This is a genomic window from Thalassovita mediterranea (assembly GCA_019448215.1).
Taxonomy (GTDB): Bacteria; Pseudomonadota; Alphaproteobacteria; order Caulobacterales; family Hyphomonadaceae; genus Henriciella.
The window spans coordinates 738,283-849,436 of the sequence record CP080408.1 but is presented as its reverse complement, the minus strand read 5'-3'; the positions used below and the strand labels follow the sequence as shown (position 1 = coordinate 849,436).

Annotated in this window: 108 protein-coding genes, 2 tRNA genes and 1 other RNA gene (2 of these 111 running past the window's edge); 48 read left to right on the top strand and 63 right to left on the bottom strand. The window is 61.3% G+C overall.

What is annotated here, in order from left to right; genetic code table 11:
* From thiC to KUV46_04045, 8 genes are all read left to right on the top strand, one after another.
* On the top strand, positions 1 to 1,376 hold the 3' portion of the coding sequence (gene thiC / locus KUV46_04080) for a phosphomethylpyrimidine synthase ThiC (protein QYJ01579.1). Its footprint begins 505 nt before the window's first position; the window shows 1,376 of its 1,881 coding nt (coding positions 506–1,881); its start codon lies beyond the left edge, outside the window; its stop codon occupies positions 1,374 to 1,376.
* On the top strand, positions 1,376 to 1,732 hold the full coding sequence (locus KUV46_04075) for a hypothetical protein (protein ID QYJ01578.1): 357 nt from the start codon (positions 1,376 to 1,378) through the stop codon (positions 1,730 to 1,732). The genes thiC and KUV46_04075 overlap by 1 nt, the downstream gene beginning before the upstream one ends.
* Before the next feature lie 98 nt (positions 1,733 to 1,830).
* On the top strand, positions 1,831 to 2,229 hold the full coding sequence (locus KUV46_04070; GenBank protein QYJ01577.1) for a RusA family crossover junction endodeoxyribonuclease: 399 nt from the start codon (positions 1,831 to 1,833) through the stop codon (positions 2,227 to 2,229).
* A gap of 1 nt (position 2,230) precedes the next feature.
* Positions 2,231 to 2,908 carry a hypothetical protein gene (locus tag KUV46_04065; GenBank protein QYJ01576.1) on the top strand — a complete coding sequence of 226 codons (678 nt, stop codon included), beginning with the start codon at positions 2,231 to 2,233 and terminating at the stop codon, positions 2,906 to 2,908.
* 411 nt (positions 2,909 to 3,319) lie between these two features.
* Entirely contained in the window at positions 3,320 to 3,547 is a 228-nt protein-coding gene (locus tag KUV46_04060) for a SlyX family protein (protein ID QYJ01575.1), read from the top strand.
* Positions 3,548 to 4,845: 1,298 nt separating this feature from the next.
* Positions 4,846 to 5,352 (top strand): hypothetical protein, encoded by a 507-nt coding sequence (locus KUV46_04055; protein QYJ01574.1) that lies wholly within the window; start codon positions 4,846 to 4,848, stop codon positions 5,350 to 5,352.
* 39 nt (positions 5,353 to 5,391) lie between these two features.
* Entirely contained in the window at positions 5,392 to 5,859 is a 468-nt protein-coding gene (locus KUV46_04050) for a tail fiber protein (protein ID QYJ01573.1), read from the top strand.
* Between the two features lie 113 nt (positions 5,860 to 5,972).
* Positions 5,973 to 6,191 (top strand): hypothetical protein, encoded by a 219-nt coding sequence (locus tag KUV46_04045; protein QYJ01572.1) that lies wholly within the window; start codon positions 5,973 to 5,975, stop codon positions 6,189 to 6,191.
* Positions 6,192 to 6,334: 143 nt separating this feature from the next.
* Here the strand turns inward: KUV46_04045 and KUV46_04040 are convergent, their stop codons facing one another.
* Complete coding sequence (locus tag KUV46_04040) at positions 6,335 to 6,667, bottom strand: YkgJ family cysteine cluster protein (GenBank protein ID QYJ01571.1); 333 nt, start codon at positions 6,665 to 6,667, stop codon at positions 6,335 to 6,337.
* A 215-nt stretch (positions 6,668 to 6,882) separates the two neighbouring features.
* Here KUV46_04040 and KUV46_04035 point away from each other — a divergent pair, with 215 nt between their 5' ends.
* Together KUV46_04035 and KUV46_04030 are read left to right on the top strand one after the other, a co-directional pair.
* Entirely contained in the window at positions 6,883 to 8,559 is a 1,677-nt protein-coding gene (locus KUV46_04035) for a formate--tetrahydrofolate ligase (GenBank protein QYJ01570.1), read from the top strand.
* Positions 8,560 to 8,610: 51 nt separating this feature from the next.
* Positions 8,611 to 8,973: a hypothetical protein gene (locus KUV46_04030; protein ID QYJ01569.1), complete on the top strand. Its 363-nt coding sequence runs from the start codon at positions 8,611 to 8,613 to the stop codon at positions 8,971 to 8,973.
* A gap of 14 nt (positions 8,974 to 8,987) precedes the next feature.
* Here the strand turns inward: KUV46_04030 and KUV46_04025 are convergent, their stop codons facing one another.
* Positions 8,988 to 9,221: a DUF3072 domain-containing protein gene (locus tag KUV46_04025; GenBank protein ID QYJ01568.1), complete on the bottom strand. Its 234-nt coding sequence runs from the start codon at positions 9,219 to 9,221 to the stop codon at positions 8,988 to 8,990.
* 90 nt (positions 9,222 to 9,311) lie between these two features.
* Positions 9,312 to 11,102, bottom strand: a complete 1,791-nt coding sequence (locus KUV46_04020; GenBank protein QYJ01567.1) for a glycosyltransferase family 39 protein — start codon at positions 11,100 to 11,102, stop codon at positions 9,312 to 9,314.
* A 129-nt stretch (positions 11,103 to 11,231) separates the two neighbouring features.
* Here KUV46_04020 and KUV46_04015 point away from each other — a divergent pair, with 129 nt between their 5' ends.
* Positions 11,232 to 12,602: a dicarboxylate/amino acid:cation symporter gene (locus KUV46_04015; protein QYJ01566.1), complete on the top strand. Its 1,371-nt coding sequence runs from the start codon at positions 11,232 to 11,234 to the stop codon at positions 12,600 to 12,602.
* Here KUV46_04015 and KUV46_04010 read toward each other — a convergent pair.
* Positions 12,599 to 13,522, bottom strand: a complete 924-nt coding sequence (locus tag KUV46_04010; GenBank protein ID QYJ01565.1) for a hydrogen peroxide-inducible genes activator — start codon at positions 13,520 to 13,522, stop codon at positions 12,599 to 12,601. The two genes, KUV46_04015 and KUV46_04010, sit on opposite strands and share 4 nt — an antisense overlap.
* Positions 13,523 to 13,724: 202 nt before the next feature.
* Between KUV46_04010 and KUV46_04005 the strand changes: the two genes are divergently transcribed.
* From KUV46_04005 to rpsP, 4 genes are all read left to right on the top strand, one after another.
* On the top strand, positions 13,725 to 14,324 hold the full coding sequence (locus KUV46_04005; GenBank protein ID QYJ01564.1) for a GNAT family N-acetyltransferase: 600 nt from the start codon (positions 13,725 to 13,727) through the stop codon (positions 14,322 to 14,324).
* Between the two features lie 205 nt (positions 14,325 to 14,529).
* Positions 14,530 to 15,990: a signal recognition particle protein gene (gene ffh / locus KUV46_04000; GenBank protein QYJ01563.1), complete on the top strand. Its 1,461-nt coding sequence runs from the start codon at positions 14,530 to 14,532 to the stop codon at positions 15,988 to 15,990.
* 47 nt (positions 15,991 to 16,037) lie between these two features.
* Complete coding sequence (locus KUV46_03995; protein ID QYJ02342.1) at positions 16,038 to 16,280, top strand: chorismate mutase; 243 nt, start codon at positions 16,038 to 16,040, stop codon at positions 16,278 to 16,280.
* Positions 16,281 to 16,413: 133 nt separating this feature from the next.
* Positions 16,414 to 16,905, top strand: coding sequence for a 30S ribosomal protein S16 (rpsP, locus tag KUV46_03990; GenBank protein ID QYJ01562.1), 492 nt, complete (start codon positions 16,414 to 16,416; stop codon positions 16,903 to 16,905).
* Positions 16,906 to 17,146: 241 nt separating this feature from the next.
* Here rpsP and lpdA read toward each other — a convergent pair whose 3' ends face one another.
* From lpdA to KUV46_03975, 3 genes are all read right to left on the bottom strand, one after another.
* Positions 17,147 to 18,550, bottom strand: coding sequence for a dihydrolipoyl dehydrogenase (gene lpdA / locus KUV46_03985; GenBank protein ID QYJ01561.1), 1,404 nt, complete (start codon positions 18,548 to 18,550; stop codon positions 17,147 to 17,149).
* Between the two features lie 89 nt (positions 18,551 to 18,639).
* Complete coding sequence (locus tag KUV46_03980) at positions 18,640 to 19,005, bottom strand: hypothetical protein (protein QYJ01560.1); 366 nt, start codon at positions 19,003 to 19,005, stop codon at positions 18,640 to 18,642.
* 91 nt (positions 19,006 to 19,096) lie between these two features.
* Positions 19,097 to 19,726: a hypothetical protein gene (locus KUV46_03975; GenBank protein QYJ01559.1), complete on the bottom strand. Its 630-nt coding sequence runs from the start codon at positions 19,724 to 19,726 to the stop codon at positions 19,097 to 19,099.
* Between the two features lie 135 nt (positions 19,727 to 19,861).
* On the opposite strand from KUV46_03975, the gene KUV46_03970 reads away from it, so the two are divergent.
* Positions 19,862 to 20,320: a DUF3429 domain-containing protein gene (locus tag KUV46_03970; protein ID QYJ01558.1), complete on the top strand. Its 459-nt coding sequence runs from the start codon at positions 19,862 to 19,864 to the stop codon at positions 20,318 to 20,320.
* Here the strand turns inward: KUV46_03970 and KUV46_03965 are convergent.
* Positions 20,317 to 20,853 carry a disulfide bond formation protein B gene (locus tag KUV46_03965; GenBank protein QYJ01557.1) on the bottom strand — a complete coding sequence of 179 codons (537 nt, stop codon included), beginning with the start codon at positions 20,851 to 20,853 and terminating at the stop codon, positions 20,317 to 20,319. The two genes, KUV46_03970 and KUV46_03965, sit on opposite strands and share 4 nt — an antisense overlap.
* A 101-nt stretch (positions 20,854 to 20,954) precedes the next feature.
* On the bottom strand, positions 20,955 to 21,554 hold the full coding sequence (locus tag KUV46_03960; GenBank protein QYJ01556.1) for an exopolysaccharide biosynthesis protein: 600 nt from the start codon (positions 21,552 to 21,554) through the stop codon (positions 20,955 to 20,957).
* Positions 21,555 to 21,644: 90 nt separating this feature from the next.
* Between KUV46_03960 and KUV46_03955 the strand changes: the two genes are divergently transcribed.
* Both KUV46_03955 and KUV46_03950 read left to right on the top strand, forming a co-directional pair.
* A tRNA-Leu gene (locus tag KUV46_03955) sits at positions 21,645 to 21,731 on the top strand.
* Positions 21,732 to 22,127: 396 nt separating this feature from the next.
* Positions 22,128 to 22,844, top strand: a complete 717-nt coding sequence (locus KUV46_03950; GenBank protein QYJ01555.1) for an SDR family NAD(P)-dependent oxidoreductase — start codon at positions 22,128 to 22,130, stop codon at positions 22,842 to 22,844.
* Positions 22,845 to 22,859: 15 nt separating this feature from the next.
* Here KUV46_03950 and KUV46_03945 read toward each other — a convergent pair whose 3' ends face one another.
* The 4 genes from KUV46_03945 to KUV46_03930 all read right to left on the bottom strand — a co-directional run bounded on the left by KUV46_03945 (position 22,860) and on the right by KUV46_03930 (position 26,372).
* Positions 22,860 to 23,342 carry a hypothetical protein gene (locus KUV46_03945; protein QYJ01554.1) on the bottom strand — a complete coding sequence of 161 codons (483 nt, stop codon included), beginning with the start codon at positions 23,340 to 23,342 and terminating at the stop codon, positions 22,860 to 22,862.
* Positions 23,343 to 23,435: 93 nt separating this feature from the next.
* Positions 23,436 to 24,374 carry a prephenate/arogenate dehydrogenase family protein gene (locus tag KUV46_03940; GenBank protein QYJ01553.1) on the bottom strand — a complete coding sequence of 313 codons (939 nt, stop codon included), beginning with the start codon at positions 24,372 to 24,374 and terminating at the stop codon, positions 23,436 to 23,438.
* A 3-nt stretch (positions 24,375 to 24,377) separates the two neighbouring features.
* On the bottom strand, positions 24,378 to 25,454 hold the full coding sequence (gene hisC, locus KUV46_03935) for a histidinol-phosphate transaminase (protein ID QYJ01552.1): 1,077 nt from the start codon (positions 25,452 to 25,454) through the stop codon (positions 24,378 to 24,380).
* A 96-nt stretch (positions 25,455 to 25,550) separates the two neighbouring features.
* The gene (locus tag KUV46_03930; GenBank protein QYJ01551.1) at positions 25,551 to 26,372 is read right to left on the bottom strand and encodes an alpha/beta hydrolase; all 822 of its coding nucleotides are present in this window, start codon (positions 26,370 to 26,372) and stop codon (positions 25,551 to 25,553) included.
* A gap of 130 nt (positions 26,373 to 26,502) precedes the next feature.
* Here KUV46_03930 and KUV46_03925 point away from each other — a divergent pair, with 130 nt between their 5' ends.
* Together KUV46_03925 and KUV46_03920 are read left to right on the top strand one after the other, a co-directional pair.
* Positions 26,503 to 27,639 (top strand): homoserine O-acetyltransferase, encoded by a 1,137-nt coding sequence (locus KUV46_03925; protein ID QYJ01550.1) that lies wholly within the window; start codon positions 26,503 to 26,505, stop codon positions 27,637 to 27,639.
* Positions 27,639 to 28,244: a methionine biosynthesis protein MetW gene (locus KUV46_03920; GenBank protein QYJ01549.1), complete on the top strand. Its 606-nt coding sequence runs from the start codon at positions 27,639 to 27,641 to the stop codon at positions 28,242 to 28,244. The genes KUV46_03925 and KUV46_03920 overlap by 1 nt, the downstream gene beginning before the upstream one ends.
* A gap of 58 nt (positions 28,245 to 28,302) precedes the next feature.
* On the opposite strand, the gene KUV46_03915 is transcribed toward KUV46_03920, so the two are convergent.
* Entirely contained in the window at positions 28,303 to 28,647 is a 345-nt protein-coding gene (locus KUV46_03915) for a P-II family nitrogen regulator (GenBank protein QYJ01548.1), read from the bottom strand.
* A gap of 21 nt (positions 28,648 to 28,668) precedes the next feature.
* Positions 28,669 to 29,487, bottom strand: coding sequence for a class I SAM-dependent methyltransferase (locus tag KUV46_03910; protein QYJ01547.1), 819 nt, complete (start codon positions 29,485 to 29,487; stop codon positions 28,669 to 28,671).
* Between the two features lie 43 nt (positions 29,488 to 29,530).
* On the opposite strand from KUV46_03910, the gene gloB reads away from it, so the two are divergent.
* Both gloB and KUV46_03900 read left to right on the top strand, forming a co-directional pair.
* On the top strand, positions 29,531 to 30,292 hold the full coding sequence (gloB, locus tag KUV46_03905; protein QYJ01546.1) for a hydroxyacylglutathione hydrolase: 762 nt from the start codon (positions 29,531 to 29,533) through the stop codon (positions 30,290 to 30,292).
* Positions 30,293 to 30,294: 2 nt separating this feature from the next.
* A complete protein-coding gene (locus KUV46_03900; GenBank protein ID QYJ01545.1) occupies positions 30,295 to 30,735 on the top strand; it encodes a cupin domain-containing protein in 441 nt (146 codons plus the stop codon).
* Positions 30,736 to 30,738: 3 nt separating this feature from the next.
* Here the strand turns inward: KUV46_03900 and KUV46_03895 are convergent, their stop codons facing one another.
* Together KUV46_03895 and KUV46_03890 are read right to left on the bottom strand one after the other, a co-directional pair.
* The gene (locus KUV46_03895) at positions 30,739 to 31,533 is read right to left on the bottom strand and encodes a glucose 1-dehydrogenase (protein QYJ01544.1); all 795 of its coding nucleotides are present in this window, start codon (positions 31,531 to 31,533) and stop codon (positions 30,739 to 30,741) included.
* Positions 31,534 to 31,788: 255 nt separating this feature from the next.
* The gene (locus tag KUV46_03890) at positions 31,789 to 32,685 is read right to left on the bottom strand and encodes a hydroxymethylglutaryl-CoA lyase (GenBank protein QYJ01543.1); all 897 of its coding nucleotides are present in this window, start codon (positions 32,683 to 32,685) and stop codon (positions 31,789 to 31,791) included.
* A 29-nt stretch (positions 32,686 to 32,714) separates the two neighbouring features.
* Here KUV46_03890 and KUV46_03885 point away from each other — a divergent pair, with 29 nt between their 5' ends.
* From KUV46_03885 to KUV46_03875, 3 genes are read left to right on the top strand one after another with little or no spacing between them, the layout of a single operon-like run.
* Positions 32,715 to 33,908 carry a CoA transferase gene (locus KUV46_03885; protein ID QYJ01542.1) on the top strand — a complete coding sequence of 398 codons (1,194 nt, stop codon included), beginning with the start codon at positions 32,715 to 32,717 and terminating at the stop codon, positions 33,906 to 33,908.
* Positions 33,908 to 34,297 (top strand): phosphoribosyl-AMP cyclohydrolase, encoded by a 390-nt coding sequence (gene hisI, locus KUV46_03880; protein ID QYJ01541.1) that lies wholly within the window; start codon positions 33,908 to 33,910, stop codon positions 34,295 to 34,297. The genes KUV46_03885 and hisI overlap by 1 nt, the downstream gene beginning before the upstream one ends.
* Before the next feature lie 45 nt (positions 34,298 to 34,342).
* Complete coding sequence (locus tag KUV46_03875; protein QYJ01540.1) at positions 34,343 to 35,290, top strand: N-acyl homoserine lactonase family protein; 948 nt, start codon at positions 34,343 to 34,345, stop codon at positions 35,288 to 35,290.
* Positions 35,291 to 35,316: 26 nt separating this feature from the next.
* On the opposite strand, the gene KUV46_03870 is transcribed toward KUV46_03875, so the two are convergent.
* Positions 35,317 to 36,303, bottom strand: a complete 987-nt coding sequence (locus KUV46_03870) for an alpha/beta hydrolase (GenBank protein ID QYJ01539.1) — start codon at positions 36,301 to 36,303, stop codon at positions 35,317 to 35,319.
* Positions 36,304 to 36,354: 51 nt separating this feature from the next.
* On the opposite strand from KUV46_03870, the gene KUV46_03865 reads away from it, so the two are divergent.
* Positions 36,355 to 37,632: an aminotransferase class V-fold PLP-dependent enzyme gene (locus tag KUV46_03865; GenBank protein ID QYJ01538.1), complete on the top strand. Its 1,278-nt coding sequence runs from the start codon at positions 36,355 to 36,357 to the stop codon at positions 37,630 to 37,632.
* 43 nt (positions 37,633 to 37,675) lie between these two features.
* On the opposite strand, the gene KUV46_03860 is transcribed toward KUV46_03865, so the two are convergent.
* Positions 37,676 to 37,752 (bottom strand) — tRNA-Arg (locus KUV46_03860).
* A gap of 49 nt (positions 37,753 to 37,801) precedes the next feature.
* Here KUV46_03860 and KUV46_03855 point away from each other — a divergent pair.
* Positions 37,802 to 38,581: a thermonuclease family protein gene (locus tag KUV46_03855; protein QYJ01537.1), complete on the top strand. Its 780-nt coding sequence runs from the start codon at positions 37,802 to 37,804 to the stop codon at positions 38,579 to 38,581.
* Here the strand turns inward: KUV46_03855 and phbB are convergent.
* Positions 38,578 to 39,303, bottom strand: a complete 726-nt coding sequence (gene phbB, locus KUV46_03850; protein QYJ01536.1) for an acetoacetyl-CoA reductase — start codon at positions 39,301 to 39,303, stop codon at positions 38,578 to 38,580. The two genes, KUV46_03855 and phbB, sit on opposite strands and share 4 nt — an antisense overlap.
* 174 nt (positions 39,304 to 39,477) lie before the next feature.
* Here phbB and phaR point away from each other — a divergent pair, with 174 nt between their 5' ends.
* A complete protein-coding gene (phaR, locus tag KUV46_03845; protein ID QYJ01535.1) occupies positions 39,478 to 40,092 on the top strand; it encodes a polyhydroxyalkanoate synthesis repressor PhaR in 615 nt (204 codons plus the stop codon).
* Positions 40,093 to 40,118: 26 nt separating this feature from the next.
* Here the strand turns inward: phaR and KUV46_03840 are convergent, their stop codons facing one another.
* Positions 40,119 to 40,793, bottom strand: coding sequence for a DUF1223 domain-containing protein (locus KUV46_03840; GenBank protein ID QYJ01534.1), 675 nt, complete (start codon positions 40,791 to 40,793; stop codon positions 40,119 to 40,121).
* Between the two features lie 115 nt (positions 40,794 to 40,908).
* Positions 40,909 to 43,677: an aconitate hydratase AcnA gene (gene acnA / locus KUV46_03835; GenBank protein ID QYJ01533.1), complete on the bottom strand. Its 2,769-nt coding sequence runs from the start codon at positions 43,675 to 43,677 to the stop codon at positions 40,909 to 40,911.
* 117 nt (positions 43,678 to 43,794) lie between these two features.
* Between acnA and ccmA the strand changes: the two genes are divergently transcribed.
* Genes ccmA through KUV46_03810 form a run of 5 tightly spaced genes read left to right on the top strand, consistent with a single transcriptional unit; the run spans position 43,795 to position 46,481 of the window.
* Positions 43,795 to 44,388, top strand: coding sequence for a heme ABC exporter ATP-binding protein CcmA (gene ccmA / locus KUV46_03830; protein QYJ01532.1), 594 nt, complete (start codon positions 43,795 to 43,797; stop codon positions 44,386 to 44,388).
* Positions 44,385 to 45,047, top strand: a complete 663-nt coding sequence (locus KUV46_03825) for a heme exporter protein CcmB (protein QYJ01531.1) — start codon at positions 44,385 to 44,387, stop codon at positions 45,045 to 45,047. The genes ccmA and KUV46_03825 overlap by 4 nt, the downstream gene beginning before the upstream one ends.
* Positions 45,048 to 45,069: 22 nt before the next feature.
* Positions 45,070 to 45,801 carry a heme ABC transporter permease CcmC gene (gene ccmC / locus KUV46_03820; protein ID QYJ01530.1) on the top strand — a complete coding sequence of 244 codons (732 nt, stop codon included), beginning with the start codon at positions 45,070 to 45,072 and terminating at the stop codon, positions 45,799 to 45,801.
* 3 nt (positions 45,802 to 45,804) lie between these two features.
* Positions 45,805 to 45,960: a heme exporter protein CcmD gene (locus KUV46_03815; protein QYJ01529.1), complete on the top strand. Its 156-nt coding sequence runs from the start codon at positions 45,805 to 45,807 to the stop codon at positions 45,958 to 45,960.
* On the top strand, positions 45,960 to 46,481 hold the full coding sequence (locus tag KUV46_03810; protein QYJ01528.1) for a redoxin domain-containing protein: 522 nt from the start codon (positions 45,960 to 45,962) through the stop codon (positions 46,479 to 46,481). The genes KUV46_03815 and KUV46_03810 overlap by 1 nt, the downstream gene beginning before the upstream one ends.
* 7 nt (positions 46,482 to 46,488) lie before the next feature.
* On the opposite strand, the gene KUV46_03805 is transcribed toward KUV46_03810, so the two are convergent.
* Positions 46,489 to 47,088 (bottom strand): MarR family transcriptional regulator, encoded by a 600-nt coding sequence (locus tag KUV46_03805; GenBank protein QYJ01527.1) that lies wholly within the window; start codon positions 47,086 to 47,088, stop codon positions 46,489 to 46,491.
* Positions 47,089 to 47,200: 112 nt separating this feature from the next.
* On the opposite strand from KUV46_03805, the gene KUV46_03800 reads away from it, so the two are divergent.
* Positions 47,201 to 47,737, top strand: a complete 537-nt coding sequence (locus KUV46_03800) for an NUDIX hydrolase (protein QYJ02341.1) — start codon at positions 47,201 to 47,203, stop codon at positions 47,735 to 47,737.
* On the opposite strand, the gene KUV46_03795 is transcribed toward KUV46_03800, so the two are convergent.
* From KUV46_03795 to ssrS, 4 genes are all read right to left on the bottom strand, one after another.
* Positions 47,727 to 48,500, bottom strand: a complete 774-nt coding sequence (locus tag KUV46_03795; GenBank protein QYJ01526.1) for a septation protein IspZ — start codon at positions 48,498 to 48,500, stop codon at positions 47,727 to 47,729. The genes KUV46_03800 and KUV46_03795 overlap by 11 nt on opposite strands.
* 8 nt (positions 48,501 to 48,508) lie before the next feature.
* Positions 48,509 to 49,969 (bottom strand): polysaccharide biosynthesis C-terminal domain-containing protein, encoded by a 1,461-nt coding sequence (locus KUV46_03790; protein QYJ01525.1) that lies wholly within the window; start codon positions 49,967 to 49,969, stop codon positions 48,509 to 48,511.
* 35 nt (positions 49,970 to 50,004) lie between these two features.
* Positions 50,005 to 50,865 (bottom strand): DMT family transporter, encoded by an 861-nt coding sequence (locus KUV46_03785; GenBank protein QYJ01524.1) that lies wholly within the window; start codon positions 50,863 to 50,865, stop codon positions 50,005 to 50,007.
* A gap of 61 nt (positions 50,866 to 50,926) precedes the next feature.
* Positions 50,927 to 51,083, bottom strand: a non-coding RNA gene (ssrS, locus tag KUV46_03780) — 6S RNA.
* Between the two features lie 206 nt (positions 51,084 to 51,289).
* On the opposite strand from ssrS, the gene KUV46_03775 reads away from it, so the two are divergent.
* Positions 51,290 to 51,682 carry a DUF4168 domain-containing protein gene (locus KUV46_03775; GenBank protein QYJ01523.1) on the top strand — a complete coding sequence of 131 codons (393 nt, stop codon included), beginning with the start codon at positions 51,290 to 51,292 and terminating at the stop codon, positions 51,680 to 51,682.
* A gap of 171 nt (positions 51,683 to 51,853) precedes the next feature.
* Positions 51,854 to 52,381 carry a hypothetical protein gene (locus KUV46_03770; protein QYJ01522.1) on the top strand — a complete coding sequence of 176 codons (528 nt, stop codon included), beginning with the start codon at positions 51,854 to 51,856 and terminating at the stop codon, positions 52,379 to 52,381.
* A gap of 75 nt (positions 52,382 to 52,456) precedes the next feature.
* On the opposite strand, the gene KUV46_03765 is transcribed toward KUV46_03770, so the two are convergent.
* The 5 genes from KUV46_03765 to gyrB form a co-directional block, all read right to left on the bottom strand.
* Positions 52,457 to 52,843 (bottom strand): RcnB family protein, encoded by a 387-nt coding sequence (locus tag KUV46_03765; protein ID QYJ01521.1) that lies wholly within the window; start codon positions 52,841 to 52,843, stop codon positions 52,457 to 52,459.
* A gap of 96 nt (positions 52,844 to 52,939) precedes the next feature.
* Positions 52,940 to 53,350 carry a VOC family protein gene (locus KUV46_03760; GenBank protein ID QYJ01520.1) on the bottom strand — a complete coding sequence of 137 codons (411 nt, stop codon included), beginning with the start codon at positions 53,348 to 53,350 and terminating at the stop codon, positions 52,940 to 52,942.
* A 319-nt stretch (positions 53,351 to 53,669) separates the two neighbouring features.
* Positions 53,670 to 54,026 (bottom strand): endonuclease domain-containing protein, encoded by a 357-nt coding sequence (locus KUV46_03755; protein ID QYJ01519.1) that lies wholly within the window; start codon positions 54,024 to 54,026, stop codon positions 53,670 to 53,672.
* Positions 54,027 to 54,373: 347 nt separating this feature from the next.
* Complete coding sequence (locus tag KUV46_03750; protein ID QYJ01518.1) at positions 54,374 to 55,168, bottom strand: hypothetical protein; 795 nt, start codon at positions 55,166 to 55,168, stop codon at positions 54,374 to 54,376.
* On the bottom strand, positions 55,161 to 57,584 hold the full coding sequence (gene gyrB / locus KUV46_03745; GenBank protein QYJ01517.1) for a DNA topoisomerase (ATP-hydrolyzing) subunit B: 2,424 nt from the start codon (positions 57,582 to 57,584) through the stop codon (positions 55,161 to 55,163). The genes KUV46_03750 and gyrB overlap by 8 nt, the downstream gene beginning before the upstream one ends.
* A 273-nt stretch (positions 57,585 to 57,857) precedes the next feature.
* Between gyrB and KUV46_03740 the strand changes: the two genes are divergently transcribed.
* Entirely contained in the window at positions 57,858 to 58,433 is a 576-nt protein-coding gene (locus KUV46_03740; GenBank protein QYJ01516.1) for a hypothetical protein, read from the top strand.
* Positions 58,434 to 58,440: 7 nt separating this feature from the next.
* Here KUV46_03740 and KUV46_03735 read toward each other — a convergent pair whose 3' ends face one another.
* The 8 genes from KUV46_03735 to KUV46_03700 form a co-directional block, all read right to left on the bottom strand.
* Positions 58,441 to 59,205 (bottom strand): enoyl-CoA hydratase/isomerase family protein, encoded by a 765-nt coding sequence (locus KUV46_03735; protein QYJ01515.1) that lies wholly within the window; start codon positions 59,203 to 59,205, stop codon positions 58,441 to 58,443.
* Positions 59,206 to 59,307: 102 nt separating this feature from the next.
* Complete coding sequence (locus tag KUV46_03730) at positions 59,308 to 60,408, bottom strand: GAF domain-containing protein (protein ID QYJ01514.1); 1,101 nt, start codon at positions 60,406 to 60,408, stop codon at positions 59,308 to 59,310.
* A 140-nt stretch (positions 60,409 to 60,548) separates the two neighbouring features.
* A complete protein-coding gene (gene recF, locus KUV46_03725) occupies positions 60,549 to 61,667 on the bottom strand; it encodes a DNA replication/repair protein RecF (protein QYJ02340.1) in 1,119 nt (372 codons plus the stop codon).
* Positions 61,658 to 61,951: a hypothetical protein gene (locus KUV46_03720; protein QYJ01513.1), complete on the bottom strand. Its 294-nt coding sequence runs from the start codon at positions 61,949 to 61,951 to the stop codon at positions 61,658 to 61,660. The genes recF and KUV46_03720 overlap by 10 nt, the downstream gene beginning before the upstream one ends.
* A gap of 9 nt (positions 61,952 to 61,960) precedes the next feature.
* On the bottom strand, positions 61,961 to 63,079 hold the full coding sequence (gene dnaN / locus KUV46_03715; protein QYJ01512.1) for a DNA polymerase III subunit beta: 1,119 nt from the start codon (positions 63,077 to 63,079) through the stop codon (positions 61,961 to 61,963).
* 185 nt (positions 63,080 to 63,264) lie between these two features.
* The gene (locus tag KUV46_03710; GenBank protein ID QYJ01511.1) at positions 63,265 to 64,656 is read right to left on the bottom strand and encodes an ATP-binding protein; all 1,392 of its coding nucleotides are present in this window, start codon (positions 64,654 to 64,656) and stop codon (positions 63,265 to 63,267) included.
* Between the two features lie 544 nt (positions 64,657 to 65,200).
* On the bottom strand, positions 65,201 to 65,464 hold the full coding sequence (gene rpsT / locus KUV46_03705) for a 30S ribosomal protein S20 (GenBank protein ID QYJ01510.1): 264 nt from the start codon (positions 65,462 to 65,464) through the stop codon (positions 65,201 to 65,203).
* A gap of 245 nt (positions 65,465 to 65,709) precedes the next feature.
* Positions 65,710 to 66,486: an enoyl-CoA hydratase gene (locus KUV46_03700; GenBank protein ID QYJ01509.1), complete on the bottom strand. Its 777-nt coding sequence runs from the start codon at positions 66,484 to 66,486 to the stop codon at positions 65,710 to 65,712.
* 102 nt (positions 66,487 to 66,588) lie between these two features.
* Between KUV46_03700 and KUV46_03695 the strand changes: the two genes are divergently transcribed.
* Both KUV46_03695 and KUV46_03690 read left to right on the top strand, forming a co-directional pair.
* Positions 66,589 to 68,475 (top strand): gamma-glutamyltransferase family protein, encoded by a 1,887-nt coding sequence (locus KUV46_03695; GenBank protein ID QYJ01508.1) that lies wholly within the window; start codon positions 66,589 to 66,591, stop codon positions 68,473 to 68,475.
* Positions 68,476 to 68,528: 53 nt separating this feature from the next.
* Positions 68,529 to 68,879: a DUF3147 family protein gene (locus KUV46_03690; protein ID QYJ01507.1), complete on the top strand. Its 351-nt coding sequence runs from the start codon at positions 68,529 to 68,531 to the stop codon at positions 68,877 to 68,879.
* Between the two features lie 7 nt (positions 68,880 to 68,886).
* Here the strand turns inward: KUV46_03690 and KUV46_03685 are convergent, their stop codons facing one another.
* Both KUV46_03685 and mutS read right to left on the bottom strand, forming a co-directional pair.
* Positions 68,887 to 70,698: an SLC13 family permease gene (locus KUV46_03685; GenBank protein QYJ01506.1), complete on the bottom strand. Its 1,812-nt coding sequence runs from the start codon at positions 70,696 to 70,698 to the stop codon at positions 68,887 to 68,889.
* Positions 70,699 to 70,829: 131 nt separating this feature from the next.
* Positions 70,830 to 73,511 (bottom strand): DNA mismatch repair protein MutS, encoded by a 2,682-nt coding sequence (gene mutS, locus KUV46_03680; GenBank protein ID QYJ01505.1) that lies wholly within the window; start codon positions 73,509 to 73,511, stop codon positions 70,830 to 70,832.
* A gap of 130 nt (positions 73,512 to 73,641) precedes the next feature.
* Here mutS and KUV46_03675 point away from each other — a divergent pair, with 130 nt between their 5' ends.
* The gene (locus tag KUV46_03675) at positions 73,642 to 75,930 is read left to right on the top strand and encodes an NADP-dependent malic enzyme (protein ID QYJ01504.1); all 2,289 of its coding nucleotides are present in this window, start codon (positions 73,642 to 73,644) and stop codon (positions 75,928 to 75,930) included.
* Between the two features lie 77 nt (positions 75,931 to 76,007).
* Here the strand turns inward: KUV46_03675 and KUV46_03670 are convergent, their stop codons facing one another.
* From KUV46_03670 to KUV46_03645, 6 genes are all read right to left on the bottom strand, one after another.
* Positions 76,008 to 77,828, bottom strand: a complete 1,821-nt coding sequence (locus tag KUV46_03670) for a hypothetical protein (GenBank protein ID QYJ01503.1) — start codon at positions 77,826 to 77,828, stop codon at positions 76,008 to 76,010.
* Complete coding sequence (locus KUV46_03665; protein ID QYJ01502.1) at positions 77,825 to 79,297, bottom strand: response regulator; 1,473 nt, start codon at positions 79,295 to 79,297, stop codon at positions 77,825 to 77,827. The genes KUV46_03670 and KUV46_03665 overlap by 4 nt, the downstream gene beginning before the upstream one ends.
* A gap of 52 nt (positions 79,298 to 79,349) precedes the next feature.
* Positions 79,350 to 80,900 carry a YifB family Mg chelatase-like AAA ATPase gene (locus KUV46_03660; GenBank protein QYJ01501.1) on the bottom strand — a complete coding sequence of 517 codons (1,551 nt, stop codon included), beginning with the start codon at positions 80,898 to 80,900 and terminating at the stop codon, positions 79,350 to 79,352.
* Positions 80,901 to 80,986: 86 nt separating this feature from the next.
* Entirely contained in the window at positions 80,987 to 81,409 is a 423-nt protein-coding gene (locus KUV46_03655; GenBank protein QYJ01500.1) for a hypothetical protein, read from the bottom strand.
* Positions 81,410 to 81,436: 27 nt separating this feature from the next.
* A complete protein-coding gene (gene gshB, locus KUV46_03650; GenBank protein QYJ01499.1) occupies positions 81,437 to 82,387 on the bottom strand; it encodes a glutathione synthase in 951 nt (316 codons plus the stop codon).
* Positions 82,388 to 82,544: 157 nt separating this feature from the next.
* Entirely contained in the window at positions 82,545 to 83,051 is a 507-nt protein-coding gene (locus KUV46_03645; protein QYJ01498.1) for a fasciclin domain-containing protein, read from the bottom strand.
* 258 nt (positions 83,052 to 83,309) lie between these two features.
* On the opposite strand from KUV46_03645, the gene KUV46_03640 reads away from it, so the two are divergent.
* The gene (locus KUV46_03640) at positions 83,310 to 84,119 is read left to right on the top strand and encodes an META domain-containing protein (protein ID QYJ01497.1); all 810 of its coding nucleotides are present in this window, start codon (positions 83,310 to 83,312) and stop codon (positions 84,117 to 84,119) included.
* A 13-nt stretch (positions 84,120 to 84,132) separates the two neighbouring features.
* On the opposite strand, the gene KUV46_03635 is transcribed toward KUV46_03640, so the two are convergent.
* From KUV46_03635 to rsmI, 3 genes are read right to left on the bottom strand one after another with little or no spacing between them, the layout of a single operon-like run.
* Complete coding sequence (locus KUV46_03635; GenBank protein QYJ01496.1) at positions 84,133 to 84,768, bottom strand: BON domain-containing protein; 636 nt, start codon at positions 84,766 to 84,768, stop codon at positions 84,133 to 84,135.
* Between the two features lie 38 nt (positions 84,769 to 84,806).
* Positions 84,807 to 85,193, bottom strand: coding sequence for a YraN family protein (locus KUV46_03630; protein QYJ01495.1), 387 nt, complete (start codon positions 85,191 to 85,193; stop codon positions 84,807 to 84,809).
* A complete protein-coding gene (gene rsmI, locus KUV46_03625; protein ID QYJ01494.1) occupies positions 85,186 to 86,109 on the bottom strand; it encodes a 16S rRNA (cytidine(1402)-2'-O)-methyltransferase in 924 nt (307 codons plus the stop codon). Before rsmI ends, KUV46_03630 begins: the two co-directional genes overlap by 8 nt.
* Between rsmI and KUV46_03620 the strand changes: the two genes are divergently transcribed.
* On the top strand, positions 86,103 to 87,434 hold the full coding sequence (locus tag KUV46_03620; GenBank protein ID QYJ01493.1) for a penicillin-binding protein activator: 1,332 nt from the start codon (positions 86,103 to 86,105) through the stop codon (positions 87,432 to 87,434). The two genes, rsmI and KUV46_03620, sit on opposite strands and share 7 nt — an antisense overlap.
* A gap of 15 nt (positions 87,435 to 87,449) precedes the next feature.
* Here KUV46_03620 and KUV46_03615 read toward each other — a convergent pair whose 3' ends face one another.
* Positions 87,450 to 87,854: a DUF1232 domain-containing protein gene (locus tag KUV46_03615; protein ID QYJ01492.1), complete on the bottom strand. Its 405-nt coding sequence runs from the start codon at positions 87,852 to 87,854 to the stop codon at positions 87,450 to 87,452.
* 68 nt (positions 87,855 to 87,922) lie between these two features.
* On the opposite strand from KUV46_03615, the gene KUV46_03610 reads away from it, so the two are divergent.
* Complete coding sequence (locus KUV46_03610; protein QYJ01491.1) at positions 87,923 to 88,702, top strand: SDR family NAD(P)-dependent oxidoreductase; 780 nt, start codon at positions 87,923 to 87,925, stop codon at positions 88,700 to 88,702.
* A 77-nt stretch (positions 88,703 to 88,779) separates the two neighbouring features.
* Here KUV46_03610 and KUV46_03605 read toward each other — a convergent pair whose 3' ends face one another.
* The 9 genes from KUV46_03605 to KUV46_03565 all read right to left on the bottom strand — a co-directional run bounded on the left by KUV46_03605 (position 88,780) and on the right by KUV46_03565 (position 99,357).
* The gene (locus KUV46_03605) at positions 88,780 to 89,337 is read right to left on the bottom strand and encodes a hypothetical protein (GenBank protein QYJ01490.1); all 558 of its coding nucleotides are present in this window, start codon (positions 89,335 to 89,337) and stop codon (positions 88,780 to 88,782) included.
* A gap of 105 nt (positions 89,338 to 89,442) precedes the next feature.
* Complete coding sequence (locus tag KUV46_03600; protein QYJ01489.1) at positions 89,443 to 89,961, bottom strand: redoxin domain-containing protein; 519 nt, start codon at positions 89,959 to 89,961, stop codon at positions 89,443 to 89,445.
* A gap of 138 nt (positions 89,962 to 90,099) precedes the next feature.
* A complete protein-coding gene (locus KUV46_03595) occupies positions 90,100 to 91,536 on the bottom strand; it encodes an aldehyde dehydrogenase family protein (GenBank protein ID QYJ01488.1) in 1,437 nt (478 codons plus the stop codon).
* 108 nt (positions 91,537 to 91,644) lie between these two features.
* Positions 91,645 to 92,787 (bottom strand): DUF2891 domain-containing protein, encoded by a 1,143-nt coding sequence (locus tag KUV46_03590; GenBank protein ID QYJ01487.1) that lies wholly within the window; start codon positions 92,785 to 92,787, stop codon positions 91,645 to 91,647.
* Positions 92,788 to 92,907: 120 nt separating this feature from the next.
* On the bottom strand, positions 92,908 to 93,942 hold the full coding sequence (locus KUV46_03585; protein QYJ01486.1) for a phytase: 1,035 nt from the start codon (positions 93,940 to 93,942) through the stop codon (positions 92,908 to 92,910).
* 94 nt (positions 93,943 to 94,036) lie between these two features.
* The gene (locus tag KUV46_03580) at positions 94,037 to 96,874 is read right to left on the bottom strand and encodes a TonB-dependent receptor (protein QYJ01485.1); all 2,838 of its coding nucleotides are present in this window, start codon (positions 96,872 to 96,874) and stop codon (positions 94,037 to 94,039) included.
* A gap of 125 nt (positions 96,875 to 96,999) precedes the next feature.
* Positions 97,000 to 98,505, bottom strand: a complete 1,506-nt coding sequence (locus KUV46_03575) for a DUF853 domain-containing protein (protein ID QYJ01484.1) — start codon at positions 98,503 to 98,505, stop codon at positions 97,000 to 97,002.
* 98 nt (positions 98,506 to 98,603) lie between these two features.
* Positions 98,604 to 99,101 (bottom strand): hypothetical protein, encoded by a 498-nt coding sequence (locus tag KUV46_03570; protein QYJ01483.1) that lies wholly within the window; start codon positions 99,099 to 99,101, stop codon positions 98,604 to 98,606.
* A gap of 4 nt (positions 99,102 to 99,105) precedes the next feature.
* Positions 99,106 to 99,357 carry a helix-turn-helix transcriptional regulator gene (locus tag KUV46_03565; GenBank protein QYJ01482.1) on the bottom strand — a complete coding sequence of 84 codons (252 nt, stop codon included), beginning with the start codon at positions 99,355 to 99,357 and terminating at the stop codon, positions 99,106 to 99,108.
* Positions 99,358 to 99,519: 162 nt separating this feature from the next.
* Here KUV46_03565 and KUV46_03560 point away from each other — a divergent pair, with 162 nt between their 5' ends.
* Both KUV46_03560 and KUV46_03555 read left to right on the top strand, forming a co-directional pair.
* The gene (locus tag KUV46_03560; GenBank protein QYJ02339.1) at positions 99,520 to 99,771 is read left to right on the top strand and encodes a YrhK family protein; all 252 of its coding nucleotides are present in this window, start codon (positions 99,520 to 99,522) and stop codon (positions 99,769 to 99,771) included.
* A gap of 7 nt (positions 99,772 to 99,778) precedes the next feature.
* Positions 99,779 to 100,900 carry an AI-2E family transporter gene (locus tag KUV46_03555; protein QYJ01481.1) on the top strand — a complete coding sequence of 374 codons (1,122 nt, stop codon included), beginning with the start codon at positions 99,779 to 99,781 and terminating at the stop codon, positions 100,898 to 100,900.
* Positions 100,901 to 101,082: 182 nt separating this feature from the next.
* Here the strand turns inward: KUV46_03555 and KUV46_03550 are convergent, their stop codons facing one another.
* Positions 101,083 to 105,837 (bottom strand): NAD-glutamate dehydrogenase, encoded by a 4,755-nt coding sequence (locus KUV46_03550; protein QYJ01480.1) that lies wholly within the window; start codon positions 105,835 to 105,837, stop codon positions 101,083 to 101,085.
* Positions 105,838 to 105,940: 103 nt separating this feature from the next.
* Positions 105,941 to 108,676 carry a M1 family metallopeptidase gene (locus KUV46_03545; protein ID QYJ01479.1) on the bottom strand — a complete coding sequence of 912 codons (2,736 nt, stop codon included), beginning with the start codon at positions 108,674 to 108,676 and terminating at the stop codon, positions 105,941 to 105,943.
* Between the two features lie 112 nt (positions 108,677 to 108,788).
* Here KUV46_03545 and KUV46_03540 point away from each other — a divergent pair, with 112 nt between their 5' ends.
* The 3 genes in view from KUV46_03540 to mtgA are tightly spaced (each overlapping or abutting the next) and all read left to right on the top strand, a layout consistent with a single transcriptional unit that may run on beyond the window.
* Positions 108,789 to 109,463 (top strand): glutathione S-transferase family protein, encoded by a 675-nt coding sequence (locus KUV46_03540; protein QYJ01478.1) that lies wholly within the window; start codon positions 108,789 to 108,791, stop codon positions 109,461 to 109,463.
* Positions 109,464 to 110,594, top strand: a complete 1,131-nt coding sequence (queG, locus tag KUV46_03535) for a tRNA epoxyqueuosine(34) reductase QueG (GenBank protein ID QYJ01477.1) — start codon at positions 109,464 to 109,466, stop codon at positions 110,592 to 110,594.
* On the top strand, positions 110,573 to 111,154 hold the 5' portion of the coding sequence (mtgA, locus tag KUV46_03530; protein ID QYJ01476.1) for a monofunctional biosynthetic peptidoglycan transglycosylase. Its footprint extends 135 nt past the window's final position; the window shows 582 of its 717 coding nt (coding positions 1–582); the start codon lies at positions 110,573 to 110,575; its stop codon lies beyond the right edge, outside the window. Before queG ends, mtgA begins: the two co-directional genes overlap by 22 nt.

Here is a 111,154-nt window from a genome sequence, read left to right as displayed (position 1 = left end):
AGGGCGAGAGTTTCGGCGCCGAAATCCCGGCCTTCATCACCCCGGAATTCGTCCGCGATGAGATCGCCAAGGGCCGCGCCATCATCCCGGCAAACATCAACCATCCAGAGCTTGAGCCGCAGATCATCGGCCGTAACTTCCTGGTTAAGATCAACGCCAATATCGGCAATTCCGCCGTCACCTCATCGGTCGAGGAAGAAGTCGACAAGATGGTCTGGGCAACGCGCTGGGGCGCCGACAATGTCATGGACCTGTCGACGGGGCGCAACATCCACAACACGCGCGAATGGATCATCCGCAACAGCCCCGTGCCCATCGGCACCGTGCCGATCTATCAGGCCCTCGAAAAGGTCAACGGCGTCGCCGAGGACCTGACATGGGAGGTCTACCGCGACACCCTGATTGAGCAGTGTGAGCAGGGCGTCGACTATTTCACCATCCATGCCGGCGTGCGCCTCGCCTATATCCACCTCACCGCAAAGCGCGTCACCGGCATCGTTTCGCGCGGCGGCTCGATCATGGCGAAGTGGATGCTCGCCCACCACACAGAGAGCTTCCTCTACACCCATTTCGAGGACATTTGCGACATCATGCGCGCCTATGATGTCTCCTTCAGCCTGGGGGATGGCCTCCGCCCCGGCTCCATCGCGGACGCCAATGACGCGGCCCAGTTCGCAGAGCTGGAGACCCTCGGTGAGCTCACCAAGATCGCCCATGCCAAGGGCTGCCAGGTCATGATCGAAGGGCCGGGCCACGTCCCGATGCACAAGATCAAGATCAATATGGACAAGCAGCTCACCGAATGCGGCGAGGCGCCTTTCTACACGCTCGGCCCCCTCACCACGGACATCGCGCCCGGCTACGACCACATCACCAGCGGTATCGGCGCGGCGATGATCGGCTGGTACGGCACGGCCATGCTCTGCTACGTGACGCCCAAGGAGCATCTCGGCCTGCCGGACCGCGACGATGTCAAAGTTGGTGTCATCACCTACAAGCTCGCCGCCCACGCCGCAGACCTCGCCAAGGGCCACCCTGCCGCGCAGATCCGCGACGACGCGCTATCGCGCGCCCGGTTTGAGTTCCGCTGGGAGGACCAGTTCAACCTCTCCCTCGATCCTGAAACCGCTCGCGACTATCACGACCAGACCCTCCCGAAAGAGGCCCACAAGGTCGCCCATTTCTGCTCCATGTGCGGCCCGAAATTCTGCTCCATGAAGATCACCGGAGAGGTCCGCGACTATGCGGCCGGCATGACGGACAATGAAAAGGCGGACCTTGAGCGCCAGGCGCGTGCGGCGGAAGAAGGCATGAAGGCGAAGAGCGCGGAGTATGCGGCTATGGGCCGGAAGTTGTACGTGGAGCGGGAGAGTTGATGTCTACAGATTTGAGTGCTGAAATCCAATCCGTGTGGGGCAGAACTTGGCAACCATTGTGGGGACACATGACGTTGCGGTTAACCAATAAAGGGCAGCGCGCTATCGCGCCGGGAACCTTGGCCGTCAAGCAAAGGAAAAAGGATGGGTCTGTAGTGGGCTTTTCTCGATTTTCAGACGTAGAGCTTGAACCCGGCGAGCATACGCTAGTTTCCTTCTCATCATACCCTGCCGATAAATGGCTGTCGTTAAAGTATACGGTGGAAGACGGGAGCGTTCACGATTTGCGCTGGCAGACCTCGATAAAAGTATTTTTTTGGCGCAATGCGGTGATTGAATCCGAAACCAAGTTGTAGCGGCGCCTATCGCGAGCGCCGCTAACGAGCGGCGGATGGCGTACAATTCAAAGCGCATTATACATGGCGCAGCGAAGTTTCGACCGGGGTGCTGACTTTTGGAACCTGAATTTCCCTTCGAGTTCTTCCTGCCGGGCGTTCCAGTTTCAGCGCAGGCCAAAAACAAAGCGAACTTGAGAGCATGGCAGGCTCGCGTTGAAGCGGCCGCTATTGCGAAGCTCCAGCCGCAAACCTTTGTTACTTTCGAGCCCTTAGAGTTCGAATTATTATTTTTCGTGGAGACCGATCTAGCTAGCGATTTAGACAATGCCACTAAGCCTATCTTAGATGCGTTGCGCGGAGTAATCTATTCGGACGACCGACAGATATTCGATTTGCATGTGGCGAAGCACATTGAAGGGGGTGTCGATGTATTCTCGTCACCGTCTGAAACATTGCTCGCCGCTTTGAAAGCGAAACGCCCAATTGTATATGTTAGCATTGATGTGGTGAACTAAGATGTCGGCCAAACTGGACTTTTTCGACAGTGAACAAGCGATCCTTCGACGCCTGCAAAGGGAGTACGAAGAAAAGGGATATGAGTTCGTAGCTCAGCCATCCAGATCGTTGTTGCCTGAGTTTTTGGAACGTCGAGGTGTCGACGCTATAGCATTTAAGCCATATACAAACGTTGCAATTGAGGTTGTGCACTCATCAGGTCGCAGTCATTCAAAGAGGTTGCAGGAATTAGCTAAGTCGTTTGAGTCTCAGCCTGAATGGACGTTCAAAACCTACTATGTATCCGACTTTCCAGATCTGCTTGAAGAGCTGGAGATCTCAGATCTAGATCTGCTCAGATCAGCGGTCGATACGGCCCGCAATTTGCGAAGCGCAGAATTTATTCAAGCGGCATTCGCATGGGCTTGGATTGTTTTTGAAGCCACTTATCAGAAGTATACTGCCGGCTTCGAAGGTGCTCGCCACGCTCGAGTTACTAGCCCAACTAAGATCATTTCAACGCTCGAAGAAATGGGTGAGATTAGCTATACTTCTGCCAGGCATCTGAGGGTAATCGCAAATAAACGTAACGCGCTTTTCCATGGTGCGCTCAACACGAGCATTCGGAACGAAGACATCGATCGTTTGATGAGTGTTTTGGAAACGATGCTTCGGCAGTTTGAACGCGAAACTCAGTAAGCCAAAGTCCGTTTCGCCGTAGTGCGGGATGTCAGCCCGCACCTGTGATCCGATGCCTCAAACGACAATTGGCGGAATTGCGGTTGCGCCTCCATCGCCGACCCGCTGGCTCTGGTGGCCCGAACAAGTACACTATGGCCAAATGGCAGTTTCTGCCATTTGGCCATAGCCAGCCTTTTTCGATCTGATTTTGCGGGTCAAGGGCGCTTCGCGTCCTTCGGATTACACCCTTGACCCGCAAAATCAGATCGGACACCCACCGCCCTCCCAACTCATCCGCTCATCCCGGACTTGATCCGGGATCTCAGCCAGTTAGAGCGCGGCGCCTACTTCACGAGACCCCGGATCAAGTGCGGGGTGAGCGGAGGTATAATATTGCCTCACCCCACACGCGCCGCTAATCCCGCCCCCATGACCGACAGCGCCCCGACAGACTCCACCCGCCTCGACGAGCTTGAAATCCGTATCGCCCATCAGGACCAGACGATTGAGGACCTCAACGCGGCCATCACGGCGCAGTGGAAGCTGATCGAGCGGCTGGAGCGGCAGGTGGTTCGCCTCGCCGAGCGGGTCGCCGACAGCGAACAGGCCATCAGCGAAGCCGCCGCCCCGGTCAATCGTCCCCCGCCGCATTATTGAGGGTGAGGGTTCGGGGCGTGTCGCTCATGGAGAGCGTCACCCTCGACGGGCGATAGCCCGTCTGAGGGTCCAGCTCCTGCTATCGCCGCCGTCCTCATCATCTCAAGTCAGAAGATGGACGCTCAGACCGCGTCCCGCGGTCGAGCGTGACGCCGGACTTTAAGGCTTCATCCTACCTTCCCGAAGACCCCTGCGCAGGCAGGGGTCCAAGGTATTTCGTCTGAACCGTTAGCTGCCGGCTTTGGGGCCCGCTATGGATACCTGCCCCTCATCCTGAGCGAAGTCGAAGGACGCAGGTATCTTCGGAGTGAAGCGCCCACAACAAGACCCCCTCCGCCCTGCCGGGCACCTCCCCCGTGAACGGGGGACGAAAGCGCGACGCCAACGTGGCTTCTTCTTCCCCCGCAAGCGGGGGAAGTGGCCCGCGCAGCGGGTCGAAGAGGGCGTAGGACAAAACAAATCCATCCCCACCCTCTCAAGCCCGACCCATACTACACGCCTCCCATCACCAGACAGGGCGGTCCGGACCGACCGGAAGGTGATGGTTTTCGTTGACGCTGCGCACGCCGGTACAGACCCCGGTGCGCGCAGGCAGAGGCGGGAGGGCTCATGCGCGGCAAATGCTGCCCATGAGCGGAGTGCGAAGGAGACGAGTGCTGCCGGTATGGGACTAACGGCCCTGCCAATGGCGGTCCGCGCTATCCACTTGTCCAGTCAGGCGACGGCTCGCCTTTCTGAGTCCTCTGGGCGGCCCGCGTCAAACGAGCGGGCAATTCTTCGCAGGGCGCGTCCATGGCGCACGCTCTACAGCCACGCCGAAAGGCTGGCATTACCTACAGCGTCCACCCTGGACGCGCCCGGCCCTGTCACTGGGGCGAGACTGCAAGCGTACCGCCAGCGGGATGCCCCGCGTGGCGATATTGGTGTTTGTGGAACAATTCCCCTCTCCCTTGGGAGAGGGGCTAGGGGTGAGGGGGAGCTACGCCGAGGCACTATGAAACAGCGGCAGTGATGCGCCTTTGCTCATCACTGCAAATCACAGCGTGTGCTGGAAGCTCAGTCCCCCTCATCCCCGACCCTTCTCCCGAGGGAGAAGGGAGAAGGGAGAAGGTCAGCGCCTGCTTCACGAGATCCCGGCCTGCGCCGGGATGAGCGGTTGGTTGGGACATCCGAAAAGCCCGCATGGTGAGCGAAGTCGAACCACGCGGGCGAGACGCGCCCCCCTGCCCAAACACCCCTTGCCGCAGTCCCGCCTCCCTCTAAAGTCTCGCCAGACGGCACATCGGGGGGACATTGCCATGCTGAAAACACACTGCGCGGCGGCGCTTGCTGCCTTCATCACGCTTGCTGCGGGGCCTGCCCTTGCTGACACCAGCGCGGCAGCCACAGCCTTTGAGCGCCTCAAGACTCTTGAAGGCAGCTGGCAGCTGCAGGGCCAGCCAGAGCATGGCCTGCGCATTGGGTTCAGCACGAGTGCGCGTGGCTCGGTCCTGGTCGAGGAGTGGACCTATCAGGGCGCACCCCACTCGCTCACCCTCTATCACCGTGACGGCGATACGCTGCTCGCCACCCATTACTGCCCGCAAGGCAACCAGCCGCGCATGGCGCTCACCTCAAGCGAGGGTGACGCCATCCGTTTCACTTTCAGGGATGTGACCGATTACGACCCGGCGAGCGAGCAGCACCAGCATGACCTCTCCTTCTCATGGAGCGGTGATGGCCCGCTGGAGCGCAGCGAGATCTACCGCGACGGCGAGGGCGCCGATCATCCGTCCGGGCTGACGCTTGAACGCGCTGCGGACTAGCGCCATCAATAGCTAATCGAGAAAAGAGGGGACACGCACATGCTGAAAACAACCATCGCCGCCGCCGCGCTCACGACGCTCGCCATCGCTGCAGCGCCGACCGCCCATGCCGGGCCGGACGAGTATCTGGGCGAGATCATCACGGTCGGCTTCAATTTCTGCCCGCGTGGCACGCTGGAGGCGGATGGGCGCCTTCTCTCGATCAGCGAAAATACGGCGCTCTTCTCCCTCTTCGGCACCTTCTATGGCGGCGACGGGCGCACGACCTTTGCCCTGCCAGACCTTCGCGGCCGCACCGTGATTGGCGCAGGCGATGGTCCGGGGCTCACCCCGCGCCAGCAAGGCGCGAAGGGCGGTCTTGAAAATAACGCCACCAACAATCCGGTCCCCGTCGATTTCGGGGAGGGCGAGGTGATGGGCGACAGCACGACGGGCGAGAATATGCCGCCCTTCCTCGTGCTGAAGCAGTGCGTGGTGACGCAGGGCATTTATCCTTCACGGGGGTAGGAGGCCCTCTCCTGCATGATCGAGGTTAAGCTGCGGGCGGTCTCAGCGCGCGGGGTGGAAACCAAATCTCGCGCCGCGCTGTTGATCCTTCATTGCTCAACGAAAGCGCAGCCATGTTCACGCAGCTCAACCCGCCTATCCCCATGACGGTGACCGACAAGGGGGACGGCTTTGCCATCGCCGTCATCGATTACGGCCAGGAGCATAACCTCATCTGGGTCACGGTGATCACGGCCACCGGAGAGATCTGGTGCGCCCCGAACCCGAAAGTGCGCGGCCAGTCAAACTGGACCATGGGCCGCGCCCGGCCAAAGCTGGAAACGCCGCACTAGAGCGTTTCCGACTTCGACGGAAACGCGGAGGCGAGAAAGGCGAGCCCGGCGCGAATGCGCCGCCCCCGCGGAGCCGCCCGCATCAGCGGGCTGGCGTGAGCGCAAACAAACCGACGACCGATCCCGCTGAAAGCGGAATTGGTCTAGGCGGCAACATCCGGGACGGGCTGGCGGACCTTCTCGCCCATGATGCCATTGGCGCGGATCGCCTTCATGCACTCAAAGCTTCCGGCTCGGAAAGCCCGGCAGGCTTCGGGGCGGTCCTCATAGACCTGGCAGGCCGCCTTGCCATTGGAGAGGTCGAGGTGAACGCAGTGCCCGCAGGCAAAGCTCACATAGGTCTCGCCAGTCTCGTGGATTAGGCTCTCGTCGGGCAGCTCCCGTGAGGCGTCATAAGGCAGCAGTTTCAGATAGCGCGGGTTACGGCTGAAGCAGCACGCCCCGCAGGACACACAGTCAAACGCCTTGTTGGACATTCGTTGTCAAAGGACCCACCGCGCGGATGCGGCCGCCCGCATCGGCCCGCGGCGGCTGGTAAATATTCCAACGGTGTGAGGCCAGCAAGCAAAATCCTGATGGGGCTTTCGCCGCCTGCAGGGTCTGATAGGAAAGGGACATCATGACAGGCTTCGCCGCCGGGCCCCTTACGCCCTAATTTCGAGGCGCGAGCAGGGGAGAGCGTTGAAAGCCTATGAGCCACAAGAGCGATATCGAGATTGCGCGCGCCGCAAAGAAGCGGCCGATCCAGGAAATCGGCGAGAAACTCGCCATCCCGCCGGGCGATCTCATCCCCTATGGCCATGACAAGGCCAAGGTCTCGAGGGAGTTTATCCGCTCTCTTGAGGGGCGACCGGATGGGAAGCTAATCCTCGTCACGGCGATCAATCCGACGCCTGCTGGCGAAGGCAAGACGACGACCACTGTCGGCCTTGGCGACGGTCTCAACGCGATCGGCAAGAAGGCCGCGATCTGTATTCGCGAAGCGTCGCTCGGCCCCTGTTTCGGGATGAAGGGCGGGGCCGCAGGTGGTGGCTATGCGCAAGTCGTCCCGATGGAGGAAATGAACCTCCACTTTACCGGCGATTTCCACGCCATCACGGCTGCGCACAACCTCCTGTCGGCGATGATCGACAATCACATCCACTGGGGCAATGAGCTTGGCATCGACACCCGCCGGATCACCTGGCGCCGGGCGCTCGATGTGAATGACCGCGCGCTTCGCTCAGTCGTGACCTCGCTCGGCGGGCCGGGCAATGGCTTTCCGGCAGAGGCGGGCTTCGACATCACGGCCGCCTCGGAAATCATGGCGATCCTCTGCCTCGCCGAAGACCTTGCAGACCTCGAAAAGCGCCTCGGCAGTATCATCGTCGCCTATCGCCGCGACCGCTCACCGGTCTTCTGCCGCGACATCAAGGCGGACCGCCCGATGACGGCGCTCCTGCGTGATGCGCTACAGCCAAACCTCGTCCAGACGCTGGAGAATAACCCCGCCTTCGTTCATGGCGGCCCCTTCGCCAATATCGCGCATGGCTGCAACTCGGTGATTGCGACGAAGACGGCGCTGAAGCTTGCCGATTATGTCGTCACCGAAGCAGGATTTGGCGCAGATCTTGGCGCTGAGAAATTCCTCAACATCAAATGCCGCAAGGCCGGACTGTCGCCGTCTGCCATCGTCGTCGTCGCGACCTGCCGCGCGCTGAAACTGAATGGCGGCGTGACACTGGCGGACCTGCCCAAAGAGAGCCCGACTGCCGTCGTCGAAGGCTGCGCCAATCTTGGCCGCCATATCGACAATATGCGCAAGTTCGGCGTGCCGGTTATCGTCGCGATCAATCACTTCCACGCCGATACTGAAAGCGAGATCGATGCGATCCGCGCCTATGTGGCGGGCAAAGACGCTGAAGCGATCGTTTGCACCCATTGGGCAAATGGCAGCAAGGGTACGCTGGAGCTCGCCGAAAAAGTCGCGGCCATCGCGGATTCCCATGAGGCAGAGTTTGCCCCGCTCTACCGCGATGAGCTTGGCCTGATGGACAAGATCGAAGCCATTGCGACCGGGATTTATGGCGCAAGTACCGTGTCAGCTGACCCGTCGGTGCATGCGCGTCTGAAGCGTTGGGAGGCGGACGGCTATGGCCACCTGCCGGTATGTATGGCGAAGACGCAGAACAGCTTCTCATCCGATCCGGGGCTACGCGGTGCGCCAAGCGGCTTTGTTCTGCCTGTGCGCGATGTCCGCCTCTCGGCAGGGGCAGGATTCGTTGTCGCCCTCTGCGGAGAGATCATGACCATGCCAGGCCTGCCGCGTGTGCCGGCCGCCGAGTCCATCGGACTCGATGCGGACGGTAATATCGAAGGACTGTCCTGACGGTTAAGGCAGGCTTGACGTATAGGTCTTCCGCGCCCAATTGCCCAATCCATGCCTTCAAAGGATTATCCCCAGACGCCCGATGGGCGCTATTTTGTTGCCGCCGGCAAGCTCTGGCGCCGCTCTGACCCGCGTCTCACGCCAGCGGGCCTGAAAGCGCTGACGGCAAACCTGATGGCGGCCCGCCGCAAGGTGAAGGAAATCCAGAACAATGAGGCGCGGCTGAAAGCTGCGCGTCGGCAGGTCAACGCCGCCAAGGAGGCCCTCGGTGAGCGCGGCCCCGTCTGGTGGGATGATGGTGCGCAGGACGAAACGATGAAGGCGCCGCAGGACAGCTCCTACGCTGACTGGTGGGCCAGCCTCAGCGATGAAGAGCGCAAGAAGGGCTATGCCGGCCCCAAGAAGAAGGGCTGACGAGGCCTGAAGTCCTAGCCGGCATCATCGACCCGGTCGCTTTTGCCCTGTAGCTTGTCAATCAGGATGGAGGCTTCAGCCTTATCCAGCTTTGGATCGAAGGTTTCGCCGGTCTCTTCGCAGAGGGTTTTCAGGTAGGACGCCTGTGCGCCAGTCATTGGCTCATCGCCTGTCGTCCAGTTTTCGGGCGATTTCTCCGCATTGGAGAGGGCGTAGGTCTTTGGGGTATCGGTGGCTGAGTAACTCATTGAACATGGCTCCATTAATTAGAAGTATGTTCACTAAATGTTCTAACCGCCCTTCGGTTCCTCTTATTGGTCGGCCACTGGCCTCAATTCCTAATTATCACAGGCCTCAAACCGCACCGCCGTGAAGGCGACCGGGTCATTGTTTGAATAGTTGAGCGCGTAATAAGGCGTCGACCGCGTCTCGCACCGGCCAAGTTCTTCGGCTGATTTTTGCACGGCCTTGAAGTCTGCATCCGCGTCCGGATCTTCGAAGTTTACGAGGTAGACGACTGGATAGGCGGCATCGTCGGCAGGTAGCTCTGTCGGCGTTTCTGGTGGATGCAAATTCTGCGTCCCGAGGGTCAGCACATAGGACGGCTCTGCAAAGCCGAGCGCCAGCACCCGGTCCGGGGCTTTGGTGTCGCCGCAATCGCTGCGGGGGATGCCGCAAACCTCGGCGAGGGCGAGCTTGCCGGTTTCGGTGGCCTGTATCCAGGTCTGCGTTGGAAGAACGTAGATTCGCGCCTGCCAGCCAAGAAGCAGGGCAGCGAGGACGCCGCCCGCAATCGCAATTCCGATCTTGCGGGCGATCATCGCGCCTGCTGCGAGGAGGACGAGAAGTGCGCCGGGCGCCCAGAGCCAGAGCGGGAAGTCGCTTGCGCCTTGCCATTGCGCCATGACGGCGTCTTCGGTCACGGTGCGGAAATCGCCTGCCTTGTCGGCCTGAAGCATCTCGACCGCCCAAGGGGAGGTAAAGAGGACGAGCGCGACGCCGCCAATCAGGAAGAGGGCGGTGGAGAGATAGCGCGAGACCGGCGCGCGGGCGTCTTCCATTAGTTTCACCGCCGCCCAGCCGCAAAGCAGGCCAAACGCCGGATAGGCGGGCAGGATGTAGTGGCTGAGCTTGGTCAGAAGGAGTTCAAAGAAGAGCCAGGTGGTGAAGGCCCATGCGACGATGAATTTCAGCGCGTCGCGGTCCACATCGCCAAAGGATTCCAGGGTACGATGGCGCAGATAGCGCCAGCAGAGGACGAGGGCTGGAACGAAGAGGAGGATGCCCGGGAAAAACCACGCAGGAAGGTGCATGAGGTGATAGCCCGGCAGGCCGCCATGCCCTTCCGAAGCAGAAACCAGCTTGTCCTTGAGGTCCTTGCCGACGGCGCCTTCGACATAGGTGCCCTGCGTCGCGATCTGGATCGCGATCAGCCATGGCAGCACCATGAGAACGCTGATCAGCGGCCCTGGCCACCAGGCAAGCGCCTTCATCCATTGATGGTCGCGCCGGTCCCAGAGCCAGAGAACGAGGATCGCCATGCCGGCGACGAGAGAGATAACTGGGCCTTTGATGAGGAAGCCCGCCCCATGGATGATCCAGAAGGCCAGCGCGAGCCGCTTGTCATTGTCCTTCCTGAGATAGAGCCGGATGAGACAGCCCATCGCCAGCGTAATCAAGAAAACGAGAACGCCGTCCGTCTTTGAGATGTGCGCTTCGGATGTCAGCAGCAGGCTCGCGCCAAAAAGCGCCGAGCCCATGAAGGCGGCGCGCCTGCCAATGGCGGGGATCCCGGCCCAGAAACAGGCGAGCACTGCAAGGCCCGCGCCGATCCAGCTAGGCACGCGATAGGTCCAGATGTCGAGGTTTTCGCCTTCGCCAAAAACGGCTGTGGAGCCTGCCTGCAGCCAGTGAATGCCGGCAGGCTTCTTGTTGCGGAATTCATCCTGGTAGCGGATCGCGATATAGTCGCCGGTCTCAAGATATTGCTTTGAGGCCTGCGCAAAGCGGCTCTCGTCGCGGTCGAGGGCGGGCAGGTTGAAGACACCCGGCGCCGCTGCCGTCATGGTCAGCGCAAACAGGATAAGCCAGGCTTTCCAGCCGGTCGAAAGGCGATCAATCCAAGTCATGTGGCGTGCTTGTAGCGTTAAATGAGCGGGCTTGAAACGGGTAAGAGCTGTCTCATCCCAAGCGGGCTTTGCTTCCGTATCGGCGCGGTCTAGGGTTACCGCTTGCTGTTGAGGAAAAGGGGCCTGCCCATGAAAGCCTGGTTTCGGATTGATCTCTGGAAACGCGTAATGATCGGCCTTGCCATTGGCCTCGCGATCGGCGCGGCGGTCCGATACGGCATGATTTCATCCATGGGCACCGAAGATGGCATTGAGCGCTCACGCGAGATCGCTGCGATCTTCAAGCCGCTGGGTGACCTCTTCCTCAACCTGATCCGCATGCTGGTCGTGCCGCTTATCTTCCTGACGCTGGTGTCAGGCGTGCTGGCGCTTGGCGACCCGAAAAAGCTCGGCAGTCTGGGTGGCCGCGCCATCGGCGTTTACATGTTCACCACCCTGGTCGCTGTGACGCTCGGTCTCATCATGGGCACGATCTTCCAGCCGGGGGTCGGCTATGACCTGTCATCGGTCACACCGGAGCAGATCGCCCAGACACAGCAGCGGCTTGAAGGCGGCGGCGCGCTTGAGACGGTTGGCGTCTACGAGTCGATCATGCGCACCATTCTTTCCATCGTGCCGACGAATATCGTCGCGTCGATGGCGGCGGGTGATGTGCTGCCAATCATCTTCTTTGCGATCATGTTCGGCATCGGCATCCTGATGGCGGGTGAGGCTGGCCAACCGGTCGCCAAGGTCTTCGATGCGGGCGCAGAAGCGATCCTGAAGCTGACCCTGATCGTCATGGAGACGGCGCCTTTCGGTGTCGCGGCACTCATGGCTTGGGTGATGGCGGATCAGGGCTTCAGCGTTGTGTCCTCGCTGGCGCTGATGACTGTGGCCCTCTATCTCGCCTGCGCCCTGCACATGCTGCTGACGCATGGTTTTCTCATCAAAGTCATCGGCAAGCTGCCGCTTATCCCCTTCTTCCGCGGGATCACCGATGCGCAGCTCGTTGCGTTTTCGACCTCATCCTCCAGCGCGACGCTTCCAGTGACTTTGAGCGTGGCTGAGAAGAACCTTGGTATCGGAAAGCCTGTGGCGTCCTCTGTCCTGCCGCTTGGCTCCACGATCAATATGGATGGGACTGCGCTCTATCAGGGCCTGATCGCATTGTTCGCGGCGCAGGCGCTCGGCATCGATGTGTCCATCGGCATGTACTTTACCGTCGCAGTCATGGCGACGCTGGTCTCAATCGGCACGGCCGGTATTCCGTCGGTCAGCCTGTTCCTTGCGACGACGACGCTTGCCGTGGTTGGCGCGACGCCTGACCAGATGTTCGTCATCCTCGCGCCGCTCTTTGCCTTTGACCGCCTGCTCGACATGATGCGGACCGTCACGAACATTACGGGCGACCTTGCGGTCTCCACGCTGGTGGCAAAGTGGGAAGGCGAGCTCGATGAGGCCGTCTTCCGCGCCGAAGACAATACGACGGCGGAGATCGACCAGACGATGCTGAACTAGCGGGCTGCTGTCTCGCCCTGACAGCCTGCCAGAACGCGTTTGACCACATCCCCGATGAGGCGGGCATCGACTTCGCGTGCGCTTCCTGCGCGCCATGCAACGCCAATCTGACGACCGATGACGGGGGTCTCGAATGGCCGGATGGTGACATCTGCGCCAGCGGCGACGCCAGCCTCTGATGCGATGCGCGGCACGAGCGAGATGCCAAGTCCGCCAGCGACCATCTGCACGAGTGTGGCCAACGATGTCGCGCCGATATCAGAGCCTGGCCGCGACGGATTGAGGGCGCAGATCGAGACCGCATGATCACGTAGGCAGTGACCATCCTCGAGGAGGAGAAGGTCTTCGCTGGCAAGGTCCTCAGGGCGCAAATGGTCGGCCTTGGACAGTTTGTGGTCCTTGGGGCCAATGAAGAGGAACTCGTCCTCGCCGAGGATTTCAGTTTCGATGCCGGGGGTCGGCCAGGGAAGGGCGATCAGCGCCGCGTCCAGCTGGCGCTTGCGCAGCCCATCTAGCAGCCGATCGGTCTGGTCTTCGCGCAAATAAAGCTTCAGCTCCGGGTGATCGTCGCGGAGCGAGGCGAGCGTGCGCGGCAGGAGATACGGCGCAAGTGTCGGGATGGCACCAAGATGGAATGGGCCACTGAGCGGGGCACCGGCCTGCTGGGCGGCGGTCACAAGATCGGCCGCGCTGGAGATGATGACCCGCGCCCGCTCGACCGCTTCTTCGCCTGCGGCTGTCAGGCTGGCCCCGCGTGCCTCGCGCTCAACCAGCTGCACACCGAGCAGGGTCTCGATTTCCTTGATGGCCGATGACAGGGTCGGCTGGGTGACGTTGCAGACATCGGCAGCGCGCGAGAAGGAGCGTTCATCAGCCAGCGCGCACAGGAACTGGAGCTGTCTCAGGGTTGGTAGCTGCATCTCTTCACACCTCGCCCGGCGGAAATGGGCTGGAACCTGACCGCGTGCAATCTCGTCTTCTCACTTCATCGAAACGCAAGCCCGGCAAAGTGCAGACAAGGCGGGCTTTGCGTTGTACGATAAGACGCGAACGATAACACGTTCAGTCCTAGGCGTTTTGGCCTGCTTGTCTACGCCGGGTGACCGGTACTGAAGGCTTATCATGGAACTTGGTGCACCAGGTTTACATACGGCAATGCTCCGGCTTGAGCCGCTCGATGAGGGCCACCGGACAACGATCCGCACGAGCAATGCAGCCGAGCATATGTGGAGCTCCATGCCGCTGATCGCGACCGGCACCAATATCGACGCCTATATCGACCACTCTCTCAAAATGGCGAAGCTAGGTACCGGTCAGGTCATGGCGGCCGTGCGGGAAGAAGATGACCGCCTGATCGGTCTTTCCGCTTTTCTCAATCCCAACCGGATGAACCGGCGCACGCGTATCGGCTATAACTGGATCCAGCCGGACCTTCGGGGCAGCGAGGTTGTCGATCACATTCAGTACCTCATGCTGAAACGGGCCTATCAGTGGCGGGCGCGGCGGGTCGCGTGGTGGCTGTCGCAGAAGAATGAGCGCGCTATTGCTGCGGTTGAGAAGATCGGCGCAACGCGGGAAGGCGTCCTGCGCCAGCATACGCGCTTTGCCGACGGGAGCTGGGCCGACCTTGTCGTCCTGTCGCTGGTCGGCGACGAGATTCGGGACGCGATGGCGGCGCTGGGCGAGCAGATTGAAACGCGCGCCGCCGACTCCAATACTTGATTTCCACAGCCGCTCGTGGTTTAGCGGCGTCTGAAATTCCAGCGCACAACATGAAGCGCACTTTTCCGGGACCGTATCTGCCCTGCAGATCAGAGCCCGGCGAAGACTCCGCCCGGCGACTTTTCGCTCAGCGGAGGGCTCATGCTTTGCGCGCAACATGATGAGCGCTTACCTGTGAGGTCACAGGCAAGCAGGGAGTAACGCGATGTTTGACGCGCTGACAGACCGCCTAGGCGGTATATTTGACGGACTTACGGGGCGCGGCGCGCTGTCCGAGAAGGACGTGTCCGCTGCGCTGCGCGAGATCCGCGTCGCCTTGCTGGAGGCTGACGTCGCGCTTCCAGTGGTCAAGGACTTCATCGGTAAGGTCAAAGAGCGCGCGGTTGGCGAAGAAGTCATCCGTTCGGTGAAGCCGGGCCAGCAGGTCATCAAGATCGTCCATGACGGTCTTGTCGAGATGCTGGGCGGCGAAGATGCCGAAACCCGCCTTCGCGTCGATAATCCACCATCTGTCATCATGATGGCGGGCCTTCAGGGCTCTGGTAAGACGACGACGACCGCCAAGATCGCCAAGCGCCTTTCAGAGCGCGACAAGAAAAAAGTCCTGCTCGCCTCGCTCGACGTGCGCCGTCCGGCAGCCATGGAGCAGCTTGCTGTTCTGGCAGACCAGCTTGGCGCGAATGTCACCTCGCTCCCGATTGTTCAGGGCCAGATGCCGGCAGAGATTGCCCGGCGCGCCCTTCAGGCGGCCAAGCTTGGTGGCCATGACGTTGTCTTCCTCGATACGGCAGGCCGGACCTCCATCGATGAGCAGATGATGGCTGAGGCGGCCGAGATCGCAAAGATCGCGCAGCCGAAGGAAACTCTCCTTGTTGCGGACGCCCTGACCGGTCAGGACGCTGTCGAAACCGCTCGCCGTTTCCATGAGCGCCTGCCGCTCACCGGTCTTGTGCTGACCCGTATGGACGGTGATGGCCGCGGCGGCGCCGCGCTCTCCATGCGCGCGGTTACGGGTCTTCCGATCAAATTCCTCGGTACGGGCGAAAAGCTCGATGGCCTCGATGCCTTCGACGCCAAGCGCGTGGCGGGCCGCATCCTTGGCCAGGGCGACATTGTCTCCCTCGTTGAGCGCGCCGGCGACCAGCTCGACCAGGAAAAGGCCGAGCGCATGGCCAAGCGGATGCGCAAGGGTGAGTTCGACCTCAATGACCTCGCCGAGCAGCTGAAGCAGATGCAGAAAATGGGCGGTCTTGGCGGCATCATGGGCATGCTGCCGGGTGCCAAGAAGGCCAAACAGGCCATGGCTGCGGCCAATGTTGATGACAATGTCATCAAGCGTCAGGAGGCGATTATCTCCTCCATGACGCGGAAAGAGCGCGAGAAGCCAGCGCTGCTCAACGCGTCCCGCCGCAAGCGTGTTGCTGCGGGTGCCGGCGTCGAAGTGTCCGACGTCAACAAGGTGCTAAAGATGCACCGCCAGATGGCCGACATGATGAAGAAGATGTCGAAGGGCGGCATGAAGGGCATGATGAACGCGCTTGGCGGCGCAGGCGTCAGCCCGAAAGACATCGCCAAGATGGGCCAAGGCGCAGGCATGCCGGGCGGTCTTCCCGGTCTCGGCGGCGGCCAGCTTCCTCCGGGCCTTGGCGGGGGTAAGAAGAAGTGACCTCCCCGCTCGACGATCTCGAACGCCTTCGCGCCAGTATCGACAATATGGATGCGATCCTGCTGCACACGCTGGCAGAGCGCTTCAAGCTGACCCAGCAGGTCGGCGTGCTGAAGGCGCAGAATGACATGCCGCCAGCCGACAAGGCCCGCGAAGCGCGCCAGATCGAGCGGCTCCAGCGCCTTGCGAGCGAAAGCGGCCTCGACCCGGCCTTCGCTGAAAAATTCCTCAATTTCATCGTGGCCGAAGTCATTCGCCACCACGAGAAAATCCGGGGAGGTCAGGAATGATCCTCTCCATCAAGACACGCCAGACCCTTGCCCTCCACAAGCAAGACGACGGCGCAGTGGCCGCTGGTGCAGACCAGCGATCAGCCACGAGCCCTATGCAAAAGAAGCCATAAGACACTTAAGGAGATACACCATGGCTCTGAAAATTCGCCTTTCGCGCGGCGGTTCGAAAAAGCGCCCATTCTACCGGGTTGTTGTTGCTGACGCTCGCGCCCCGCGCGACGGCCGCTACATCGAGAAGCTCGGCACCTATAACCCGCGTCTTCCGAAAGACTCTGAAGAGCGCGTCAGCATCGACGGTGAGAAGGCCGCTGAGTGGATCCGCAAGGGTGCACAGCCGACCGAGCGCGTCGCTCGCTTCCTGAGCCAGATCGAAGTCGACGGTAAGCCAATCGTTGAGTGGAAGCACGGCAACAACCCGAACAAGGGCGAGCCAGGCACCAAGGCGAAAGAGCGCCTTGAAGAGAAAGCCGAGAAAGAAGCTGCCCGCAAGGAAGCTGAAGAAGAAGCAAAGCGCGCGGCTGAAGAAGCCAAGAACGCACCTGCTGAAGAAGAAGCCCCTGCCGAAGCCGAAGCTGAAGAAGCACCGGCTGAAGAGGCTGCTGAAGAAGAGAAAACCAGCTAGTCTTATCGACCAGCGAGTTATTCAGGCCGGGCAGCAATGCCCGGCCTTTTTTTTCCGAACTTTGAAGTCTTTTCCCCTCTCCCTTGGGAGAGGGGGCAGGGGTGAGGGGAAACGCCGTTTCAGCGTTCCCATAGGTCGCAGCGAAGCGGTGATCGCGCATCACTGCAGCGATGTACTTGGTACAAGGCAAGCGCCCCCTCATCCCCGACCCTTCTCCCGAGGGAGAAGGGGGAAGAACGGTCTACATCTGCATCGTCCAGCCTTCGACGCCCATGGCGGCCTGGCGGACGGCTTCGGACATGGTCGGGTGGGCATGGCAGGTGCGGGCGACGTCTTCGGAGGCGGCGCCGAATTCCATGGCGATACAGATCTCGTGGATCATCTCACCGACGCCGACGCCCATCATGTGTGCGCCGAGAATGCGGTCCGTCTTGGCGTCGGCCAGGATTTTCACGAAGCCGGTCGTCTCATGATTGGTGCGGGCGCGTGAGTTGGCCTGGAAGGGGAATTTGCCCTTCTTGTACTCGATGCCCGCCTCTTTCAGTTGGGCTTCGGTCTTGCCGACCCAGGCGATTTCCGGATTGGTGTAAACGACGCTTGGGACGAGGTCATAGTCGACATGGCCGGCCTTGCCCGCGATGAGCTCTGCGACAGCAGCGCCGTCATCTTCGGCCTTGTGGGCTAGCATAGGCCCGTGGATGCAGTCGCCGATCGCCCAGACGCCGTCTGTGACCTTGAAGTGGTCGGTCGTTTCGATGACGCCGCGCTTGTCGGTCTTGCCGCCCACAGCTTCGAGGCCAAGGCCTTCAGTGTAGGGACGGCGGCCAACGGCGACGATGATCGCATTGGCTTCGAGGGTTTCCTGATCGCCGCCTGCAGCAGGCTCCATGAAGAGTTTCACATGACCGTCGATACGCTCAACGCCGGTGACCTTCTGGCCGAGGCGGAACTCAAGGCCCTGCTTCTTGAATGTGCGCTGGGCTTCCTTGGCGATTTCATCATCGGCGCCAGGCATGATGCGGTCGAGATATTCAACGACGGTGACGCTGGCGCCAAGGCGCGACCAGACGGAGCCAAGCTCCAGCCCGATAATGCCAGCACCGATCACGATCAGCTTCTCTGGCACTTCTTTCAGGGCAATGGCGCCTTCATTGGTGACGACGCGCTCTTCGTCGATCTCGATGTTCGGCAGGGAGGAGGGCACAGAGCCGGTCGCGATCACGATGTTCTTCGTGTTCAGCGTCTTCTGCTCGCCATCCTCGCCGTCGACTTCGACAATGCCTTTTTCCTTGATGCGGCCAAAGCCTTTGACGTAGTCGACCTTGTTCTTCTTCATCAGGAACTCGATGCCCTGGGTGAGGCCGTTCACTGCGTCGGTCTTCTGGCTCATCATCTGGTTCAGATCGAGCTCGAGCCCGCTCATCTTGATGCCGAGACCTGCAAAGTCGTTCTTGGCGGCTGCGAACAGCTCAGAGCCGTGCAGCAGGGCCTTGGACGGGATGCAGCCAACATTCAGGCAGGTGCCGCCAAGCACGCCGCGCTTGTCGATAATAGCGGTCTTCAGGCCAAGCTGGCCGCAGCGGATCGCGCAATTATAGCCGCCCGGGCCACCGCCGATGATGACTACGTCGTAAGTGTCTGACATGGAATTTTGCCTGTGAGTCTGAACAAGGTTTGCTTGCCCGCGAACCTAAGCACTGGTGGGGCGAAATCAATGCGGCCTCAGCGCAAGGCTCACTTGCGCGGACAGAAAAGCAGGACACCGCAGATAACGAGCAGGAATGGCGCAAGGATCGCCTCATCCGCCCACACAGTATAGTCGGCGCCGAGCGAGATCATGGCGCCGGTCATCAGGGCGAAGACGAGTGCGCCGGCGCAGAATACCCAGACTGCGCCGCGAATAGCGCCGAGAGCGAGCAGACCGCCTATGATCAGCAGTGAGGTTGCGACCACGCGCAGCAGGGAAACAGGCGGGTTCAGAAGCTCTGTTGCAAGGTCACTGCCGAGCGAGATCTGGCGCATGATGGGGGTGATGGTTTCCCAGAGCATCCAGGCTGAAACAGCCGCCCCGGCAAGTCCGGCAATCCGTCTGACCAGCATGATCTTCCTCCCCGAAGCCTGCTTTCCTGTCACATAGCGGGCAGGTCGGGCAACGCCAAGGGCGGCAGTAGATCAATTTGGCGGTAGGTAGCTAGAGACGCCCCTGACGGGCGAGCATGCGTCGGCCATCTGCAGCGAATTGCGCCCGCTGGCGTGCAATGGCAGCAGGGACCGGGCCACGGCGGCGCTTGGGCGCGGCTTCCTGTTTCGCGGGGGCGTTTCGCTGCGCCATCAGTTGCTCAAATTGTTCGCGGGAGAGATGCACGCCTTGCTCGCCGTCCGCCGTAACAATGCGCGGGCCGTCATTGCGCTCATCTTCGAGCAGGAGGGCAGCGAGGCCCAGCATGACAAGAATGAGCGCGCCGCCGACCAGAACGCCTTGCAGGCCGCTTGGGTCCATCCACCATGGGCCGGAGAAATGCAGCATGAGAAGGCTGGGCGAGACCGCTGCGCAGCCCATTCCGTACCAGAGAAGGCTGCCCTGACGGCGGGCCAGCGACGCAGCCGCGGCATAGAAGCAGAGCGAGCCAAGAAAATAGGGCGCGCCGTACACAAAGCCGAGCTCACGCCAGTTCACGTTCTCCAGTCCAAGAGAAGGGTCTGGGTGAAAGAACATCACCAGCACCATCATGATGCTGGGCCACCTGATTGCCGTCAGACAGGCGAAGGCAAAGAAGATCGCAACAAGCGCAATCAGGAAAGAGATGAGGCGGCGTGACATGATGCCATGACTAACCCGGGCGCAATTGATGCTGCATGAATTTAGCGTTCGAATTGGCGACAGGTTCGAAAGCTTCTCTTCACAATTTCCGGCGTGCCACTCGTCATTGCGCCGGTGCGTCTCATATCTGCTGGCATGACCGAACAGACATCTTTCCCGCGCAAGACCGTTTTCCTGCTGACGGCGACAGGCGCCATCCCCTTTGTGGGCCTTGCGATCGCCATGGCCTTTTTGGACGCGCCGACCAATTCGACCGCGGCGCTTTGGCTGCAGACCTATAGCGCTGTCATCCTGTCATTTTTGGGTGGCATCAGATGGGGGCTGGGTCTGGCAAGCCGCGACCCAAAACCCGGCACATTTGTGCTGTCCGTCTGTCCGTCGCTCGCGGGCTGGGCAATCCTTCCGCCAGCGATCATCCTTGCGCCGGGGCCGATCTGGTTTCTCGCCTATGCCGGGCTGTTTGCGCTGCAGCTCATCTGGGACCTTCGCTCAAGCGAGGTGCCGTCCAGCTTCAAGCCGCTGCGTCTTGGTGTCAGCCTGGTTGTTATCGCGTCGCTGATTGGCGCGTGGGCCGTGCAGGCTTACCTGTTCTAGGCAGGCTCCAGCTCACCATAGCTGCTTGGGAAGGCAAGACCCGCGGCCACAAAGCTGATCGCAGCAAGACCGACCGAGACGAGCGCATTCCAGCCAGCCATGGAAAGGCCGAGCATGCGCCATGGCGCGTCCGTACAGGAGGCGACGGCCGTGCGGTCATTGAGGCCATCGAGCGAGAGCCCCATGACGTCTACCGCTTCGCCTGTGCAGCCTGACGGGGCTGGCCACCAGCTCCACTCCACGCCGGCATGATATGCGGCGACAACTGCGCCCGTCGTGAAGACGAGGCCGAGCATCACGTTGAACGCAACGAGGAAGCGGCGATTGTTTCGGATGTTCCAGAGGATGACGCCTGTCACCGCCATGGCTGCGGCAGCCCAGTAGACCTCGCGCTGACGCAGGCAGAGCTGGCAAGGCAGCAGGAAAGCGAGGCGCTCAAACGCGTGCGCCGTCGCCAGCATGACAAGCGAGATCACCAATGCGATGACCGGCCAGCGCCAGGTGCGAAGGAGTGGGGAAAGAGCCGCGTCCATAATCTGTGCCGTTCGCCAGAGGGTCTTGTGCGTCTCGCAGAATGGAGACCTGTGCAAGAGCCTGCAATGCGACATCGCGCGCAGATGCAGTTGCCTAGGTTCTAGCCGCTAACGGTTCGCACGCCCAGCGCAACGAGCGCAATGAGGGTCGCGATCCATGCCGTGCCGATAATCGAGCCCAGAATAACGAGGATGCCATCGCGCGCCATCAGGCCGAAAGCGACAATGGCAACGCCAATGCCTGGCACGGTGTTGGTCGATGGCAGCGGCACGAGGATGGATGCGCAGAAGAAGACCAGAAAGAAGCCGATCACCCGCTCACCGACAGGCGCCATCAGGAAAGTCAGGCGCGGGCGGGCAATCTTTTCCAGCCAGCCGAACCATTTGCGCCCGCCATTTGCCGTGCGGGTCAGGCCCTTCTTGTCGATCTTCCGGCTCGCGAACTTCTCTGGCAGCCAGGGCTCGCGCCGGCCTATCGCCATCTGCGCGGCCAGTACCATCATGGGCAGCGACACGATCTGTGGCACGCCATAGAGAAACGGAATGCAGCAGGGCAGGGCGAGGATAAAGAGCGCCGCCCCGAAGGCGCGCTCATGCAGCCGGTCAAAGATCTCACGAAGCGAAAAGCCGTCTTCCGGCGCCTCTTGGGCCATCGACTCGATAGATTGCAGGAAAGTCCGGGGGGAAAGCTCTTGCGTCATGTGGCGGCTGTTAGCGCGCTTTGACGCACTGGTCGAGATGATTGACGCCGCGAGGACCATGAGGCAGAGCGATGCACGCAATCCAGCCCGGCCCCGGTGGTGGAATTGGTAGACGCGGCGGACTCAAAATCCGCTTCTGGCAACAGAGTGCCGGTTCAAGTCCGGCCCGGGGCACCATTCATTTCGGGTGATCGAAGATCAAAAATCAGTCCAGTGGACTGATTTTATGAAATGAATGCCCCGGCAGGGGCGCTTTGGTTCTGACCCCGTATCGGCGCTACGCGCCTCACATGGGTCGCGCTCAGGGCTGTGCTCGGTCGCGCCAGCGATCAATCGATCCGGTGGATCGATTTAAGGCGGAGAATGCGGCGGCAGCCGCCGATTCAGTGGACTGATTTTACGAAATGAATGCCCCGGCAGGGGCTTTTTTGTTTGGCTCCGTATCGGCGCTGTGCGCCTCACATGAGCCGGGCTCAAGGCTGCTAGACTGCCGCTAAAGCGTGCGACCTCAATTCCCATTTCCTCCCACTCTGCATGCACTACCTCCCCTCCCATCTCAGAAGGGAGCCGCACATGTCAGCTGTCATCATTGGAGCCACGGGCGGTATTGGCCGAGCACTGGTCGAGGAGCTGCATGCGCGCGGCTGGTTTCAGTCGATCCACGCCCTGTCGCGTTCCGCGGGCGGCGACTGGCCGGACGGTGTCACGCCGGGCGAAATCGATATTCTAGACGAGGAAAGTATCGAAGCGGCCGCCGCGCGCGTGAAAGAGGATGGGCCGGTCGAGCTTTGTATTATCGCGGCAGGCATCCTGTCGGACGGCGACGCGCTGCAGCCGGAGAAGAGCTGGCGCCATCAGTCGATGGAGGCCTATGAGCGCGTCTTCCGCCTCAACACCTTCGGGCCGGGCCTCGTCGCCAAGCACTTCCTGCCATTGATGCCGCGCGGCGAGCGGGCTGTCTTTGCAGCGCTTTCTGCGCGGGTCGGGTCTATTGGCGACAATGGCTTTGGTGGCTGGCATGCCTACCGCGCCTCGAAAGCCGCGCTCAACATGCTGATCCGCAACTTCGCCATTGAGTGGACCCGCAAGTCCGAAGAGAGCATCTGCGTCGGGCTTCATCCGGGCACGGTGGACACCGGCCTCTCGAAGCCTTTTCAGGGCAATGTGCCCGACAAGCAGCTTTTCACCCCGCAACAGTCTGCGGGATATCTGCTCGACGTGATCGGCAAGCTGACGCCCGCCGATACGGGCAAGGTCTTCGACTGGCAGGGTGAGCTGATAGAGCCCTGACGGGGCTGGTGGTCGCTACCGGATAGGTGTGTTTTCGAGCACGGAGCGGGCATTGTAGGCCTGCGGCGTATCCGGGCGCGGACCGCGGCCGATCAGGATTTCGATGCTCTCGGTCGTCTTCTGGCTGGTTCCGCCAAGCGGAACGCCAATGCCGACGCCAACACCCACCCCGGAGCCATAACGGCCAGACGAGCTGCCACCGCCAATGGAGAGTGAGGATCGCGGGCGGCTGCTCTCATCGCTGTCGATGTAGCCGCCAACGATGCGGAACCAGTCGGCATTATTCTCGACTGTCACTTCTGCGGCGCGGCGCAGCACGTAGCTGCGCGCTTCTTCTGGTGAGAGGGCCGTGTAGCTGACGCGGTAGCGGTCAGACTCAATCGGCTGGACGGTAAAGCCTTGCGCGCTCGCTGATGTCGCCGGGCCATAAGGCTGGGCCGTGGTGCACGCGCCCAGAAGAAGTGCTGCCATGCCGGCTGCAAGATAGGTCTTTTTCATGCGGGATCCTGCCTTTCGGTGGGCCAGTCTAGCGTGGGCCCTGACAGAATGAACGCTCTGAGAAGCGAAAGTTCCTCGGCGCGTGCTGTAGAGCTAGTGTTTTGGTTTGTCGGATGTGTTGCGCCCGAAGTTGACGTCGGACGTATCCTGCCCGGCATCAATGATGGCCTTGCGGATGCCGCGGGCGCGTTCAAACTCTTTCATCAGCGTTTCGCCATCACCCCAGCGGATAGCCCGCTGCAGGGCGGCAAGGTCCTCGCTAAAGCGGCCGAGCGTCTCGAGCACGGCTTCGCGGTTGTTCAGGAAGACGTCGCGCCACATGGTCGGGTCAGATGCCGCGATCCGCGTAAAGTCGCGAAAACCGCCTGCGGAATATTTCACCACCTCGCCTTCGCCGACGCTCTCCATGTCATAGGCGGTCGAGACGATATTGTAGGCGATAAGGTGCGGCAGGTGAGAGGTAATGGCGAGGACGCGGTCATGGCGGCCTGCCTCCATGATCTCTACCTTCGACCCCAGCATTTCCCAGAAGGCGGCTAGGCGGTCGAGCGCGGAGTTATAGGCTTCTTCCTGCTGCGGAAGCGGGGTCAGGATGTACCAGGCATTCTTGAACAGGGTTGAGAACCCGGCTTCCGGGCCGGACTTCTCGGTACCTGCGATCGGGTGGCCCGGAATGAGATGAACCCCCTCAGGGCAGTGCGCCTGCATGGCGGCGAGTGCCTTTTCCTTTACCGAACCGACATCGGTCAGGATGGCGCCGGGCTTCAGCGAAGGCGCGAGTGCCTCGCAGGCTGCTTCAATCGCGCCAACGGGGACGCAGAGAATAACGCAGTCAGCATCGCTGCAGGCGGCGGCTGGCGTGTCGCACACCTCGCCAAGGCCGAGCTGGCCGGCGCGGCGGCGCACGTCTTCATTGGCGTCATAGATCGCGATCTTGTCGGCCGCGCCATTCTCGCGTGCAGCCAGGGCGATCGAGGACCCGATCAGCCCGGCCCCGATAATGGCAATCCGGTCAAAAACGGGTCTGATCATCGCCTAGCTGGCCTTCGCGAAGTCGTTGAAGGCGGCCAGCACATCATCATTGGCTTCCGTCGTGCCGATCGAAAGGCGCATGCAATGGGCGAGGCCGTAAGCCTTCATGTCGCGGATCACGATGCCCTTGGAGCGCAGGAAGACGTCGGCTTCCTCGGCGCGCTTCTCGCTTCCGAAATCGATGAGCAGGAAGTTCGCGACGCTCGGGAAGACCTTGAAGCCCATCTCTTCGAGGGCGGGCTTCAGGCGATCCAGTTCGCCATTATTGTGAGCGAGGGATTTGGCGACGAAGGCATCGTCATTCAGTGCGGCAAGGCAGGCGGCCTGCGCCACCGACGTCACGTTGAACGGCCCGCGTACACGGTGCACCGCATCGATGATGCTTTCCGGCCCATAGGCCCAACCGAGGCGGAGGCCTGCAAGACCGTGGATCTTGGAGAAGGTGCGAGTCATCAGCACATTTGGATAATCGCGCGCCATTTCCATGCCGTCGTCATAATCGTCCTGCTGGACGTACTCGGCATAGGCGCCATCGAGGACCAGAAGGATGTCCTCGCGCAGGCCCGCGTGCAGGCGTTTGACTTCGCTATAGGGAATGTAGCTGCCGGTTGGATTGTTCGGGTTGGCCAAGAAGACGATCTTCGTCTTGTCGGTCACGCGCTCCAGCATGGCATCAACGTCGGTGCGCAAATCCTTTTCAGGCGCGCTGATCAGTTTGGCGCCAGCTTGCTGGGCCACGAGGCTGTAGACGAGGAAGCCATGTGCCGATTGCAGCACTTCGTCGCCAGGCTGCAGATAGGCACGGCCAAGCAGCTGGAAAATCTCGTCAGAGCCTGCACCGCAGACGATGTGGTCCGGATCGATGTCATATTTCGCACCAATCGCCTGACGCAGTGCGAAAGCAGAGCCATCCGGATAAAGCTCAAGATGCTGGGCCGCCTTGGTCAGGGCTTCGACGGCCTTGTCGCTGCAGCCAAGTGGGTTCTCGTTTGACGATAGCTTCCAGCCATGGTCGAGCTTCTGGCCACCTTTGTACGGGGTGATCGCGAGAATGTTCGAAAGTGGCTTTGGCCCGGTCATGAGACTGCTCCCTGTTTCAAGCTGATCCTCGTGGCCAAGGATGGGCTGAAAATCAAGTGAGAGCCTGTGAATGACCGGGCCTAAAGGGTTGCAGTATCAGCTTTTAAGAAAGGCGAGCAGGTCGTCCGCCAGCTGATCGGCGTGCGTTGCGGTCAGGCCGTGCGGCGCGCCGTCATACTCCTTGAGCTCGGAATTCTTGGCGAGTTTCGCCGCCTGCCGGCCCGTGGCGTCGAGAGGAACAGTCTGGTCGCCCGTGCCGTGCACCACCAGCAGCGGAACGTCCATCGCGTCAAAGTCGGGGCGAAGATCGGTCTTGCCAAATGCATCTACGCAATCGAGCGTCGCCTTCGGAGAGGCGAGCATGGCCATCTGCCACGACCAGTGCAGTACTTCATCTGATACGCCGCCAGCTTCGGTGCCGTTTCCGTAGAAGTCCTTGAAGAAGCCTGCGAGGAATTGCTGACGGTCCTTGCGAAGTTCTGATTTCATGCCTTCGAATACATCAGCGGGTGCACCGTCCGGATTGTCGTCCGTCTGCAGCATGAACGGCGCGATCGAAGAGATGAGCGCCGCCTGTTTGATGCCCTTGCCGTCGTGGCGTGACATGTACCGGCAGACTTCGCCGCCTGCCATGGAGAAACCGGCGAGCGTTGCATCTTTCAGCCCCAGCTCTTTGATGATGGCGGCAAGGTCGTCTGACATTGTGTCGTAGTTGTAGCCGCTCCATGGCTGTTCGGAGCGGCCGAAGCCGCGGCGGTCATAGAAAATGACCCGGTAACCGGATTCAGCCAGCTTAACGGCCTGGTATTCCCAGCTGTCTGCGTTGAGTGGCCAGCCATGGATCAGGATAACAGGGCGGCCTTCGCCCCAGTCCTTTACATAAATGTCGGTTTGGTCGGCGCCCTTAATATACGGCATGAATACCTCTTCTTTCTGATTGGATCCTCTCAGTGGCAACGTGCGCATGGGGACGCTGTTCCTGCTTGTGCCGCGCTCGCCCCGCCAATCATGCTTGACAGGGGCGCATCCTGCCGACACCTCAAGCGCCATGCCGGACAACGCCCCGCCCCAGACCAGCGCCCTTCGCGTGCTCTCCCTGCCAGAGCCGCTGAAGCTCGATTGCGGTGAGACGCTGGATCATGTCGAGATCGCCTATGAAAGCTGGGGCGAGCCGAATGCGGACCGCTCCAATGTGATCCTGATCTGCCACGCGCTGACGGGAGATCAGTTCGCGGCGTCGAAGAACCCGGTCACAGGCAGGCCTGCCTGGTGGCCACGCGTCATCGGTCCGGGCCTCGCCATTGATACGGACCGCTATTACGTCATCGCGACCAATGTCTTGGGCGGCTGTATGGGCACAACGGGGCCGGCCTCAAAAGCGCCGGACGGCAAGCCCTATGGCACGCGCTTTCCGGTCATCACGATTGGCGACATGGTGCGCGCCCAGCGCGCCTTTATTGCCGCGCTCGGTATCGACAGCCTGTTCTCGGTGATTGGCGGCTCCATGGGCGGCATGCAGGCACTGGAATGGGCTGCGCAGGCGCCGGAGCAGGTGTTTACCTCTGTGCCTATCGCCACGTCAGCCCGTCATTCCGCCCAGAATATCGCCTTCTATGAGGTCGGGCGTCAGGCCATCATGGCGGACCCGGACTGGTGCGAGGGCAATTATCTCGCGGACGCCAAGCGCCCGTCGCGTGGGCTCGCCATCGCCCGCATGGCGGCGCACATCACCTATGTTTCCGAGAGCGCGCTTAAGCGGAAATTCGACCGCGGCCTGCAGGACCGCGAGAAGACCAGCTTCAGTTTCGACGCAGATTTTCAGGTCGAATCCTATCTGCGCTATCAGGGCCATTCCTTCGTCGACCGGTTCGATGCCAACTCATATCTCTATGTGACGCGCGCCATGGACTATTTCGACCTGTCGTCGCGCAGTGAGGGACGGCTGGCGGATGTTTTCAGGGACACGCCAGTCCGCTTTTGCGTCTTCTCGTTCTCGTCCGATTGGCATTATCCGCCAGAGGCAAACCGCGAGATTACCCGCGCCCTGATCGCGGCAGGCGCTGAGGTCAGCTATCTCGATATCCAGTCAGACAAGGGCCACGACGCCTTCCTGCTGGAAGAGCCGATCTATGAAAAAGCGCTAGCTGGTTTCCTGTCGGCGAGCGCTGAGTTGAGGGGCATCTAGTGGTTGAGCAACGGACAGTTCGCCCGGACCATGAGGCCATTGCTGGGCGCGTGCGCCAGGGCGCGCGCGTGCTGGACGTTGGCTGCGGCGACGGCGCGCTTCTCGATCTTCTGAAGTCGACGCGCGGTGTCGATGCGCGCGGACTCGAGCTTTCGAGTGAGACCGCAGGCATTGCACTTGCGCGCGGTCTGTCTGTCATTCAGGGCGACGCCGACAGCGATCTTGAGCTCTTCCCTGATGACAGCTTCGACGTCGCGATCCTGTCCCAGGCTGTCCAGCAGATGCGCCGCCCAGCCCGCGTGCTGGGCGAGCTTGCTCGAATCGCGCCCGAAGTGATCGTATCGTTCCGCAATTACGGTCTATGGAGCCGCCGCCTGACCCTCATCCGTCAGGGACGGATGCCTGCGCCGGGTCTCGCGCATGAAGAAGGTGTACTGCTGCCAGTTACGGCGCTCGACATGATCGAGCTTGCAGGCCGCCTTGGCCTTACCTGCGTTGCGATGGCGCCTGTGCGCGGCAGCGCGGTTGGCGAGTTCCGCAACAAGGGGCTGGGGCGCCTCAACTGGGGCGCCGACGAGGTTATCCTGCACCTGAAGCGGATATGAAAAACCGGCAGACACGTTCTGTGCTGCCGGTCGTTCAACAAGGATTGGGAGGCAAGCGCTAGCCGCTGAGCGCCTGTTCGTTTTTCTCGCCAGTGCGGATGCGCGTCACGCTATCGAGGCCGGAAACGAAGATCTTGCCGTCGCCGATCGTGCCGGTGTTTGCCGCGCTGATGACAGCTTCGACCAGACGGTCGACGTCGCCGCTCGCGCAGGCCACTTCGACTTTGACCTTTGGCAGGAGGCGGACTTCGTACTCAGCGCCGCGATAGACTTCGGTCTTGCCTTGCTGGCGACCGTAGCCCCGCACTTCGGAGACTGTCAGACCGGCAACGCCAGCTTCGCTCAGCGCGTCGATAACGGCGTCGAGCCTGCTTGGTTTGAAGATCGCGGTAATAAGTTTCATGGCCCCAGAGCCTCCCATTGTTCAACATTGATGATGAAAGCGTGACGTGACTGGCCGGTCAACGTGAGAAATTTCGACTTTCTGGCCGTCGGAACGCGCTGCCTCATTTCTAGGCAACTGTGCCACACCTTTGCGCCCGGTTGCCAGCCCTGTCACCGGGGCAGCGGCCCCGCCGCCGGGTTTTGCGTAGAGGTGCTTGATCGCCTCAACCATGACAGCGCCGCCAAGGCCGGGCACAGCAAGACTGCCAAAATTCTCAAATCCATCAGCGGCATGGGTCAGGAAACGCCAGTTGACGGGCGGCAGGTGCAGCGCTGTCGTACTGGCCGTGACCTGAAAGAGATGATCGTTCAGCCACTGGATCAGCTGCCGGCGTGTCCAGGGGCGGCCATGCCCGAAAGGTGTGCCTTCGCTGAGCGACCAGAGGCCCTTGCGGTTCGCCACAATGATCAGCGCGCGGCCTTCGGGCGTTAGTACGCGCCACGCTTCGCGCATGACGGCGCGGGGGCTTTCGGCTTCTTCGACGGCATGCAGCAGGATGACCCGGTCGAATGAACCATCAGCAAAGGGCAGCCGGTCTTCTTCTGAAATACACGCGGAAACGCCCCGGTCAGTGCCAGCCCAGTAACTCGCAGCACCAAGATGCGGGGTTACCGCGACGGCGGACTTTGCCGTCAGCGACAGTCCTGCGAGCAGCGGATGGGCATATCCCATGCCAAGAACAGTCTGGTTTGCGCAGTCGCCCCAGAGATCATTCAGCCGCCGCAGCAACAGATAGCAGGCCGTCTCCCCGAGGCTGGAGGCGTAGAAATTCTCAAGATCGCTCGCGCGCTGTCTCATACAGGCCTTGTTTCACAATCTGCCTTTGGTCTTAAATGGGGGCATGATCGAAATTCACCAGTTTCCATGCCTGAAAGACAATTACGGCTTTCTTGCGCACGACACCAAATCCGGCATGACCGTGGCTATCGACACGCCGGATGGAGAGAAATACCTCGCCGAGGCCGAGAGCCTTGGCTGGACCATTGACGAGATCTGGAACACGCACTGGCATCCAGATCATGCCGGCGGCAATGAGCTGATCAAGAAAGCGACCGGCTGCCGCATCCTTGGCCCGGCAGGTGAGGCGGAAAAGATCCCCGGCATCGACCAGCCCCTGGCCGGCGGCGACAAGGCTAGTCTCGGTGACATGGAAGTCGTGATCGTTGACGTGCCCGGCCACACGCTCGGCCACATTGCCTATCATATCCCTGAAGCGCGGACCGCCTTTGTCGGTGATGCGCTCTTCGCGCTCGGTTGTGGGCGCGTCTTTGAGGGCGATGCGAAGATGATGTGGGCGAGCCTGTCGCGCCTCAAATTGCTTCCGGCCGAGACCGTCATCTATTGCGCGCATGAGTATACGCAGGCCAATGCCCGCTTTGCGCTCAGCGTTGATCCGTCCAACCCGGCGCTGACTTCCTATGCGCAGGAAGTCGAGATGAAGCGCCAGCGCGGTGAATGGACTGTGCCGACCGTCCTCTCGCGAGAGCTTGAGGCCAATCCGTTCCTGCGGGCAGACGATGCCGCGCTGCAGGCCGCCATGGGCCATGCAGGCGACCCTGTCGCGACCTTTGCGGAAATCCGCGCGCGCAAGGACAGTTTCTGACCATGTCGGCGCTGTCCGGCGACCTTGGCGCCAATGAGATCATCCGTCTTCTCGGCCTGAAGCCGCACCCTGAAGGCGGCCACTATGCAGAGATGTACCGCTCTGAAGGCGAGGGGCGCGCTGCGTGCACCACGATCTATTACCTGCTGCAGGCGGACGAAGTTTCGGCCTGGCACCGCGTCGATGCAGACGAGGTCTGGGCCTGGCATGCGGGCGGCCCGCTAGCGCTGACGCTGTCCCCGCCGGACGGCGTCGGTGCGACACCTCACAAGCTCGGCCCTGACCTTCGCGCAGGCCAGCGCCCGCAACTCGTTGTGCCGAAGGATCACTGGCAGACTGCCGAAACGCTCGGCGCGTGGACGCTGGTCAGTTGTTTTGTCGCGCCGGGCTTCGACTTTGCAGGCTTCGAAATGGCACCGGAGAACTGGCGCCCGAAGGTCTAGGCCTCACCCCGCCGTCAGGCCGCCATCCAGAACTAGCTCGGCGCCGTGCATATAGCTGCTCTCGTCGGAGGCAAGGAACAGCATGCCGTTGACGATTTCCTGAATGGTGCCAGTACGACCAAAGGGAACAGCTTCGCTCGTCATGCCAGCAAGCGTTGCCTCGCGCGGCATATTGCTCGACGTGCTCTCTTCGGTGCCGATCAGCGTGTCCCAGATCGCGGTGGAGATGATGCCCGGATGGATTGAATTGACGCGGATGCCGTCCTTGGCTTCGGCGCACTCCAGCGCGACAGATTTGGTAAAGCTCTTCACCGCGGCCTTTGTCGCGCAATAGCAGGAGAAGTTCGCCGTTGAGCGGATGCCGGCCACCGATGAGACATTGATGATGTTGCCGCTGCCCGCTTCACGCATCAGCGGCAGGGCATGCTTCACGCCAAGAAAGACGCCGTCGACATTTACCGCCATCATCTTGCGCCAGAGGTCGAGGTCCATCTCATGGACGAGCCCCGTCATGCCGATACCCGCATTGTTGATGAGGACATCCAGCTTGCCGTGATTGGATCGCACAGAGGCGATGACGTCGATCCAGGCGTCTTCGCTCGTCACGTCATGTTCGATGAAGCTCGCCTTGCCGCCAGAGCCCTCGATCTCGGCGACGAGCGCCTTGCTAGCCTCTGCCTCAATGTCGGTGGCGACGATGGTCGCGCCTTCTTCTGCAAAGCTCAGCGCCGCCTGACGGCCAATGCCCTTCGCCGCACCCGTGATACAGACCACGCGGCCTTCGAACCTGTTTGCCATACTGCTTCTCCCTCAAATGCCGCGTTTCATGAGGCGGCTTTGAGAGGAGACTGCTCCGCTAATGCGGCGCGCCGCAAGTCTGACGCAGCGGTAGTCGATGCTGCCAATTTCGGGCGTCACCCTCGACCGCGGAACGCGGTCTGAGGGTCCAGCACCTGCCATTCCTGCATGCGCCAGGTGCGGGCGATCCGAGATGGGCTCCCAGATGAGCTGACGCTCATCGGGAGTGACGCCCCATTCAGGCCGCCGAATGGATCAAGCCGGAAAACCACCCGCCTTGCTCAAGCTGGAACTCACCTCATGGCCGAGCACCGTTTCCAGCCATTTCGCGGTCTCGATCAGCTTGCCGAGGTCGAGGCCTGTCTCGAACCCTGCGCGCTCCAGCATGTAGACGACATCTTCGGTGGCGACATTGCCAGTCGCCGCCGGTGCGAATGGACAGCCGCCAATCCCGCCGCAGCTTGCATCAATGACATCGACACCGGCATCGACGGCAGCCGCCACATTGGCAAGCGCCGCGCCGCGCGTGTCGTGGAAGTGCATGCGCAGGAAGACGTCCGGCGCTTCCATGCTGACCCGTTCGATCAGTGACCTCACCTGCCAGGGCGTTGCGACCCCGATCGTGTCGCCAAGGGCAAGCTCGCCAACGCCAGCGCGTTGCGCGCGGGCCGCGAGGTTGCCGACGACCAGCGGGTCGACTTCGCCGTCATAGGGGTCACCGAAAGCCACGGAGATGGTGGCTGAAAGCGGAATGCCTGCCTCATGGATGAGCGGCGCGCACTGCATTAGCATGTCGGCGCTTTCAGACGGGCTCATGCCCTGATTGCGCTTGCCAAAGCCTTCACCGGCGACCAGCACGAAATTGATCTCGTCGGCTTTCGCGTCGATGGCGCGGCGAACGCCTTTCTCATTGAGGGCAAGCGCGATGTGACGGGTTGGCTTCGACCGGTCCAGGCCAGCAAAGACCTCTGTCGAATCCGCCATTTTGGGGACGGCTTTTGGCGAGACGAAGCTGCCCGACTCCATACGCCTGACGCCAGCCTCTTCCAGCCGGGCGATGAATTCGAGCTTTTGCTGCGTGGTCAGATTGCCGGGATCGTTCTGCAGGCCGTCGCGTGGGCCGACCTCAACTATATCGATACGTCTTGTCATGAGGTGGTTCTAGAGCGCATGGAGGGGACATGACAGATCAAAAATCACCCCTTGCCGGCCTTCGCGTGATCGAGCTTGGCCAGCTGATCGCCGGACCGTTCTGTGCGCAGCTGCTCGGCGACTTTGGTGCGGAGGTCATCAAGATCGAGGCCCCCGACGCGCCGGACCCGGCGCGCGGTTGGGGCGCGGCAAAGAAGGACGGCCACAGCCTCTTCTGGCCGATCATTGCCCGCAACAAAAAATCCCTGACGCTGAACCTGCGCGAACCGGAAGGCCAGGCACTCTTGAAGCAGCTTTCCGCGACCGCTGACGTGCTGGTCGAGAACTTCCGACCCGGTACGCTGGAGCGCTGGGGGCTTGGCCCGGATGTCCTCCACGCGCTCAATCCGCGCCTCGTGATCGCGCGCATCTCTGGTTATGGTCAGACGGGCCCTGAGAGCGCCAAGGCAGGCTATGCCAGTGTCGGCGAGGCCAAGGGTGGCCTCCGCTACATGATCGGCGAGCCGGACCGCCTGCCAGCGCGCGCCGGTGTCTCTCTCGGCGATACGATGACAGGCACATTTGCGGCGCTCGGCACGATGATGGCGCTGTTCGCGCGAGAGCGGACGGGCAGGGGGCAAGTCGTCGATGCGGCGATCTATGAAAGCGTGATGGCCTTCATTGAAAGCATCATTCCCGAATACGCCTTGGCCGGCCAGATAAGAGAGCGGACGGGCCCCATCCTGCCACGGGTCGCCCCGTCGGGGGTCTATCCCTGCGCAGATGGCATGGTCATCATCGGTGCCAATCAGGACACGCTGTTCAAGCGGCTTGCGGGGATGATCGGCGCCGACTGGGCCGATGATCCGCGGTTTGCCACCCATGATGGGCGCGGTGACAATCAGCATGAGCTTGATGAAAAAATTGCGGCCTGGACGGGTGAGCGCACCGTCGATGATGTTCTCTCTCAGTGCGAGGCGAACGGCGTCCCGTGCGGACCGGTGAACACTGCGCGCGAGATGCTGGAGGATGCCCACATCAAGGCGCGCGAGGCCATCATCAGGGTCGCGCACCCAATGCTGGGCGAAGTTCCGATGCAAGGTGTCTTCCCCAAACTCTCCGATACGCCGGGCAAGGTAGACCATGCCGGTCCGGCGCTTGGTGCCGATACGGCCAGCATCCTGACGTCCATCGGCGTCGACGTATCCGAGCAGGCGCGCCTGCGCGAAAAAGGAATTATCTGATGACGGACTTCCAACCTCCGCTTTCCGGCTCTGCGCAGGACGAAGCAAAGGAGCTGCGGCCCAAATTCAATTCCGATGGCCTCATCCCCGCCGTGGCGCAGGATAGCGCGACAGGCGACGTGCTGATGATGGCCTGGATGAATGAGGAGGCGCTGCGCCAGACCATCGAGACAGGCGAAGCGACGTATTTCTCCCGCTCGCGCGGCAAGCTGTGGCGCAAGGGGGAGACCTCCGGCAATACGCAGACCGTGAACGACATTCTCATCGATTGTGATCAGGATACGATCCTCCTGAAAGTGACCCAGAAGGGGCCTGCATGTCACACTGACCGGAAATCTTGCTTCTATCGCACGGTCACTTCCGGCGGCGCGCTATCTTTCGCTGAATAGCCCGGCTAGATTGGCGACAGGGCTGATCTCAGGGGACTTCGATCAATGAAAATACTGCCACTCGTTTCACTCGGCGCGCTCGCACTGGCGATGAGCGCCTGTTCTCCGACAGAGGCACCGGCGGATGAGACCGCGCCGCCCGCTCCGGCCGAAGGCGACGTATCCGGCGACATGGACACGGCTGCTGGCGAAACGCCTGCCTACACGATGGCATCCGAACCGGCTGAAGAGCTGCAGCTGATCAAGCTCGATTGCGGCACGATCTACGTCTCCGATCTCAACATCTTCTCGGTCGAAGGCGATTATGCGGGTCAGACGGACACCTTCACCGATACGTGCTGGCTAGTCCGCCACCCGGACGGCGACCTGCTCTGGGATCTCGGTCTTCCGGGTGAACTGGTTGAGGCCGGAGAGCAGACACAGGACGTTTTCACCGTATCGCTTGAGAAGACGATTTCCGACCAGCTCATCGAAATGGGCCTTGGCATGTCGGACGTGGAAATGGTTGCCATCTCGCACAGCCATTTCGATCATGTCGGTCAGGCAGGTGATATCGACCCGTCCACGACATGGCTCGTCAATGAAACCGAATACGGCTTCATGTTCCCGGATGCTGGCGCGGAAAGCGAAGCTGAGGGCCAGTCAGAGAGCCAGTTCCCGGCCTTTGAAGGCCTGACGCGCGAGACGATTGGCGACAATCACGACGTTTTCGGCGATGGCTCTGTGATCATCATGGAAACGCCGGGTCACACGCCGGGCCATTCCTCACTTCTGGTGAACCTGCCGGAAACCGGGCCTGTCTTCCTGACCGGTGACCTCTATCACCGCGAAGAAAGCCGCGAGGGTGAGCGCGTGCCAGCCTTCAACACCGATGTTGAACAGACGCGCGCCTCCATGGCCGAGTTCGAAGCCCGCGCCGCAGAGCTTGGGGCCCGTGTGATCATCCAGCACGAACCAGCCGACACGAACGATCTTCCAGACGTGATGCGGTAATTGCCAGACTGGTGCAGGAGGACGCTCTATTCGGCGTCCTCGGCATCAAGGTCCAGCAGGTTTTTCAGGATCTCAATCTGCCGGTCGAAAGCAGGCGTGCCCGGGGCGACGAGCTCGACATGGCCGCCGGGAACCTCGACATATTCCGCGCTGTCACCGGCCTCAGCCGCTTTCGCGGTATAGCCCTGCCCAAGCTCCGGCGGCGCGATCCGGTCGCGCGTGCCATTCACGCTGACCTGCGGGACGCCGAGCGGTAGCAGCACAGCTGGTGAGGTGTCGGAGAAGACGTCAGCACGGGTATCTGAAGGCGCTCCGGTCAGCACGTCCATAATGTCGGCGAGGCAGCCTGACTGCGTGACGGGGGCAGAGGCTTCGAGGTCAGCGAGCCCGCCGACATTCACCACAGCTTTCGGTACGAAGGGGGCCTCGTTAAAGAGCGGGCTATTCTCAGAGATGTTGGGCCGCGCCGCTGCCCAGAGGGCGAGGTGTCCGCCAGCCGAGTGGCCCGTCGCGACGACATTGGACGTATTGAGCCCGAGCGCTGGGCCTTGCTCTACCAAGGCATCCACGGCCCGTGCCACATCCAGGAATGTCCCCGGATAACCGCCGCCAGCCTCATCGACGCCGCGATACTCAATGTTCCAGACGGCCATGCCTTCATCGCGCAGGGCGCTTGCGGCATAGTTCATCAGCGTCCGGTCCGCGATTTCCTTCTGCCAGCAGCCGCCATGGATCATCAGGACCGTCGGGAAGGGCCCTTCGCCCTCTGGTAGCCAGACATCCACGAGGTCAGTTGCGCCGGGACCTGTTGTCACAGTCATATCAGGCTGCGGGGCCGGGCGGCCCAAGAGGTCGCCCCAGTTCATCAGTGCATCTTCTGCCATCGCGGCCTCTGCAGTGTCTGTTGCAGCACCGTCGCCTGCGACAGTCGGCCCTGTCTCAGCTGAGTGTGTTTCGCCGGCGCAAGCGGCGAGCAGGAGCGCAGCTGCGCAAAGCTGGGATTGAATACGCAAAGGCTTGCTCCAACAGCTGAATCTCCATTGATCTGCCCGCCAAGCCGCGCAATGGCAAGAGAACCGAATGCGCCCATAAGGGTTAATGAGCTGATGATCTATAATTGCCCCTCCAGCCGCGATAGCGCCATTGCCATCGACCGGCACGATATCCTCGCCCATGCGCGCGAGGCTTTCGACCTGGAGGGCGGCCTCATCTATCTCGTCGGTCATTCGCTCGGCCCGGCCACGCACAATGCGCTCGATGCGCTCAACCAGTCAGCCAAGTATGACTGGCGCCGGGGGCTGGTGCGCTCATGGAATAGCGCAGGCTGGTTCACCCTGGCCAAGACGACAGGTGCGCAGCTCGCGCGCCTTGTCGGTGCACGCCAGCAGGAAGTCATGATCGCTGACAGCGTTTCGGCGAATATCTTCAAGCTTGCCTCGGCGGCGCTTTCGGCGGGCCTCTCAGCATCCACCACCCTCATCATCGAGGAAGACGAGTTTCCGACCGACCAGTACATCACCGAAGCCCTGTCGACGCTTCAGGGCGCGGATTTCCGGCGGGTCGAGGCGGGCACGGGCATCGCGGCAATGCAGGAAACGGGCGGCATCCTGATCCGCAGCCTCGTGAACTACCGCAATGCCGAGCGCCGCGACATGGCCGCTGAGGAGAAGCTGGCGAGTAAAGTGGGCGGTCTCATCATCTGGGACCTTAGCCACGCGACAGGCGTCATTGAGGTCGCGCTCAACAAGGCCGGCGCCAAGCTCGGCACGGGTTGCACCTATAAATACCTCAATGGTGGGCCGGGTGCGCCGTCATTCCTCTATGTCGAAAAAGACCTGATCGAGAAACTCGAAAGCCCGATGCCGGGCTGGATGGGGCATGCGAGCCCCTTCACTTTCGACCCGGAATACACCCCGGCTGGCGACATTACCCGCTTTGCCAATGGTACCCCACCCATCCTGTCCCTTGCGGCGCTTTCGGGCGCGCTGGAAGCATTCGAAGCGCTGGATATTTCGCTCGTGGCTGCCAAGGCGCGGGTGTTGGGTGATCTTGTGACCACACGGGCGCGCGACATCGGCCTGACGGTCGGCTCGCCGATCCAGGGCAAGGATCGCGGCGGCCATGTCAGCTTCAGCCACCCACATGCGCACGAGATTGTCCGCGCGCTCGCGGCCCGAAATATTCTCGCTGATTTCCGCGCGCCCGACACGATCCGCTTCGGCCTCTCGCCGCTCTTCCTGCGCTTCATCGACGTCTGGGACGCAATGGATGCGCTGGCGGAAATCCTGGAGACCGAGAGCTGGGACAAGGAAGAATACCGCGAACGCGCTGCCGTCACTTAAGGCAGCTCGACGTAGCAAATACCTCAGATTTCGCGCGATAAATTGGCGTCCCCGACAGGATTCGAACCTGTGACCTACAGATTAGGAATCTGTTGCTCTATCCTGCTGAGCTACGAGGACGCGCACGATCGGCGATAACGCGTTTTTGGATGGGTTAGAAGGGGTGGCGATGCGGAAAGGACTGGCGGCGTGGGCATTTGCCCTCATCATGGTCACGGCCTGCGGCAAGGCGGGCCCGCTATCTGAGATGGAGCCCGGCGAGCGCGGCCGCGTGGTGCGCATCATCGACGGCGATGCACTCGTCCTCGATACCGGCCAGAGCGTCCGCCTTGTCGGTCTCGAAGCCCCGGCGATGAACTGGCGTGATAACGACCCGGACCCCTTCGCAGAAAAGGCCTCGCGCATGCTCGAGGACATGGTCATGGGGCGTGAGGTCCGCCTCTATTATCCTGGCCTGACGCGGGACCGCTATGACCGGGCGCTGGCACATGTCGAAACCACTGATGCCAAAGGGCCGGATTTCTGGGTGAATGAGGAGATGCTGCGCCGGGGCGGCGCGCGCCTTCGAATCTATCCGGACACGTCAGCAGGCAGTGAAGCGCTGGTGGAGGCCGAACGTGCCGCGCGTAGCGCGCGTGCAGGCTTGTGGGACGAGGCGGCCTACCTGCCTTTGCGGGCCTCCGCGATAGATGCAGAAACACGCGGCTTTCTCATTGTTCTGACAGAGCTTGGCGGCGAGGCCCCGATCCCCGCAGAGACCTATGGCGACCCGCCGGCTTGCGCCCGCTCAACAATGGGCCGCGCACTGGTCATCGACATCGCAAGGGGCGCTGAACGCCTTTGCGACCTGCCAGCTGGAACAGTGGGGGAGTTTCGGGGCTGGGTGTCGGGTGGACGCCTTGATCTCGTCCACCCGCTCCATTTCGAGAGCCAGTCTTCGGCAGACTAGCCAGCGATGTACTGCGCGCCGTTCACTGTCATGGTGGCGCCAGTGATGAAGGCGGCTTCATCCTTGGAGAGGTAAGAACACATGGATGCGATCTCCTCTGCCTTGCCGAGACGGCCAACCGGGATGGTGCCGATGATGCTTTCCAGCACCTTCTCCGGCACAGCGCGGACCATGTCCGTGTCGATATAGCCAGGGGCGACCACGTTTACGGTGATGCCCTTCTTGGCGCCTTCCTGTGCCAGCGCCTTGGTGAAGCCGATCAGGCCCGCCTTGGCAGCTGAATAGTTCGCCTGACCGAACTGACCCTTCTGGCCGTTGATCGACGAGATGTTGATGATGCGGCCCCAATTGCGCTCACGCATGCCGTCCCAGACCTGACGGGTCACGTTGAAGGCAGAGGTCAGGTCAACGCTGATGACCTCATTCCACTGCTCGAGCGTCATCTTGTGGAACGGCGCATCGCGCGTGATGCCCGCATTGTTGACGACAACATCGACAGGTCCAAGTTCGCTCTCGATCTGCTTGAGGCCTTCTTGCGTGCTCTCAAAGCTTGCGACGTCGAACTTGTAGCATTTGATGCCGAGGTCTGCCTCGCATTGGCGGGCAGCTTCCTCATTGCCAGCAAAGTTTGCTGCGACTGCGAAGCCGTCGGCTTTCAACCGCTCGCTGATCGCGCGTCCAATCCCCCTCGTGCCACCGGTAACCAGTGCGACTTTTGCCATATCTCTCCTCCAGGCGTGTTGCGCAGCAAAAAATTTTGTTGCGTCTGCTCAACTTGTTGTAAGCTGGGCCCTGTATAAGCCGGACGTATGATTTTGAAAGTCTCGCTATTTCATGCCATCCTAGGCTGAAATCACGATAAGAATCGCTCCCGAGGGCGAATTGAAGGGCATGAAATGACCAAGGCAAACGGGACTGGTGAAACAGTCATCATCAAGAAGTACGCCAACCGGCGTCTCTATGACACATCAACCTCATCCTATGTGACGCTCGATCACCTCGCAGATCTTGTGCGGCGCGAAGTAGACTTCGAAGTCCGCGACGCAAAATCGGGCGAAGACCTCACCCGTTCGGTCCTGACCCAGATCATTTTCGAGAAAGAGAACAAGGGCGACGGCGCCCTGCCACTCTCCTTCCTGCGCCAGCTGATCGGCTTCTATGGGGGCGGTGCACAAAACATGCTGCCAGCCTGGCTGGACATGAGCATGAACAGCTTTGCCGAGAGCCAGGAGCGCTGGAAAAAAGCGATGGGCGGTGCCCATCCGATGGCCTTCTTCGAGACCCAGACCCGCCGCAACATGGAGATGTTCGAGCAGGCGATGAAGATGTTCGCCGTGCCGGGCGCTGCGGGCGCAGCGGCTGGCCCGCGTCAGAGCGAGGCTGAGAAGGCTCCGCGGTCCAGCGCAAGCAAGCAGGAAACGTCCGAGGCCCGCGACGACGCCATGTCCGCGCTCAAGGCGCAGATGGAGCTGATGCAGAAGCAGCTCGATTCACTGTCGTCGAAATCCTGAGATAGGTCTGTTTTAGGGGCGCGGGCCTAACCCGCGCTCTCATCCAGCGCCTGCGCTGCATAGACATGCCCGAAATCGCGCGCCTGTACAATCAGCGCGCAGTTGCTTTCGCATGTATAGGCGTAGGTGACGCTTCCACCAGACCAGAGACCAAGTGAGCGTGCTTCGATCACCGGATTGACCATGTCGCCGCCCCGCGCCTCATCGCGCGCATATTCGACAAGCTGGACTTGCGCAGGCGAAGGCACGCTTCCGCTCAGCGTGAAGCGGTTTTCGGAAATCGCCCTGATCTCGATCTCATAGGGCGTGTTGACCGATTTCTGGCTGTCGATGTTTGCCTCGACTGTCGCCTTGCGCGTCGCCGGGCATTCCTTTTCGCCATTGTAGACCGATTGCGGGGTGTAGGGCCCGCGCAGGCCAAAGCGCTCTGCATAGGCGGTCTGACGTGCAGCGGCCGCTGGAAGCGCCAACGGGTCAGGCTCTCCAAGATAGTCCCAATAATCGACCGCCCAGGTCAGGATGAGAACATCGTCGCCGCGCTCGCTCTCGATCTCGCGAAGCGTGTCATAGGCTTGCGGGCAGACCTGACAATTATTTGAGGCAAACAGTTCCACCAGCACCGGCGTCTCGGCGGATGCCGCGCCTGCGCTGCAGCTGAAGATCAGGGCCGGAACGGCGAAAATCTTGTTGATCGGTCTCATGGAAAGCGCACTTACCGCCAGACGGGATGAAATTGAATTCACTAAGGCGTGAAATGAAGGTGCCGCCCTTCTTCCAAAGAGCGGCACCTTGTTTTTACTTGCTTTCTACACGCGTTTACGCAGCTTCGCGGGCGAGATTACGCAGCACATAGTGCAGGATGCCGCCATTGCGGTAGTAGTCGAGCTCGTTCTCGGTATCGATGCGCACCAGCGTGGAGACGGTCTGGGTGGAGCCGTCTGCCTTCTTGATGGTGACGTCGATGTCCTGACGCGGGCTGATGTCGCTGATGCCCGAAATGCTGACTTCCTCAGAGCCATCAAGACCCAGCGCCTGCCAGGACTGACCGTCCTTGAACTGCAGTGGGAGCACGCCCATGCCGATGAGGTTGGAGCGGTGAATACGCTCGAAGCTCTCTGCGACAACAGCCTGAACGCCGAGAAGGATCGTGCCCTTCGCCGCCCAGTCACGCGAAGAGCCGGTGCCGTATTCCTTGCCAGCGAAGACGACGAGTTGCTTGCCGTCTTTCTGGTACTTCATGGCGGCATCGTAGATGGCCATCTGCTCGCCAGACGGATGATGGATCGTCACGCCGCCTTCGACACCCGGAACCATCTGGTTCTTGATGCGGATATTGGCAAAGGTGCCGCGCATCATGACTTCGTGGTTACCGCGGCGAGAGCCGTAGGAGTTGAAGTCAGTGACTTCCACACCGTGCTCCTGCAGGTAGCGGCCAGCCGGGCTGGACGGCTTGATCGCGCCAGCCGGCGAGATGTGGTCGGTGGTGATGGAGTCAGCGAAGAGGCCGAGGATGCGGGCATCCTTGACGTCCTCTGCCTTGTCGAGATCGACCGTCATGCCGTCAAAGTATGGCGGGTTCTGCACATAGGTCGATTCCGGCCAGGAATAGGTCTTCGAACCGGTGACAGAGATGTTCTGCCAGTGCTCGTCACCTTCGAACACGTTGCCATAGCGCTCAGAGAACATCTCAGGCGTCACAGCTTCACGCATGACTTCGGCGATCTCTTTCGAGGATGGCCAGATGTCCTTGAGATAGACGTCATTGCCGTCCTTGTCCTTGCCGAGCGGATCCTTGGTGAGGTTCACGTGCAGGGAGCCAGCGATCGCATAGGCAACAACCAGTGGCGGCGAAGCGAGATAGTTCGCGCGCACGTCCTGGCTGATACGGCCTTCAAAGTTGCGGTTGCCCGAGAGGACGGAGCCGACAACGAGGTCGTTCTCGTTCACAGCCTTGGAGATGGCTGGCGGCAGCGGACCGGAGTTACCGATACACGTCGTGCAGCCATAGCCAACGAGGTTGAAGCCCATCGCATCGAGGTCGTCCTGCAGGCCTGCGCGCTCAAGATAGTCGGTCACCACCTTGGAGCCCGGTGCGAGAGAGGTCTTCACCCAAGGCTTGCGGCCAAGGCCCTTCTCAAGCGCGTTGCGGGCCAGAAGGCCAGCGGCCAGCATGACCGACGGGTTTGAGGTGTTGGTACAGGACGTGATGGCTGCGATGACGACAGAGCCGTCGTGGATGTGGAAGTCCGTGCCTTCGACCGCGTGCATGGAGACGCCATAGGCCTCGGGGTCGGTGTAGACGTTCTGTGCGCCCTCATCGACGAAACGGGATTCGCCTTCCGATCTTGGCGTCGTGTCAGGGTCCTTCTTGCCGCCGCGGATCTCGCTGAGAGCGTCACGGAAGGCATTGTCGGCCTCGGTCAGCAGAACGCGGTCCTGCGGACGCTTTGGACCAGCGAGCGATGGAACGACGCTGCCAAGATCAAGCTCGAGCGTGGAGGTATAGACAGGGTCTTTCTGTTCCGGGCGCCAGTAGCCTTGTGCCTTTGCATAGGCTTCGACCAGCTTCACGCGTTCCGGGTCACGGCCCGTGTCAGAGAGGTACTGGATCGTCTCTTCGTCGACCGGGAAGAAGCCGCACGTCGCGCCATATTCTGGCGCCATGTTGGAGATGGTGGCTTCGTCTTCGAGGGTCAGGTTTGCGAGGCCCGGGCCGTAGAATTCGACGAACTTGCCGACGACGCCGTGCTTGCGCAGCATCTGGGTGACGGTGAGCACGAGGTCGGTCGCAGTTGCGCCCTCTGCGAGCTTGCCGGTCAGCTTAAAGCCGACGACTTCCGGGATCAGCATGGACACCGGCTGGCCGAGCATCGCTGCTTCAGCTTCGATACCGCCAACGCCCCAGCCGAGAACGGCGAGGCCGTTGATCATGGTGGTGTGGGAGTCGGTACCGACGCAGGTGTCGAAATAGGCAACCGTCTCGCCGTCTTCTTCCTTGGTCCAGACGGTCTGGCCAAGATATTCGAGGTTCACCTGGTGACAGATGCCGGTGCCCGGCGGGACAACGCGGAAATTGCGGAAGGCCTTGGAGCCCCAGCGCAGGAACTCATAACGCTCCAAATTGCGCTCATACTCGACCTTCACGTTCTTCTCGAAGCTGTCCGGACCGGCGAAGAAGTCGACCATGACCGAGTGGTCGATGACGAGATCGACAGGAACGAGCGGGTTGATGGCCTCTGCATCGGCGCCGAGCTTTTCGGCCGCGTCGCGCATGGCAGCAAGGTCAACAACAGCCGGAACGCCGGTGAAGTCCTGCATCAGGACGCGGGCCGGGCGATAGGCGATCTCGTGGCTCATGTCGCCTTTGGTCTCGAGCCATTCCTTGAAGGCGAGGATGTCGGCTTTGGTGACCGTCTTGCCATCTTCGTTGCGCAGCATGTTTTCCAGCAGCACCTTGAGCGAGGCAGGAAGGCGTGACACATCGCCCAGACCGTTTTCGCCAGCGGCGGAAAGCGAGTAGTAGACGTATGACTTGCCGTCGACATCGAGTGTGCGGCGTGAATTAAAACTGTCGAGGGATGGCATCGTGGGAGTGACCTCTTCTTGCATGTGTCCGGTGGGCGCGCGCCGGTGCGCTGCGCTGGTTTGCCTGTCTCATATAGTCGATGTGCGGCATACGCAATTGCACGGGGATGAGACTTCTTGGCAGAAAACGCAGCCATGACGCCTGAGTTTCTCATCAGGGCAGCTAGCCTCGGCGCAATCCGGGGTGAACGCGTCCTTTTCTCGGACCTTTCGCTTGAGGTGAAAGCCGGTGAGGCGCTGGTGCTGCGCGGGGCAAATGGGGCGGGGAAATCGACCCTTCTTCGTATGCTGGGCGGCGTGTCGCGCCCGGATGCGGGGACGGTGGAGCGCCCGGTCCGCCATCACTGGATCGGCCATCGCAACGGGCTGAAGCCGCATGAAACGCCGCGCGCGCACCTGTCGCACTGGGGCCGGGTGTGGGGCAGCAGCGCAGATACAAAAGAGATTGCGGGCCAGATGGGGATTGAGCGACCCTTCGATGTGGCGGGCCGTCTTCTTTCAGCCGGGCAGAAGCGCCGCACCGCAATTGCACGCCTGCTGCTGGCAGATCGCCCGCTCTGGCTGCTGGATGAGCCTTTCTCTGCACTGGATACTCAAGGCAAGACGCTCGTTACCGGTCTCATCGACAAGCACCGCGCCTCTGGCGGCGCCGTGATCGCAGCGCTGCACGGCGAAGCGCCGTTTCAGGCGAGCGGCGAAGTGCAGCTATGAAAAGCCCATCTCCCCTTCGAGCCGCTTTTCGTCAGGCGCTTGGTGAGGCCTGGGCGGGCGGCGCAGGCGTGCTGCTCCCAATCGGCTTCTTTGCTGGCGCGGCCATGCTGGTGCCGTTCACGGTAGGCAGCGAGGCGAGCCAGCTCTCATCTATCGGCACAGGCATTCTCTGGGTTGCGCTTGCGCTTGCCTCTCTTGTTTCGATGGAGCGGGTTTTTCAGGCCGACCTTGAAGACGGCGTGCTGGAACTCTGGGCGCAGGAAGAGACGCCGCTCTTCCTCGTCGCCGCAGCAAAGATCGTCGCGCATTGGCTCGTCTCCGGTCTGCCGCTTGTCCTGTTGACCCCGCCCATCGGCATCGCGCTTCAGGTCGACCCGGGCGCGCTTGTGCCTGCCATGCTGGCCTATGGGCTTGGCGGTCTGGCCTTCTTCCTATGGGGCGGTGTTGCCGGGGCCCTCGCCGCAAGCGTGGCGCGCGGCGGGCTTCTTATTTCGCTGCTCGCACTGCCGCTCTTCGTGCCGACCGCGATCTTCGGGGCGCTTGCGACAATCGAGGGGCCGGGCGGGCCGAGCCTGCTTTTCCTTGGCGCCACGACGCTATTTGCGCTCTCGATTGCACCTTTCGCCGCATCTGCGGCGCTGCGCTTGGCGGTCGATTGAGAGACCTTTATCAGGGGGAGCCATGATCAGGGCTTTTGCCAATCCGCATCGTTTCATGGCGCTTTCGCGCTGGCTTGCGCCTGCCTGCCTGGGTGTTGGCGCGCTGCTGATGGTGTGGAGCGTCTGGCAGGGCCTCTGGGTCGTGCCGCAAGATGACTATCAGGGCGGCGACATCATGCGCGCCATGTTCGTCCATGTCCCGTCTGCCTGGCTCGCCATGGCAAGCTATATGGGCCTCGCCGCAACCAGCCTCATCTGGTTCGTCTGGCGGCATGAGCTCGCCGACATGGCGGCCAAATCCATCGCCCCGCTCGGCGCGGCCTATACGGCAATGTGCCTTGCAACAGGCTCCATCTGGGGCAAGCCGACCTGGGGCACATGGTGGCTCTGGGATGATGCCCGCATGATGTCGGTGCTGGTGATGTTCTTCCTGTTCCTTGGATATATGGCGCTACGTGCAGCCATGGAGACGCGCCAGAAGGCAGCGCGCGCCGGCGCAATCCTCGCCATGGTCGGCGCCGTCAACGTGCCGCTCATCAAGTTCTCGGTCGATATCTGGTCCTCCATCCATCAGGATGCGAGCGTGTTGCGCCTCGACGGACCGGCCATGCCGCCTGTCTATCTGACACCGCTCCTGATTGGCGGGCTGGCGCACATGATCTTCTTTGCAGGCCTCACCATGATGTTGATGCGCGCAGAGGTCTGGAGCCGCCGCGGCGATGTTCTCATCGCGCGCAAGCTGTCGGGGTCCTGATCCATGCTTCCAGTCTTTGAACAGAATGCCGCCTTTATCTGGACCATCTACGCGATCGGCGCGGTCGTGCCGGTGGGGCTGTTTGTCTATGCGCTCATCCGCGCGCGGATCGCCAAGCGCCGTCTGGACCGTCTGCAGGCCGAACGGGAGCAGGGCTGATGAAACGCTGGCTTCTCGTCATCCCAGTTGCGCTCCTGCTCGGGCTGGGCGTGCTTGGCGCCTACCAGCTGATGCAGCCGGATGATGAGAGCTTTGTCGCCAAGGCTGACCGCAGCGCCCCTGAGCGCGCCTTCACGTTGCTGGATGCGCCAGAGCAGGAGATCAGCTTCGCCACGCCGCCGGGCGATGGTCCGGTCATGGTGAACCTGTTTGCCAGCTGGTGCGCGCCCTGCCGGGCTGAGCATGGCGATATCACTTCGCTCGCTGAACAGTTTCCCGGGCAGGTCTACGGCCTTGCCTACAAGGATGCACCCGAAGCAACGCGCGCTTTCCTGGAAGAGCTTGGAAACCCGTTCGAGCAGATCGGCGTCGACCCGTCAGGGCAGGGCGGTCTCGACTTTGGCCTGACCGGCGTGCCTGAGACCTTCGTGATCAGCGAAGATGGGCAGATCATCCTGCATGTGCGCGGTCCGCTGGACGTCGAGCGTAGCCAGCAGGTCGCAGAAGCGCTTGGCGGCTAGGCCGGGGCTACTTCTTCTTTTTCTTTTTCTTCTTCTTGTCGGACTTTGATTTTTCCGCCTTGGCCGCTTTGTCCTTCTTGGACTTCTTCGGCTTGCTCTTCTTGGACGTGTCCGCGCCAGCGTCGGCAGCGTCTTCGGTCTCGGCTTCCTCGATCTCCGGCTCTTCTTCCGGTGCGCCAATGGCCGCAAGCGACAGGATGAAGCCGGCGCGGCGGTTGGAACGGATCATGGCGAGCAATTCTTTATCAGCCGCTTCTACGCCCGGTAGCGCCGCCTCGTAGACTTCGCGTCCCTTGGCAAGGAGAGAGACCGCCTTGGCGCGGGCATCCTCTGGCGAGGTGGTGCGCTCGATATAGCCCGAAGCCTCCATCCGGCGGACCATCTCGGCCAGCGTGGAGCGGTCAATACCTGTGCGGTCGACAAGGCTGGACTGGCTCTGGCCTTCTTCGCTCGCGAGCGCGGCGAGGACGGCAAATTGGCGAAGGGTCAGCCCCTGTGCTGCCAGCGCTTCGGTCGAAAGATTGACGGCGGCCTGCTGGGCGCGGTGCAGCAGATGGCTCGGCGATGTGGACAGATCGAAGCCCTGCGCGTCTTGTTGGTCAGCCATGTCGATCTATCCTTGCTTTTCACTTTATCCAGCCTGTTCTTAGACAGTATCTGGAAACAAACCGTGTGCGGATCAATGTGAATCCGCAATAAACCAACACAATAACAGGCTGATGACACAGACAGTGAGCGAGAATTTTGAGCTTGGCGTTCCTGACGGCGATGACCGCGAACGCCGGATCTGCCAGACCTGCGGCTTCGTCGATTACCGCAATCCGCGCATCGTGGCGGGCTCAGTCGTGACCAAGGGCGACCAGATCCTGCTCTGCAAGCGCGCGATCGAACCGCGCAAAGGCTTCTGGACGCTGCCAGCCGGATATATGGAGCTTGGCGAAACCGTTGAGGAGGCCGCGCAGCGAGAGGCCCGCGAGGAAGCCTGCGCGACCATCGATATCGACCGTATGCTGGCGACCTATTCCATTCCGCGCATCGGGCAGGTCCAGGTCATGTTCCGCGCGCGTCTCGTGTCAGACTTCAAAGCGGGGCCGGAAAGCATTGATGTGCAGCTCTTCGACTGGAAGGATATTCCTTGGTCAGAGCTTGCTTTCCCGACGGTCGTCTGGGCGCTGACGCATTATGCTGAGACCCGTGGCAAGGCGGACTTCGTGCCTTACGGCAACCCGCCGAATACCGACAAGGTTACGCGCTAGCTTCGCTTTCGCCCTTGGCGGTGTCGTCATCACTGTCGCGAAGATGCTTCATCGTATAGGGCACATTTGCCGCGCCGAAGGCCAGCGTGATGACCCAGGTGCCAAGCTTCCACCAGGTGGCCCAGGCATCCTCGAAATTGCGCGCGCCGAATGTGATGCCGAGGAAGTCATACTCCCCCGCCGGGGCCCAGAGCAGGCCTGCAATATAGAGCGGCTCTTCCAGTGGCGGCACGAAATAGCGCCAGACAAACTCATTGGCGGCCGCCATGAAGACAAAATAACCGCCCCAGCGGATCGCAAGCTGCGTCCAGGCATGGTCTGGCAGGTCGAACACCGTCTTAAACATCACTTTCCAGATATTCGTGCCGAAAGCGAGCGAGCCGAAGATGAAGGCGGCTAGGATCAGCTGCTGGATGGTCGGCTTTGCATAGATGAAGCCCTTGTCCTGCAGAACGATGCCGATGATGCCGAAGGAGCCGACGATCCCTGCGCTGAGCAGCGTAAAGAGCGGCACGCGCCCGCCGGTCATCAGCCTGCGGGCGATAAAACCGACGGTGAGGACGATCAGCACGCCGGTCGCCCAATAGAGCGCCGTATCGGAATTGATGGCCATATTGACGCCGCCGATCGAGGTCTCGACGTCGATGCCGAGCAGCCGGATCAGATTGTAGACCGCCACAAAAGCGATCACGGGCAGCAGTTCACCCCAGATCTGGTTGGCTTTGTTGGCGGCAGTGTCCAGGTCGGAGCTTTTGTCTGTCATGAAGCCTGTTACGTAGCTGGGGGCTCGTTGGATGCGTTGAGCCTGTCTTGCACGAATGACCGGGCACCTCCAGCATCAATCGCAAGCGCGGCTGCGGCATAGACAATGGCGCCCGCGATGGCTTTAGCGATGAGCTCCAGCCAGCCGCCAAATTCCGGAATAATCGCGATGGCCGGCCACATGGCGAGAGACGCTGCAAGGATCTTCAGGAATGGCACGAAGGGAAATGGGAAAGCGACATACCGCCTGCCGCGCCCGGCGATCACCAGGATGCCGATCGCATAACTGATAATGGTGGCGGCGACGGCGCCAATGATGCCGAACTGCGGGATCAGTATCAGGTTCGCGACAATATTTACGCCCGCCGGGATCAGCATGAGCAGTGCCTGCTCGCCCGTCTTCTGCGCCAGCTGAAAGGCGTCCGTATAATAGTGCATCAAAAGGCCATTCATCAGCCCGGCGAATGCAATCCAGGGAATGATGCGCGCCGCCTGCTCGCGAAGGTCTTCGCCGATCAGCGCCTCTGAGAGAGGTTCTGCAACCAGGGCAAGGCCCATTGCGGCAGGAAGGCCGATAAGCAGCATGGTCGAGACCAGACCCCGCGCCTCGTGGCGGGCCGCTTCCTTTCCCTTCTCTTCGAAGGCCGCAAGGACGAGCGGCTGGCCTGCCATGGCCGCCCATGCGCAGAGCAGCAGGATCGTCTTGTCGGCAACGCCATAGCCCGCAGCATATGCGCCGACGGCGGCCTCCCCGATGAACAGCGAGATGAGGAAGCGGTCAGCGACCGAGAGCAGAAGGTCGAGCGACAAGGCGGCCGCAATCGGCAGGCCGTAAGCGTAGTAGGTCCGGACTTTTGCAGGATTTGGCGCGCCGCCCTTCGCCTGATTTTGCAGCCAGAGTAATTGCGGAATGCCGACGATAAGGCCGGCAATCACAAGACCCATGAATGGGGCCGCGGCGCCAGCATCAGTCAGCCAGGCGATCAGAGCCCCGATCGCAAACCCGCCAAGCAGCTTGAACGAATAGATAAGCACATAGCGCTGGACCTCCTGGCTCGCGCGATGCGCTTCCAGCGTGGCCTGGACCAGCGTGCCGATCGGCATGGAGAGCGCGATCCATGGCAGGATGTGGAGGTAGCGCGGCAGATGGGAAACGGCCGCGGCCAGTACGATCATGACCAGTGCCGCCAGCAAAAGAGACCGCAGCAGAAGGGCGCGTACCGTGGCGAAATGCTCGGTGAGGGCATCCTCGCCTTCTGCGCGCGCCTTGGCGGTATAGCGGTAGGCAGCCGCTTCGCCCGGCGCCAGCGTCAGCGTGTGGATCAGCGCCATCACAGACAGCATCAGCGCGTAGCGGCCATACTCTTCCGGCCCAAGCAGGCGCGTGAAGACATAGACCGCCCCGAAGGAGGCGAGCGCGCTGGCGAGGTTGGCCGGCAGATAGCCTGCAAGATGGCGGGCGAGTTTCATATAGCTGCCCCTAGCAGCTATATCCGAAAGGAGGATTAAAGGCTGGTCTCAAGCAGGAGGAGGCCCGCTGCGAGGACGCAGGCGGCCACGATCCGGCGCGGGCCGAACCCTTCCTTCAGGAAGACCGCCCCCAAGATCGCCCCGAACACGACAGAGGTTTCGCGCATGGCGGTCACAGTGGCCGCGTCCGTCATCGAAAAGGCAAGCAGCGCTGCGCCATAGGAGATAACCGACGAGACTCCGCCAACGGCGCCGCCAACAAGCTGCGGGCGCAGGCGCTTGAAAAGCTGGCCGCGCCGCGTCCAGACGGTCACAGCTGTGGTGCCGAGCCAGTCGAGCATGAAGAGCCAGACAATGAAGGTGAACCGGTTCTCTGCGAGCCGCACACCATACGCATCCGTCACTGAATAGAGGCCGATGCCGAGCGCGGTCAGTCCCGCCCACATCAGCGCAATGCGGTCGAGAGACGCCTGATCCAGCGACTTGCCAGCAGGCAGGGCGAACACAATCAGTGCCAGTGTCGCGAGCGCCAGACCCGCCCAGCCCAGCAGGGTAGGCATTTCCTGCAGCGCAAAGACAGCAATGACGGCGGTCGCCAATGGTGCGAGCCCGCGCATGACCGGAAAGACCAGCGACAGGTCACCCCGGTGCAGGGCGCGGATCATGAAGAACTGATAGACCCAGTGCGCGCCGATCGCCATCGCAATGGCTGGCCAGAGTTCGGCTTCTGGAAACGGGACGAAGAAGGCAAAAGGCAGGACGCAGAGCGCCGAGGTGATCGACAGCACCATGCGCGCACTGAGCACGTCGCCGCCGCGCTTTACCGCAAAATTGGCAAGCGCGACTGTCACAGCGGACAAGAGGCAGAGAAGCAGGGGAAGCGTGGTCGCTGACATGGCCTGCCCTGTCGGGCTGGAGCGGCCTGATTGTCAAGCTGGATGCGCGCGAAAGGAATGCACAAGGACCACATGCGCCGTCTTAGCGCTCGTGTCCCGTCGACCTAGTAACTAGGTGGGTGCCGGTTAGGATAGGCCACGGCCAGTCCCAGCGCCAGCTCCCTTGACGGAACGTAAGGTCGGCGGACAGCTGGCTTCCTCGAACGCCGCAGCCCTTGTGCTATCCCATGAGATAATGCGCCGGGTGGGGTTTGAACAGGGGCAATGCGCGTTCGCCCGCCACAGCGGCTCGGGCGTGTCGTAAATGACAGTGCCTTCATGAAAAACCATTAAATTACAAAGCGATCACATCCGCGCCCAACGGGTTGAACCAGAGCTTTCGATCTGATTGGCTCCTTCGCGCAAACAAGGAAAGGAGACCTCCATGTCTCTCAACAGATTTCGTTTCGGTGCTGGCGCCGCTCTTGCAGCAGCCATGACCCTTGCAGGCGGTGCAGCCGTCGCACAGCAAAGCATGCCGCAGCAGGCTCAGCCGCAGATGCAGCAGCCTGAGATCGACCCGGTCAGCGATGCAGAGATCGAGCAGTTCGTCGCCGCCAATGGCGCGCTGACCAAGATTGCTGAAGAAGCAACGCCGAAGCTGCAGGCCGCAGAAGATCAGGCCGCCGCTCAGGAGATCGAGGCCGCAGCGCAAGCTGACATGATCGCAGCCATCAAGGCAGAAGGCCTGACCGCGCAGCGCTTCACGCAGATCGTACAGCTGGCACAGGTCGATGCTGAGCTTGCCACCAAGATCCGCACGGAAATGAACAGCTAGAACGATGATATAACGTGATTTTTCCAGATAGGGCCCTGCCGACACGGTGGGGCCCTGTTTTTTGGCAGAAAGAATTTCCGCCCCCTGCTCGCCCGGTTTAGGGCTTGTCTTGGTCACCCTGTGGTGAGACGTTTCCCTCAGGAGCAGGCATCAAGCCTGCGGGAGGTCCGGATGATGAGATTCTTGCTGCTAGCTGGCGCGCTTGCGCTTTCCGCCTGCGGAGGCGATACGCCTGACGAAGAGGCGCAAAATACCCCGATCGAAGCTGGCCCGATGGCGGGCGATGACGTCCCGATTGAGCAGCAGCCGCTGCCAGAGATCGTTTCGCCGCTTGCAGACGCTGATCCTCTGACGCCCGGCACCTATTGCTATTTCCGCGACGACGAGAATGTCACCGAAGGCCTCGAAGTCATGGTCAATGACGACGGCACGGTGAGCGGCGATAATTGGGGCATCATCCACCAGGAGGCGGCTGGCTATTACGCGGCCTTCTCGACCGTCCTGACGAGCGGCCAGATTGATGAGACTGCGGCTGTGATGTTCGATACCCAGACAGAGGTCGATGGCGACAGCCAGCGCGGCAGCGCGATCTGGTATCTCGCCGCCGAAGGCGCCGTCCCGGACGGGCTAGATATCATGCTGGAGCCTGCCGAATGCGAAGGCCTCGAAGAGCGGGTTCAGGAGGCCGGCGCGCCTTAGCCCCCAGTCTGGACGGCATTAAAAAAGCCCCGGCTTCTCAAGGCCGGGGCTTTCCTGTGTCTGGCTAGTAGCTGCCTAGTTAAGCAGCTGCGTCACAAGCTGGGTGGCCAGCTGGACCATGACGATGTCGCCATCGACTTCGGCATAATAATAGCCGTCACGCGGTGCGCGCAGTCCATAGCGGTCATAGTCGCGGATCACGCGGTAGTCATTATAGGTGCGGCCATTATAGCGAATGGCGTCGCGCTGGCCGTCCTGATAGCCTTCATTGTAAGCGCGCTGCTCATCGCGGCGGTCGTCATACCGGTCGCGATAGTCGCTGCGATCAACACCTGGGGTGCACCAGCCCTTCTTCGCATGGCCCGGCGGGCAATGCTGCGGGTCGGCAAAGGCCGGGGTGGCGGTGGCTGCAAAGGCCGCGGCGGCAGCGCCATAAGCGCCGAATTTAATGAGCTTTTTCATGAGCTTCTTGTCCTTTCGATGCGTTCTGCACGCCATTGAAACGGACATGGGGAACAGGCGGTTCCCGTGAGCGGCCTTAACTTGAATTAAGAAAAACTACTTCGCAAACAGGCGGCCCATATCGGCGAACGCCTTGATTTCAATGGCATTACCCGACGGGTCGGTGAAAAACATGGTCGCCTGCTCGCCCGGCTCACCCTTGAAGCGGATATAGGGCTCGATCAGGAATTCCACTTTGCCTTCAAGGCGTTGGCGAAGCGCCTGCCAGCTCTCCATGTCGAGAATCAGCCCAAAATGGCGCACAGGCACGCCCTTGCCGTCAACTTGGTTTGTCTGCGCCGTTCCGCACAGCTCTGGCGCGAGATGGGCGACGATCTGGTGCCCATAGAAGTCGAAATCGACCCATTCCGGGCTCGATCGGCCTTCCGGGCAGCCCAAGAGCTCCCCGTAAAAGCTGCGCGCGGCGGAAAGGTCATGGACTGGAAAGGCAAGATGAAAGGGATGCATGAGGCGGAAACTCGCGTGGAAGCCCCGGCGGGTCAATCTCGATTTTCCGGTCGGATGGTGTGGGGGAAACCCGGGCGTCTGGACGGTGCAGTGACGGTGCACTGGCGGTGTGTGGGCGGTGTTTTTGAAAAGGGGGGAGAAAACTTGGTCGTTTTCAGGAAATTCGATGCCGGTGAATCAATCGCCCCCTTCTCCCGGCAGCGGGAGAAGGGTTGGGGATGAGGGCTGATAGGTTGGGTCTTTGCGCCGCGTTGATGAATCCCACCAACGCTGTAGCCCTCACCCCTGACCCCTCTCCCGCAATCGGGAGAGGGGAAAGTCACTCCTGCAGGCGTTTGGCGATTTCATCTCTCACCAACGAAATAAGATGATTGCCGCTCATCGCAGTTTCTGCTGGGACGCGCACCACATGCCAACCGGCCGAGCGAAGCCTGGCATCGCGTTCGGCATCGTTCTGTCGTACCGCTTCGATGTCATGGATCGCGCCATCTATTTCGATGACCAGCCTCAGGGACCGGATCGCGAAATCGACGGTCAGGCCTTCGACGCTGACCTGCCGCCTGACCGCATAGCCTTCGGCGCGCAGCTGGCGAAGTGTCTCCCAGGCCTTCTGCTCAGGCGCGTTCGCGCGTCGGCGAAGCGACCGTGCGCGCCGGGTTGATGGGTATTCGCTCATCGAACGACTATCGTTTCGGTTGAGAGGACTCGCAAGCCTTGTGGCTATCGCTCCCTTCTCCCGGCCTCGGGAGAAGGGTCGGGGATGAGGGCTATGAGAGTTGGACTTGGCGCTGCGTTGATGAATCCCACCAGCGCCGGAGCCCTCACCCCTGACCCCTCTCCCGCAATCGGGAGAGGGGGAGGAGCTTGACTGAGAGGGGAGGAGCCTCCGGTCTATTTTAGGCTTAAAAGGCCATGCGTCTTTCATTCTGAGGCTCTCGAAGGAAACCGTGCCTGCGGGAGCCTTTATTGCCTCAAACAGACTAAACGAAGTTGGCTATGGTCGAATAGCAAAGTTGGCAATTATCAGCCGATGACGCTTCTAACGATGTCCTTCGCCCATTCGCGCAGTGCTAGAAGGGCGCCCTTTGCGATCTCGCCAGCTGCATTTCCGCCAAGTCTGTACACAGCTTGGTTCAAAGGTTTGATGAGTGAATACTCGAAATAGATCCGTGTATATTCAGCTCTTATCTGCATTTGTCCAAGCGATGAGCGAAGTAATGCAAGTACGTTGTTGCGTTCAGCGGGGAATGTAGAGGCGTACCCATTGTCTGCGGCGATCGCATCGATAGCATTCTGCAGCGCCTCAGTTGCGGCGTCTGCCGCTCTCGAATTGTAGTCAAGCGCTAAAGGTTCCCAAGCTGCCTCATTTGAGACCTCTGGCTGCTGCTTGAATTGGCTTTCTGCATCTATCAAATTGAGAAGGCACTCTTTTAGCCAGTCCCAACCTAGTTTTCCGCTGTTGGTCCAAACTGCAGCGCATCCATTAGCTTCAGCCATTTCGGAGAAGAAGAATTCGATATCAACGACAGTCTGGAGCTCATCCTTCACAAAAAGACGTGGTCGAGCGAGTTCTGACCCGATTACTTCGAAGTAGTCGAGTTGCATCCCAATCACTAACTCGTCCAAACGATCCAAACTGATTGTTACAAATGGTTCGCTATCTCGACGAAATTGGTTCCAAATCTCTTTTGTAGATATTGCGGAAGGGCGTGTTCCAGGTAGCGAATTTGGGTCGATCAAGTCTCTGAGCATCAGAATGACTGCGGACCGCCAGTAAGGCAGACCCGCTGTTGCTATGTGCTCGGAATCTCTAAACATCCACCTCAGCTTCCAGCGCATTGTCCTGGATGAACTCGCGGCGGGGTTCGACGACGTCGCCCATGAGGCGGGTGAACATGTCGTCGGCGTCGTCGGCGTGGGCGACCTTGACCTTGAGCAGGGTGCGGGCATTGGCGTCGAGCGTGGTTTCCCAGAGCTGGTCGGCATTCATTTCGCCAAGACCCTTGTAGCGCTGGATCTTGAGGCCCTTGCGGCCTGAGGCGAGCACGGCTTCGAACAGGCCGACCGGGCCATGAACGATGACTTCGCCGGACTTGTCATTGCGCAGGATGGCCGGGTTCTCATAGAGGTGGCGCACATGCTGGGCGTGGCTGTTGAGGCGGATCGCGTCCTGGCTGGCGAGCAGTGCGCGGTCCAGCACGGCTTTTTCCTCCACCGAGCGCACTTCACGGCGCAGGGTCAGATTGCCGTCTTCGAACGTGCCTTCCCATGTGTCCTCGCCTTCCTCGGCGATGAGGTTGAGGCGTTCAGCCGTCTTCTGTGCATTCGTCTCATCCGCGTCAGGGGCGAGCGCGCCTGCGATGGCGACCTGCTCGACGATATGGCCCGGTGCCCGCAGCGAGAGGCGCCAGAGGGCCGTCTTGAAGGCGGCGGCGTCACGTACATTCGCGCGAAGGTCCTCGCCCGCAATCTGCGTGCCGTCCTGAAGGATCAGCGCCTCGCCGGTCGTGCCTTCCTCGATGAGGTAATTGTCCATCTCGATATCGTCTTTGAGATAGCGCTCGGAGCGGCCGCGGCTGACTTTGTAGAGCGGCGGCTGGGCGATGTAGAGGTAGCCCTTCTCGATGATCTCCGGCATCTGACGATAGAAGAAGGTTAGCAGCAGGGTCCGGATGTGCGCGCCGTCGACGTCGGCGTCAGTCATGATGATGATCTTGTGATAGCGCAGCTTGTTGATGTCGAACTCGTCGCGGCCAATGCCGGCGCCGAGCGCCATGATCAGCGTGCCGACTTGGTCAGAGCTCAGCATCTTGTCGAAGCGGGCGCGTTCCACGTTTAGGATCTTGCCGCGCAGGGGAAGGATGGCCTGGTTGGAGCGGTCGCGGCCCTGTTTGGCCGACCCGCCTGCAGAGTCACCCTCGACGATGAAGATTTCGGACTTGGACGGGTCCTTTTCCTGACAGTCGGCGAGCTTGCCGGGCAGGGAGGTGATGTCGAGCGCAGTCTTGCGGCGGGTGAGCTCACGCGCCTTGCGGGCGGCCTCACGCGCGGCGGCGGCCTCGACGATCTTCTGCATGATGCCGAGCGCTTCCTTCGGGTTCTCCTCGAACCATTCAGAGAGCTTCTCGCCCATCAGGCTTTCCACCACGGGGCGGACTTCAGAGCTGACGAGCTTGTCCTTGGTCTGCGAGCTGAATTTCGGGTCAGGCACCTTGACAGAGAGGACGCAGGTCAGGCCTTCGCGCGCATCATCGCCGGAGATGTCGACCTTTTCCTTCTTCGCAATGCCGGTCTCGGACGCATATTTGTTGATGATACGCGTCAGCGCGCCGCGGAAGCCGGCAAGGTGGGTGCCGCCATCGCGCTGCGGGATGTTGTTGGTGAAGCAGAGCACCTGCTCATGATAGCTGTCGGTCCAGGCAAGTGCCGCCTCGACCGTGATGCCGTCCTTCTCGCCGACCGCATAGATCGTGTCCGGGATCAGCGTCTGGCGCTGGCGGTTGAGGTGCTCGACAAAGGCTTTGACGCCGCCTTCATATTCAAGGACCGCTTCATAGGCTTCTGGCCCGCGCTCATCGCGGAAGACGATCCGAACGCCGCTATTGAGGAAGGCGAGCTCACGCAGGCGGTGCTCCAGCGTCTTGCGGTCATATTCGGTCATGGTGAAGGTTGCCGGGCTCGCCATGAAGCGAACAGCCGTGCCGGTGAGGACCTTGCCATTGGCGCGGTTGGGGCTGGTGCCAACCTCTTTCAGCGGGGCTTCCACAGCGCCGCCTTCGATGAAGCGGACGAAGTGCTCCTTGCCATTGCGGTGGATGCGAAGTTCCAGCCAGTCCGACAGCGCGTTGACGACCGACACGCCGACGCCGTGAAGACCGCCAGACACCTTGTAGGAGTTCTGGTCGAACTTACCGCCCGCATGCAGCTGGGTCATGATGACTTCGGCGGCAGACACGCCTTCGGTCTTGTGCATCTCGACCGGAATACCGCGGCCATTGTCGGTGATTTCAGCAGAGCCATCGGCGTGCAGCGTGACGGTGACTTCGTCCGCATGGCCGGCAAGGGCTTCGTCGATCGCATTGTCGACGACTTCGTAGATCATGTGGTGCAGGCCGGACCCGTCATCGGTGTCGCCGATATACATGCCAGGGCGCTTGCGGACCGCTTCGAGGCCTTTGAGGACCTTGATCGAGTCGGCGCCATATTCGGGCATGTTGTCTGTCGGTTCAGCCATGGGAGCGTGTCGCTTTCTGATTCGTCACAATTGCCTGAAATTATAGAGGATTTGCCCTGAAAAGGGAAATCAGGGCGCCGTTTGGGTGCCCGGTATTCCGGTGTGTTTTCAGGGGCTTGCGAGGGGGCGCGAGTAGACCTGCAAAAAGTTGCCGGCACCCTTGCCGAAAGCCTCTGGAAATTGCCCCGCCGCGGGCGATTGACGCGCCTTCCGGAAGCGCTTTGATAGGCGGGCCGGGGGGCAACCGAACCGCTCATTGAAAGGGGACATTTCATGAAACGATCCATTGCGCTGGCCGCGCTCGCCGCTGGCCTGCCGGCCCTGCACGCCGCAGCGGAAGAGGCCTACAAGTGGCCGCTCTGTGAGGACATCAAGCCGCTGCTCGCGGCGGCAGAGGAGCCGACGCCCTTCCTCGCGCTGAATTCACTGACGCCCAATGGTGTCATTCCGGGGCTGGCCTCGCTTGGGCCGGATGCGGGCAAGAACTGCCGCACCTATATCGCAGGTACGACCGAAGGCATTCGCGGCGGCGGGCAGTGGAATTTCGCCGAGTGCACGGTCTGGTACCCCATGTCCGGCGATAAGGTGTCGCGCGCCCAGCTCGACGAAAGGCGGACCTATGTCGCCGGCATACTGGGGACCTGCGAGGCGCTTGACGGGTGGGTGTTCAAGCTGCCGGAATTCGAGACCTATGCGACGGTTGAGGAAAGCTGGACGAACCCGGAGACCGGCGTGCAGGTGGCTGTCGAGCGAGAGGAGTACCGGGGCAGCCGGAGCAGCGGCGGCGAAGTCAATTTTATCGTCCGTGCGCCGAACCCCAGCTACACGCCGCCGCCAGCCCCGCAATAGGCCTCGCCTAGTCCTTGAAGACGGGTGCGCGCTTCTCGCGGAAGGCGGCAGCGGCTTCGGCGAACTCGGCGGACTGGAGCTGGGCGGCGAAAATCTCGCCCTCGGCGCGCATCTGGTTGGCGATGGCTTCGCGCGAATGATTGATCAGCGCCTTGGACTTCAGCACCGCATTTGGCGGCGAGGCTGCGATCTTGCGGGCCGTGTCCATGGCGGTTTTCATAAGATCGCTGTCTGCGACCACGCGTGAAACAAGTCCGCAGGCGAGGGCTTCATTGGCGCTGAGGATGCGGCCGGCCAGCAGGACTTCATTGGCCATGGAGCGGCCCACAACGGCTGGCAGGGTGAGCGAGGAGCCTGCCTCTGGCACGAGGCCCAGCTGGGTGAAGGGCGCGCGGAAGTTGGCGCTCTCGGCAGCAAAGGAGATGTCGCAATGGAGCAGCATGGTGAGACCGACGCCAATGGCCGGGCCGTTTACAGCGGCGATCAGCGGCTTTTCAGCGTCGCGGATGGCGTTGAGAAAGCGGGTGACCGGCGGCGTGCCGCTCTCGCGTTCCTCGATCGAGGCGAAGTCTGAGAGGTCATTGCCAGCGGTGAACATGTCACCTTCGCCGGTAAAGACGATGGCGCGGATCGACTTGTCGCTATTGGCGCCGTTCACCGCGTCGGCCATTGCGCCGTACATGGCCTGCGTCAGCGCATTCTTGCGCTCCGGACGCGCAATGGTGATCGTCAGGACGTAGGTCTCAAGATGGGTCTTGATATGCTCGCTCATGGCTGGCGGCTCCGCTTTGGCTGTGTTGCAGCACGCTTTTGGCGCAGGCAGCGTGCCTGAGGCAAGCACTTCCCTTGCGGGGGGCCAGCTGGAGACGTGATCCTAAACCTGTTCTGAGGCCAGCACGCGCTCTGGCAGCGCCGATACGGAGTAGCGATAGCTGCCAGGCTGAATGTCGACCTCGGCTTCGCCGCCGAACGTCTTGGGCGCGATGCGTTTGAGGATCACGCTGCCAAAGCCGCCCTTCGCCTTCTTCACGCTCGCATCCACGCGCGGCGTCTTGAGGTTTTCTTCCCAGGAGAAATGGAGCTGGTCGTCGGTGGACCAGCCAAAGCGGGCAGTGCCGCCTTCGCCGCCCAGCGCGCCATGCTTGACCGAATTGATGCCAAGCTCATGCAGCATCAGCGACATGGCGAACGCTGCGCGCGGGGTAATCTCGAAGTCTTCCTCGGCCTCTACGCTGACCACAGGTTCGCCTGCACCAGCCTCGAAGGCGGCAAGCGTCTGCTGAGCGAGTTCGCGCATGGAAACGGACTCGGTGCCACTTGAGGCAATAAGCGATTGGGTGAGGGCGAGGGCGTTCACCTTTTCGCGAAGGCGCGAGACATATTCCTCGTGCTCGAGGTCTGCCTTGTCGAGCAGGGAGATGAGCGATGAGACGTGGGCGTACATGTTGCCCATGCGGTGCTGCAGCTCGCGGTTGATGACGGAAAGCTCGCTCATCTCGCGCAGCTTTTCATCTCGCTGGATCAGGCCGATCACGCTGTCGCGGATATCGCACAGGATTTCGCGGTCAGTTTCGTCAAAGGTCTCGCGCGGCTCATAGTCGATCACGCAAAGCGTACCGATCGCATGGCCATCGCCCGTGATGAGCGGAGCGCCAGCATAGAAGCGGATATGCGGCTCACCCGTAACAAGCGGGTTGTCAGCAAATCGGGGATCCTTCGTCGCGTCGAGGACAACAGTGATATCGGCGCTCTCGATCGCGTGTGTGCAGAAGGAAATGTCGCGGCTGGTTTCCTCGCCGTCGAAGCCATAACAGGACTTGAACCACTGGCGATCACTGCCGACGAGTGAGACGAGCGCGGTCTCGGCCTCCAGCGAATTGGCAGCCAGACGGGTCAGCCGGTCAAAGCGCTCGTCCTGCTTGCTGTCGAGCAGGTTGGTATCGGCTAGCGCCTTCAGTCGCTCTGCTTCGCTCATAGTCCCCAACGCGCCCGCGCAATCAAGGCGGGTGTGTCTCCATTAAACTCGCCCTAAAAGTGTTCAGTCTGCCGCGCGATTACAAGGCCGCGGCGTCAGACGAGCACTTGCTTGAAGTTAAGAAATGACGGGAAAGAGGTCTAGGCTGTAATTACCGCGCCGCCTGCGTCGACTTCAATGTGCTGGGCGCGGTCACCAAAAGCGTCGAAGAGAAAGCGTTCTGTGCCGGTCAGCCAGCTCTGGCCTGGGAGCGCGCTCAATTCATCGAAAAGGGCGGCGCGCCGGTCGGCATCGAGATGCGCGGCTGCCTCGTCCAGCAGGAGGAGCGGCGCCGGGCCGCCGCCATCTCGGGCCAGAGCCGTCGCGGAAGCAAGGATGAGGCCGATGAGCAGGGCCTTCTGCTGCCCGGTCGACGCGTCGCCTGCAACCATGCCGGTTGGCCGGTGGATGACTTTGAGGTCACTGCGGTGGGGGCCGCTTAGGGTACGGCCAGCGGCGGCGTCACGCCGTCTCATGGTACGATAGGTCTCGGCGAGGCTTTCGAAGATGGTCTTGAAGTCTTCGCCAGCGGCGGCGGAGGTTTCAGCCTCGCCCTCCAGCGAGAGATCGCCTTTGGGAAAATAGCCCTCGGGCCGCGCATCGACCGCCGCTTGCAGCCCTTCAAGGACGCTCGCCCGGTTGATCGCAAGCTCGGCGCCTGCTTCCGCCATGCGGGTCTCAATGGCGTCGGCCCAGGCCGGGTCGACATGGCCGCGTTCGAGCAGGGCGTTGCGCTCTCGCATGGCGCGCTCATAGCGGGCTGCCGCGGTGCCGTGTGAAGGGATGTGCGCCATGACCTGTCGGTCAAAGAAGCGGCGCCGGTCAGACGCGCCGCCTCGGAAGATGGAGTCCATGGCAGGGGTCAGCCAGACGATGCGGACAAGCTCTGCGAGGTCACCCGCCTGTGACGGGGCGCCGTCGATGCGGATGACGCGCTTGGCAGAGTTGCCATCTGTCTCAAGGCCAACGCCGATGCGCCTGTCATCAAGGTTGGCAGAGACGGTCCAGCCGCCTTCTGCGCCATGGCGTGTCAGCTCAGACAGTGATGCGCTGCGCAGCCCGCGGCCCGGCCCAAGCTGGGAGATGGCTTCCAGCAGATTGGTCTTTCCCGCGCCATTTGACCCGAACAGGCAGACATGGCGCCCGTCGAGATCGAGCGACAGGCTCTCATAATTACGGAAATCCTTGAGGCGCAGGCGGGTAAGGGCGGTCATCTGAATGCCGCGAATAAGTACAGAATAGCGGCGATGATCGTGAGAAGATGGATCACGAGCAGCACGCGTTGTCTTGCGACCACATGTCTGGCAGCCTCTGCATCAAGCGTCAGTGATGCTGCTCCGTTCTTCAAGTAATAGGGTCTTCTAAAATAAAGCTTTTCAGCCCGCCCCTTGGCTTGCTCTGGAAATCTTTGCCAGAACTCATTCAGAAAGAAGCCGCGCAGAATGACCTGAAGGCCGATCAGGCCAAAGAACAGCGATGCTGAGACAATCGTCAGGTCCGGCATGTCATCGGTTTAAACCCGAAGCGGCATCAGCACATAGCGTGCAGCCGGATCTGCAGGGTCAAGAATGAGGGCAGGGGAAGCTGGATCGTTCAGCATGAACTCGGCGTCTTCAGCCTCGATCTGTGCCGTCACGTCGAGCAGGTATTTGGCGTTGAAGCCGATTTCCATCGCGTCAGCGCTGTAGTCGCACTCAATCTCTTCGTGGCCCTGACCGGTTTCGGCTGAGTTCACGGCGAGCACGAGGCGGCCATCGTCGAGCGAGAGTTTGACCGAGCGCGAGCGCTCTGCCGAAACGGTCGAGACACGGTCGACAGCGGACTCGAACGCCTTGTTGTCGATAACCAGGCGCTTGTCATTGCCCTTCGGGATGACGCGCTGATAGTCCGGGAATGCCCCGTCGATGAGCTTGGATGTCAGCACGGCGCGGCCTGCGCGGAAGACGATCTTCGTCTCGGACACGGAGACCGATACATCGCCGTCAGCGCTGTCGATCAGGCGGCGCACTTCGGCAACGGCCTTGCGCGGAACGATGACGCCGTCGAGGCTTTCGGCGCCCGATGGCGCGTCACAGTCAGCGAGGGCGAGACGGTGACCATCGGTTGCAACGGCGCGGAGCACCTTGCCCTTGTCGCCATCGGCGGTGTGCAGATAGACGCCGTTCAGATAGTAGCGCGTCTCTTCGGTAGAGATTGCAAAACGGGTCTTGTCGATAAGGCGGCGAAGGTCTGCGGCTTCAACATCGAAGGTCACGGCGCCATCATCGCCCGTCATGGTCTGGAAGTCGCTGGCCGGGAGCGTTGGCAGCGCGAAGTTTGCGCGGCCAGAGCGGATCGTCAGGCGGCGGTTTTCCGGGTTGAGCTCCAGCTCGACATCGGCGCCGGATGGCAGCTTGCGGACAACGTCGAACAGTGTGCCGGCAGGCGCGGTGACCGCGCCTTCGCTGGCAATGGTCGCGTCGGCGCTATCGACGGCCTCGATATCGAGGTCGGTCGCAACGAAGGTGACTTCGCCGCCTTTTGCTTCCATCAGGACGTTGGAAAGGATCGGAATGGTGTTGCGGCGCTCGACCACGTTCTGCACGTGCGACAGCGCGTTGAGCAGGTCACTTCGTTCAATCGTCAGCTTCATGCGTCAGCCCATTACAACGACCCGGTTCAGGCCGCATCCTTTCCTGCCCGTCTGCACGGGCGTTAAACTCGAATCGGCCCGCCTCCTGAGGGGAGACGGGCCGAGTACACTTGTCAAAATCGCTGAAATTGCAAGCCCTGTGCGGCCAAACGCTGCGTAGAAATCTGGCCTCAGGTGGAATGCGTTCAGCCGTTACCTTCAGACTGGATGTCGAAGACCGCCTCGCGGACCTGTTCAACCTGCCGGACCATTTCCGGATCGGTCTGCAGCTGGCCTTTCACCTTGCGCCATGCGTGGATGACGGTGGTGTGGTCCTTCTTGCAGAAAGAGCGGGCGATCTGCGGCAGCGATTTGTCGGTCATCTCGCGGCAGAGATACATGGCGACCTGGCGCGGTGCGCAGACATTGCGCGACTTGCTGGAGCTTTCGATCTCTGACTTCGACAGGTTGTAGCTGCGCATGGCGGCCCGCTTGATATTGTCGAGCGATGGCGCCTGATACTCGCCCTGCTGGCGGCGAAGGACCGTGCACAGCATTTCGAAGGTCGGCGCAATCTCACCATAGCGGGTTTCCGACTGCAGCGAGTAGAGCACGCCGCAAAGGTCACGGCCCGGGCCGCGAACGGTGGCGACGATCTTTTCGCGCATCTCTTCGTCAATCTCGAAGTTCGGCTGGCCCTGCTGGATGAGGTTCGCGTGAAGGCTGACGATCTGGCGGCGCATTTCCTGATCAGGAAGGCCAACCTCGACGGCAGCGGCGCCCATCAGCTCACCGCGCATACGTGCGGAGAAACCTTTGAGGTCGCCCGGTGCCTCATCAGCGGTCAGGATGACGCGGCCACCTTCGGCCGTTACGGCGCGCAGGGAGGCAAAGAATGCCTCATCGGTCTTCTTCTTGTTCGCGATCCACTGCAGGTCGTCGATCAGCAGAAGGTCATTGTCGCGGACTTGTGATTTGAGGCGGCGGGTGTCGCCATCACGCGCGCCGTCAACAAAGGCGGTCATGAATTCTTCGGCAGACATATAGGTCACGCGGCGGCCATCGTCCTGACGGATGACGGCTTTCTCGATCGAGCGCAGGATGTGCGTCTTGCCGGTGCCCTGACGGCCATAGATGAGGGCGACGTCAGCGTGGACCTGCTTGTTCTCGACTGTGACTTCGGCGAGGCGGACAGCGGCGCGGTTGGTGTCACCGACGATCAGCGTCTCGAAGCTCATCGCGCTGCCATGACGTCCCGGGGTTGCGGAGGACGTTTCAGGCGCCGCGGCGTCTGCCTTGCTGACGGTTTCGGTGTTGCCGGTCCAGGGATAGCCGACGAGGTCACGTGTATCTTCTGGAATATCCTTCCAGCAGGCGATTTTCAGCGCGCGGCCGCGTGGGTCGGCCTTGCGCCATGCACGGCGCAGCATCGGGCGATGCTGGCTGTTGATGCGCTCATAGGCAAGCTGGTCGCGTGCCGCGATCAGGACCGTGCCATTGTCGTCGGCGACAAAGCGCAGGTCTGAAATCCATTTGTCGAAGTCGTGTGCAGAGGTTTCGTGACGCGCGTCTTCCAGAACGGTGCGCCAAAGATCCATGCCCCTGTGATCATCGCCGCGACGGGTCTCAGTGTTTTTCTCACTCTCGTGTCTGCCAGATTCTTCCTGCAGCCCCATAGGAACTTCCCCTTTTTTCTGTTCTTTGTCCTATTCTCTACGCGTCGACTCAGATCATAGCTCGGGTGTTCGGGCCTAATGGGGGCCCGTCCAAAAACCTGCCGTACAGAGATCAAATTCCGTCGATGGCCGAAGTTAACCACAGGGCTTCCAAACCTGTCTACAAGCCTTTTTGGGAATCTTCGGCACTTCTGGAGTTGACTCATTTCTGTCACCGAAAAAGCGGCGATGAATCAAACTCATAAGCTTGTGTAAAAAAATATAGGTACGATTTGTGCCGTTTTTACAGCTTGATGTTCCGATTATGTTCTGTCAACGGAATCGGCTTCGAATTGCTGTGTAAAACACGATTTTTGATACCAAAAATATGCAATTTTCAATCAATGTTTAAGCAATGAAAAAAGGCCTGCATGATCGCTCATGCAGGCCTTGCAAATTTTCAGAGACAGCCCGTTAGGGGGTTGTCTTAGCCCATCGCCTTGATGCGCGCGCTCAGGCGCGAGATTTTGCGCGAGGACGTATTCTTGTGAAGAATGCCCTTGCCAGCAGCGCGCATGATTTCCGGCTGGGCGGCCTGGAGAGCGGTCTGTGCAGCGGACTTGTCGCCCGATGCGATCGCTTCCTCGACCTTGCGGATAAAGCTGCGCATCCGCGAACGGCGTGCGGTGTTGATTTCCGTGCGGCGCGCGATCTTGCGCACCATCTTCTTGGCTGAGCGTGTGTTCGCCATCAAAAACTCCTGAGTGTCCCGTCGGACGCAAGCGGCGGACATACCCAAAGGCCCCCTTGTCGTCAACTGTGATGGGCTGCAACGGCTGAAGAAAGCGCAGCCAGTCTGCCAAAAGGCGGGGGCATGCCCTGAAAAGCCGATCAAAACTGCGAGGCCGCGTCTTTCCGCATGTGTCGCGCCAGATAGAAAAAGGGCGCGCCGAGTAAATCCGGGCGCGCCCTCTCTTCTTGTCTAGGGGTATCGGCCTACCGGTTCTTGAAGTGCGGCTCGCGCTTCTCGACGAAGGCTTCCATGCCTTCCTTCTGGTCTTCGGTGGCGAAGAGGGAATGGAAGAGGCGGCGCTCAAACATGACGCCCTGGCTGAGCGTCGTCTCGTAGGCGGCGTTGACCATTTCCTTGGTCATCATCGCGGTCGCGCGCGGGAGGGACGCAATCTTGCGCGCCACAGAGCGGGCTTCGTCCATGAGGTCATCGGTTGGCACGATACGGGAGACGAGGCCGCAGCGCTCAGCTTCTTCAGCGTCCATCATGCGTCCGGTGAGGCACATTTCCATTGCCTTGGACTTGCCGGCAAAGCGGGTCAGCCGCTGCGTGCCGCCTGCGCCCGGTGACACACCGATGGTGATTTCCGGCTGGCCGAATTTTGCGTTCTCTGCGGCCAGGATGAAGTCGCACATCATGGCAAGCTCACAGCCGCCGCCAAGGGCATAGCCGGAGACCGCCGCGATGACCGGCTTGCGCATGCGCGACGCGCGCTCCCAGTTGCGGGTGATGAAGTCTGCGTAATAGGCGTCGAGATAGGATTGCTCGCGCATTTCCTTGATGTCGGCGCCAGCAGCGAATGCCTTCTTGGAGCCGGTAATGACGATGCAACCGATTGAGGCGTCATTGTCGAACCGGTCGAGCGCTTCGGTCAGCTCATCCATGAGCGCATTGTTGAATGCGTTGAGCGCGTCGGGACGGTTCAGCGTGATGATGGCGACTGCCTCATCCACCTCAGTCAAAAGCGTTTCATAGGCCATGATAAGATCTGGTTCCTGTGCTTGCTTGCCTTTCGCGGTCAGTGCCGCAAGTTGGGGAGGGATAGGGTAAGAAAGACCGCGCGTCGATAGGGAGTGACCAGCATGACAATGACAAGCCTGAAGAGTTCTGTGGGTGGAGGCGCTTTCCTCCTGGCGGCAATGACGGCATTCAGCCCGGCGGCAATGGGCCAGTCCGAAGCCGCTGACACCGCGGATGCGGCGCCTGCGCCAGCCCCGTTTGAGTATAGTGACCCGGCAGAAGGCGACCGGATGCCATCAGGCCGCGATATCGGCACGCGCTCCTCTGTTGTGGCCCCGCATGCGGCGGCGGCGACGGCCCATCCACTGGCGACGCGCATCGCGCTCAACGTGATGGAAGATGGCGGCAACGCCGTTGATGCGGCGATTGCGGCGAATGCGATGCTGGGCCTTGTTGAGCCGACCGGCAATGGCATTGGTGGTGATCTCTTCGCCATTGTCTGGGACCCGGAAACGAGCACGCTCTACGGCTATAATGGCTCTGGCCGCTCTGCGATGGGCGCGACACTGGAAGATATGCAGGCGGCGGCTGACGAGTTCATGGACGGCGAGGAAATTCCGCCATATGGCGCCGCGCCGGTGACTGTGCCCGGCACGGTGGATGGCTGGTTTGCCCTGCATGATAAGTTCGGCAGCGTCGGCATGGACGAGCTGCTCGCTCCAACCGTCAGCTATGCCCGCGAAGGCGCGCCGATCCCGGAAGTCATCGCTTATTATTGGGGCCGCAGTGCCGCCAACTTCCCGCGCTATGCTGAAAGCGGCATGATCGAGGAATTCGACAATGCGCGGGAGACGTTCTTCTCGCCCACGCCGCGCGAAGGCTCTCTCTTTACCAATCCGGACCTTGCCAACACGCTCGAAACGATCGGCGCTGAAGGCCGCTCTGCCTTCTATGAGGGCGACATCGCGCGCACCATGGGTGCCTATTTCGAGCGGATTGGCGGCTATCTTCGCTATGAGGACTTTGCTGCCCATGAGGGCGAGTGGACCGAGCCGCTTTGCGTCGATTACCGCGAAACCCGCCTCTGTGAGCTTGGGCCGAACACGCAGGGCGTCGCCGCGCTTCAGATGCTTGAGATGCTGGAAGGGTTTGACCTTCGCGGCATGGGTTTTGGCTCGCCGGACTCCATCATGGCGCAGGTCGAGGCCAAGCGTCTTGCCTTCGCCGATCGCGCCAAGGGCTATGCCGACCCGGAATTCAGCGGCATCGACCCGGAGGTCTTCATCCGCGACGGGTATAATGCCGAACGTGCGGAGGCAATAAGTCTGACGGCGCCGATGTCTCAGGTTGATGCGGGCATGGACTTTGCCGCAATGGCGGCCGACGAGACGCTGGAAGACGGCGACACGACCTATCTGACGGTCGCTGACCAGAACGGCATGATGGTCTCGCTGATCCAGTCAAACTATCGCGGCATGGGCGCGGGCCTCGTCGCGGACGGTCTCGGCTTCATGTTCCAGGATCGCGGCCAGCTCTTCAGCCTCGACCCCGAGCACCCGAACGCATTCGAGCCGGGCAAGCGGCCCTTCCACACGATCATTCCGGCCTTTGCCTACAAGCAGGTCGAAGGGGAGTATCAGCCATGGATGAGCTTTGGCCTGATGGGAGGCGGTATGCAGCCACAGGGCCATGTCCAGATCATCCTGAACCTGATCGACTATGATATGGGCCTTCAGGAAGCTGGCGATGCGGCGCGTTGGGAGCATACGGGCGGCTGCGAGCCGACCGACGACTATGCCGGTGATACCTGCATCAATGACATCGGTACCGTGCATCTGGAAAGCGGTATTCCGCCTGAAACCCGCGCCGAGCTGGAAGCGCGCGGCTACACGGTTGAGTGCTGCAGCGCCAATGGCGGCGGCTATCAGGCGATCATGAAGGACTTTGAGTCCGGCGCCTGGATTGCTGCGACCGAGATGCGCAAGGACGGGACCGCAGGCGGATTCTAGACCCATTCCCCCTGAAGGATTGCAATCAGGCTTGCTTGGGATGAGATGGAGCGATGTTCTATCTCATCCTCAAAGCCACCATTTCAGGCATTCTGATTGCGCTCGCTTCCACATTCGCAAAACGGTATCCGGGGTTCGGTGCGCTGATCGCATCACTGCCGCTTGTCTCTGTCCTTGGCATGATCTGGCTGTGGAGCGAGAAACCCGACGCCGAGAATATGGCTGAACACGCCGGGGCGACATTCTGGTTCGTTATTCCGTCGCTTCCGATGTTTCTTCTGATCCCCTACCTGATGCGCCATGGGGCGGGGTTCTGGCCTGCGCTTGGTGCAGGCTGTCTGCTTACCATCGCCCTCTACGCGCTGATGACATGGATCGGCCCGCGGTTTGGCCTGCCACTATAGTCCTGGATTAGAGCGGCCAGAAGAGCGGGATGACGAACATTGCCACGGCAAAGAAGACGAGGTTCAGCGGCAGGCCGATGCGGGCAAAGTCACTGAATTTGTAGCCGCCTGCGGTATAGACCAGCGTGTTCGTCTGATAGCCGATCGGCGTCGCAAAGCTGGCGCTCGCGGCAAACATGATGGCGACCACGAAGGCGCGCGGATCAACGCCGAGGCTCTCTGCGAGACCGATGGCGATGGGCGTCATCAGGATGGCGGTCGCATTGTTAGAGATGATCTCGGTCATGGTTGAGGTCAGCAGGTAAACGACGGCGAGGGCCGCAAGCGGGCCGAAGACGCCCACCGGCGCCGCAATCGAGTTCACAAGAAGCGCGGCCGCGCCCGAATTCTCCATCGCCATGCCGAGCGCCAGCATGCCAAATATGAGCATGAGAATGTCCCACTGGATCGCCTTATAGGCCTCCTGATGGTCAAGACAGCCGAACGCGATCACGAGCGCCGCAGCGATAAGGGCAAGCCCGGCAATCGGCATGATGCCAAGCGCGGCCAGCACCATGACGGCGATGACGGCGCCAATGGCGATCGGGGCCTTGTCACGGCGCAGCGGGCGTTCAGACGTCTCTGTGAGATTGCTCAGCATCAGATCGTCGAACATCTGGCGCATGCCGGCAGGCGGGCCTTCGACCAGAACCGTGTCGCCGAGATTGAAGCGGATGCCGCGTCCTTCGAGGCTGATATTTTCACCGCGCCGATGAATGGCGAGCGCGTAGACGCCGTAGAGGCGCACAAGGCCCGCGCCAACAATCGGGCGGCCGACGAGGCGCGATTCAGGGCCGACGACACCTTCCATGAGAACGGTTTCGCTCGTCTGCACTGGTTCGATGGCGTGGCGCTGGGTTTCGCTGCCGGACCCGATGGCAACATCACCTGCCTCTCGCAGGCTGAGCATTTCGGAGACGGGAGAGCGCACCACGAGACGGTCGCCCGCTTCGAGGACGAGCGAGGCGAGCTCCTCGCGGCGTGAGCGGTTGGCCCGCATGACGTCGATCACGGTGAAGCCCTTTTCAGGCGTGAAGCCGGTTTCCTTGATCGTTTTTCCGATGAGCACGGAATCCACCGGCACGAGCACCTGCGCAATGAAGCGGCGGTTCTTCGTGGTCGGCAGTAGGTCTGCCAGCGTATCGCGGTAAGGCAGCAGCCAGCGGCTGGCGAGCGCCATATAGAGGACGCCTGCGACCGCCATGATGATGCCCGCACCTGTAATCTCAAAAATGCCGAAGGCGGCGAGGCCCGCCTTCTGCGCAACGCCATCTACGAGAAGGTTGGTCGATGTGCCGATCAGCGTCGTCATTCCGCCAAAGATGGAGGCAAAGGAGAGCGGTATAAGAAGGCGCGAGGCTGAGGTGCCGATCGTCTGGGCAAGTCTGATGGCCACGGGGATCAGGATAACCACGATCGGTGTGTTGTTCATGAAGGCCGACAGTGCCACCACAATGGCCATGAGGGCGATGACCGCGACGAGCGGCGTCCAGTTCTTGGCAATCCGGATCACCCAGTTACCGGCGGCGGCTATGACGCCTGTGCGCTCAAGCGCGGCCGACAGGACGAACATGGCCGCGATGGTGACCGGCGCCGCATTGGAAAAGACGCCCAGCGTCTCTGGTACGGACAGAATGCCGGTCAGCAGCAAGGCTGACATGGCAAGCAGGGCAACGACATCGGCTGGAAATCTCTCGCGCACGAAGCTGACGAAGACAGCGATCAGCAGCACGAAGACGAGCGCGATCTGTAATTCCTGCGGCAGGACAATGTCAGGCATAAATGGCGAGGCCCCGGTCGTTTCTCTCTATCGATAGATGTCTAGAGGCGGGGTCAACGCAACCGTCAATTTAGAAGAACTCCTGATGCGGAGTATGTCTGAATGCATGGCTGGCGGGTCTGCTCGTTGCGCTATCGCTCTGATTTCAGGCGATAGAGAAGGTCGAGGGCTTCGCGCGGTGTCAGATCGTCAGGGCTGACCGCGTCGAGCAGCTTGAGGACAGGGTGATCCTCAGCCGGGGCGAAGGCTTCGGGCTCCTCGGCGACAGAGGCAAAGAGCGGCAGGGCATCCACCGCATCCGGCTTGGCTTCGAGTTTCTTCAGAACCTGCTCGGCGCGGCGCACGGCTCGGGCAGGGAGGCCCGCCAGACGTGCAACCTGCACCCCGTACGAGCGGTCAGCCGGCCCGCTCGCAATGTCGTGCAGGAAGACAAGCTCATCCTTCCACTCCTTGGCGCGAAGGGAGAGATTGGCCGCGTAAGCAAGCTCTTCGGCAAGCCCCGTCAGCTCATGATAGTGGGTGGCGAACAGGGCACGGCACTTATTGGTGTTGTGGAGGTGTTCGACCGCTGACCAGGCAATGGCAAGGCCGTCATAGGTCGACGTGCCCCGGCCAACTTCGTCCAGAATAACGAAGCTGCGTTCGGTCGCCTGGTTCAGGATGGCGGCGGTCTCAACCATCTCGACCATGAAGGTCGAGCGCCCACGCGACAGGTCATCTGACGCGCCGACGCGCGAGAAGATGCGGTCTGCAATGCCGAGCCGGACAGATTGGGCCGGTACAAAGAGCCCTGCTTGCGCGAGGATGACGGCAAGGCAGGCCTGACGCAGATAGGTCGACTTACCCGCCATGTTTGGCCCGGTAACGAGCGCGAGGCGCGGCGCCAGCGCGCCGGACGCATCGAGGCTGAGATTGTTCGCGGTGAAGCCTTCGCCTGACGCTTTCAAGGCGGCTTCCACCACCGGGTGGCGCAGGGCTTCGGCCTCGAACACTGGCTCGTCAGCGAGGACAGGACGCACAGCATCATTGGCATCTGCCCAGTCAGCAGCGGCGGCAGCGACATCAATCTCTGCCAGGGCATGGGCGGCAGCAGAGATGGCATCATTTACGCCTTCGACGCGCAGGCAAAGCTCCCGGAAGAGTTCAATCTCACGCGTCTGGGCGGCCTCTTCGGCGCGGGAAATGCGGCCTGCGAGATCCGACAGCTCCGGCGTCGAGAAACGCATATTGGAGGCGAGCGTCTGGCGGTGGATGAAGGTCTCGGCATGCGGCGGCTTCAGCAATGCGTCACCGTGGCGGGCCGGCACATCGATGAAATAGCCAAGCACATTGTTGAACTTGATCTTCAGCGCGCTGATGCCCGTCTCATCGCAATAGCGGGCCTGAAGCTCTGCGATGATCTTGCGGCTATCGCGGCGCAGCGATCGTGACTCGTCCAGCGCGCCGTCCCAGCCATCGGCGATGAAGCCGCCATCACGGGCGAGTGTCGGCAGGTCCTCGGCCAGCGCGTTTTCAAGGTCGCTGGCAAGCTGGGCGAGGTCTTCATGGCGCGCCGGGTCGAGGGCAGAGACGGCATCGCCAAGTAGCGCAGGCAGTCCCGTCTGGAGCGCCGCCAGCATGGACGCCAGCGATGCGCCTTCCCTGATGGCGACCGCGATGGATTTGAGGTCACGTGGGCCGCCGCGCTCCAGCCGGATGCGGGTGCGGGCGCGCTCAAGGTCCGGCGTGGCTTTCAGGCAGGCGCGGACATCGCTGCGAAGGTCGCTCTCCTGAAGAAAGAAAGAGACCGCGTCATAGCGCGCCTCAATCGTCTCACGCGCGCATTCAGGGCGTGACAGCCGGTCAGCGAAAAGCCGTGCGCCCGGGGCCGTCAGCGTGCGGTCGACGGTGGCGAGCAGCGTGCCTTTTCTGCCGCCATTCATGGCAGTGTCGATCTCTAGGCTCGCACGCGTCGCCGGATCGATGGACAGGCTTGCAGACTGGCCGCGCCGGTTTGGCGGATCGAGGCGGATGTCAGCGCCCGCCTGCGTCAGGCTGAGATAGTCGAGCAGGAGGCCGCATGCGCAGAGCTCTGCCCTGGTGAAACCGCCAAACCCGTCCAGCGCGGCGAGTTTGTAGGCAGATTTCAGCGCGCTTTCACCGGAGGAAACGCTCGCCGCACGCGACGGGCGACGCGTGATCGGCATCCGCAGGGACGCGAGCGCCTGACGCACGAGCGGGCGGGCCTCATCATCCTCAGTCACCAGCAGTTCGCTGATCGGCAGGCTGGCGGCTTTCTCACCCAACGTTTCGGGCGAAACCTCTATTATCTCAAATGCGCCAGTGGACACGTCGCAGGCTGCAATGGCGGCTTCCGTACCGCCCGCCGCGAGTGCGATAGCGGCCAGTACCTGCCCCTGACGTGAAGACAGGATCGTGTCTTCGGTGATCGTGCCGGGCGTTACAACGCGCACGACTTCGCGGTTCACGATGGATTTGGAGCCGCGCTTCTTCGCCTCTGCCGGGCTTTCGGTCTGCTCGCAGACAGCAACGCGCTCACCGGACTTGATGAGGCGGGCGAGATAAGCCTCTGACGCGTGATAGGGCACGCCCGCCATCGGGATCGGCTTGCCATCATGCTCGCCGCGCGCGGTCAGCGTGATGTCGAGAATCTCTGCCGCGCGTACGGCATCCTCGAAGAACAGCTCATAGAAGTCGCCCATGCGGAAGAAGAGCAGGGCGTCCTGATGGCCCGACTTGATGTCGAGATATTGCGCCATGAAGGGCGTCGGAGCCTTTTTCTCAGGCACGGGTGGGGCGGCGGTGTCTGGCATCGGATGAAACTTAACGGATTCGCATGGGAGGTGTGCAACCCAAATAACCAGTGTTACGCGGGTTGTCGGCAATTCCGCAGCGGCTTAGACACAGTCGAAAGTCGTAGTTTAAACCTGAAGGCCAATTGCCATGACGTCCAAGCGTCCAACCTTTACAGACAAGGAAGCGCTCGACTTCCATAGTCAGCCAACGCCGGGCAAATTGTCGGTTACCCCGACCAAGCCAATGGCAACGCAGCGCGACCTGTCGCTTGCCTACAGTCCTGGCGTAGCTGTCCCTGTGAAGGCCATCGCAGAAGACAAGGACCTTGCCTACGAGTACACCTCGAAGGGCAATATGGTCGCCGTTATCTCGAACGGGACCGCCATTCTGGGCCTTGGTGACCTTGGCGCGATGGCATCGAAGCCGGTCATGGAAGGCAAGTCTGTACTCTTCAAACGCTTTGCTGACGTCGATTCCGTCGATGTCGAAGTGTTCTCCAAGGACACCGAAGAGCTGATCACCACGATCCGCAACATTGGTGAGACTTGGGGCGGCATCAACCTCGAGGACATCGCAAGCCCTGAGTGCTTCATCATCGAGAGCCGCCTTCGCGAAGAACTCGACATTCCGGTCTTCCACGATGACCAGCACGGCACCGCGATCATCGCCGCTGCTGGCCTGATCAACGCCTGCAACATTACGGGCCGCGAGCTGAAAGACGTAAAAGTCGCCATCTCTGGCGCAGGCGCGGCAGGTCTTTCCTGTGCAGGCCTGATCCGGCACCTCGGCGTGAAGGCAGAAAACATCCTCATGTGCGACTCCACCGGCGTCGTCTATGAGGGCCGCACCGAACGGATGGACCAGTTCAAGTCGGCCTTCGCGGTGAAAACCGAGAAGCGCACCCTGACCGAAGCCATGGACGGCGCAGACGTCTTCCTCGGCCTCTCCATCGCAGGTGCCGTCAGCAAGGAAATGGTCGCCAGCATGGCGCCAAACCCGATCATCTTTGCCATGGCGAACCCTGACCCGGAGATCACGCCGGAAGAGATCAAGCAGGTGCGCGACGATGCGATCATCGCAACGGGCCGCTCTGACTATCCAAACCAGGTCAACAACGTCCTCGGCTTTCCTTACATCTTCCGCGGCGCGCTCGACGTGCGCGCCCGCTCGATCAATGAGGAAATGAAGGTCGCCGCGGCGCAGGCGCTCGCAGAGCTCGCCCGCGAAGACGTGCCGGACGAAGTGGCCGCTGCCTATCACGGTTCGCGCCCGCAATTTGGCCGCGACTATATCATTCCGACGCCGTTCGACCCACGTCTGATCAGCTTTGTGCCGCCTTTCGTGGCGCAGGCCGCGATGGATACGGGTGTCGCGCGCAAGGAAATCCCGGACATGGACGAGTATCGCCGCTCACTGGCGCGCCGTCTCGACCCGACCGCGTCCTTCGTGCAGAGCGTTCAGGCTGCCGTCCGCGAGAAGAAGGCCCGTATCGTGTTTGCGGAGGGCGAAGAGCCATCCGTCGTTCGCGCCGCCTTCTCGTTCAAGAACCAGGGTCTTGGCGAGCCGGTCCTGATCGGCCGCGAGGAGCAGGTTACGCGCACCATGCAGCAGATGGGGGTGCCGGAAGGCTCGCTCGAGATCATCAATGCGCGCCTGTCGGACCGCAATCCGGAATATACCGACTATCTCTATGACCGCCTGAAGCGTCAGGGCTTCCTGCGCCGCGACGCCCAGCGTCTCGTCAACCAGGATCGCAACGTGTTCGGCTCCTGCATGCTGAAATTCGGCGATGCAGACGGCATGATCACGGGTGTGACGCGTAATTATGACGTCGCCCTGAAAGACGTGCAGACCGTGCTGGACCCGATTCCGGGCAAGCAGGTCATCGGCATGTCCATGGTTATCAACCGCGGCAAGACGATCTTCATCGCCGATACCTCGATCACCGAACTGCCTGTGGCAGAAGACCTTGTCGGTATCGCCTGCGAGGCGGCCAGCTCTGTGAAAAGCCTCGGCTTTACACCGCGCGTCGCCTTCGTGTCCTATTCGACCTTCGGCAACCCGATGGGTGAGCGCGCAGAGAAGGTCCGCGAAGCGGTCGCCATGCTGGACGCGCGCGATGACATCGACTTCGAATATGAAGGCGACATCTCGGTCGACGTCGCGATGAACCCGGGCCACAAGCTGGTCTATCCGTTCTCGCGCCTCACTGATGCAGCCAACGTGCTCGTCATGCCAGCCATCCACTCGGCGGCGATCGCGACGAAGATCCTGACCTCGATGAGCCGCGCAACCGTGATCGGCCCGATCCTGCTCGGCTTCGAAAAGCCGGTCCAGATCGCCTCGCTGGGCGCCACGGTGAACGACATCGTGAACCTTGCGACCTTCGCAGCCTTCGACATCGACAAGCTCGGCCACATCAAGGCTGCCGAATAGGGCGAACGTTCAACTGAAATGGAAAGCCCGGCCCATCAGTGCGATGCGGCCGGGCTTTTTTGCTTAGGGCGCCGGGATCAGGCGCGTTCGGTGGAGTCCGATGAGCCGCCTGTGCCCGTATCGACACCCGGAGGCGGCGCACTCTGCAGGACGGCTTCCCGGTCTGGCTTCATCTTGTGCGCAAACCATGAGAGCAGGATCGCTGGCACGCCGAGCACGGCGGCAAAAAGGAAGAACTTCGAATAGCCCTCGACGGTCGCTGCCGCATCGACGCCGCCGCTGAAGGTCTGCACCATTACGCCGGACGTGCCCGCCACCAGTTTAGGCCCGAGCGAGTAGACCGAGCTGAAAATGGCGTACTGCGTCCCGGCAAAGGATTTGGCGACCATGGTCGACATGAAGGCGACGAACACGGTGCCGGCATAGCCGCCCGCAATATTGTCCGCTGTCACCGCGATGAAGAGCGGGACGAGACTGCTGGAGGGCTGGTTGACCAGCCAGGCAAAGGTGAGGTTTCCGAGCACCGAAACGATCGCGCCGATGATGAGCGAGGTGCGAAGCCCGAACTTCACGGCGGAGAAGCCCGCCAGCGCGACACCGACAAAAATGATCCACGGGCCATAGGTTCCGCTGACGATGCCGATGGCTTCAGCGTCATAGCCCATATGAGTGTAGGCGGGCTTTGCCATGATGCCCATGACGATGTCGCTGAGCCTGTAGGAGGACACGAAAAGCAGGATCAACAGGGCGATCCAGCCGTGACGCCAGAAGAAATCAAGGAAGGGCGCCATGGTGGGGTTGCGCAGCTGCGGTGCATCCGGCTTTAGGCGGCGGATGAAGGGGATGGCGATGGCGCAGGCGATAATCGGGGCCGCCGCAATATAGATGGCGGCCTGCGCGACGGTGCTGCGTTCCAGCTCAATGCCAAGCGCGCCGAATGCCGCTGGCAGGCCCGCGCCGAGTAGGGCAGCGATAACCGCCACCACGAGGAAAGCGCCAACGGCAAAGCCAATGCCGAGAAACAGGCTGCTGGCGGAAAACTCGACACCGTCAGGCGGGTTTTTCAGGGCGAGTGTCGCGGCGATGACAAAGCCGACAGCGGCAGCGGCGGCAACGAGATAGCAGAGCCACGAAATGCCAACCATCAGCGTGTGGCCGACCGTGCCATCTTCCAGAACGCCAGCGAATGAGCCGAAGGCGGAAGCGAAGCCGACCGTCAGAAGGATCAGGCCTGCGGCAGCGGCGGCATGTATGCCATAGCGCCGATCCCAGATGGCAAACACGAAGGCAGCAAGGCCCATGGTGGCGGCCATGACCCAATAGGCGACGGGGAAGCTGGCGACGCCGGCGATCACAAGCGCCACGCCGCCCGAGATCACCATGCCGACCTTGTAGCCATACTGGTAGGCGGCGGCGAGGGTCGCCTGTTCATCATCATTGGCAGCCGCTTCGATGCGCCAGGCGTCGATACCTATGTCCTGCGTCGCGGAGCTGAAAGCGATCAGGAATGAGAAGAGCGCTGTCACAGCGAGGCTCGACGTCGGATTGGAAAAGCCGAGGCCGACCATGGAGAGCGCGATGCCGATTTGTGCGACAAAGATCCAGGCGCGGCGGCGGCCGAACAGCTTGGCAAGGCCGGGCGGGTCGAACCGGTCGACGAGCGGCGCCCAGACAAACTTGAAGGAATAGGCGAGGCCAAACCAGGAGAAGAAACCGATCAGGGCTTCTTCAATGCCGCTCTCTTTCAGCCAGACCGAGAGCGTCGAGAAGTAGAGGAGGAATGGCAGGCCAGCGGTGAAGCCCAGCACCAGCATCATCGCCATCTTTGGCTGTGCGAACTGCTTCAGCGTTTCGCCGACAGTGCGGTTGCCCGCAGTCGGTAGGGCGGTGTTGCTCATGCGGCCCCTTGCCGGCGTGCGGTCCAGTCAGTGGCGAGACGGCGGAGGGCTTCTGCATCGAGCGGTTTGGCGGCGACGCCATCGGCGCCGCATTTGCGCGCCCGGCGCTCGATTTCAGGGTTAATTTCAGCAGAGATCGCAATGATCGGCATGGTCTGTCCGGCCTCTCTCAGGGCTTTCATTGCTTCATAGCCGTCCATGATCGGCATGCGCAAATCCATAAATACCAGGGCAGGCGCAATTGTTTCGGCAACGTCGACGGCTTCGCGCCCGGTCGAGGCGACTGTGACGCTGAAACCGGCCGATTCCAAGGCACGTCGTGCAATGAGCGCGTTGACCGGATTGTCGTCCGCGATGAGGACGCGGCCATCGGCGGATGCGGCAAGCTCTTCCTCACCCCCCTTGCCGCCTTTTGAAACCAGCAGGATACGTTCGACGAGGGAGGAGTCGCGAAGCGGGCGCACAAGCCAACCCGTAACGCCCATCTTGTGGAAACGGCTGAGAAGGCCGCGGTCTGCTGGACGTACGACGACGAGGACAGGCGCGAATGCGGTCAGCGCTTTCAGGCTGCGTTCGGGCAGTTCTGCGGCGGCAATGATGAGTGTGGGCTTGGCGCGGCGGGCTTCATCGGCTGAATGCACAAGTGAGACGCGCGCCTCGTGTTCATCCAGCGCGCCCCATGCAGAGAGCGAGGTTGCAGGCGGAAGGCCTGCAAAGGCGATATGGATGCCGGCAAGCTTGTCTGAGCGGATCGTGTCTGCGTCTTCGATGATATCGGCGGGCGCTTCGGCGCGAAAACAGGTGCCGTCGCCCGGCGCGCTTTGCAGGGCGATCGAGCCGCCCATCGCCTCACTGAGGCGTTTTACGATGGCAAGACCTAGGCCCACACCGCCATCCTTGCGCGCATCGTCGGCAGAGGTTTGCCGGAAAGCATCAAAAAGTCGGGTCTGGTCTGCCGCCGCGATGCCGGGTCCGGTGTCGCGGACATTGAAGATCAGCTTGCCGTTCCGGTAGTCCATATCGACCAGGACGCCGCCGCTCTCGGTGAATTTGAGCGCATTTCCGACGAGATTGAACAGGATCTGGCGGAGCTTGCCTGCGTCAGCCTTCATGCGTGCGGGCACACCCGGGCGGCAGAGAACGCCAAGGTCGAGGCCTGCTGCATGGGCGCGCGGGGAAAGAAGCTCTGTGACTTCACGGGCGAGATCGCGCACGCAAAAGACTTCTGGCTCAAGCTCCGGCGCGGCCGTATCGAGGCGGGCATAGTCGAGAATGTTGTTAAGCAGATCGAGCAGACGGGAGCCGGATGCGCGGATCGCTTCGGCATATTCTTTCTGGGCCGGGTCGAGCTCTGTTTCCAGAAGCAGCGAGACCGTGCCGAGAATGCCGTTCAGGGGCGTGCGGATCTCGTGGCTGGTCGTTGCCAGAAAGGCCTGCTCGGCCGACGGGGCGTCATTCTTCTCTGTCATGGCGCCAAGTTCTACTGCCAAAGATTGAGCAATGACTTAACTGGCAGGGCGCCTAGTGGGCGAGCGAGCGGGCATTGTTGACCGTCTCGCCCTCGGGCGGACGGCGGCGATAGGACAGCGCTTCAGCCACATGGACGCGCCTCACCCCGCCTGCGCCATCCAAGTCTGCAATCGTGCGCGCGACTTTCAGGACCCGGTGATAGGCACGCGCCGACAGAACAAGCTTGGCCGCCGCATCCGCGAGCAGTGCGCTGGCCGCCTCATCCGGTGAGGCGATGTCTGTCAGGCTGCGGGTTGGGGCGTCGGCATTGATCGGGCGGCGGCCATCGCTTGCACCCAGTCTCTCGAACCGGTCGGTCTGGATGTCGCGTGCCTGCTGTACGCGGGCAGAGGCTTCAGCCGTACCTTCGGTCGGGGCGGGCAGGGTCAGGTCAATCGCGGTCACAGGCGGGGTGTCGAAGAACAGGTCGATCCGGTCAAAGAACGGTCCAGATATACGGGACTGGTACTGGCGTGCGCAGGCAGGTCCGCGCCTGCAAGCGCCGTCACCCGGCCCACCGCCGCAGCGGCAGGGGTTCATGGCCGCAACAAGCTGGAAGCGGGCCGGGTATTTCACATGGCGGTTGGCGCGTGAGATCACCACGGCGCCATCCTCCAGAGGCTGGCGAAGGCTATCGAGAACCTGGGCTGGAAACTCCGGTAATTCATCAAGGAAGAGGACGCCGTGATGGGCGAGAGAGACCTCGCCCGGCCTTGCCTTGATACCGCCGCCGACAAGGGCCGCCATGGAGGCCGAATGGTGCGGCGCGCGGAAAGGGCGCTGACGCGAAAGCTTGCCGCGCTCCAGCATGCCGGCAACCGACTGGATCTGCGAGACTTCAAGAAGCTCCGTCGCCGATAGCGGCGGCAGCAGACCGGGCAGGCGTTGTGCCAGCATGGATTTTCCTGATCCGGGTGGTCCGCAGAACAGCAGATTGTGGCCCCCGGCGGCGGCAATCTCCAGCACGCGCTTTGCGCCATCCTGCCCTTTTACGTCAGATAAGTCCGGTACGGCCTGCGGCGGCGCGAGCTCTCCTGCGACAGGCGCGGGAAGGCTGACCCGGCCCGCGAAATGATTGATCATGGCAATGAGGCTCGGCACGGCGAGCGTCCCCTCACCGGCCCATGCAGCCTCCGGGCCGCAAACTTCCGGGCAGATGAGCCGCAGATCCATCGCCTGTGCGGCCATGGCGGCTGGAAGGACGCCTAATGTGGGCCCCAGCGCACCATCCAGCGATAGCTCTCCGATCGCGGCATGCCCATCCAGCGCATCGTGCGCGATGACGCCCATGGCCGCCAGCATGGCGAGCGCGATAGCAAGATCATAATGGCTGCCTTCCTTGGGAAGGTCAGCGGGCGCAAGATTGACGGTGATCCGCTTGGGCGGCGTGGCAAGACCTATGGCGGAAAAAGCTGCGCGCACGCGCTCCTTGCTCTCGCCAACGGCCTTGTCCGGCAGGCCAACGATGGTGAAAAACGGATTGCCAGAACTGATCTGGACCTGAACGTCGACAGGCTTGGCCTCGATACCCTCGAAGGCAAAAGTCGTGACGCGGCAGACCATGGCAATATCCTTTCATTGTCCGGCCTAGCATGAGGCACAGAACAAAGAAAGAACAATATCGCCCGAAGGTTTAAATTAGAGAAGGCCTAGTCGAGACGGATGATGTCGTCATCATCCTCGGTGTTGACCTCACGCGGCTCCGTCCGGCTGCGGTTGGCAATATCCGTCGCTGGATTATTGAGGCCGGGAACAGCCACCTCCGGAACATCCGCCAGAGTGCTCGAAGCAGAGCCAGCCGGCATCGGGATGTCGTTGGTGGGCGCAGGCGCATCAGGCGTGCGCAGATTGAAGCCGCCTGATGTCTGCGGCTGCGGCGGCGACGCTGTTCCACCACCCGGCATGCGCAGATTGAAGCGCGAGCGGCTGGACGTGTTTGCGGCAGGCGTCTCAACGGCTGCTGGCGCGGTCGTCTCAGCGGAGACATTTTCCGGTTCAGCAGGCACCTGCTCTGAACAGGCAGTCCCTGCCAGAGCAATGGCGAGGCCTGCGGCGAGCGAGAGAGCTTTCATATTCATTCCTCCAGAGTGTGCGCGACCTCAGGATTTGGCAACTCTATCTTGCACACAATCCCAGAAAATGGCGGCCGCATTGATACCAGAAAAGCGTTTCAGCTCCTGTATGCCGGTCGGCGAGGTCACATTTACTTCGGTGAGCTTGTCGCCGATCACATCTATACCGACAAAGAGCTGGTCGCGCCGGCGCAGTTCGGGGCCGATGATATCACAGATGCGGCGATCAATGTCGGAAAGCTCTGTCGGTTCTGCCGTGCCGCCAACATGCATGTTGGAGCGGGTCTCGCCCTTTTTCGGGCGGCGGTTGATCGCGCCGACCGCCTCACCGTTCACGAGGATGACGCGCTTGTCGCCATTGCTGACAGCCGGCAGGAAAGCCTGCGCGATCAGCGGTTCGCGGGTGCGCTCGAGGAACATTTCCATCAGGGAGGAGAAGTTGCTGTCATCTTCCTTCATCCGGAAGACGCCCGCGCCGCCATTGCCGTAGAGCGGCTTGATGATGATGTCGCGGTGGCGCTGGCGGAAAGCCTCAATCGCCTTCAGGTCGCGTGAGATAAGCGTGTCAGGGATGATTTCCGGGAAGAGGAGCGGGAAGAGCTTTTCCGGGCCCGAGCGGACAAATTCCGGATCGTTCAGCACCAGCGTCTGGCCCTTGAGAAGCTCAAGCAGGTGGCAGGCGGTGATGTACGACATATCGAAGGGCGGGTCCTGACGCATCAGAACGACATCGATGTCGCTCGCAAGGTCGAGCACGGTCTCATCGCCAAAGACGCCCGGCGTCTTTTTCACGCGCTGGACCGTTGCCGGACGCGCGCGCGCCAGCAGCCTGCCGGTGTCAAAGCTCAGATGCTGCGGGCCATAGACAAACAGCTTGTGGCCACGTGCCTGCGCTTCCTCAGCCAGGGCGAAAGTGGTGTCGGCGTTGATATTGACCTCTTCCAGCGGGTCCATCTGGATCGCGATCCGCAAGCTCATGGCGCCTTGCCCTCCATCAAATCTCTTCTGACTGGCTATATGAAGATGATTGCCTGCTTTGATAAGCGCCTAGCGGGCATTGCTTTGGCGGCAGGCATAAAAAGCGCCCCCTCCATGAAGGAGAGGGCGCTTTCGCAATCCCTGGGAGGAAGGGGATTTATTCTGGCAGGATGACGCCGTCGATGGCGTGGATCACACCGTTCGAGGTGTAGACGTCTGCCATGATGACTTCTGCGCCGCCGACCGTGATCGTGCCGCCGGTGTTGACGACTTCAATGGTTTCGCCGCCAAGTGTTTCGACTTCGGTCGTGCCTTCAGCGATGTCCTTGGACTTGATCTTGCCGGCAACGACGTGGAGCTTCAGGATTGCCTGAAGCTGTTCGATATTCTCGTCCATCAGCAGGGTCTCGACCGTGCCGTCAGGCAGGGCTGCGAACGCGTCATTGGTCGGTGCGAAGACCGTGAACGGGCCATCACCTTGAAGGGCTTCGACCAGACCGGCTTCAGACACTGCGGTCACGAGGGTCGAGAAGTCTTCCTTGGAGGATGCCGTCTCGACGATGTCCTTCTTGTCGGACATTTCCGAGTGATGGTCAGCGAAGGCAACGCCAGCGCCGCCAACAAAGAGAGCAGTGGCTGCGACGGATGCAAAGATCTTTTTCATGGGAGGTCTCCTTTGTGTGTGGAGCCATAGTTACGCGCCGGAAGACCTAGCGGTTCATTAAAAATTATATATTTTTCAATGTCTTAATTTAGGTAAAACCGGCCCTGTCCCATGAATACGGCATTGAGGTTTCTATGGATCACTCAACCGTGAATTCATGGCCTCGTAGCGCGATCCCCTACCGGGTCAGCGGGTGCAAGCTTGATGAAGGGCCCCGCCTGGCGATAAAGATCAGCAACGCCAGACGAAAGGTTTCCCATGGATAGAATGTCGATTGCGGTTTGCGGCCTGGTCCTGCTGACAGCGTGTGCGCAGACCAATCTGGCAGATCCTGCGCCCGCACCCGTGCCCACAGGCGAGGTCGCGGCACCGGAAGCAGAAATGACCGTACAGGAAAAAAGCGTCTTCGGCTCGCTGACCTACCGCCAGCGGATCGCCCTGCCTCAGGACGCGGTCGCAAACCTTTCGGTGATGCGCGTCGAGGCAACTGGCGACGAGACGCTCGCCGAACAGAGCTTTGCGCTCAACGGCCGCCAGGTGCCCATCCCGTTCGAGATCACAGTCTCAGACCAAGGCGAGCCTGGAGGTAGTGAAAGCCTCAGCTTTACCGCCACCGTTCTCGATAATGCAGGCGAGCTTCTCTGGCAGACCGAAGACGCACTCAGCTTCGTTGCCGATGCGGCGCGCAATGACCTTGGCATGGTCATGCTGTCGCCAGCCGGGCGCGATGAGGTGACCCTGTCTGATGTTGCCGGTCGCGACTGGATGATTGCGCGCCTCAATGGAGAGCCGGTGATGACATCCGCGCCGATCGTTCTGCGCTTTGATGAGAAGGGTCAGATCAGCGGCAATGCCTCCTGCAATGCCTACACGGCAAGCGGCACGATTGAGGACAGCATCCTGACCATCGGGCCGATTGCCCTGACGCGCAAAGCCTGCATGCCCAAAGTCATGGAGCAGGAAGCCTTCTTCCTCGACCTGATGGAGAATGTCTCACAGATGCAGATCGACGAGACCGGCCTTCTCACCATGACGTCGGACTGGGGCGAGACGCTGACGGCCCGCTAGGCTGCCCCGCGATCTAATAGACGTTCCCGCCAAGCAGTTCGTCGTCAGGTGCGCGCGTGACGGCGCCTGCCCGGCGCGGAGTTTCGCGCACGCGCACATAAGAGACGACCCGGTTCACACCACCGACGAGGCTTGCTTTCTCTGCGGCGGCCTCAAGCTCTGCGTCAGAGCGGGCGATGCCCATCAGGTAGACGACGCCGTTATACGTCTCGACATTGAAATTGACGCTCTTGATGTTCCGGGCAGCAATGAGCGAAGAGCGTACCCGCGCCGTGATGATCTCATCTGACGCATTGGCGAAAAAGCCGCCGGGCGCTTCGATCTGGATCTCATTTGCGACATCTGTCACACGGGTCGAGCTCCAGGCGATATCCTCGGCCTTTACGCGCATCTCCGGGCTGGAGACGCGGCCGGAGAGCAGGGCGAGCCCGTTGGACACCTCGACATCCACTTCGCCATAACCGCCCTCGCTGAGCAGCTTTGCCTTGATCTCATTCGAGGCAGATGCGTCGTCGACCGCTTCGCCGACCGTGCGGTCCTGAACGGCGGCGACACCTACCGCGCCTGCGGTACCAACCGCGGCGGCAACGCAGCCGCCTAGCGCAAACGTGCTCAGAAGGAGCGGGGCCATGAGACGTGTGATAGCCATGTGAGCCTCTTCGGTTCTTACTCTAGTCTGTAACCGCCCTAGCGTCCGCTTGGGGCGAAATCTGGGCGCCACTGGTCAGCCAGGTGCACGGGCCTGCGGCGCGGCTGGATCACCATCAGGTCAAAGCGCCAGCTGAGCGCGCGAAGGTCAGGCCGGCGCGCCGTCCAGCTGTCAGCTGCGCGATTGATGCGTTTCCAGGAAGAAGCAGTGACCGCATTCGCGGCGGTTGTGAAGTCAGCGCGTGCCTTCACCTCGACGATGGCGAGGACGCCGCCCTTGCGGGCAATAAGGTCGATTTCACCAACAGGCAGGCGCACGCGCTTCGCAAGAATGCGATAGCCCTTCAGGCGAAGCCACAGGGCCGCAAGCGTTTCGGCGCGGCGCCCGCGCGTTTCTGCTGCCTGGCGCCGTCCCTTCCTAGCCATTCTTGAGCTGCAGTGCGCGCTGGTAGAGGTCGCGCTTCGAAAGCCCGAAGACATCGGCCACCTCATTCGCGGCCGCCTTCATAGGCAGGCGCTGCATGGCGTCCAGAAGCGCGGCATCGATATCGCCTGCCTCAGCCGCCTGCACCTCTGGCGGGCCGATCAGAACAACGATCTCACCCTTCGGTGCGCCATTGGTTTCATAGTGAGCCGCCAGCTCTTCCAGCGTGCCGCTGCGCACTTCCTCGAACAGCTTGGTCAGCTCACGAGCGACAACGCAGTCGCGCCGCGGTCCAAGCGTTTCTGCAAGGTCAGCCAGCGACGCGGCCAGCCGTGAACCACCTTCATAGAAGATGAGGGTCGACGGCACCGCTTTCAGCTCTTCTGCGGCGCGCTTGCGCGGGCCCGTCTTTGGCGGAAGGAAGCCGCAGAACATAAAGCGGTCGCTGGCGAGGCCGGAAGCGACAAGACCAGCGAGCATGGCAGAGGCACCCGGTACGGGAACGATCCGCACACCGGCTTCCCGTGCTTCATGCACCAGCTTCCAGCCCGGATCAGACACAAGCGGCGTGCCAGCATCCGAGACAAGCGCCAGGCGAGCGCCGTCTGCGAGGCGCTCGATCAGGCCGGGGCGGCGCTCGGCCCCATTATGGTCATGATAGGGGCTCAGTTTCGCGTGAATGCCATGGGCATCAAGCAGCTTGCGGGCAACGCGCGTATCCTCTGCGAGGATTTCATCCACAGCGGCGAGCGTGTCCAAAGCGCGAAGTGTAATATCTCTGAGGTTGCCGATTGGCGTCGACACAATGTAGAGCCCGGGATCAAGACGCGTGACTTCATGTTGCGCGGGCCTCGGCCCGGCACTAGTCTCGCCAGACCTCTGGTCGCTCGATCGAGAAGAAGGAAAACTTGATGACATCTGGTCTACCATCGCGCTTTGCGCGTCTTGCGCCAAGCCTTGTGCTGGCAAGTTTTCTGCTGGTGACAGCCTGCGCGACCGGTCCGACGCGTCCGCCTGCCCCGATCGAGACCGGGCAAAGCCGCGGCGACCGCGGAAATGACCGCACAGATCGCGCTGACCAGGGCGTCGAGGAAGAAGGTCTCGACGGCCTCCACGACGATGAAGGCATCACACCAGCCGACAATGTGCCTGAAGCCGAGAAGGGCTACTTCACGCCGGACTTCATGGGCGACCGCGACCTGTTCCGCATCGGTGTGCTTCTCCCATTCTCGCATCCCAATTCCGGCGTGCGCGCCGAAGCCGAAGGCATGCTGGCCGGTATAGAAATGGCGATCTTCGACCATGCAGGCGAGAATATGCTGGTCCTTCCGAAAGACACGGCCGGCTCGCAAAGCCAGGCCATCGCCATGGCGCAGGAAGTGCTGGATGAAGGTGCAGATGTCATCCTCGGTCCTCTCTTTGGCACCAATATCGAGGCGCTCAACCGTGAGGGTCTGGGCTCCGAAACACAAATCATCGGTTTCTCGAATGACAGCAGCGTCGCGGGCGGAAACACCTGGCTTGCCTCCATCACGCCTGAGCAGGAAGTGGCCGCACTGGTCAGCTATGCCGTGTCGCAGGGCTATCGGCAGTTTGCCTATTTCGGGCCACAGAGCGACCTCGGCCAGCGTATCGAAACCGCCCTCCAGCGCGAAGCGAGCCGTATTGGCGGCCGCGTTGCCGCGAGTGGCTTCTATCCTGAAAGCACGCAGTCCCCGGACTCCGAGGCGCGCTATATCGCGAATGCAGTGAACAACGCGCAGGAGAGCGGCGGCAAGGTCGCCATCCTCATCCCGGAGCGGGGCACCCAGCTTCGCCGCGTCGGCCCGCTCCTCAGCTATTATGGCATGAGCCGTAATGTGCAGATGATGGGACTGTCCGGTTGGGACGATCAGTCGATCTGGCGTGAGCCGTCGCTGCGGGGCGGGTGGTTCGTTGCGCCATCGCGTGATGACGTTCAGGCCTTCAATACGAAGTTCCAGCGCATCTATGGAACGGGCCCAAGCTCGCTCGCCTCCACCGCCTATGACGCGGCCGCCCTCGTCAGCCAGCTCGGCGCAGACGGCGAAGTCACGCGCGAAGAGATTTCATCGCGGGATGGATATCTTGGCGTGAATGGTGTCTTCCGGTTTGACCGCTCCGGCACGACTGAGCGCCGCCTCTCGATCTATGAGGTTGCAGGCTCGCAGGGCGCCGTTGAGATCAACAAGGCTGCACAGACCTTTGACCCGGGCACCAGCTAGACGGCTGCGCCGCGCCTAGGCCTCGTCATTTTCAGGTTCCGGAAGGTCGAGCAGCCTGCGGGCAGCCCGGCGGTGACGTTCGCGCACCTGCGCCCCGACAATCGACAGCGCCGTTGCCAGCACCGTCGCATCGTCTGCAAAGCCGAAGCCTACGACAAAGTCCGGCACCCAGTCGGTTGGCAGCACGAAATAACCAAGTGCAGCGAACAAGACCGCCTTGGCCTTGCGCGGTGTCAAAGGATCGACTGCCGCGTAATACGCAGCCGCCAGATCATCGGCAAAGGGGACGCGTCCAGCGACCCGCAAAAGCTTCGGCATGAAGCCTTTCCGGGTGCGCCTGCGGTCGCGTTCAAGCGATAGCGGCAGGGCGCGTGGCCCGTCCTCTCCGTTCTCGATCACAATTTCCGTTGGGTGACGCATTGGCACAGCCTTTCTTGCCTCTATAGATCGCTCGCATCAGCCGAACGTTCAAGGGAGACCTATCAGACATGAAACTCAGCTCAGACATCAGCGCGGTTATCACAGGCGGCGCATCGGGCCTCGGCGCGGCCACTGCAAGACAACTCGCCTCGCACGGCGTGAAGGTCGCTCTGTTCGACCTCAACGAGGAAAAGGGCGAAGCCCTCGCCAAGGAACTCGGCGGCGTTTTCTGCAAGGTGAACGTCACCGATGAAGCGTCTGTCGACGCAGGCTTCAAGAAGTCGCGCGAAGCCATCGGCCAGGAGCGTATCCTCGTGAACTGCGCCGGCACGGGCAACGCGATCAAGACCGCAAGCCGTGACAAGAATAGCGGCGAGATCAGCCACTTCCCGCTCGACAAGTTCGACCTCATTATCCAGATCAACCTCGTCGGCACCTTCCGCTGCATCGCGAAGTCTGCCGCTGGCATGATGACGCTGGACCCGATCGACGGTGAGCGCGGCGCGATCGTCAACACTGCTTCGGTTGCAGCTGAGGACGGCCAGATCGGTCAGGCAGCTTATTCCGCTTCCAAAGGCGGCGTTGTCGGCATGACGCTTCCAATCGCACGCGACCTGTCGCGCGAACTGATCCGCGTCAACACGATCCTGCCGGGCATCTTCAACACCCCGCTGCTGCAGGGCGCCCCGGAGAACGTCAAGCAGGCGCTCGGTGCGCAGGTGCCGAACCCGGCCCGCCTCGGCAACCCGGAAGAGTACGCATCGCTCGCAGAGCAGATGATCACCAACGCCTACTTCAACGGCGAAGATGTCCGCCTCGACGGCGCCATCCGGATGGCACCGCGCTAGGCGCCTGCCTCTCGCTCACAGAAAAGCCCGCCTGACTAAGGCGGGCTTTTTTTGTGGCGAAATATCAGATCAGCCGCCTAACGCGGTTGCGGCCGCATGATCGTACCTGACAGGTTCGCCAGCACATCCTGAGCATCAAAATAAGCCGGGTCATCCGGCGATGGTCCGCGGCCCATCATGATTTCTGCGGACGCCTCAAACCTGGTCACTTCACGGTAGTCAGGTGCGCGCGAGAAAAACGGATCGTGCGCGCCTGCGCCGCGCCAGTGATAGGGGTAGTAGGCAACGGCGCGGCCACGCGGCCCGTAAAAGCGATAATACGGGCTGAAATGGCTGTAGGAGCCACCGACAGGCACGAAGCTGCGGTCAGCATCCGTTGTGCGGCGGACCATGCGGAAATTGTCATAGCCCGTCTGCACCGTCAGCTCTGCCGCGCGGTAGAGAAGATAGGTCTCCACCGTCTGGCGGTCGGTCAGGCTGTTGCCCGAGAAATTCACCACCCAGCGGTTCTGTTCGATCTGCTGTTCGGTGTAACCGCGGTCCGATGGTGTCGCCGCCTGATAAGGCGTTGCTGTGGCGCAGGCACCAAGCAGCGCGAGCGATGCGAGGGCCGGGATGAGATATGTCTTGGTCATGGCTTTGAACCCTGAACTGTTCCTATCAGAACTATATCGGGTGAAGCTGAATGCCATACAACCGCGCGATCAAACTGCTGTGATTGCTGCAGGCCCTTCATGATCCTAGCGGGTGCCGCGGGGCGGGTAGTCCTTCCTCTCGACGAACTCGATCGTGTCGATGACATCATCGAGCGCGGGGCGGGCAAACGGGACCGATTGCACCCAGCCCATATGATAGTCGGTGCCCTTGAAGACCAGCATGGCGGGTTCGGCGAAGACGTCAGGCTCATCCTCATTGATGGCGCTGGAGGTGAACAGGCCGAACTTCTCGATGAAGTCCTCGCCAATCTCATAGGCGATGGGCAGCTGGTCCAGCTTCCATTCCTTGTGCGCTTTGTCTGCGCGCGACTTTTCTTCCATCGTCGCAGCGACAACGCTGATGCCCTTGCCGGCGATATCCTTCAGCTTGCCCGTCAGCTCTGTCAGCTGCTTCTTGCAGAGCGGGCAATGCAGGCCGCGATAGACGACGATCATCCGCCACGGATGGGCCTTGTCGTCCTGCTCGCTCAGCGTCCAGTTCGTGCCGTTGATGAGGTTGAGGGAAAGGGGGCCTGCGTCCTGGCCGGGCTTGATCTGCGTCATGTGCGCTCCTGTCTGTTCGATACCAGAAGCCAACAGACGAAGCCTGTCAGCGTTCCGTTTGGGACAGCGCCGCGCGACAAAAAGCCCGCGGGTTTGACGCCGCGGGCTTTCATGATTTCTAGCCAAGAAAGGCCGATTTTAGGCTGGCGCGTTGCCAAAGACCGTTTTCACTTCGAGGAATTCCTCAAAGCCATAATCGCCCCACTCACGGCCGATACCCGACTGCTTGTAGCCGCCGAATGCGCCGGTCGCGAAGTCAGGACCTGCGCCATTGATGTGGACGTTACCTGCACGGATCTGGTTGCCGACCTTGCGGGCATGGTTGAGGTCCGACGACTGCACATAGGACGACAGGCCGTAGACGGTGTCGTTTGCAATGCGGATCGCGTCTTCCTCGGTCTCGTAAGGCAGGATGCAGAGAACCGGGCCGAAGATTTCTTCGCGGGCAATCGTCATGTCATTGGTGACGTTCGCAAAGACAGTCGGCTTGGTGAAGTAGCCCTTGTTGAAGCCTTCCGGACGGCCGGTACCACCGGTGACGAGGGTTGCGCCTTCGTCGATGCCCTTCTGGATCAGGTCCTGCACCTTGTTCCACTGGTTGCCATTGGCGATCGGGCCCATCGCACCGCGAGGAGCTTCGTCACCTGCGCCAACCTTGACCTGCTCCGCGGTGGCCTTGGCAATCGCGATCGCCTCTTCCTGCTGGTCCTTCTGGACGAGCATGCGCGACGGCGCATTACAGGACTGGCCGGTATTGGTCATCATCTGCATGACGCCGCCAGCGACAGCCTTTTTCAGGTCCGCATCCGGCAGGACGATGTTCGGGGACTTGCCGCCGAGTTCCAGCGCGACGCGCTTGACGGTCGGGGCAGCGGCCTGACTGACGAGAACGCCTGCGCGGGTCGAACCGGTGAAGCTCATCATGTCGATGCCAGGGTGCTGGGACATGTAGGCACCAACGCCTGGGCCATCGCCATTGACGAGGTTGAAGACGCCCGGTGGCACGCCTGCGTCATGGAAGATTTCTGCAACAATCATCGCGTCGAGCGGTGCGATTTCAGAAGGCTTAAGCACCATGGTGCAACCCGTTGCGATTGCAGGCGCAACCTTACAGGCGATCTGGTTTTGCGGCCAGTTCCATGGGGTGATGAAACCGCAGACGCCGATTGGCTCCTTGCGGATCAGGGTCGCGCCGCGCTCTTCTTCCCACTGATATTCGCGCAGGATTTTCGCGGCGGTCATGTAGTGACCCATGCCGGCTGGCACCTGGGCGGCACTCGCGAGCCACATTGGCGCGCCCATCTCGTCAGAGATCGCCTTTGCCATGTCGCTGGCGCGTTCCTGGATGCCCGCGGCGATCTTTTCCAGAAGTTCTGCGCGGAATTCGACAGAGGTCTGCGAGAAGGATTCGAATGCGGCTTTCGCGGCAGCGACGGCCTTGTCCACATCGGCTTCTGAGCCGAGCGAGATGCGGGCAAACGGCTCTTCTGTGGCCGGGTTCTCAACCTCGAGGGTGCGCGGCGTTTCCGGGTCGACCCATTCGCCATTGATATAGAATTTGAGATAGTCCTGCATGGTCCCGTTCCTCTCACTTGGTTCTTGTCTGTTGCCACGTATCTAAGCGCCGCGGCGCGTAATTAAAAGCGCTATCGCCCCGTCACCCTTGTGAATTCGAGTTTAGTGTCAGTCGGCGCTGCCAGCCCCGGTCAGGCCCCGGCGCGTTTCCAGATAGGTCGCAAAGCTCGCCAGCCAGTGGCTGCCTGAATAGTGCTCATCTGAAACGGCGACGATGCCGGCTTCCTTGTGAACCTCGGCGGCGGCCAGCAGACCAGCACGTCTCGGGTCATCTGCTGGCAGGCCAGCCGCCATGCCCTCAAGCGCCCATGCCCGCGACAGGTTTACCCCGTCCAGATGCACCAGCTTGCCATCGGACGGGTCCAGCACGATGCCAGGCGCGAGCCAGTCTGCGCTGCCGTCCTCGGGCAGGTCTGGCAGGAAGCCTGAAAGCCAGGCGGCAAATTCCTGCGGCTCCAGAATGCGGCGCATCAGGTCAGCTTCCATGAGGCACGGCGACAGGAAATCCTCACCTGACGGCTCATAGCCGATGGGGCAGTTGACATCTTCCAGATGGAAGCTGCTGATCTTGTCGGTCAGTGCCTCTTCCAGCGCGTCGTCGCCAACGGTGCGGGCGTAATCCAGCATCAGGCCAAAGGCGAAAGCGGTCTGGTTATGCGTGCCAAGCCGGATCGGGTAGGAGAGCTTCGGAAGCCAGTCCATCATATTGGCGACGATCTCGGCTTCGAGCGGGCGCAGCGTCTCGCGCCATTCAGCAAGCTGCGGGTCGTCGCTCTCTTCCAGCTCTGCGATCAGCTGCAGGAACCACGCAATGCCGTAGGGCCGCTCGAATGAGGCCCGGTCCGCACCCTGATAATAGGCAAGCTCACCTTCGATGTTTTCTGGCGTAAAGCTCTGCGCCAGCTTGGTGCGGATTTCGTCTTTGAGCGTGCTGTCCGGGGCGGTGTTCAGCGTGCGCACCAGAAGCCAGTGGCCATGCACCGACGAGTGCCAGTCAAAGCAGCCATAGAAGGCGGGCGTCAGTTCGCGCGGCGTGCGGGCATCTTCGTCCGACTGCATGACGTGACTGATCTTGTTCGGGTATTCGCGGTGCACGCAGTCCAGCGCAAGACGTGCAAACCGGTCGGACAGGGACAGCGTGGCATCTGTGGTCTCGCTCATGCCGGTCTCGCTCTCTTCAGGCATGGCGTGGGCGGGCAGGGCGCATAGCGCCGCAGCGGCGAGAAATGTCTTGAAAGAAGCATTGAGCACGACGTCGCATATCCTCCTGCTGGCATATCCTTAACGCTAGTCGCGGGCCGGAGGCGGCGCAAGAAAAAGGGCCGGCCTTACGGCCAGCCCTTTCAAGTTCAGCATGCGCAGGCCGCGCAATCAGTCGGTCAGGCCGAGAGCGGCTTCGACGTCAGCCCAGTCTGCGATCTTGAAGTTCTGGTCGACCTCTGGCGTCGGATTCGCATCGTCCTGAACGATGACGATCCCGCGCGGATAGCCGGGCAGGGCGGTCGAGGAGACATGCAGGCCGTCGGTGTGGCTGACCGCATCGACGCTGCCATCCTCGCTGGCGGTGACCGTGAAGATGCCGCGTACCGCATGCGGAGCCGCGCGGTCATAGACGACGAACCGATCAGCGGCCTGCGCCGAAGCGACGAGATAGCCTTCCGTGCCCTCTCCAACCCACAGCGAGAGCCCTTCGACGTCAGCGACGAGGCCATTGCCGGCCTCGATCGTATCGACGATCTCAGGTGTGCTTTCTGGCTGGCGCAGGTCCAGCTTCCAGATGCCGTGCTCTTCCTCACCGATGAAGGCGATACCTGCAGCATCATCGACCACGCAGCCTTCAAGCTGCAGCTGGCCGAACTGGCCAACCTGTAAGCTCCGCTGGAGCGTGACGCCAGCATCCGTGCTCTCCCAGATCTGGATGGAGCCATCCTTGTAGGTCGGGATGATCAGCACCGTGTCGTCCACCTCGCCCATACAGATGCCGTAAGGCTCTGCCTTGCCAGTCTGCACATCGCCGGTGTGAGAAACCTCGCCGGTGTCGGCATTGATGCTGAACATGGTGATGGTGTTGAACTCATCATTCGATGCGGCGGCCACATTGCCGCGAACATCGACATTGTTGACCTGACCGACATCGAGGAACTGAAGCTCAGCGCCCGAAAGGTCATAGACGTGCAGGCCCTCATCCTTGTTCGTGCCGAGGATCAGGCTTTTCGAAACGTCAGATGGATGAACCCACAGCGCCGGGTCGTCGGCGCGGTCGCCCATGCCGGTCATCGGGTCGGTTTCAAAGGCGGCGGCAATGGGCTGGGCCACGATGCCGTCGTCGACCCAGACATCATCGGTTGCGCAGGCAGCAAGCGTCGCAGCAGCTGCGCCGGCGAGCAGAAGGATACGGAAAGTCATGTGGGAAATTCTCCTGAAGGGTACCGGTTGAAATAGCGGCGGGCCGGAGGCGCGTTTTGCGCTCCGGCCCGCCTTCTGGCCAGTGTGCCAGTGACTAGTAGGTCAGGCGGGCGCCGAAGACGACTGTCGTGCCGAACTCGTCATATTGCGAGAGGCGGCGCTCGTCGCCGAAATAATAGTATTCCGGCTCATCGGTGAGGTTCTTGCCTTCCAGATAGATCTGGAGGTTGTCGTTCACGTCATACTTGGCGGAAGCCTCGACCAGAAGACGGTCATCGGTCGTGCGGTCCAGATTGGCATCGACCAGCTCGTCCAGATAATCACCGCGATAGTTCGCCGAGACGCGAAGGTCCCAAGGGCCGCGGTCATAGCCGAGCGCGACGTTCCAGATCATGTCCGACTGCTTGAGAAAGCGTACATCGCGGCCATCCGGCAGCGTCGCATCGCTCTCGGTCAGCGTCAGGTTTGCCGAAACGAGGAAGCCCTGAAGCGCACCTGCGAGGTCGCCAAGGTCCTGCACATAGTTGAGCTCGAGGCCGTAGATTTCGCTCGAGCCGACATTGATGAAGGTCGAGACCTCACCGATCTCGCCAGCATCCGTATCGTCGCCATTGAGGTACTCAGCCGGGATGGCAGAGAGGTCCACATTGCCGGGCACGTCGCCAATATCGAAGGTCGCCGGGAAGATTGCGTTCGAGATGTCCTTGTAGAAAACGCCCGCAGAAAGAACCGACAGCTGGGTCGGGTAGAACTCGATCCCCAGATCAAAGTTGTTCGCTTCGAGCGCGTCGAGGTTTGGATTGCCAATCTCTGCTTCGTCGCGGTCATCATTGATGAACACGAACGGCGCCATCTCACCGAAGGCCGGACGGACCACGGCGGCATAATAGGCCGCGCGCCCGATCAGCCGGTCATTGAATTCATACTTCGCGTTCACGCTCGGCAGGACGTTGGTATAGTCATTGCTGAAGTTCGTGACGGATGCGGTGAGGTCATCTTCCAGCACGACACGGCCGCGAAGGTCGATATTCGACTGCTCGATACGCACGCCCGGCACCAGCGTCAGGGCGCCAAGGTTGAACGTCCCCATGACATAGCCAGCATAGATCTGCTCATCGATCTCATAGTCTTCGCCATTGGAGTCGAAGAAGCTGCCTTCCTCGTCGAGGTCACCCGGGCCGAAGGCACCGCGAAGCGAGCGGGTGAGGGCCGGATCCGGCCAGGTCGGCTGCTGATTGCCGAGACGCCAATTGTCGATGAAGCTGTCGCGGGCATAGTCGGCGAGGTTGATCGAGCTGTCCTCGTAAATGAGGATGTTCACATCGCGGATCTTTTCGCGGTCACGAACCTTGAGGCCCGCTTTCCAGGTGACAGGCGTGTCGCCGATCAGGCTGTCGCGGGAGACGTTGAACTGGCCCGCAAACTCGGTGTCCTCATTGACCGTGAACTCACGCTCATAGGAATCGAGATTGTAGTTCGCCGGGTCATAGATCGCGTCGAGGATGGCCGCGCCGGACCAGACGGGGCGCTCTGGCTTGAAGAAGTCGATGGTCGCGTTCTCCGGCACATCGTCCTGAATGTCTTCATAGCGGAAGGTCGCGTCGTGATTGTCGCTGTCGTCTTCCTCGGCATAGGCGTAGGACAGCTCATAATCGGCTTCCCAGTCGCCCCAGATGGACTGGCCGCCAAGCGCGACCGTCTGGATCTGGCGAACCTCACGGCGCACGCGGACTTCTGCGCCCATCTCATTGAGCGGCAGCGATGCGGTGAAACGGGTGATTTGCGAGCCGTCAGCGACGACGTCGTCACCATTGGCGTCTTCGTCAGCGACATCGTCCAGATCACGGAACTGGAGGACGTTGCGAACTTCATCGTCTTCGTAATTGTTGAACAGGGTACGCAGGTAGAGGTCGGTCGTTTCATTGAGGCGCCAGTCGAAATTGGCGACGATGCCCATGCGCTCACGGTTGAGGCCGTACCAGCGATGCTCATAGCCGTCATTGAGATAGTAGTCGCCATTGGCGAGCTGGGCCCACTCATCGGCCTCATTGTTATGTGTCTCGATACGCAGGTCCTGATAGTTCAGCGAGATTGCAACGCCGAGCTGGTCACCGAACACGTCTGAATAGGTCAGCGTGGCTTTCGGCGAGAGCTCCTGCGAAATCTCATTATACGCGCCTTCCAGCTTGGCGCGAATAAAGCGGCCATCGCGGTCGAAGGCAGAAATGGTGGTAAGGTTGATGACACCGCCAAGGCTGTCTGCATCGACATCAGGGGTCAGCGACTTCTGGACTTCGATCCCGTCGAGCAGGTCAGATGGCACACCGTCCAGAAGCACGCCGCGGCGGTCTTCTGGTGACGGGGTCCGCACGCCGTTGATCGAGGCAGAGATGAGGTCGGTATTGATGCCGCGGATGGAGACATAGCGGCCTTCGCCCTGGTCGGTCTCGATAGAGAGGCCAGGCACGCGGGCCAGCGAGTCAGCGACCGTCGTGTCAGGGAAGTTACCAAGACCATCGGAGTCGATCACATTGATGATCGCATTCGAGGCGCGCTGCTGGTTGATCGCGCCGGCCTGCGCAGCCGCAGAGCCAACCACGAGCACGTTGTCGAGATAGCGCACGTCACCGCCAAGCTGGATGTCGACCTGTGTGTCGTCGACGACATTGATCGTCTCGGTGACTGGCGCCGCGCCGATATAGCTGACCGAAAGCGTGTACTCACCGGCTGGGATGTTGGTGAAGCGGTAGTCGCCATAGCGATCCGTCGTGGTGGAGCGGTCGAGCCCCTCGATGCGCACGATGGCGCCTTCGAGCGGCGCTTCGCCGGTCGCGTCGGTCACCTGACCGCGCACGATGTCTGCTGCTGCGATCTGCGCGATGCCTGCGCTGACCAGAGCGGTCGTAATAAGCTTGCTGTAGCGGAATTTCATGTAAAAGCACCCCTCTTGAACAAGAGTGGGCGGTTAGCATTCGTCCGCGTCAGTATGGCGACGATTTCGTATCAGATTGGTAACGCTATGAAGACGCTTATGTGACGGGCAGGCTGGTTGTTACTTCAGCGCCTTTTCATGCCGCCTAGAATGCCGCGCAGGACATAGCGTGCAACGTCTCTCGCTATGGTGCGGGTCGCCGTCTTCATCGCTGCTTCGCCAACCGATTGGCGGCGCGAAGAGCGCCTGCGCGTCTTCTTCTTTTCAAGCTCACGCTTCGCCTTTTCTTCCTGCTCGGCAAGACGCTCTGCCTGCCGCGCGGCGGCTTCTTCCTTGGCGCTCAGTATCTCATAGGCGGACTCGCGATCAGCCGGCTTGTCATACTGGCGGGCCACAGGGCTCGCCGACATGATGCCTGCGCGTTCTTCATCCGTGATGGGACCAAGCTGCGAGGAAGGCGGGCGGATCAGCGTGCGCTGGACCACGCCTGGGGTCGATTTCGCATCCAGCGTCGAGACGAGCGCTTCGCCAGTTCCGAGCGCGGTGATGACTTCTTCTGTGTCGAAGGCGGGGTTCGGTCGGAAGCTTTCTGCGGCGGCGCGCACACCTTTTCTCTCGGTCGGTGTGTAGGCGCGCAGGGCATGCTGGATACGGTTGCCAAGCTGGGCGAGCACACTGTCTGGCAGGTCGCGCGGGTTCTGCGTCACGAAATAGATGCCGACGCCCTTGGATCGGATGAGGCGGACGACCTGCTCGATCTTCTCAACCAGCGCCTTTGGCGCATCCTTGAAGAGGAGGTGGGCCTCATCAAAGAAGAAGACGAGCTTCGGCTTGTCCGGGTCGCCCACTTCGGGAAGCTGCTCGAACAGCTCAGACAGGAGCCAGAGCAGGAAGGTTGAATAGAGCTTCGGCGAATTGATGAGGCGCGTTGCGTCCAGCACGTTCACGATGCCGCGCCCGTCATCTGCGTTGCGCATGATATGGGAGAGGTCGAGGGCGGGCTCTCCAAAGAACAGCTCCGCGCCCTCACGCTCCAGCCGAAGCAGGTTGCGCTGGATGGCGCTCAGCGAGGCTGTCGCGACATTGCCATAGCGAAGCGAGACCTCTTCGCGCACTTCCTTGTCCCCAAGATGGATGAGCAGCTTCTGAAGGTCTTTGAGGTCCAGCAGAAGCAGGCCCTCATCATCGGCATATTCAAACGCGACGGTCAGGACACCTTCCTGCGTCTCGCTAAGGTCCATGAGGCGAGACAATAGCGTCGGGCCCATCTCCGCGATCGTGGAGCGGACGGCATGGCCCTTCTCGGCGAAGACGTCCCAGAAGACGGCTGGCACATCGTGATAGCTATAGTCCTCGAAGCCGATCTTGGAGGCGCGGGAGGAGAAGGCCTCGTGCAGCTTGAAGGTCTCGCTGCCAGACTTGGCGATGCCAGACAGGTCACCCTTCACATCGGCGCAGAAGACGGGCACGCCTTCACTGGAAAACCCTTCAGCCATGATCTGCAGGGTGACGGTCTTGCCCGTACCGGTCGCGCCAGCCACGATACCGTGGCGGTTCGCCTGCTTCAGCAGAAGGCGCTGGGCCTCATTCTGATTTTCGCCGCCGCCACCAATATAGATGCTGTCGCCCATGGCCTGAAATCCCCTTCCACTGCTTTGGGGAAGCTAGACGCAAATGCGCTGCCCGCAAAGTTGTGCAGGCAGCGCAGTTTTCGGAAATTCGATTGGGTCTAGTCCACGTCCTCATCCGGCGCGCGGACCGTCCAGGCGATCCACACGGTCGGCAAGAGCGTGGCGTAGAGAAAGGCGCCCCAGAAGATCGCGTTCCAGTGATCAAATGTGGAGGGCGTCCAGAGCCATCCAAGCTTGGCCTGAGCGTCTGACACGATTCCAAGATAGACGACGAAGATGAGGGCAATTGCCGTGAAGCCGTGATAGGCGGCGCTATAGGCGCGGCGGCGAACGTCCATCTCAAACTCGTCGAGTTTGACCTTTTCTTCACCCGTAATCCGCTGGATCCAGCTTGGGGCGATCATGGCAAAGCCGATAAGGGCAACAAGGATGAGTCCGAAGCCGGCGACCTCTATGGCAACCCGGTCATTGGCATTCAGCATCAGGATGCAGCCTGCCGGGTAGGCGATAAGGGGCAGGGTGGCGAGAATTCTCGTCAAAGTCTGCGACATGGCACGCCCGGGCAGGGCATCTTTTGAAGACCGGAAATAGATCATGAGTTCAGCCTCCTTGCTGAAGTTTGACCAGTTGCTCTGAAAGTGTGGGGAAAGGCCGGCGCGAGAAAATCATCTCCACCGGTAGTTCGAAGAAGTCTGCCAGCTTCAGGGCGAGCTCCAGGCTGGGGTTGTAATCCCCCCGCTCCAGATAGCCGATCGTCTGGTAATTCACCTCAATGGCGTCCGCCAGGGCCTTACGGGACAAGCCCTTTTCAGCTCTCAGCATCCCAATTCGGTTGTGTATCTTATCGCTCATATATGTCTTATAACCCAGAATGTTGTATATGCACAACAAAAATATGTAAGTTGGGTATCGGCGCATATTCAGGGCGCTGGAGCGATTGGGCGCCGAATGCTTTCTTTGACGAGAGACGAACGAAAGGAGGATTGCCCAATGAGCCAACAGTCGCGCCAATGGATGAATTTCGACACCGAGAAGCATGGTGAGGTCTATGGAAACTATCAGAAGCTCTATGACGGCGTAGATGCGGCCGCGGCTGTCGCTTTCGTGGTTGGCTCTGCCCTGTTCTTCAGTGAGGCCACACAGACCGCAGCGACATGGCTTTTTCTGATCGGCTCGGTCTTTTTTGCGATCAGGCCTTGCGTCCATCTCGCGCGTGATTTCCACATGGCCAGATTACCGCAAAGCGGCGAAGCACAGGGAAAGTAAGACAGAAATGAGCATGCGATCGGGCATCGTCGCCCTCTGGATCATTGCGATCGGCGTCATCATTGCGCTGCTTTATCTTTCGCGCGCCATCCTGGCGCCCTTCGCCCTGGCAGTGTTTCTCTTCCTCGTCATGGAGGGGTTCACACGCCTCATCCGTGAACGCGTCAGCTTCATGTCAGAGAATGCCAGCCGGGCCGTTTCCATACTCGGCACGCTGATCGGCTTTGGCATATTCATCGGCCTGCTCGCGCAAGGCATCTCCCAGTTCAGCGACCAGGCAGGTGAGTATGAGGAGAAGATCAACACGCTGATTGGCGATGTCTATCAGACCGTGAATATGGGGCAGGCGCCGACCCTTACCGAAATCCTTTTCGATGAGCGTGGCCAGCGCTTCTTTGCAACGATTGCGGGCGCGATGGGCGACCTGTCCGGCGACCTCGTAATCATTCTCATCTATGTCGCCTTCCTGTTTCTCGCCCAAAGCGCGTGGTCGCCGAAACTAGACAGGATCTTCAAGGAGGATGAGACGCGCGCGCAAGTTCGAAAGGTCGGCCATGCGGCGCGCCGCGGGATCGAAACCTATCTGTGGACGCAGACGGTTATCTCCGCGATGATTACGGTGCTCACCTATATCACGCTCGTCGCGCTCGGCGTTGAAAACGCGATCTTCCTGTCAGGTCTCATCTTCGTCCTGAACTATATCCCGACCATCGGCTCCATTGTCGCGGCATTCGTGCCCATGCTGTTCGCGCTCGTCCAGCCGGAGGTACCGGTATGGATCCCGGGCGGCGCGCAGGATGGCTATGTCTTCGCGGCCATCGTTTTTGCCGCCGTCAGTTTCTGGCAATTCATGATCGGCAATTTCGTACAGCCCCGCATCATGGGCGAGTCGCTCAATATCTCGGCGCTGGTCGTGCTTCTGTCGCTCGCTATCTGGGGCGCGATCTGGGGCATTCCGGGCATGTTCCTGTCTGCGCCGCTGACCGTTCTCATCATGATCCTGTGCGCCCAGTCAGAGACGACGCGGTGGATTTCAGTCCTCCTGTCGGCCGATGGTGATCCGGGAGGCACACTGACCGGAAAACCCGATAGTCTCGCGCAGAATTCTGCAGAGACGACTGCCAACTAGCCTTGGCAGATATCAACGGTACTCACATATAACGCGTGTGCCAGATCACGGGCACAACCCCATAGCCCGTGCAAGATAATCGGGCCTCCGCGTGCGTCCCCCCACCCAGCCTGCGGAGCTGCCCGTAGGGCTCGCCGGACACGTCCCCGTCTGGCGGGCCCGTCCGGCGCACTTTACCCCACCTAATCCTGCTTGGCCGCGTCTGACATGAAGCCGCGCACGGCGTCTGCTGCCAGCGTGAACTGGGCAAAGTTGGCATTCGCTGATGACAGCGTTGAGAGCTGGCTGACCAGCGCCCGCTTCTCGCTCTCATGCTCGCGGAGCCAGCTATCCAGCCCGCCTTCGTTCAGCGCCATGGCGGTGGCCTGTGCCTGATGCCGGCGGATATCCTCGATGAGGCGGCGTGTGGCCAGCCTCTCCCAGTAGTTGGCGCCTTCCATACCGCTGAGCGCGTCATGGCGTAGCCTGTCGAGCCGCAGGGCTTCACCCAGTCTGAAATAGGTCGTCAGCGCCGCCTCGATGGAGATGTCCGGCCCATTTGCGAGCGCGTAGAGTTCCACGCCCGCCGGACGAAGCGGCATCAGCGCGGCCCGGTTTGCAAACGCCTTGTCGAGGCCCGCATTGGCAAGGGCCGTGGCCCGCTTGCGCGCCTGCTGCGCTTCGAACCCTTCGAGTGAGCCCTCAAGCGTATCGTCCAGTGACTGGAACGCGCCATGATACCGCTCCACCGTCTCGTCGACGGGGGCGCCGGGCTCCAGCCGGATCAGCGCCGCAGCCGTATCGGCAACCGCCTCAGCCCCGATCTGCATCAGTTCAGTCTGCAGGCTGGCGCGCACCTCATTGTCGAGGCGGTGAACTTCCTGCTGGAAGCCCGGCAGGCCGATCAGGACAGCCGCCGTCTCGAAGGCACGGCAGATTTCGGCATTGCCCGCCCCGGTACGTTCGCGCAGGCGCAGCAGCATTAGCGGGCCGCCTGCATCGATCAGCCGGTTGGCGAGGACCGTGGCAATGATCTCACGGCGCAGCCTGTGGGCGGCCATGGCGTCACTGAACTGGTGCAGCTCGCTCGGGAAATAGCCCTCAAGCGTGCGCACAAAATAAGGGTCATCCGGCACGTCTGACGCCACGATGTCATCGAACAGCGTAATCTTCGACCAGGCGAGCAGCACGGCAAGCTCTGGCCGCGTCAGCCACTGCTTGTTCTGCGCCCGCTCTGTCATATCGGATGTGGCAGGCAGACCCTCGACCTTGCGATCAAGGACGTTGCGGCCCTCAAGATAGCACATCAGCCGTTCATTGGCCTCGTGGTCACGCGCGGCCGTGGCTTCGGCAAGGCTCAGCGCACCGGTCTGCGAATAGTTATGCGCCAGAACGTGCGCGGCCACATCATCGGTCATCTCTGCCAGCAGGTGGTTGCGCTGCCCACGTGGCAGCGAACCGCGCCGCATCGCTTCAGAGCAGAGAATCTTGATGTTGACCTCATGGTCAGAGCTGTCGACGCCGGCCGAATTGTCGATGGCGTCGGTATTGATCCGCCCACCGCGCAGCGCGAACTCGATCCGCCCCGCCTGCGTCAGGCCAAGGTTTGCGCCTTCGCCAATGACCTTGGCTTTCAGGTCGCGGCCATTGACGCGGATCGCGTCATTCGCCCGGTCGCCTGCATCGCCCTGCGTCTCATGCGAGGCCTTCACATAAGTGCCGATACCGCCAAACCAGAGCAGCTCGCACTCACTCTTCAGCAGCGCATGCAGCAGGTCATCCGGCGTCGCTTCATCGGATTTGAGGCCGGTCATCTTCTTTATCTGCGCGCTCAGCGGGATGGACTTCGCACTGCGCTCAAAGATGCCGCCGCCTTCTGAGATTAGCGACTGGTCGTAATCCATCCAGGAAGAGCGCGGCAGGTCGAACATCCGCTTGCGCTCGTCCCACAGGCGCTCAAGGTCCTGCGGGTCCGGATCGATGAAGATGTGCATATGGTTGAACGCGGCCGTCAGCCGGATCTGCTTCGACAACAGCATGCCATTGCCGAACACGTCGCCCGACATGTCGCCGCAACCGATAACGGTGAAAGGCTCTGTCTGGATGTCCTTGCCCATCTCTCGGAAGTGGCGCTTGACCGCTTCCCACGCGCCTCGTGCGGTAATGCCCATCTTCTTGTGGTCATAGCCAGCAGAGCCGCCTGAGGCGAACGCGTCTCCCAGCCAGAAGCCATGCTCGAGGCTGATCTCGTTAGCGATGTCAGAGAAGGTCGCCGTGCCCTTGTCTGCCGCAACGACCAGATACGGGTCATCCCCGTCCCAGACGACCGTATCGGCGGGCTGTTGCACCTTGCCATCAATCAGGTTGCCGGTGAGGTCCAGAAGCGAGCTGATAAAGGTGCGATAGGCTGCGATACCGCCCTGATTGCGTTCTTCACGGCTGGCAGTGGCCGGGATCTGTTTCGGGAAAAATCCGCCCTTGGAGCCAACCGGCACGATCACCGCATTCTTCACCTGCTGGGCCTTCACAAGGCCAAGCACTTCGGTGCGGTAATCGTCGCGCCGGTCAGACCAGCGAAGGCCGCCGCGCGCCACCTTGCCAAAGCGGCAGTGAACGCCCTCGACCTGCGGGCTCGCCATGAAAATCTCACGGAACGGCTTCGGCGCCGGCAGGTCTGAAATCTCCTGGCTCGCAATCTTGAAACTGATGAAGGGATGCGAGGAGCCATCAGGTCGCGTCTGCCAGAAATTGGTGCGCTGGATCGCCATGATCAGCCGCGCGACGCGCCGGATCACCCGGTCCTCATCCAGCGACGAGACCTCATTGAGGCGTGCTTCAATGTCGAGGCGTTTTTCTTCGGCCTGCTTGGCGCGGGCTTTGAGGTCCTCGCCCGACGACGGATCAAAGCGGATCTCGAAAAGCTCCAGCAGGGCACGGGTCAGGCCGGGATGGCGCTGCAGGGCGTCGATCTGCGTCCCGCGTGCAGGGTCGAGGCCTGTCTGGTGGCGATAGGCACACAGCGTGCGCAGCAGCGCCGCCTCGCGCCATGTCGCAGATGCGGTGAAGACGAGGCCGTTGAAGCGGTCATTCTCCGCGCGCCCATCCCAGATTGCGACGAAAGCGTCTTCAAAACGCGCCGCAATATCCGACGGGTCCACCGCCGTGCGTCCGGCCGTGCGCATCTTCAGCGCATGCACCCAGTAGGTGTCCGGCCCGTCGGCGGCAGGCTTTGGCTTCGGATTGACCGGATAGCCGGTCTCGAAATCAACGAAGAGGCCCATATTCTCAAAGATCGGCACACAGTCCGACAGGGCGATAGCACCATTGCGCGAATAGATCTTCGCGGAAATCTCTGACTCTGGCGCGCCTTCAGGGCGGAAGGCCCGCAGGCGGATTGGCCGGGAGGACCCAAGATCTCGGATCGCCTCGACATCAATCAGCGCTTCTGCAGGCGAGAAAGCCTCGCGATAGGCCGCATTGAACGCGCCGCGGAAGGCGTTCGCTTTCTCGAACTCGCTTTCAGGCACGCCGAGCCCGGCCAGCGCCTCACGGAAAGCATCGTCCCAGGTGCGCGCAAGGTTTGCGACATCGGTCTCAAGCTGCCCGATATCGGGCTGCACCGATGCGTCCGGCAGCTCGATCAGCAGGTGGACGCGCGCCAGCGGAGAGGCATCAAAGCGCGGCTGGAAGGAAATAAGCTTGCCCTTGAAGGCCTTGGTGACATGGGCGCTGATGCGCTCGCGCACACCGGAATCATAGCCATCCCGCGGCACGAAGACGAGCACGGAGACAAAGCGGTTGAACCGGTCGCGGCGCACAAACAGACGCGTACGCGGGCGGCCAACAAGGTGCAGCGCGCCCTGCAGGAGCGGGATCAGCGTTTCCGCGTCCGCCTGCAGCAACTCATCGCGCGGCCAGGTCTCAAGGATGTTCGACAGCGCCTTATAGTCATGGCTGCCTTCAATGGCGCCCGTCGCATCCAGCACGCGGGCCACACGCTGGCGCACCAGCGGAATATCCCGGACGCTCTGATTATAGGCTTCAGCTGTATAGAGGCCGAGGAAGCGCGTCTCGCCGACGACATTGCCCTTGGCGTCGAAATGCTTGACCCCGACATAGTCGCAAAGGGCACGCCGGTGCACACGGGACGTCAGCGTTGATTTCGCCGCGATCAGCGGGTCAGGCTCCGACAGGAAGGCCCCGATGGCGGGCGTCAGCATCAGCGGCTCGGATCCGCGCCGCAGCACGTTACGGTCTTCATCGCGCAAAAGGCCCAGATTGGAACCTTCAACCATCAGCGGCTCTTCCGGCAGCACGGTGCCATCCTCGCCCGTCTCAAACCGGTAGTCGCGCACGCCCAGGAAGACGAAATGCTCATCTGCCAGCCAGTTGAGGAAGGCGATCGACTCCTTGCAGGTCTCGCTCTGGCAGGATGGATCATTCGTCAGCCGCTCGATCTCACCCTGCATGCGCGCCTGCATCTCGCCAAAGTCGGCGACCGCCATGGCGACATCGCGCAGCGTCGCGTCCGCGCCATCTTTCAGCGTCTTGCATTCAGCGGCGCTGAGTGCTGGCACATGGATCTGGATCAGAGACAGGCGCACGCCCTCGCTCGTCGTCAGGATCGGGTGGAACAGCGCGCGAACCTCAAGGCCCTGTTCGGCGCAAAGGCCTAGCAGCGAGTCGACCAGGAATGGCGTGTCGCGGGTCACCGTTTCCAGCACGCTCGTGCCGGTCAGCCGGTCATCATTGCCCCGCCCGTCGCGCACCCGGATACGCGCTGCCTCGCCGTCATAGCTCGCGGCAAGGTCTGCCAGGCTGGCGGCCTGCGCTTCGATGTCCTTGGCAGACAGGAAGGAAAGGTGTTCGGTCTCGGCAGTTTCGCGGAAGTTCTGAAGGATATCTTCCAGTCGCACCTCGCCAATGGGCGGGGTGGCGTTTTGACCGGCGTCCGACATGTCGAAGCTCCTGATTGGCTCGTTCAAAGCCCGCTTCTATCTGCGTCGGAAGGCCGGGGCCAGTGCCCTTCGCACGCTGCAGGTGCGAAGGGCAGGGCCGTTTCTAGTCCTCGCTATCGCCGCTGAGCGCTGCGGAAAGCTCACCAACCTTCTCGCTGCGGAAGGCTGAGCAGAGGTTTGCCGCTTCCTCAGCCTGCGCGAGAGAGCGCTCATAGCCCGGAATGAGGTCAGCATTGGTCACGAAGAAGTCTTTTGCTTCGGCAATCGCCTCAGTCTCACAGAAGGACGCCACAGCACCGGCTGTCTGCGCCTTCCTGATTTCAGGCGTGCGGGTGATGAAGTCATTGAAGTTCGCCTGGTAAAGCGCCCAGGCCTGTTCGCGGTTGGTATCATTACCCAGCGACTGCTGCATGACCGACCAGGCCTCCTGGCCCTGCCAGTCATCACCGCTGACTTCCTCATAGAGAGCCCGCAGTTCAGCTTCGCTGACATTCTGCGCCAGCACAGCCAGAACAATTCGGCGCTCGCGCTGATCGTTCGTGTTACGGGCATAGTCGAGCGCGGCCTCATAGAAGGCTTCGCCGCCATTGATGGCGCCATACTTCATCGCAGCTGCGAACTCTTCCGGCGAGACGGCAGACGGGTCTGCTTCGCCCTCGACGCCAATAAAGCTCGCGGCGCGGTCTGCGAGTTCGCTGCGCTCTTCATCCATGTCGCCCATCTCGAGAAGGCCGACATAGAGATCAGAGAGAAGCAGCGTCTCATCCTGACCAAGGCTGTCTTCGCGGGCCTTCAGCGCCTCATAGACAGGCCGGTAGGTCTCTTCGACCCAGTCGGTCATGCCGGCGCGGTCGTCTTCAGGCAGGCTGCCATAGAGGCCCTGCGCAATATTGATAGACTGGAGCGCAACATCCCATTCGCCTTGCGCGCCGGCTGCCAGCGCATTCAGCAGGGCTGGTGCGGGCGCGTCGCCTGCACGGAAAGCCGCCGAGACGCTATCGAGCAGGGAGAGCTGCTCCTGCGCGGTCAGCGTGTCGAAATTCTCGGTCAGCGCGCTCCAGTTCTCGTCAGAGAGGTTGAAGCGCCAATAGCCGCCTGCCGCGTTCGGCATGACCCATTCGGCGCAGCCTGCTTCAAGCGGGAACTCGGTCGTTTTGCCGGTCAGCATACGGCGGACCGTCTGGTCGCCTGCCGGGCCTTCGACGCGCATCGAGAAAGGCACCTGCCAGGTCTGGCCGTCCGGATTGATGTCCGAGCCGAGCGGCGCATAGCGCTGCTGGGTCACGGTGATGAGGCCAGTCTCGTCTTCGTTACAGGTCGTCTCAACGTTGAGGTACGGGATGCCTGGCTGGAAAATGAAAGAGCGGAAGCTCTCGACGACGCCATTGTCGCCGCTGCCTTCAGCAACCGATTGCATGAAGTCATCGACATCGGCGGCGTCGTCTTCAAAGCGCTTCATGTGCAGGCGGATGCCTTCACGGAATTCTTCAACGCCGAGATAGGATTCGAACATCGAAAGGACGTGGCCACCCTTTGAATAGGTGATGCCGTCAAAGGCGTCATTGATGTCCGCATTGCGTTCGATCGGGTTACGGATCTGGCGCGCATTCTTCAGGCTGTCTGCGCCCATTGCGGCGATGCCGCGGCGCTGGGTGGCGCGGTCAAAACCCTGATCCGGATAGATCTCGTCCATGGTCTTGTAGCTCATCCATGTGGCGAACGCCTCATTGAGCCAGATATCGTTCCACCATTCCGGGGTGACGAGGTTGCCGAACCACTGGTGCGCAAGCTCATGCGCATGCGTGGTCAGGATACCGCGCTGGCGGTCCACTGGCGTGCGGTCAGAGATAAGCAGCGCGCTCTCGCGGTAGATGATCGCGCCTGCATTCTCCATGGCGCCATAGGCGAAGTCCGGCACCGCGATGAGGTCCAGTTTTGCGTACGGGTACGGATAGTTGAAATAGGTTTCCTGCTGGTCGACCATCTCATCGGTGATGTTCATCGCGACCTGAAGCTGGTCGCCCTTGCCTGCAGGGGCAAAGCCGCGGAATGGCACCTGCTTGGCGCGCAGGGAATTGGCCGGAAGCGGCGCGCCCTCGCGCATGTCGTACGGGCCAACGGCCAGCGCGACGAGGTAGGACTGGATTTCACGGGTCGTGGCGAAGGAGTGGCGAACCATGCCGCCATCAAGCTGCGTCGTGCCGGTCAGCGGGGCATTGGTGATGACCTGATTGCCCGTCGGGGCGGTAACCGTCAGCGTCCACGGCGTCTTGAAGCGCGGCTCGTCGAACCCCGGGAACATGCGGCGCGCATCGATCGGCTCCATCTGGGTGGCAAGATATGGCCGCCCGTTCTGCGTCGCCTTGTAGAGGCCTGCGAGACCGAAATTGTAAGGTGCACGATAGTCGATGATGAGGGTCGAATTGCCAGCCGGAACAGGCTCGGCAAAGTCGATCTTGGACACGCCGCCATCAGCAAGGCTGCCCTCGAACGTGCCTTCGATCTCTGTGCCATCATCAAGGCGCACGACGGCGCTGTTGATCGTCTGATCCAGTGAATGCAGCCAGATACGGGCATGCGGCTCATCAACGCGGATGTCGATTTCAGCCGTACCGGTGAAGCCATCCTGCGCCGGATCGGTGACAAGGTTCAGGCGGTAGGCCGTCGGGCGAACGCCTTCTGGCAGCTGGCCTGCTGGCGGGGTTTCAAGTCGAACGGGCTCATTCTCGGCGGTAGTCGATTCGTCGGACTGCCCGCGGTCGCCCGGGCCACATGCACCAAGCAGCGCAAGGCTGGCGGCAGTTACTAGGATGGACGTTTTGAACCTGTTAAGCGACATGCACGATTCTCCGGGCAGAATTAAAAGGGCGTTGGTCGGCGCTACTGATCGCGCAAAGTCGTTGCAGAGAAAAGGTCTGAACTGGAATGAACGTATCCAGAAAGGAAACTTCATGAGACGTCTCTGGCACTGGCCGCTCGATCCGGGGTGCAGAACAGTCCGGCTGGCCCTTGAAGAAAAGAAGATCGCCTTCGACGCCAAGGTCACCTGGCCCGGCGCGACCATCAGTGAGCTTGCGAACCTGGCGCCCGGCAGTGACCTGCCTGTCTTTCTCGATGCTGCGGGAGAGCAGAAGATCATTGCCTCCGGCACGCATGCCATTCTCGAATATATTGAGGACACGGACGCAGCACCGCGCCTGATGCCGCTGCTGGCCCGGGACCGCGCCGAAGTGCGCCGCCTCTGGCAGTGGAGCGAGACGTCCTTCGCCGAAGTGAACCGCTCCCTTCTGGCAGAGCGCGAGAACCAGTGGGTGCGCCGCTCCAAACAGTCCGATACCACAAAGCTGCGCGAAGGCATCCATGCCCTGAAAAGCAAGCTCGGCTTCCTCGAAGGCCTTGCCGGTGTGCGCACCTATATGGCGGGCCGCACGCTCAGCCTTGCTGACCTCTCCATCGCTGCACACCTCTCGGCCTATGACTATTTCGGCGATGTCCCGTGGGACCTCACGCCCGACCTCAAGCAGTGGTACGCCCGGATGAAGTCGCGTCCGTCCTTCCGTCCGCTTCTGGCTGACAAGGTGGAGGGAACGCGCCCGCCGCGCCACTATGCCGACCTCGACTTCTAGATGGCAGGCGCCGCCACCACGCTCGAAGCCTGGCTGAAGGATGAGGCGCTGGCGCTGGGCTTTTCAGACTGCCGCATCTGCCGCGCCGATGAGGACTGGCCGGTCGGGGACCGCCTCGCTGAATGGGTCGAGGATGGCCGCCACGGCGACATGACTTGGATGGAGGCGACGCTCGAGCGCCGCAAGCACCCAACCAACATGTGGGAGAATGCCCGCTCCGCCATCATGTTGTCGGTCAATTACGGCCCCGAAACCGACCCTATGGAGGCGCTGGAGCAGACCTCCCACGGCAACATCTCCGTCTATGCGCGCGGCGGCGACTATCACGACCTGATCAAGAAGCGCCTGAAACAGCTCGCCCGCGCCTTCGTCGAGAAAGCTGGCGCCGAAGTGAAGGTCTTCGTCGACACCGCGCCGCTGATGGAAAAGCCGTTGGCCGCCCGCGCTGGCCTTGGCTGGCAGGGCAAGCACACCAACCTCCTCAGCCGTGAGTTCGGCAACTGGCTGTTCCTCGGCTCCATCCTGACGGACGCAGAGCTGACGCCGGATGCCCCCGAAGCCGATCATTGCGGTTCTTGCACCGCTTGTATCGACGTCTGCCCGACACAGGCGATCACCGCGCCATACCAGCTCGATGCGCGCCGCTGCATCTCCTACCTCACCATTGAGAATGCAGGCCACATCCCGGTCGAGTTCCGCGCCGCGATGGGCAACCGCATCTATGGCTGCGATGACTGCCTCGCCATCTGCCCGTGGAACAAGTTCGCCAGCCGCTCTGCCGAGAACAAACTTTGGGCCCGGCCAGAGCTCAAGCTGCCAGAACTCTCAGACCTCGCCGCGCTGGACGATGCCGCCTTCCGTGAGGTCTTCTCCGGCTCACCGATCAAGCGCATCGGGCGGAACCGTATGCTCCGCAACGTCCTTATAGCTATCGCAAATAGTGGCGACGCCGCGCTGGTGGAGACGTCCGTCATCCCGCACCTTGATGACGAGGCGGCGATTGTGCGGGCCGCGGCGATCTGGGCCCTCGCCTGCCTTGATACCGCCCGCTTTGAAGCGGAAAAGGCCGCGCGCGAAGCAACAGAGACGGATGAGGAAGTGAGCGCCGAATGGCAAAAGACACCGGCATGAGCCAATCCTCGCGCGGGCCCGTCCTTCGCTGGACCCTGCGCATCCTCAAAATCCTCGCTGCCCTCTTCGTGCTGGTACACCTCTATACGCTCGCGCTGAAATGGGCGCCTGTGCCCGGCACCATCCTGATGGGCCAGCGCATCGTCGAGGGAGAGGATTTCAGGCGCGTCATTGTCCCGCTTGAAGAGATTTCGCCCAATCTCGTCTATGCCGTCATTGCTGCCGAAGATGCCCGCTTCTGTGAGCATGACGGCATCGACTTCGAAGCCGTTGGTCAGGCGCTGGAAGAGCGCCGTCAGGGCCGCTCACAGCGCGGCGCCTCGACCATCACCCAGCAGACGGCCAAGAATACCTTCTTCTGGAATGGCGGCGGCTTTGTCCGCAAGGGCGGTGAAGCCTGGTTCGCGCTGTTCATCGACGGCATCTGGGGCAAGCGCCGCGTGATGGAGCAATACCTCAACACGATCGAATGGGGCGATGGCATCTTCGGCGCTGAAGCTGCCGCCCGCGTGCGCTTCGGCAAGCATGCGAGTGAGCTGACAGAGCGCGAGGCTGCCCTG

What these genes read in the sequence shown, in the direction of transcription:
- KUV46_04025 (QYJ01568.1), bottom strand. Translation starts at nt 9,221, where the DNA reads ATGAGTTACTCAGCCACCGATACCCCAAAGACCTACGCCCTCTCCAAT.
- KUV46_03810 (QYJ01528.1), top strand. Translation starts at nt 45,960, where the DNA reads ATGAAACGCTGGCTTCTCGTCATCCCAGTTGCGCTCCTGCTCGGGCTG.
- KUV46_03755 (QYJ01519.1), bottom strand. Translation starts at nt 54,026, where the DNA reads ATGAGCGAATACCCATCAACCCGGCGCGCACGGTCGCTTCGCCGACGC.
- KUV46_03785 (QYJ01524.1), bottom strand. Translation starts at nt 50,865, where the DNA reads ATGTCAGCGACCACGCTTCCCCTGCTTCTCTGCCTCTTGTCCGCTGTG.
- gloB (QYJ01546.1), top strand. Translation starts at nt 29,531, where the DNA reads ATGATCGAAATTCACCAGTTTCCATGCCTGAAAGACAATTACGGCTTT.
- KUV46_03560 (QYJ02339.1), top strand. Translation starts at nt 99,520, where the DNA reads ATGAATTTCGACACCGAGAAGCATGGTGAGGTCTATGGAAACTATCAG.
- KUV46_03740 (QYJ01516.1), top strand. Translation starts at nt 57,858, where the DNA reads ATGAAACGATCCATTGCGCTGGCCGCGCTCGCCGCTGGCCTGCCGGCC.
- KUV46_03805 (QYJ01527.1), bottom strand. Translation starts at nt 47,088, where the DNA reads ATGGCTGACCAACAAGACGCGCAGGGCTTCGATCTGTCCACATCGCCG.
- hisC (QYJ01552.1), bottom strand. Translation starts at nt 25,454, where the DNA reads ATGACCGGGCCAAAGCCACTTTCGAACATTCTCGCGATCACCCCGTAC.
- KUV46_03645 (QYJ01498.1), bottom strand. Translation starts at nt 83,051, where the DNA reads ATGAAAAAGATCTTTGCATCCGTCGCAGCCACTGCTCTCTTTGTTGGC.
- ccmC (QYJ01530.1), top strand. Translation starts at nt 45,070, where the DNA reads ATGATCAGGGCTTTTGCCAATCCGCATCGTTTCATGGCGCTTTCGCGC.
- KUV46_03925 (QYJ01550.1), top strand. Translation starts at nt 26,503, where the DNA reads ATGCCGGACAACGCCCCGCCCCAGACCAGCGCCCTTCGCGTGCTCTCC.
- lpdA (QYJ01561.1), bottom strand. Translation starts at nt 18,550, where the DNA reads ATGTCAGACACTTACGACGTAGTCATCATCGGCGGTGGCCCGGGCGGC.
- KUV46_03980 (QYJ01560.1), bottom strand. Translation starts at nt 19,005, where the DNA reads ATGCTGGTCAGACGGATTGCCGGACTTGCCGGGGCGGCTGTTTCAGCC.
- phaR (QYJ01535.1), top strand. Translation starts at nt 39,478, where the DNA reads ATGACCAAGGCAAACGGGACTGGTGAAACAGTCATCATCAAGAAGTAC.
- KUV46_04030 (QYJ01569.1), top strand. Translation starts at nt 8,611, where the DNA reads ATGCCTTCAAAGGATTATCCCCAGACGCCCGATGGGCGCTATTTTGTT.
- KUV46_03605 (QYJ01490.1), bottom strand. Translation starts at nt 89,337, where the DNA reads ATGACCAAGACATATCTCATCCCGGCCCTCGCATCGCTCGCGCTGCTT.
- KUV46_03550 (QYJ01480.1), bottom strand. Translation starts at nt 105,837, where the DNA reads ATGTCGGACGCCGGTCAAAACGCCACCCCGCCCATTGGCGAGGTGCGA.
- KUV46_03910 (QYJ01547.1), bottom strand. Translation starts at nt 29,487, where the DNA reads ATGAGACAGCGCGCGAGCGATCTTGAGAATTTCTACGCCTCCAGCCTC.
- rpsT (QYJ01510.1), bottom strand. Translation starts at nt 65,464, where the DNA reads ATGGCGAACACACGCTCAGCCAAGAAGATGGTGCGCAAGATCGCGCGC.
- KUV46_03995 (QYJ02342.1), top strand. Translation starts at nt 16,038, where the DNA reads ATGGATGCGATCCTGCTGCACACGCTGGCAGAGCGCTTCAAGCTGACC.
- rsmI (QYJ01494.1), bottom strand. Translation starts at nt 86,109, where the DNA reads ATGTCATCAAGTTTTCCTTCTTCTCGATCGAGCGACCAGAGGTCTGGC.
- KUV46_03965 (QYJ01557.1), bottom strand. Translation starts at nt 20,853, where the DNA reads ATGGACGCGGCTCTTTCCCCACTCCTTCGCACCTGGCGCTGGCCGGTC.
- KUV46_04015 (QYJ01566.1), top strand. Translation starts at nt 11,232, where the DNA reads ATGAAAGCCTGGTTTCGGATTGATCTCTGGAAACGCGTAATGATCGGC.
- KUV46_03950 (QYJ01555.1), top strand. Translation starts at nt 22,128, where the DNA reads ATGTCAGCTGTCATCATTGGAGCCACGGGCGGTATTGGCCGAGCACTG.
- KUV46_03675 (QYJ01504.1), top strand. Translation starts at nt 73,642, where the DNA reads ATGACGTCCAAGCGTCCAACCTTTACAGACAAGGAAGCGCTCGACTTC.
- queG (QYJ01477.1), top strand. Translation starts at nt 109,464, where the DNA reads ATGGCAGGCGCCGCCACCACGCTCGAAGCCTGGCTGAAGGATGAGGCG.
- KUV46_03685 (QYJ01506.1), bottom strand. Translation starts at nt 70,698, where the DNA reads ATGCCTGACATTGTCCTGCCGCAGGAATTACAGATCGCGCTCGTCTTC.
- KUV46_03595 (QYJ01488.1), bottom strand. Translation starts at nt 91,536, where the DNA reads ATGCAGGACTATCTCAAATTCTATATCAATGGCGAATGGGTCGACCCG.
- KUV46_03840 (QYJ01534.1), bottom strand. Translation starts at nt 40,793, where the DNA reads ATGAGACCGATCAACAAGATTTTCGCCGTTCCGGCCCTGATCTTCAGC.
- KUV46_03610 (QYJ01491.1), top strand. Translation starts at nt 87,923, where the DNA reads ATGAAACTCAGCTCAGACATCAGCGCGGTTATCACAGGCGGCGCATCG.
- KUV46_03600 (QYJ01489.1), bottom strand. Translation starts at nt 89,961, where the DNA reads ATGACGCAGATCAAGCCCGGCCAGGACGCAGGCCCCCTTTCCCTCAAC.
- phbB (QYJ01536.1), bottom strand. Translation starts at nt 39,303, where the DNA reads ATGGCAAAAGTCGCACTGGTTACCGGTGGCACGAGGGGGATTGGACGC.
- KUV46_03855 (QYJ01537.1), top strand. Translation starts at nt 37,802, where the DNA reads ATGCGGAAAGGACTGGCGGCGTGGGCATTTGCCCTCATCATGGTCACG.
- KUV46_04055 (QYJ01574.1), top strand. Translation starts at nt 4,846, where the DNA reads ATGCTGAAAACACACTGCGCGGCGGCGCTTGCTGCCTTCATCACGCTT.
- KUV46_03890 (QYJ01543.1), bottom strand. Translation starts at nt 32,685, where the DNA reads ATGACAAGACGTATCGATATAGTTGAGGTCGGCCCACGCGACGGCCTG.
- KUV46_03620 (QYJ01493.1), top strand. Translation starts at nt 86,103, where the DNA reads ATGACATCTGGTCTACCATCGCGCTTTGCGCGTCTTGCGCCAAGCCTT.
- KUV46_03735 (QYJ01515.1), bottom strand. Translation starts at nt 59,205, where the DNA reads ATGAGCGAGCATATCAAGACCCATCTTGAGACCTACGTCCTGACGATC.
- KUV46_03915 (QYJ01548.1), bottom strand. Translation starts at nt 28,647, where the DNA reads ATGAAACTTATTACCGCGATCTTCAAACCAAGCAGGCTCGACGCCGTT.
- dnaN (QYJ01512.1), bottom strand. Translation starts at nt 63,079, where the DNA reads ATGAAGCTGACGATTGAACGAAGTGACCTGCTCAACGCGCTGTCGCAC.
- KUV46_03700 (QYJ01509.1), bottom strand. Translation starts at nt 66,486, where the DNA reads ATGGCCTATGAAACGCTTTTGACTGAGGTGGATGAGGCAGTCGCCATC.
- KUV46_03795 (QYJ01526.1), bottom strand. Translation starts at nt 48,500, where the DNA reads ATGACAGACAAAAGCTCCGACCTGGACACTGCCGCCAACAAAGCCAAC.
- gyrB (QYJ01517.1), bottom strand. Translation starts at nt 57,584, where the DNA reads ATGGCTGAACCGACAGACAACATGCCCGAATATGGCGCCGACTCGATC.
- KUV46_04065 (QYJ01576.1), top strand. Translation starts at nt 2,231, where the DNA reads ATGTCGGCCAAACTGGACTTTTTCGACAGTGAACAAGCGATCCTTCGA.
- KUV46_04005 (QYJ01564.1), top strand. Translation starts at nt 13,725, where the DNA reads ATGGAACTTGGTGCACCAGGTTTACATACGGCAATGCTCCGGCTTGAG.
- KUV46_04040 (QYJ01571.1), bottom strand. Translation starts at nt 6,667, where the DNA reads ATGTCCAACAAGGCGTTTGACTGTGTGTCCTGCGGGGCGTGCTGCTTC.
- KUV46_03690 (QYJ01507.1), top strand. Translation starts at nt 68,529, where the DNA reads ATGTTCTATCTCATCCTCAAAGCCACCATTTCAGGCATTCTGATTGCG.
- KUV46_03800 (QYJ02341.1), top strand. Translation starts at nt 47,201, where the DNA reads ATGACACAGACAGTGAGCGAGAATTTTGAGCTTGGCGTTCCTGACGGC.
- KUV46_03930 (QYJ01551.1), bottom strand. Translation starts at nt 26,372, where the DNA reads ATGCCGTATATTAAGGGCGCCGACCAAACCGACATTTATGTAAAGGAC.
- rpsP (QYJ01562.1), top strand. Translation starts at nt 16,414, where the DNA reads ATGGCTCTGAAAATTCGCCTTTCGCGCGGCGGTTCGAAAAAGCGCCCA.
- KUV46_04045 (QYJ01572.1), top strand. Translation starts at nt 5,973, where the DNA reads ATGTTCACGCAGCTCAACCCGCCTATCCCCATGACGGTGACCGACAAG.
- KUV46_03760 (QYJ01520.1), bottom strand. Translation starts at nt 53,350, where the DNA reads ATGCATCCCTTTCATCTTGCCTTTCCAGTCCATGACCTTTCCGCCGCG.
- KUV46_03970 (QYJ01558.1), top strand. Translation starts at nt 19,862, where the DNA reads ATGACCGAACAGACATCTTTCCCGCGCAAGACCGTTTTCCTGCTGACG.
- KUV46_03580 (QYJ01485.1), bottom strand. Translation starts at nt 96,874, where the DNA reads ATGAAATTCCGCTACAGCAAGCTTATTACGACCGCTCTGGTCAGCGCA.
- KUV46_03770 (QYJ01522.1), top strand. Translation starts at nt 51,854, where the DNA reads ATGATGAGATTCTTGCTGCTAGCTGGCGCGCTTGCGCTTTCCGCCTGC.
- mutS (QYJ01505.1), bottom strand. Translation starts at nt 73,511, where the DNA reads ATGCCAGACACCGCCGCCCCACCCGTGCCTGAGAAAAAGGCTCCGACG.
- KUV46_04035 (QYJ01570.1), top strand. Translation starts at nt 6,883, where the DNA reads ATGAGCCACAAGAGCGATATCGAGATTGCGCGCGCCGCAAAGAAGCGG.
- KUV46_03565 (QYJ01482.1), bottom strand. Translation starts at nt 99,357, where the DNA reads ATGAGCGATAAGATACACAACCGAATTGGGATGCTGAGAGCTGAAAAG.
- KUV46_03730 (QYJ01514.1), bottom strand. Translation starts at nt 60,408, where the DNA reads ATGAGCGAAGCAGAGCGACTGAAGGCGCTAGCCGATACCAACCTGCTC.
- KUV46_03655 (QYJ01500.1), bottom strand. Translation starts at nt 81,409, where the DNA reads ATGAAAGCTCTCTCGCTCGCCGCAGGCCTCGCCATTGCTCTGGCAGGG.
- KUV46_03695 (QYJ01508.1), top strand. Translation starts at nt 66,589, where the DNA reads ATGACAATGACAAGCCTGAAGAGTTCTGTGGGTGGAGGCGCTTTCCTC.
- KUV46_04050 (QYJ01573.1), top strand. Translation starts at nt 5,392, where the DNA reads ATGCTGAAAACAACCATCGCCGCCGCCGCGCTCACGACGCTCGCCATC.
- KUV46_03615 (QYJ01492.1), bottom strand. Translation starts at nt 87,854, where the DNA reads ATGCGTCACCCAACGGAAATTGTGATCGAGAACGGAGAGGACGGGCCA.
- KUV46_03945 (QYJ01554.1), bottom strand. Translation starts at nt 23,342, where the DNA reads ATGAAAAAGACCTATCTTGCAGCCGGCATGGCAGCACTTCTTCTGGGC.
- KUV46_03895 (QYJ01544.1), bottom strand. Translation starts at nt 31,533, where the DNA reads ATGGCAAACAGGTTCGAAGGCCGCGTGGTCTGTATCACGGGTGCGGCG.
- KUV46_03710 (QYJ01511.1), bottom strand. Translation starts at nt 64,656, where the DNA reads ATGGATCTTTGGCGCACCGTTCTGGAAGACGCGCGTCACGAAACCTCT.
- KUV46_03975 (QYJ01559.1), bottom strand. Translation starts at nt 19,726, where the DNA reads ATGTCACGCCGCCTCATCTCTTTCCTGATTGCGCTTGTTGCGATCTTC.
- KUV46_03555 (QYJ01481.1), top strand. Translation starts at nt 99,779, where the DNA reads ATGAGCATGCGATCGGGCATCGTCGCCCTCTGGATCATTGCGATCGGC.
- KUV46_04075 (QYJ01578.1), top strand. Translation starts at nt 1,376, where the DNA reads ATGTCTACAGATTTGAGTGCTGAAATCCAATCCGTGTGGGGCAGAACT.
- gshB (QYJ01499.1), bottom strand. Translation starts at nt 82,387, where the DNA reads ATGAGCTTGCGGATCGCGATCCAGATGGACCCGCTGGAAGAGGTCAAT.
- KUV46_03875 (QYJ01540.1), top strand. Translation starts at nt 34,343, where the DNA reads ATGAAAATACTGCCACTCGTTTCACTCGGCGCGCTCGCACTGGCGATG.
- KUV46_03545 (QYJ01479.1), bottom strand. Translation starts at nt 108,676, where the DNA reads ATGTCGCTTAACAGGTTCAAAACGTCCATCCTAGTAACTGCCGCCAGC.
- KUV46_03660 (QYJ01501.1), bottom strand. Translation starts at nt 80,900, where the DNA reads ATGGTCTGCCGCGTCACGACTTTTGCCTTCGAGGGTATCGAGGCCAAG.
- KUV46_04010 (QYJ01565.1), bottom strand. Translation starts at nt 13,522, where the DNA reads ATGCAGCTACCAACCCTGAGACAGCTCCAGTTCCTGTGCGCGCTGGCT.
- KUV46_03865 (QYJ01538.1), top strand. Translation starts at nt 36,355, where the DNA reads ATGGCAAGAGAACCGAATGCGCCCATAAGGGTTAATGAGCTGATGATC.
- hisI (QYJ01541.1), top strand. Translation starts at nt 33,908, where the DNA reads ATGACGGACTTCCAACCTCCGCTTTCCGGCTCTGCGCAGGACGAAGCA.
- KUV46_03790 (QYJ01525.1), bottom strand. Translation starts at nt 49,969, where the DNA reads ATGAAACTCGCCCGCCATCTTGCAGGCTATCTGCCGGCCAACCTCGCC.
- KUV46_03585 (QYJ01486.1), bottom strand. Translation starts at nt 93,942, where the DNA reads ATGACTTTCCGTATCCTTCTGCTCGCCGGCGCAGCTGCTGCGACGCTT.
- acnA (QYJ01533.1), bottom strand. Translation starts at nt 43,677, where the DNA reads ATGCCATCCCTCGACAGTTTTAATTCACGCCGCACACTCGATGTCGAC.
- KUV46_03900 (QYJ01545.1), top strand. Translation starts at nt 30,295, where the DNA reads ATGTCGGCGCTGTCCGGCGACCTTGGCGCCAATGAGATCATCCGTCTT.
- KUV46_04020 (QYJ01567.1), bottom strand. Translation starts at nt 11,102, where the DNA reads ATGACTTGGATTGATCGCCTTTCGACCGGCTGGAAAGCCTGGCTTATC.
- KUV46_03665 (QYJ01502.1), bottom strand. Translation starts at nt 79,297, where the DNA reads ATGACAGAGAAGAATGACGCCCCGTCGGCCGAGCAGGCCTTTCTGGCA.
- KUV46_03775 (QYJ01523.1), top strand. Translation starts at nt 51,290, where the DNA reads ATGTCTCTCAACAGATTTCGTTTCGGTGCTGGCGCCGCTCTTGCAGCA.
- KUV46_03640 (QYJ01497.1), top strand. Translation starts at nt 83,310, where the DNA reads ATGGATAGAATGTCGATTGCGGTTTGCGGCCTGGTCCTGCTGACAGCG.
- KUV46_03825 (QYJ01531.1), top strand. Translation starts at nt 44,385, where the DNA reads ATGAAAAGCCCATCTCCCCTTCGAGCCGCTTTTCGTCAGGCGCTTGGT.
- KUV46_03635 (QYJ01496.1), bottom strand. Translation starts at nt 84,768, where the DNA reads ATGGCTATCACACGTCTCATGGCCCCGCTCCTTCTGAGCACGTTTGCG.
- KUV46_03940 (QYJ01553.1), bottom strand. Translation starts at nt 24,374, where the DNA reads ATGATCAGACCCGTTTTTGACCGGATTGCCATTATCGGGGCCGGGCTG.
- KUV46_03670 (QYJ01503.1), bottom strand. Translation starts at nt 77,828, where the DNA reads ATGAGCAACACCGCCCTACCGACTGCGGGCAACCGCACTGTCGGCGAA.
- ffh (QYJ01563.1), top strand. Translation starts at nt 14,530, where the DNA reads ATGTTTGACGCGCTGACAGACCGCCTAGGCGGTATATTTGACGGACTT.
- KUV46_03540 (QYJ01478.1), top strand. Translation starts at nt 108,789, where the DNA reads ATGAGACGTCTCTGGCACTGGCCGCTCGATCCGGGGTGCAGAACAGTC.
- KUV46_03765 (QYJ01521.1), bottom strand. Translation starts at nt 52,843, where the DNA reads ATGAAAAAGCTCATTAAATTCGGCGCTTATGGCGCTGCCGCCGCGGCC.
- KUV46_03960 (QYJ01556.1), bottom strand. Translation starts at nt 21,554, where the DNA reads ATGACGCAAGAGCTTTCCCCCCGGACTTTCCTGCAATCTATCGAGTCG.
- KUV46_03570 (QYJ01483.1), bottom strand. Translation starts at nt 99,101, where the DNA reads ATGATCTATTTCCGGTCTTCAAAAGATGCCCTGCCCGGGCGTGCCATG.
- KUV46_03575 (QYJ01484.1), bottom strand. Translation starts at nt 98,505, where the DNA reads ATGGGCGACAGCATCTATATTGGTGGCGGCGGCGAAAATCAGAATGAG.
- KUV46_03885 (QYJ01542.1), top strand. Translation starts at nt 32,715, where the DNA reads ATGACAGATCAAAAATCACCCCTTGCCGGCCTTCGCGTGATCGAGCTT.
- KUV46_03630 (QYJ01495.1), bottom strand. Translation starts at nt 85,193, where the DNA reads ATGGCTAGGAAGGGACGGCGCCAGGCAGCAGAAACGCGCGGGCGCCGC.
- KUV46_04060 (QYJ01575.1), top strand. Translation starts at nt 3,320, where the DNA reads ATGACCGACAGCGCCCCGACAGACTCCACCCGCCTCGACGAGCTTGAA.
- KUV46_03815 (QYJ01529.1), top strand. Translation starts at nt 45,805, where the DNA reads ATGCTTCCAGTCTTTGAACAGAATGCCGCCTTTATCTGGACCATCTAC.
- KUV46_03720 (QYJ01513.1), bottom strand. Translation starts at nt 61,951, where the DNA reads ATGCCGGACCTGACGATTGTCTCAGCATCGCTGTTCTTTGGCCTGATC.
- KUV46_03750 (QYJ01518.1), bottom strand. Translation starts at nt 55,168, where the DNA reads ATGTTTAGAGATTCCGAGCACATAGCAACAGCGGGTCTGCCTTACTGG.